At 70.2% G+C, this 113,289-nt stretch carries 103 protein-coding genes and 1 pseudogene (2 of these 104 running past the window's edge); 27 read left to right on the plus strand and 77 right to left on the minus strand.

Going from position 1 to position 113,289, the window contains the following annotated elements; translation table 11 throughout:
- The 3 genes from ITJ62_RS16780 to dapA form a co-directional block, all read right to left on the minus strand.
- Positions 1-326 carry the start of a hypothetical protein gene (locus ITJ62_RS16780; RefSeq protein WP_194604646.1) on the minus strand. 667 nt of this gene lie to the left of the window's left edge, so only the first 326 of its 993 coding nucleotides appear in the window; the start codon lies at positions 324-326; its stop codon lies beyond the left edge, outside the window.
- Between the two features lie 147 nt (positions 327-473).
- Positions 474-2,150: a ribonuclease J gene (locus ITJ62_RS16785; RefSeq protein WP_194604648.1), complete on the minus strand. Its 1,677-nt coding sequence runs from the start codon at positions 2,148-2,150 to the stop codon at positions 474-476.
- A 20-nt stretch (positions 2,151-2,170) separates the two neighbouring features.
- Positions 2,171-3,148 (minus strand): 4-hydroxy-tetrahydrodipicolinate synthase, encoded by a 978-nt coding sequence (dapA, locus tag ITJ62_RS16790; RefSeq protein ID WP_124769516.1) that lies wholly within the window; start codon positions 3,146-3,148, stop codon positions 2,171-2,173.
- A 108-nt stretch (positions 3,149-3,256) separates the two neighbouring features.
- Here dapA and ITJ62_RS16795 point away from each other — a divergent pair, with 108 nt between their 5' ends.
- The 4 genes from ITJ62_RS16795 (at position 3,257) to ITJ62_RS16810 (ending at position 5,672) form a co-directional block, all read left to right on the plus strand.
- Positions 3,257-3,691, plus strand: a complete 435-nt coding sequence (locus ITJ62_RS16795; protein ID WP_194604651.1) for a thioredoxin family protein — start codon at positions 3,257-3,259, stop codon at positions 3,689-3,691.
- A complete protein-coding gene (locus tag ITJ62_RS16800) occupies positions 3,688-4,188 on the plus strand; it encodes a DUF4395 domain-containing protein (protein ID WP_137243238.1) in 501 nt (166 codons plus the stop codon). Before ITJ62_RS16795 ends, ITJ62_RS16800 begins: the two co-directional genes overlap by 4 nt.
- Before the next feature lie 128 nt (positions 4,189-4,316).
- Positions 4,317-4,742 carry an OsmC family peroxiredoxin gene (locus tag ITJ62_RS16805; protein WP_064294452.1) on the plus strand — a complete coding sequence of 142 codons (426 nt, stop codon included), beginning with the start codon at positions 4,317-4,319 and terminating at the stop codon, positions 4,740-4,742.
- 39 nt (positions 4,743-4,781) lie between these two features.
- Entirely contained in the window at positions 4,782-5,672 is an 891-nt protein-coding gene (locus tag ITJ62_RS16810; RefSeq protein WP_194604654.1) for a TIGR01777 family oxidoreductase, read from the plus strand.
- Between the two features lie 23 nt (positions 5,673-5,695).
- Here ITJ62_RS16810 and ITJ62_RS16815 read toward each other — a convergent pair whose 3' ends face one another.
- The 10 genes from ITJ62_RS16815 to ITJ62_RS16860 all read right to left on the minus strand — a co-directional run bounded on the left by ITJ62_RS16815 (position 5,696) and on the right by ITJ62_RS16860 (position 16,521).
- On the minus strand, positions 5,696-6,118 hold the full coding sequence (locus tag ITJ62_RS16815) for a hypothetical protein (protein ID WP_194718991.1): 423 nt from the start codon (positions 6,116-6,118) through the stop codon (positions 5,696-5,698).
- 11 nt (positions 6,119-6,129) lie between these two features.
- Positions 6,130-6,948: a 4-hydroxy-tetrahydrodipicolinate reductase gene (gene dapB / locus ITJ62_RS16820; protein WP_194604657.1), complete on the minus strand. Its 819-nt coding sequence runs from the start codon at positions 6,946-6,948 to the stop codon at positions 6,130-6,132.
- Between the two features lie 47 nt (positions 6,949-6,995).
- Positions 6,996-7,598, minus strand: a complete 603-nt coding sequence (locus ITJ62_RS16825; RefSeq protein WP_071262315.1) for a histidine phosphatase family protein — start codon at positions 7,596-7,598, stop codon at positions 6,996-6,998.
- Positions 7,599-8,966, minus strand: coding sequence for a pitrilysin family protein (locus tag ITJ62_RS16830; protein WP_194604660.1), 1,368 nt, complete (start codon positions 8,964-8,966; stop codon positions 7,599-7,601).
- Between the two features lie 70 nt (positions 8,967-9,036).
- Complete coding sequence (locus tag ITJ62_RS16835) at positions 9,037-10,116, minus strand: aldo/keto reductase (RefSeq protein WP_194604664.1); 1,080 nt, start codon at positions 10,114-10,116, stop codon at positions 9,037-9,039.
- A 171-nt stretch (positions 10,117-10,287) separates the two neighbouring features.
- Entirely contained in the window at positions 10,288-11,133 is an 846-nt protein-coding gene (locus tag ITJ62_RS16840; RefSeq protein ID WP_194604667.1) for a CoA ester lyase, read from the minus strand.
- Entirely contained in the window at positions 11,130-11,627 is a 498-nt protein-coding gene (locus ITJ62_RS16845) for a MaoC family dehydratase (RefSeq protein ID WP_079707383.1), read from the minus strand. The genes ITJ62_RS16840 and ITJ62_RS16845 overlap by 4 nt, the downstream gene beginning before the upstream one ends.
- A 7-nt stretch (positions 11,628-11,634) precedes the next feature.
- The gene (locus tag ITJ62_RS16850; RefSeq protein WP_064294458.1) at positions 11,635-12,801 is read right to left on the minus strand and encodes an acyl-CoA dehydrogenase family protein; all 1,167 of its coding nucleotides are present in this window, start codon (positions 12,799-12,801) and stop codon (positions 11,635-11,637) included.
- A complete protein-coding gene (locus tag ITJ62_RS16855) occupies positions 12,798-14,909 on the minus strand; it encodes a biotin carboxylase N-terminal domain-containing protein (protein WP_194604670.1) in 2,112 nt (703 codons plus the stop codon). The genes ITJ62_RS16850 and ITJ62_RS16855 overlap by 4 nt, the downstream gene beginning before the upstream one ends.
- Positions 14,910-14,913: 4 nt before the next feature.
- Positions 14,914-16,521: a carboxyl transferase domain-containing protein gene (locus ITJ62_RS16860; RefSeq protein ID WP_370581976.1), complete on the minus strand. Its 1,608-nt coding sequence runs from the start codon at positions 16,519-16,521 to the stop codon at positions 14,914-14,916.
- A 105-nt stretch (positions 16,522-16,626) separates the two neighbouring features.
- Between ITJ62_RS16860 and ITJ62_RS16865 the strand changes: the two genes are divergently transcribed.
- Positions 16,627-17,259 (plus strand): TetR/AcrR family transcriptional regulator, encoded by a 633-nt coding sequence (locus ITJ62_RS16865; RefSeq protein ID WP_194604675.1) that lies wholly within the window; start codon positions 16,627-16,629, stop codon positions 17,257-17,259.
- A 15-nt stretch (positions 17,260-17,274) separates the two neighbouring features.
- Here ITJ62_RS16865 and ITJ62_RS16870 read toward each other — a convergent pair whose 3' ends face one another.
- From ITJ62_RS16870 to ITJ62_RS16895, 6 genes are all read right to left on the minus strand, one after another.
- Complete coding sequence (locus tag ITJ62_RS16870) at positions 17,275-17,652, minus strand: VOC family protein (protein WP_194604678.1); 378 nt, start codon at positions 17,650-17,652, stop codon at positions 17,275-17,277.
- Positions 17,653-17,770: 118 nt separating this feature from the next.
- Positions 17,771-19,114, minus strand: a complete 1,344-nt coding sequence (locus tag ITJ62_RS16875) for a dihydrolipoamide acetyltransferase family protein (RefSeq protein WP_194604680.1) — start codon at positions 19,112-19,114, stop codon at positions 17,771-17,773.
- Positions 19,111-20,157, minus strand: coding sequence for an alpha-ketoacid dehydrogenase subunit beta (locus ITJ62_RS16880; RefSeq protein ID WP_191941359.1), 1,047 nt, complete (start codon positions 20,155-20,157; stop codon positions 19,111-19,113). Before ITJ62_RS16880 ends, ITJ62_RS16875 begins: the two co-directional genes overlap by 4 nt.
- Positions 20,154-21,302, minus strand: coding sequence for a pyruvate dehydrogenase (acetyl-transferring) E1 component subunit alpha (gene pdhA / locus ITJ62_RS16885; protein WP_194604683.1), 1,149 nt, complete (start codon positions 21,300-21,302; stop codon positions 20,154-20,156). The genes ITJ62_RS16880 and pdhA overlap by 4 nt, the downstream gene beginning before the upstream one ends.
- A 194-nt stretch (positions 21,303-21,496) precedes the next feature.
- Positions 21,497-23,788, minus strand: coding sequence for a polyribonucleotide nucleotidyltransferase (locus ITJ62_RS16890; RefSeq protein WP_079707114.1), 2,292 nt, complete (start codon positions 23,786-23,788; stop codon positions 21,497-21,499).
- Positions 23,789-24,089: 301 nt separating this feature from the next.
- On the minus strand, positions 24,090-25,172 hold the full coding sequence (locus tag ITJ62_RS16895; RefSeq protein WP_194604685.1) for an FUSC family protein: 1,083 nt from the start codon (positions 25,170-25,172) through the stop codon (positions 24,090-24,092).
- A 117-nt stretch (positions 25,173-25,289) separates the two neighbouring features.
- Here ITJ62_RS16895 and ITJ62_RS16900 point away from each other — a divergent pair, with 117 nt between their 5' ends.
- The gene (locus tag ITJ62_RS16900; protein WP_228498747.1) at positions 25,290-26,402 is read left to right on the plus strand and encodes an acyltransferase family protein; all 1,113 of its coding nucleotides are present in this window, start codon (positions 25,290-25,292) and stop codon (positions 26,400-26,402) included.
- Here ITJ62_RS16900 and ITJ62_RS16905 read toward each other — a convergent pair.
- The gene (locus ITJ62_RS16905; RefSeq protein ID WP_194604691.1) at positions 26,392-27,312 is read right to left on the minus strand and encodes an NADP-dependent oxidoreductase; all 921 of its coding nucleotides are present in this window, start codon (positions 27,310-27,312) and stop codon (positions 26,392-26,394) included. The two genes, ITJ62_RS16900 and ITJ62_RS16905, sit on opposite strands and share 11 nt — an antisense overlap.
- Before the next feature lie 117 nt (positions 27,313-27,429).
- On the opposite strand from ITJ62_RS16905, the pseudogene ITJ62_RS16910 reads away from it, so the two are divergent.
- Positions 27,430-27,915 (plus strand): annotated as a pseudogene (locus ITJ62_RS16910) (DedA family protein); the annotation flags it as partial.
- A gap of 144 nt (positions 27,916-28,059) precedes the next feature.
- On the opposite strand, the gene ITJ62_RS16915 reads toward ITJ62_RS16910, so the two are convergent.
- The 5 genes from ITJ62_RS16915 to ITJ62_RS16935 form a co-directional block, all read right to left on the minus strand.
- Positions 28,060-29,547 (minus strand): amino acid permease, encoded by a 1,488-nt coding sequence (locus ITJ62_RS16915; RefSeq protein ID WP_071262327.1) that lies wholly within the window; start codon positions 29,545-29,547, stop codon positions 28,060-28,062.
- 202 nt (positions 29,548-29,749) lie between these two features.
- A complete protein-coding gene (gene rpsO, locus ITJ62_RS16920) occupies positions 29,750-30,019 on the minus strand; it encodes a 30S ribosomal protein S15 (RefSeq protein WP_056012204.1) in 270 nt (89 codons plus the stop codon).
- Between the two features lie 102 nt (positions 30,020-30,121).
- Positions 30,122-30,877, minus strand: coding sequence for a hypothetical protein (locus tag ITJ62_RS16925; RefSeq protein WP_194604694.1), 756 nt, complete (start codon positions 30,875-30,877; stop codon positions 30,122-30,124).
- A gap of 181 nt (positions 30,878-31,058) precedes the next feature.
- Entirely contained in the window at positions 31,059-31,688 is a 630-nt protein-coding gene (locus tag ITJ62_RS16930; protein WP_194604698.1) for an FMN reductase, read from the minus strand.
- Positions 31,685-32,848 carry an LLM class flavin-dependent oxidoreductase gene (locus tag ITJ62_RS16935; RefSeq protein WP_194605356.1) on the minus strand — a complete coding sequence of 388 codons (1,164 nt, stop codon included), beginning with the start codon at positions 32,846-32,848 and terminating at the stop codon, positions 31,685-31,687. Before ITJ62_RS16935 ends, ITJ62_RS16930 begins: the two co-directional genes overlap by 4 nt.
- Positions 32,849-32,999: 151 nt before the next feature.
- On the opposite strand from ITJ62_RS16935, the gene ITJ62_RS16940 reads away from it, so the two are divergent.
- Both ITJ62_RS16940 and ITJ62_RS16945 read left to right on the plus strand, forming a co-directional pair.
- On the plus strand, positions 33,000-34,109 hold the full coding sequence (locus ITJ62_RS16940) for a M4 family metallopeptidase (RefSeq protein ID WP_228498749.1): 1,110 nt from the start codon (positions 33,000-33,002) through the stop codon (positions 34,107-34,109).
- Positions 34,110-34,150: 41 nt separating this feature from the next.
- Positions 34,151-34,423 carry a protealysin inhibitor emfourin gene (locus ITJ62_RS16945; protein WP_138944623.1) on the plus strand — a complete coding sequence of 91 codons (273 nt, stop codon included), beginning with the start codon at positions 34,151-34,153 and terminating at the stop codon, positions 34,421-34,423.
- Positions 34,424-34,456: 33 nt separating this feature from the next.
- On the opposite strand, the gene ITJ62_RS16950 is transcribed toward ITJ62_RS16945, so the two are convergent.
- Entirely contained in the window at positions 34,457-35,497 is a 1,041-nt protein-coding gene (locus ITJ62_RS16950) for an LLM class flavin-dependent oxidoreductase (protein ID WP_194604701.1), read from the minus strand.
- A 168-nt stretch (positions 35,498-35,665) separates the two neighbouring features.
- Between ITJ62_RS16950 and ITJ62_RS16955 the strand changes: the two genes are divergently transcribed.
- Positions 35,666-36,292 carry a hypothetical protein gene (locus tag ITJ62_RS16955; RefSeq protein WP_194604704.1) on the plus strand — a complete coding sequence of 209 codons (627 nt, stop codon included), beginning with the start codon at positions 35,666-35,668 and terminating at the stop codon, positions 36,290-36,292.
- Between the two features lie 36 nt (positions 36,293-36,328).
- Here ITJ62_RS16955 and ITJ62_RS16960 read toward each other — a convergent pair whose 3' ends face one another.
- The gene (locus ITJ62_RS16960; RefSeq protein WP_194604707.1) at positions 36,329-36,610 is read right to left on the minus strand and encodes a YdeI/OmpD-associated family protein; all 282 of its coding nucleotides are present in this window, start codon (positions 36,608-36,610) and stop codon (positions 36,329-36,331) included.
- An 84-nt stretch (positions 36,611-36,694) separates the two neighbouring features.
- Positions 36,695-37,126 (minus strand): pyrimidine dimer DNA glycosylase/endonuclease V, encoded by a 432-nt coding sequence (locus ITJ62_RS16965; RefSeq protein ID WP_064294478.1) that lies wholly within the window; start codon positions 37,124-37,126, stop codon positions 36,695-36,697.
- 151 nt (positions 37,127-37,277) lie between these two features.
- Between ITJ62_RS16965 and ITJ62_RS16970 the strand changes: the two genes are divergently transcribed.
- The gene (locus tag ITJ62_RS16970) at positions 37,278-38,594 is read left to right on the plus strand and encodes an MFS transporter (protein ID WP_194604710.1); all 1,317 of its coding nucleotides are present in this window, start codon (positions 37,278-37,280) and stop codon (positions 38,592-38,594) included.
- A 3-nt stretch (positions 38,595-38,597) separates the two neighbouring features.
- Here the strand turns inward: ITJ62_RS16970 and ITJ62_RS16975 are convergent, their stop codons facing one another.
- The gene (locus ITJ62_RS16975; protein WP_124769542.1) at positions 38,598-39,128 is read right to left on the minus strand and encodes an adenine phosphoribosyltransferase; all 531 of its coding nucleotides are present in this window, start codon (positions 39,126-39,128) and stop codon (positions 38,598-38,600) included.
- Positions 39,129-39,216: 88 nt separating this feature from the next.
- Positions 39,217-39,591, minus strand: coding sequence for an FKBP-type peptidyl-prolyl cis-trans isomerase (locus ITJ62_RS16980; protein ID WP_064294480.1), 375 nt, complete (start codon positions 39,589-39,591; stop codon positions 39,217-39,219).
- Between the two features lie 328 nt (positions 39,592-39,919).
- On the opposite strand from ITJ62_RS16980, the gene ITJ62_RS16985 reads away from it, so the two are divergent.
- Positions 39,920-40,822: a fumarylacetoacetate hydrolase family protein gene (locus ITJ62_RS16985; RefSeq protein ID WP_370281973.1), complete on the plus strand. Its 903-nt coding sequence runs from the start codon at positions 39,920-39,922 to the stop codon at positions 40,820-40,822.
- Between the two features lie 74 nt (positions 40,823-40,896).
- On the opposite strand, the gene ITJ62_RS16990 is transcribed toward ITJ62_RS16985, so the two are convergent.
- The 3 genes from ITJ62_RS16990 to ITJ62_RS17000 all read right to left on the minus strand — a co-directional run bounded on the left by ITJ62_RS16990 (position 40,897) and on the right by ITJ62_RS17000 (position 44,980).
- On the minus strand, positions 40,897-42,375 hold the full coding sequence (locus ITJ62_RS16990; RefSeq protein WP_194605363.1) for an aspartate ammonia-lyase: 1,479 nt from the start codon (positions 42,373-42,375) through the stop codon (positions 40,897-40,899).
- A 177-nt stretch (positions 42,376-42,552) separates the two neighbouring features.
- Positions 42,553-43,455 carry a phosphodiesterase gene (locus ITJ62_RS16995; RefSeq protein WP_194604715.1) on the minus strand — a complete coding sequence of 301 codons (903 nt, stop codon included), beginning with the start codon at positions 43,453-43,455 and terminating at the stop codon, positions 42,553-42,555.
- A gap of 73 nt (positions 43,456-43,528) precedes the next feature.
- Positions 43,529-44,980: an NCS2 family permease gene (locus tag ITJ62_RS17000; protein WP_137243259.1), complete on the minus strand. Its 1,452-nt coding sequence runs from the start codon at positions 44,978-44,980 to the stop codon at positions 43,529-43,531.
- A 135-nt stretch (positions 44,981-45,115) separates the two neighbouring features.
- Between ITJ62_RS17000 and ITJ62_RS17005 the strand changes: the two genes are divergently transcribed.
- Positions 45,116-46,393 (plus strand): uracil-xanthine permease family protein, encoded by a 1,278-nt coding sequence (locus ITJ62_RS17005; RefSeq protein WP_079707128.1) that lies wholly within the window; start codon positions 45,116-45,118, stop codon positions 46,391-46,393.
- Between the two features lie 158 nt (positions 46,394-46,551).
- Here ITJ62_RS17005 and ITJ62_RS17010 read toward each other — a convergent pair whose 3' ends face one another.
- From ITJ62_RS17010 to ITJ62_RS17025, 4 genes are all read right to left on the minus strand, one after another.
- Positions 46,552-46,887 (minus strand): peptidase, encoded by a 336-nt coding sequence (locus ITJ62_RS17010; protein WP_079707129.1) that lies wholly within the window; start codon positions 46,885-46,887, stop codon positions 46,552-46,554.
- Positions 46,884-48,062 (minus strand): inorganic phosphate transporter, encoded by a 1,179-nt coding sequence (locus tag ITJ62_RS17015; RefSeq protein ID WP_079707130.1) that lies wholly within the window; start codon positions 48,060-48,062, stop codon positions 46,884-46,886. Before ITJ62_RS17015 ends, ITJ62_RS17010 begins: the two co-directional genes overlap by 4 nt.
- Positions 48,063-48,206: 144 nt before the next feature.
- Entirely contained in the window at positions 48,207-50,051 is a 1,845-nt protein-coding gene (locus ITJ62_RS17020; protein ID WP_194604718.1) for a DUF2207 domain-containing protein, read from the minus strand.
- Between the two features lie 53 nt (positions 50,052-50,104).
- Positions 50,105-50,944 carry an aldo/keto reductase gene (locus tag ITJ62_RS17025; protein ID WP_192018577.1) on the minus strand — a complete coding sequence of 280 codons (840 nt, stop codon included), beginning with the start codon at positions 50,942-50,944 and terminating at the stop codon, positions 50,105-50,107.
- Positions 50,945-51,020: 76 nt separating this feature from the next.
- Here ITJ62_RS17025 and ITJ62_RS17030 point away from each other — a divergent pair, with 76 nt between their 5' ends.
- Positions 51,021-53,123, plus strand: coding sequence for a S9 family peptidase (locus ITJ62_RS17030; RefSeq protein ID WP_194604723.1), 2,103 nt, complete (start codon positions 51,021-51,023; stop codon positions 53,121-53,123).
- Between the two features lie 60 nt (positions 53,124-53,183).
- On the opposite strand, the gene ITJ62_RS17035 is transcribed toward ITJ62_RS17030, so the two are convergent.
- Positions 53,184-54,212, minus strand: coding sequence for a 6-phosphofructokinase (locus tag ITJ62_RS17035; RefSeq protein WP_064294489.1), 1,029 nt, complete (start codon positions 54,210-54,212; stop codon positions 53,184-53,186).
- A gap of 146 nt (positions 54,213-54,358) precedes the next feature.
- Between ITJ62_RS17035 and ITJ62_RS17040 the strand changes: the two genes are divergently transcribed.
- Positions 54,359-54,625: a mycoredoxin gene (locus tag ITJ62_RS17040; protein WP_064294490.1), complete on the plus strand. Its 267-nt coding sequence runs from the start codon at positions 54,359-54,361 to the stop codon at positions 54,623-54,625.
- Between the two features lie 57 nt (positions 54,626-54,682).
- On the opposite strand, the gene ITJ62_RS17045 is transcribed toward ITJ62_RS17040, so the two are convergent.
- The 18 genes from ITJ62_RS17045 to ITJ62_RS17130 form a co-directional block, all read right to left on the minus strand.
- Positions 54,683-56,866: a DEAD/DEAH box helicase gene (locus ITJ62_RS17045; RefSeq protein WP_194604726.1), complete on the minus strand. Its 2,184-nt coding sequence runs from the start codon at positions 56,864-56,866 to the stop codon at positions 54,683-54,685.
- A gap of 165 nt (positions 56,867-57,031) precedes the next feature.
- Entirely contained in the window at positions 57,032-57,424 is a 393-nt protein-coding gene (locus ITJ62_RS17050; protein ID WP_079707135.1) for a DUF779 domain-containing protein, read from the minus strand.
- Between the two features lie 122 nt (positions 57,425-57,546).
- Complete coding sequence (locus ITJ62_RS17055; RefSeq protein ID WP_194604729.1) at positions 57,547-59,070, minus strand: aldehyde dehydrogenase family protein; 1,524 nt, start codon at positions 59,068-59,070, stop codon at positions 57,547-57,549.
- A gap of 114 nt (positions 59,071-59,184) precedes the next feature.
- A complete protein-coding gene (locus tag ITJ62_RS17060) occupies positions 59,185-60,465 on the minus strand; it encodes a GAF domain-containing protein (RefSeq protein WP_194604732.1) in 1,281 nt (426 codons plus the stop codon).
- A 75-nt stretch (positions 60,466-60,540) separates the two neighbouring features.
- On the minus strand, positions 60,541-62,835 hold the full coding sequence (locus ITJ62_RS17065) for a cation-translocating P-type ATPase (RefSeq protein ID WP_194604735.1): 2,295 nt from the start codon (positions 62,833-62,835) through the stop codon (positions 60,541-60,543).
- Entirely contained in the window at positions 62,835-63,059 is a 225-nt protein-coding gene (locus tag ITJ62_RS17070) for a heavy-metal-associated domain-containing protein (RefSeq protein ID WP_064294496.1), read from the minus strand. Before ITJ62_RS17070 ends, ITJ62_RS17065 begins: the two co-directional genes overlap by 1 nt.
- 82 nt (positions 63,060-63,141) lie before the next feature.
- Positions 63,142-64,140, minus strand: a complete 999-nt coding sequence (locus ITJ62_RS17075; RefSeq protein WP_194604738.1) for a malate dehydrogenase — start codon at positions 64,138-64,140, stop codon at positions 63,142-63,144.
- Positions 64,141-64,149: 9 nt separating this feature from the next.
- Positions 64,150-65,748, minus strand: coding sequence for an SDR family oxidoreductase (locus tag ITJ62_RS17080; protein ID WP_194604741.1), 1,599 nt, complete (start codon positions 65,746-65,748; stop codon positions 64,150-64,152).
- Positions 65,749-65,838: 90 nt separating this feature from the next.
- Positions 65,839-66,699, minus strand: a complete 861-nt coding sequence (locus ITJ62_RS17085) for an aldehyde dehydrogenase (RefSeq protein ID WP_194604744.1) — start codon at positions 66,697-66,699, stop codon at positions 65,839-65,841.
- Positions 66,696-68,192 carry an aldehyde dehydrogenase family protein gene (locus ITJ62_RS17090; RefSeq protein WP_194604747.1) on the minus strand — a complete coding sequence of 499 codons (1,497 nt, stop codon included), beginning with the start codon at positions 68,190-68,192 and terminating at the stop codon, positions 66,696-66,698. The genes ITJ62_RS17085 and ITJ62_RS17090 overlap by 4 nt, the downstream gene beginning before the upstream one ends.
- Before the next feature lie 6 nt (positions 68,193-68,198).
- Entirely contained in the window at positions 68,199-69,221 is a 1,023-nt protein-coding gene (gene deoC / locus ITJ62_RS17095; RefSeq protein WP_194604750.1) for a deoxyribose-phosphate aldolase, read from the minus strand.
- Positions 69,218-70,219, minus strand: coding sequence for a sugar-binding transcriptional regulator (locus tag ITJ62_RS17100; protein ID WP_194604753.1), 1,002 nt, complete (start codon positions 70,217-70,219; stop codon positions 69,218-69,220). Before ITJ62_RS17100 ends, deoC begins: the two co-directional genes overlap by 4 nt.
- 146 nt (positions 70,220-70,365) lie before the next feature.
- On the minus strand, positions 70,366-71,595 hold the full coding sequence (locus tag ITJ62_RS17105; RefSeq protein ID WP_194604755.1) for an MFS transporter: 1,230 nt from the start codon (positions 71,593-71,595) through the stop codon (positions 70,366-70,368).
- The gene (locus ITJ62_RS17110) at positions 71,595-72,527 is read right to left on the minus strand and encodes a bifunctional riboflavin kinase/FAD synthetase (RefSeq protein ID WP_064294502.1); all 933 of its coding nucleotides are present in this window, start codon (positions 72,525-72,527) and stop codon (positions 71,595-71,597) included. The genes ITJ62_RS17105 and ITJ62_RS17110 overlap by 1 nt, the downstream gene beginning before the upstream one ends.
- Positions 72,524-72,943, minus strand: a complete 420-nt coding sequence (locus ITJ62_RS17115) for a hypothetical protein (RefSeq protein ID WP_194604758.1) — start codon at positions 72,941-72,943, stop codon at positions 72,524-72,526. The genes ITJ62_RS17110 and ITJ62_RS17115 overlap by 4 nt, the downstream gene beginning before the upstream one ends.
- Positions 72,944-73,045: 102 nt before the next feature.
- On the minus strand, positions 73,046-73,414 hold the full coding sequence (locus ITJ62_RS17120; protein WP_194604761.1) for a hypothetical protein: 369 nt from the start codon (positions 73,412-73,414) through the stop codon (positions 73,046-73,048).
- The gene (truB, locus tag ITJ62_RS17125; protein ID WP_194604762.1) at positions 73,411-74,346 is read right to left on the minus strand and encodes a tRNA pseudouridine(55) synthase TruB; all 936 of its coding nucleotides are present in this window, start codon (positions 74,344-74,346) and stop codon (positions 73,411-73,413) included. The genes ITJ62_RS17120 and truB overlap by 4 nt, the downstream gene beginning before the upstream one ends.
- Positions 74,347-74,410: 64 nt before the next feature.
- Positions 74,411-75,085 (minus strand): uridine kinase, encoded by a 675-nt coding sequence (locus ITJ62_RS17130; protein WP_194604766.1) that lies wholly within the window; start codon positions 75,083-75,085, stop codon positions 74,411-74,413.
- 38 nt (positions 75,086-75,123) lie between these two features.
- On the opposite strand from ITJ62_RS17130, the gene ITJ62_RS17135 reads away from it, so the two are divergent.
- Positions 75,124-76,008 (plus strand): A/G-specific adenine glycosylase, encoded by an 885-nt coding sequence (locus ITJ62_RS17135; protein ID WP_370581978.1) that lies wholly within the window; start codon positions 75,124-75,126, stop codon positions 76,006-76,008.
- 153 nt (positions 76,009-76,161) lie between these two features.
- Here ITJ62_RS17135 and rbfA read toward each other — a convergent pair whose 3' ends face one another.
- The 4 genes from rbfA to nusA all read right to left on the minus strand — a co-directional run bounded on the left by rbfA (position 76,162) and on the right by nusA (position 81,056).
- Positions 76,162-76,599, minus strand: coding sequence for a 30S ribosome-binding factor RbfA (gene rbfA, locus ITJ62_RS17140; RefSeq protein ID WP_079707157.1), 438 nt, complete (start codon positions 76,597-76,599; stop codon positions 76,162-76,164).
- A 118-nt stretch (positions 76,600-76,717) separates the two neighbouring features.
- On the minus strand, positions 76,718-79,429 hold the full coding sequence (infB, locus tag ITJ62_RS17145; RefSeq protein ID WP_370581979.1) for a translation initiation factor IF-2: 2,712 nt from the start codon (positions 79,427-79,429) through the stop codon (positions 76,718-76,720).
- 350 nt (positions 79,430-79,779) lie between these two features.
- Positions 79,780-80,049: a YlxR family protein gene (locus tag ITJ62_RS17150; RefSeq protein ID WP_194604772.1), complete on the minus strand. Its 270-nt coding sequence runs from the start codon at positions 80,047-80,049 to the stop codon at positions 79,780-79,782.
- A gap of 5 nt (positions 80,050-80,054) precedes the next feature.
- Positions 80,055-81,056, minus strand: a complete 1,002-nt coding sequence (nusA, locus tag ITJ62_RS17155; protein WP_079707160.1) for a transcription termination factor NusA — start codon at positions 81,054-81,056, stop codon at positions 80,055-80,057.
- Positions 81,057-81,263: 207 nt separating this feature from the next.
- On the opposite strand from nusA, the gene ITJ62_RS17160 reads away from it, so the two are divergent.
- A complete protein-coding gene (locus tag ITJ62_RS17160; RefSeq protein WP_194604774.1) occupies positions 81,264-82,973 on the plus strand; it encodes a HAMP domain-containing sensor histidine kinase in 1,710 nt (569 codons plus the stop codon).
- Positions 82,970-83,650: a response regulator transcription factor gene (locus ITJ62_RS17165; protein WP_194604777.1), complete on the plus strand. Its 681-nt coding sequence runs from the start codon at positions 82,970-82,972 to the stop codon at positions 83,648-83,650. The genes ITJ62_RS17160 and ITJ62_RS17165 overlap by 4 nt, the downstream gene beginning before the upstream one ends.
- Positions 83,651-83,697: 47 nt before the next feature.
- On the opposite strand, the gene ITJ62_RS17170 is transcribed toward ITJ62_RS17165, so the two are convergent.
- The 7 genes from ITJ62_RS17170 to ITJ62_RS17200 are packed head-to-tail and all read right to left on the minus strand — an operon-like array spanning position 83,698 to position 90,964.
- Positions 83,698-85,455: a proline--tRNA ligase gene (locus ITJ62_RS17170; RefSeq protein ID WP_194604780.1), complete on the minus strand. Its 1,758-nt coding sequence runs from the start codon at positions 85,453-85,455 to the stop codon at positions 83,698-83,700.
- A 41-nt stretch (positions 85,456-85,496) separates the two neighbouring features.
- Complete coding sequence (locus ITJ62_RS17175) at positions 85,497-86,591, minus strand: hypothetical protein (protein WP_194604783.1); 1,095 nt, start codon at positions 86,589-86,591, stop codon at positions 85,497-85,499.
- Positions 86,588-87,628 carry a VWA domain-containing protein gene (locus ITJ62_RS17180; protein ID WP_159879161.1) on the minus strand — a complete coding sequence of 347 codons (1,041 nt, stop codon included), beginning with the start codon at positions 87,626-87,628 and terminating at the stop codon, positions 86,588-86,590. Before ITJ62_RS17180 ends, ITJ62_RS17175 begins: the two co-directional genes overlap by 4 nt.
- Positions 87,625-88,623 (minus strand): VWA domain-containing protein, encoded by a 999-nt coding sequence (locus tag ITJ62_RS17185; RefSeq protein ID WP_194604786.1) that lies wholly within the window; start codon positions 88,621-88,623, stop codon positions 87,625-87,627. Before ITJ62_RS17185 ends, ITJ62_RS17180 begins: the two co-directional genes overlap by 4 nt.
- Positions 88,614-89,081: a hypothetical protein gene (locus ITJ62_RS17190; RefSeq protein WP_079002737.1), complete on the minus strand. Its 468-nt coding sequence runs from the start codon at positions 89,079-89,081 to the stop codon at positions 88,614-88,616. The genes ITJ62_RS17185 and ITJ62_RS17190 overlap by 10 nt, the downstream gene beginning before the upstream one ends.
- Positions 89,068-89,958 (minus strand): DUF58 domain-containing protein, encoded by an 891-nt coding sequence (locus ITJ62_RS17195; RefSeq protein ID WP_229939091.1) that lies wholly within the window; start codon positions 89,956-89,958, stop codon positions 89,068-89,070. The genes ITJ62_RS17190 and ITJ62_RS17195 overlap by 14 nt, the downstream gene beginning before the upstream one ends.
- 4 nt (positions 89,959-89,962) lie before the next feature.
- Positions 89,963-90,964, minus strand: a complete 1,002-nt coding sequence (locus tag ITJ62_RS17200; RefSeq protein WP_191941387.1) for a MoxR family ATPase — start codon at positions 90,962-90,964, stop codon at positions 89,963-89,965.
- 198 nt (positions 90,965-91,162) lie between these two features.
- On the opposite strand from ITJ62_RS17200, the gene ITJ62_RS17205 reads away from it, so the two are divergent.
- The 3 genes from ITJ62_RS17205 to ITJ62_RS17215 are packed head-to-tail and all read left to right on the plus strand — an operon-like array spanning position 91,163 to position 94,696.
- Positions 91,163-92,431: an acylneuraminate cytidylyltransferase gene (locus ITJ62_RS17205; protein ID WP_194604789.1), complete on the plus strand. Its 1,269-nt coding sequence runs from the start codon at positions 91,163-91,165 to the stop codon at positions 92,429-92,431.
- Positions 92,428-93,357 (plus strand): N-acetylneuraminate synthase family protein, encoded by a 930-nt coding sequence (locus ITJ62_RS17210; protein ID WP_194604792.1) that lies wholly within the window; start codon positions 92,428-92,430, stop codon positions 93,355-93,357. The genes ITJ62_RS17205 and ITJ62_RS17210 overlap by 4 nt, the downstream gene beginning before the upstream one ends.
- 28 nt (positions 93,358-93,385) lie before the next feature.
- Positions 93,386-94,696: a DUF6716 putative glycosyltransferase gene (locus ITJ62_RS17215; protein WP_228498750.1), complete on the plus strand. Its 1,311-nt coding sequence runs from the start codon at positions 93,386-93,388 to the stop codon at positions 94,694-94,696.
- Positions 94,697-94,740: 44 nt separating this feature from the next.
- On the opposite strand, the gene ispG is transcribed toward ITJ62_RS17215, so the two are convergent.
- The 7 genes from ispG to ITJ62_RS19385 all read right to left on the minus strand — a co-directional run bounded on the left by ispG (position 94,741) and on the right by ITJ62_RS19385 (position 101,968).
- The gene (gene ispG, locus ITJ62_RS17220) at positions 94,741-95,901 is read right to left on the minus strand and encodes a flavodoxin-dependent (E)-4-hydroxy-3-methylbut-2-enyl-diphosphate synthase (RefSeq protein ID WP_064295337.1); all 1,161 of its coding nucleotides are present in this window, start codon (positions 95,899-95,901) and stop codon (positions 94,741-94,743) included.
- 76 nt (positions 95,902-95,977) lie between these two features.
- Positions 95,978-96,316 carry an SHOCT domain-containing protein gene (locus tag ITJ62_RS17225; RefSeq protein ID WP_138944658.1) on the minus strand — a complete coding sequence of 113 codons (339 nt, stop codon included), beginning with the start codon at positions 96,314-96,316 and terminating at the stop codon, positions 95,978-95,980.
- A 134-nt stretch (positions 96,317-96,450) separates the two neighbouring features.
- Positions 96,451-97,110, minus strand: coding sequence for a response regulator transcription factor (locus ITJ62_RS17230; protein WP_194604798.1), 660 nt, complete (start codon positions 97,108-97,110; stop codon positions 96,451-96,453).
- Entirely contained in the window at positions 97,107-98,315 is a 1,209-nt protein-coding gene (locus ITJ62_RS17235) for a sensor histidine kinase (protein WP_194604801.1), read from the minus strand. Before ITJ62_RS17235 ends, ITJ62_RS17230 begins: the two co-directional genes overlap by 4 nt.
- Positions 98,316-98,434: 119 nt before the next feature.
- Positions 98,435-99,769, minus strand: coding sequence for an RIP metalloprotease (locus ITJ62_RS17240; protein ID WP_085513192.1), 1,335 nt, complete (start codon positions 99,767-99,769; stop codon positions 98,435-98,437).
- 85 nt (positions 99,770-99,854) lie between these two features.
- Positions 99,855-100,934, minus strand: a complete 1,080-nt coding sequence (locus ITJ62_RS17245) for a 1-deoxy-D-xylulose-5-phosphate reductoisomerase (protein WP_194604804.1) — start codon at positions 100,932-100,934, stop codon at positions 99,855-99,857.
- Between the two features lie 35 nt (positions 100,935-100,969).
- A complete protein-coding gene (locus ITJ62_RS19385; protein ID WP_194604807.1) occupies positions 100,970-101,968 on the minus strand; it encodes an FKBP-type peptidyl-prolyl cis-trans isomerase in 999 nt (332 codons plus the stop codon).
- Between the two features lie 145 nt (positions 101,969-102,113).
- On the opposite strand from ITJ62_RS19385, the gene ITJ62_RS17255 reads away from it, so the two are divergent.
- A complete protein-coding gene (locus tag ITJ62_RS17255; protein ID WP_194604810.1) occupies positions 102,114-102,926 on the plus strand; it encodes a 1-acyl-sn-glycerol-3-phosphate acyltransferase in 813 nt (270 codons plus the stop codon).
- A gap of 21 nt (positions 102,927-102,947) precedes the next feature.
- Here ITJ62_RS17255 and ITJ62_RS17260 read toward each other — a convergent pair whose 3' ends face one another.
- Entirely contained in the window at positions 102,948-103,430 is a 483-nt protein-coding gene (locus ITJ62_RS17260; RefSeq protein ID WP_194604812.1) for an OsmC family protein, read from the minus strand.
- A gap of 82 nt (positions 103,431-103,512) precedes the next feature.
- Here ITJ62_RS17260 and gabT point away from each other — a divergent pair, with 82 nt between their 5' ends.
- Together gabT and ITJ62_RS17270 are read left to right on the plus strand one after the other, a co-directional pair.
- Positions 103,513-104,886, plus strand: coding sequence for a 4-aminobutyrate--2-oxoglutarate transaminase (gabT, locus tag ITJ62_RS17265; protein ID WP_194604813.1), 1,374 nt, complete (start codon positions 103,513-103,515; stop codon positions 104,884-104,886).
- Positions 104,883-105,887, plus strand: coding sequence for an asparaginase (locus ITJ62_RS17270; RefSeq protein ID WP_194604816.1), 1,005 nt, complete (start codon positions 104,883-104,885; stop codon positions 105,885-105,887). The genes gabT and ITJ62_RS17270 overlap by 4 nt, the downstream gene beginning before the upstream one ends.
- Positions 105,888-105,918: 31 nt before the next feature.
- On the opposite strand, the gene ITJ62_RS17275 is transcribed toward ITJ62_RS17270, so the two are convergent.
- Both ITJ62_RS17275 and ITJ62_RS17280 read right to left on the minus strand, forming a co-directional pair.
- Positions 105,919-108,972: an FtsK/SpoIIIE domain-containing protein gene (locus ITJ62_RS17275; protein WP_194604819.1), complete on the minus strand. Its 3,054-nt coding sequence runs from the start codon at positions 108,970-108,972 to the stop codon at positions 105,919-105,921.
- A 91-nt stretch (positions 108,973-109,063) separates the two neighbouring features.
- A complete protein-coding gene (locus ITJ62_RS17280; RefSeq protein WP_370581982.1) occupies positions 109,064-109,870 on the minus strand; it encodes a PP2C family serine/threonine-protein phosphatase in 807 nt (268 codons plus the stop codon).
- A 193-nt stretch (positions 109,871-110,063) separates the two neighbouring features.
- Between ITJ62_RS17280 and ITJ62_RS17285 the strand changes: the two genes are divergently transcribed.
- The 3 genes from ITJ62_RS17285 to ITJ62_RS17295 form a co-directional block, all read left to right on the plus strand.
- Positions 110,064-110,546 (plus strand): Lrp/AsnC family transcriptional regulator, encoded by a 483-nt coding sequence (locus tag ITJ62_RS17285; protein WP_064295326.1) that lies wholly within the window; start codon positions 110,064-110,066, stop codon positions 110,544-110,546.
- A 74-nt stretch (positions 110,547-110,620) separates the two neighbouring features.
- Complete coding sequence (locus ITJ62_RS17290) at positions 110,621-112,357, plus strand: cell wall metabolism sensor histidine kinase WalK (protein WP_194604822.1); 1,737 nt, start codon at positions 110,621-110,623, stop codon at positions 112,355-112,357.
- Positions 112,354-113,289: the 5' portion of a diguanylate cyclase domain-containing protein gene (locus ITJ62_RS17295; RefSeq protein ID WP_194604838.1), read on the plus strand. 240 nt of this gene lie beyond the right edge of the window; the window shows 936 of its 1,176 coding nt (coding positions 1-936); its start codon is at positions 112,354-112,356; its stop codon lies off the right edge, out of view. The genes ITJ62_RS17290 and ITJ62_RS17295 overlap by 4 nt, the downstream gene beginning before the upstream one ends.

The raw sequence follows: 113,289 nt of genomic DNA on the forward strand, positions 1-113,289 counted from the left end.
TCGTCGATCGTCTTGACGTCGAGGATGGGATCACCCTCCGCGAGGACGGCCCCCTTGGCGGCGAACACCTCGTCGACGGTGCCGGCGACGGTCGACTTCGCCGTGCTGGCCGGGTCGGCGACGACCTGGCCCTCCACCGAGACGGTGTTGACCACGGTGCCGAGCGCCGCCTGGACCTGTGGTTCCACGAGGCTCCCGGTCGGCTGCGTCGGCCCCTCCTCCTGCGGTGCGTCCGGGAAGAACGCGACCTTCACGAGCGCCACCGCGATCGCGGCGAAGACGAGCAGTTTCAGAATGGGGAACACCCAGGTGCGGACAATGCCCACGCCGACCTCCGGAATCCACCGCAGTCGGAGTGACGAGCGGCCATAGGGGATTCCAAGGTAGCAACGCGGAAGGCGGCCGGACATCACCCTCGCGAATGATGTTCGACCGCCTTCTGGCGGGTGGGACCGAGCGGACCCGACCGGTGATCAGGCCTCGATGACGAGCGGGACGATCATCGGGCGGCGACGGAAGGACGTGTTGACCCAGCGGCCGACGGTCCGACGGATCACCTGCGACAGCGCGTGCGTGTCTCGGACGCCGTTCTCCGCCGCCTCGGCGAGTGCCTTGGCGACCTTCGGCTTGACGTCGGCGAAGACCTTGTCGTCCTCGGCGAAGCCCTTCGCGTGCACCTCGGGGCCGGAGATGATGTGCCCGGTCTTCGAGTCGACGACGACGATGACCGAGATGAAGCCCTCCTCCGCCAGGATGCGACGGTCCTTGAGGTCGGCATCGGTGATCTCGCCGACGGTCGAGCCGTCGACGTAGACGAGCCCGACATCGAGCTGGCCGACGACCTTCGCGACGCCGTCCTTCAGGTCGATGACGATGCCGTCCTCGCCGATGAAGGTGTTCTGCGCTGGGACACCGCTGTCGATCGCGAGCTTCTGGTTCGCGACGAGGTGACGGTACTCGCCGTGCACCGGGAGCACGTTCTTCGGCTGGAGGATGTTGTAGCAGTAGAGCAGCTCACCGGCGGCCGCGTGACCGGAGACGTGGACCTTCGCGTTGCCCTTGTGGACGACGGTGGCGCCGAGCTTCGTCAGGCCGTCGATGACCCGGTAGACCGCGTTCTCGTTGCCCGGGATGAGGCTCGAGGCGAGGATGACGGTGTCGCCCGGGCCCGGCTCGATCGCGTGGTCGAGGTTCGCCATCCGACTGAGGACGGCCATCGGCTCGCCCTGTGACCCGGTCGACATGTAGACGATCTTGTCCTCGGGGAGGTCCTTCGCCTTCTTGTAGTCGATGAGCAGGCCCTCGGGGACGTTCAGGTACCCGAGGTCGGCTGCGATACCCATGTTGCGCACCATGGAACGACCGAGGAACGCGACCCGGCGGCCGTGGGCGTGAGCCGCGTCGAGGACCTGCTGGACGCGGTGCACGTGACTCGAGAAGCTCGCGACGATGACGCGGCGCTCGGACTTCGCGATGACCTGGTCGAGGACCGGCCCGATGGACCGCTCGAGCGGCGTGAATCCCGGCACGTCGGCGTTCGTCGAGTCGACGAGGAACAGGTCGACGCCTTCTTCACCGAGGCGGGCGAAGGCGCGGAGGTCCGTCAGGCGGCCGTCGAGCGGCAGCTGGTCCATCTTGAAGTCACCGGTCACGAGGACGGTGCCGGCGTCGGTGTCGATGAACACCGCGAGCGCGTCCGGGATCGAGTGGTTGACCGCGACGAACTCGAGGTCGAACGGCCCCAGTGCCTCGATCTGGCCCTCCTTCACCGGCAGGGTGTAGGGGACGATGCGGTGCTCCTTGAGCTTCGCCTCGATGAGCGCGAGCGTCAGGCCGGAACCGATCAGCGGGATGTCCTTGCGGAGCTTCAGAAGGTACGGAACGGCGCCGATGTGGTCCTCGTGACCGTGCGTGAGCACGACGCCGACGATGTCGTCGAGCCGGTCCTTGATGGAGGTGAAGTCGGGCAGGATCAGGTCGACGCCCGGCTGGTGCTCTTCGGGGAAGAGCACACCGCAGTCGACGATCAGGATCTTGCCGTCGATCTCGAAGCAGGTCATGTTCCTGCCGATCTCGCCGAGTCCTCCGATGGGGATGACGCGGAGCGTCCCCGGCTCGAGGACTGGCGGATCGATGATGGCATTGGGCATGTAGCCCCCCTCTGGTTTGTCTAGCGAGTCGTACCGGCGACCTTGGGCAGCGCGCCACCGGCGGCGGCGTTGCGGTCTGGCCGGAAGTTGCGGAAGTCGACGCCTGGGATGTCCTTCACCAGGTCGATCTCATCCTCGATCTGCGCGGCCTCCCACTCCTCCGGACCGACCAGCGGAAGACGTACCCGCGGGCTCTGGATCCGGCCGAGGCCGTGCAAGATGTATTTGGCGGCGACAGTGCCGGGGACGTGGGTCATGACCGCGCGCACGAGCGGCTCGAGCTGCCGGTGCGCGGCGGTCGCCGCGGCGAGGTCGCCGGAGTTCACCGCGTCGACCATGTGTCGGTAGGGCGTCGGCGCGATGTTGGCCGTGACGCCGATGAGGCCGGTGCCGCCGATGGCGAGCGTCGGCAGTGCGTTGGCGTCGTCGCCCGCGAAGTACATGAGGTCCGTCTGGTTCATGACCCGGCTCACCTCGCTGAGGTCGCCCTTGGCGTCCTTCACCGCGAGGATGTTCGGGTGCTTGGCCGCACGCAGGATCGTCTCGTAGGTGATGGGGATGCCGGTTCGCCCCGGGATGTCGTAGAGGATGACCGGCAGATCCGTGGAGTCGGCGATCATGCGGAAGTGGGTGAGCACGCCGGCCTGGGTGGGCTTGTTGTAGTACGGGGTGACGATCATGTTGCCGTCGGCGCCCGCCTGCTCGCTCTTCTTCGCGAGCTCGATCGCGTGGGCGGTCTCGTTGGAGCCACCACCGGTGATGATCTTCGCGCGCCCGCCCGCGACGGCCTTGCCGACCTCGACGAGCTTGACCTTCTCCGGGTCCGTCAGCGTCGAGGTCTCACCCGTGGTGCCGGTGACGACGATGCCGTCGGCCCCCGCGGTCACGACGTCGTCGATGTGTCGCTCGACGGCCTTCCAGTCGACCTCGCCGTCGGCGGTGAACGGCGTCACCAGGGCGACGAGGACTTGACCGAAGGGGTTCTCTGCACGCGACACCCTCTCAGGCTATCGGGTTTCCCTCTTGCGGGTCACCATCCGCGCGGCCGTCACCTCGCGTCACACTGGCTCAGGGACCGGCACCCGGAACCTATGCTGACGGACACCATGTCCCCGCTGCCCGCCCTCTCGCTGATCCTCGTCCTCGTCCTGTCCACGACGGCGGTGGGTCTGGTCGTGCGTGCACGGAGCGGGCGTGCGTCGCACCGCGCCGACGGGGACCGCCTCTCGTCGGCGGCACTCGGGACGACCACTCCGCTCGGCCGATCGGCCACCCTGGTGCAGTTCAGCACCGAGTTCTGTGCGCAGTGCCCCGGGACCAGACGACTGCTGCACGAGCTGGCCGACGGAGAGCCGGGCGTGGGCGTCCTCGACATCGACCTGACCCACCGTCCCGACCTCGCGGACCGCTTCTCCGTCCTGCAGACGCCCACCGTCCTCCTCCTCGACCGCGCCGGGATCGTGCGCGGTCGGTTCTCCGGGGCCGCACGCCGTGCGGTGCTCGCCGGCGAGCTCCGATCCGTCCTCGGGAGACCAGCATGACCTCGAACCCTCCAGCAGCACAGCCGACCGGCATCGACCCGCGCAGCCCGCGGTTCGGCGCGACCGTGACCGCCGTGCTCCTCCTCGTCGCCGTCTTCCTCGCGCTGACGGCGCCGCTCGCCGACACGCTGCCCGCGCGGGCCGGCCAACCGGCCTTCGTCCTCCTCGTCGTCATCGCAGCCCTGTTCGCGTGGGGCGCGTTCGCCGGGATCCGACGCCACCCGTACGGCGTCGTGTTCCGACGCCTCATCCGCCCGAGGCTCGGCCCGCCCGTCGAACTCGAGGCACCTGAACCACCGACCTTCGCGCAGGGCGTCGGGCTCGTGGTGGTCGCGATCGGACTCGTGCTGCACCTCGTCGGGTTGCCGGGATCCCTCGCCGTCTCCGCCGGTGCCGCGTTCGTCGCCGCCTTCCTCAACGCGGCGTTCGGGTTCTGCCTCGGCTGCCGCCTGTATGTGCTCCTCCTCCGCGCCCGCGTCATCGGACGACAAGCGTGACGGTGGTCTGAAGCACCTGTCGACACCGTTTGTCGACGGGGTGACCGTCCAGGTCGATCCGGTTAGGCTGACCCCACGAACACCAGCGCCGATGCGCTCCTGCACGGCCCGACGACGGAGGTTGCACCATGGCGGTAACAAGCGAAGCCACGACGGTCTGGAACGGCACGCTCTTCGAGGGATCCGGGCACACGAGCCTCGACACCTCCGAGGCGGCCGAGTTCGCCGTCGACTGGAAGGCACGCTCGGAGGGCTCCAACACGACGACGACCCCCGAGGAACTGCTCGGGGCTGCTCACGCCTCCTGCTATTCGATGGCGTTCGCCAACGAACTCACGAGCGCCGGATTCCCGCCGGAGCGCATCCAGGCGACCGCAGCGGTCTCCTTCACCCCCGGCACCGGCATCACCGGCAGCCACCTGCTCGTCAGCGCGGTCGTGCCCGGCATCTCCGAGGCCGACTTCGAGCGCATCGCCACGGCGGCGAAGGACGGCTGCCCGGTCTCGCAGGCGCTCGCCGGCATCCCGATCACCCTCGAAGCCAGCCTCGCGTAACCACCACCGTCCAGCAGCACGAGCAGGAAGGCGGCGCGCATGCGCATCGTGATCGGCGGAGCCTCCGGGCTCATCGGAACGGCGCTCGGGCGCTCCCTCGAGACCGGCGGCCACGACGTCGTCAGGCTCGTTCGGCGGCCGGCGCGCGGTGCCGGAGAAGCGGAGTGGGATCCACTGGCAGGCGTGCTGGATCCGGCGGTCGTGAGCGGCGCCGACGCGGTCGTCAACCTCTCCGGCGCCTCCCTCGGCAAGCTGCCGTGGACGGCGGCCTACCGCTCCACGATCCTCTGGTCACGACTCAGCGCGACCCGGACACTCGTCGACGCCATGAACCGGGCCGACCAGCCACCGGCGGCCTTCCTCAGCGGGTCGGCGGTCGGGTACTACGGCGACCGTCCCGGAGAGACCCTCACCGAGGACTCCTCCAGAGGGGCCGGATTCCTCGCCGACGTCGTCGTCGCCTGGGAGGACTCCGCGCTCGCGGCGCCCGACGCCGTCCGCACCGTGCTGCTCCGCAACGGCATCGTCGTCGACCTGGCAGGCGTGCTCAGGCCGCTGGCACCGCTCACCCGGTTCGGGGTCGCCGGGCCGCTCGGTTCGGGCCGCCAGTTCTGGCCGTGGATCGGGCTGCAGGACGAGGTCCGGGCGATCACCCACCTCCTGACCTCGACGCTCTCCGGACCGGTGAACCTGTGCGGTCCGCAGGCCGCCCGCGCCGACGACCTCATGTTCGAGCTCGCCAGACGGATGAACCGGCCCTATCTGCTCCGCGTCCCGAAGTTCGCCCTCAAGGCGCTCCTCGGCGACGCCGCCGACGGACTGCTGCTGAGCGATCAGCGCGTCGAACCTCGTCGGCTCCTGGACGACGGCTTCACGTTCAGCACGCCGACCGTCGAGCAGGCGTTGGCCGAAGCACTCGCCCGCGACTGAACGACGGGACGCCGCCGCTCCGGTCAGCTCCGCGAGAGCCGGATCGCCTGTCGGATGGCCTGCCGTGCGCGGCGGCGGTCTCCGGCACCGTCGTAGACGAGTCCGAGGCGGTACCAGGATCGCCAGTCGTCGGGAGCGGCCTCGGCCGCGTCGCGGTACTTCGGGAACAGCTCGTCTGCGGCATCACGCATCGGCCGGCCGCTCTCGCGGGTCTCGACCTGCTCGGGCGGAAGGCCGCCCTCGGCCTCGAGGCGGACTCCGAGTCGCTCGGCGCCCAGCCCGAAGGCGATCTCGCGCCAGAGCGCCCAGACGCCGAGGATCGGCAGGACGATGAGCGCCGCACCCATGGCGATGCCGACAGGCTCGCCCGTGCCGAGGAGGACGACGGCACGGTACCCGACGAGGACGATGTAGAGGACGAGCAGGGCCGCGATGATCGCGACCATGACGCGGGTCTTCACAGGGCGCTGGCCGCCGCGGCTTGGCCGGAGACGTGCTCGGGCGCCCCTTGGGCGGCCCGCCGACCCGCCGGCCCTGGGCGATCGAGTCCGAGGTCGAGCAGACTGTCGAGACCGACGGTGACCCCGCGGGCGTCGCGTGCGGCGACGAGGGCGAGCCGGATGCCCCGCTCGTAGGACGCGGGCGAGATCGTGTCGTGCGTGATCGTGACGAGTTCGTCGACGCCACCGAACACGACCTCCTGGCGGGCGACGACGCCCTGGAGCCGCAGGCTGTGGATCGGGATGCTCGAGACCTGCTGTCCCCTCGCCCGCTGGTCGGTGTGCGGGGCGGCGACCGGCCCACGGTCGCCACGCGCGGCCATCATCAGCTCGGCGGTGCGCACGGCGGTCCCGGAGGGCGAGTCCACCTTCGTGTCGCGGTGGGACTCGATGATCTCGATCGAGTCGAAGAAGCGGGCCGCGACGGTCGCGAGACTCGTCGACAGGACGGACCCCAGCGAGAAGTTGGGGATGATGACGACGCCCTGCTCGGGCAGCTCAGCGAGCCGACGGTCGAGTCGCTGGATACGCTCGGCCGACCAACCGCTCGTCCCGACGAGCACGTTGATGCCCTGAGCGACGGCGTGGTCGACGATCCGCTGGCTGACACCCGGGACCGTGACGTCGACGACGAGGTCCGCCCCGTCCATCTCGCTCAGCTCGCTCGACGAACCGAGCGACGCGACCAGCTCGAAGTCGTCGAGTGAACCGATGATGCTGGTGAACAGTCGGCCCATCTTGCCGCTCGCGCCGGCCAGCGCCACTCGTGTCGTCATGCCCTCAGCTTACGTGCTGCCCGTCCGGGAGGAGGCGGGCCGCCCGGCTAGACGATGTGCGGCTCGGGAAGACCCGTGCGGAGCTCCATGGGGAGGTGCGCGAGGTCGTTGTGGGTGATGAGGCTCCACGGACGCCCAGCGCGCTGGTGCAGCACCGTCAGTCCGCCGTTGGCCTGGTTGATGCTCACCCAGCGCCATGCGGGCGCCTGAAGCGCTTCGCGGACGAGCCACCCGATGACGAAGTTGTGCGTGATGAGCAGCTCGTGGTGGTCACCGCGCTTCGGCGAGAGGAACTCGGCGGCGGCGTCGGCCATCTGCGCTTCGCCCGCCTCGATCTCCGCCTCGGTGATCGAGCCGAAGAAGGGGTCGAACGCCGACGGCGTCTCCGGTGTGCGACCGCTCGGGACGCAGTCGAAGAGCAGCGACGACGGCTCCGGTGTGACGGCCGGCATCCGCTCGGCGATGATCTGGGCGGTCTCCGCGGCACGCTGCAACGGCGAGTGCCACGCCGCGGTCATCGGGACACCACCGAGGCGCTCCGCGAGCAGCTGTGCCTGACGCCGACCGCGGGCCGACAGTGGTCCGTCGGGCAAGCCGTGCTCAGCGTGTTGCTGCTCGCCGTGTCTGACGAGATACAGGTAATGGGACATTCAACGCACCCCCGCGATGATCGGAGCGAAGGTGTCCTCGTCGACGGCTCCGACCGCCGACACCGTGATGGGCTGCGCGGCGAGGTGCTGCGCGAGCTGCTGGACGTCGTCCTGACCGACGGACTGCAGGCGACGGATGCTCTCGTCGAGGTCGATGAACTCGCCGAGGGTCAGCTCCGCTCGACCGAGGCGGCTCATCCGCGAGTCCGAATCCTCCAGCGCGAGCGCCGAGGCGCCACTCAGCTGGCCGAGCGCGCGCGACAACTCCTCGTCCGTCACGCCGTGCTCGGCGAGCCGGTGGAGTTCGGCGAGCATGAGCTCGGCGACGGTCGCCGCCTTCGCCGTGGAGCAGGCGGCAGCGAGGCCGAAGACGCCGGCGTCCGAGTAGCTGCCGGCGAACGAGTACACCGAGTAGGCGAGCCCGCGCCGTTCGCGGATCTCCTGGAACAGGCGGCTGGACATGCCGCCACCGAGGATGGAGTTGAGCATGCTCATGGCGAATCGTCGCTCATCGCCCGCGATGAGGCCCGCTCCGCCGATCTGCAGGTGGACCTGCTCGGTGGGCCGGTGTACGACCGAGAGCGGCGAGCCGCCGACGATGGCAGCAGGAGCGAGCGTCCGACGCGCGACCGGTGCGGCCACCGCGTCCGCCGGCCAGCCCGCATGCACGAGCGCCTCGGACACCTGGGCGACGAGCGCGTCGTGGTCGACCGCGCCGGCCGCCGTCACGATGACGTCGTTCGCGCGGTAGTTGGCTCGGTAGTGCGCCACGACGGCGTCCCGGCCGACCTCGATGATCGACTGCGGGTGACCGCCGATGGGACGCCCGAGGGGGTGCTCGCCGAGCACGCGCTCGAAGAACCGTTCGTTGGCGACGTCCCCTGGATCGTCGTCCATCATCGCGAGCTCTTCGAGGATGACGCCGCGTTCGTTCTCGAACTCCTCCGGGTCGAGCAGCGAGGAGGTGAGCATGTCGGTGATGACGTCCACCGCCATCGGCAGGTCGCGATCGCGCACCTTGGCGTAGTAGCAGGTGTGCTCCTTGGCCGTGAGCGCGTTGTGCTCGCCGCCGACGGCGTCGAAGGCGACCGCGATGTCGAGGGCGGAACGCGACGGCGTGCCCTTGAACAGGAGGTGCTCCAGGAAGTGCGTCGAGCCGAAGGTCGCCGGTCGATCGGTGGTCGCCGGTTGTTCGTCGCGGGAGCCGACGGCCACCCAGTAGCCGATCGTCGCGCTCCGGCTGCCCCGCATGTGTTCGCTCAGGATGCGCAGCCCGTTGGGCAGGACCGTCCGGCGGACGAGCGCGTCCCCGGATGCGGTGAACGCGAGCTCGGGACGAGTGAGCGGAAAGTCGACGGCGGCGTTCATCACCCCAACCATACGTCAGGTTCCCGGGCGTCGCGCGCGAGCGACCGTGCGCAGGCGACCGCCGGTCGACTTAGCGCAAGCGACCGGAGACGCGGTCGAGCTCGAGGATCTGCCCGCGGCTCAGCCGCACGTCAGCAGCCGCGATGAGCGAGTCGACGTGAGCCGGCTGGGACGCGCTCGCGATGGGCGCGACGACGCCGGGACGTGACATGGCCCAGGCGAGCGCGGCCGAGGCCACCGTGCAGCGGTTCTCCTCCGCGATCTCGTCGAGGACGTGCAGGACCCGCAGTCCACGGCGGTGGAGATGGGTCGCGGCGCGACTGCCGCGGGTGCTCGGGTCGAGGTCGGAACGGGTGCGGTAGCGGCCCGTCAGGAAGCCGTTCGCGAGGGCGAAGTAGGGCAGGACACCGAGGTGCTGGGCCGTCGCGACGAGCGCGAGGGTGCTCTCGTACGGCTCGCGGTGCATGAGGCTGTAGTGCGTCTCGAGCGCGACGAACCGGGTGAAGCCGCTCGCCGACAGGATCCGTGCCTCCATCAGCCGTTCAGGGGTCGTGTTCGAGGTGCCGAGGTAGCGGACCTTGCCGGTCTCGATCAACCAGTCGACCGTCCCGAGGCTGTCGGCCAACGGGATGCTCGGGTCGTCGTCGTGGAAGGACAGCAGGTCGATGTGGTCGGTCTGCAACCGTTCGAGCGCCGCCTCGACCGCACGGATGATGCTCACCGAGCCGAGACCCGGGTAGTCGGGGTGCCGGCCGATCTTCGTCGCGACGACCATGTCGTCCCGGTTGCGGCGCTTCCGCATCCAGTTGCCGATGAGGATCTCGCTGCGTCCGCCCGCGTAGCTGTCGGCGGTGTCCACCATGTTGCCGCCGGAGTCGTGGAACCGGTCGAGGATGTCTGACGTCGTGTCGGGGTCGACGGTCCACCCGAACACGCTGCCGCCGAGCACGACCGGGAAGACCGACAACTCGGAGTCGCCGATCGTGCGCCTCGGTGCCTCGGAGGGCTCAGGGTCCTGGACGGGCGTCGGGAAGGACGGGTGCGGGACGAGCTGCTCGGGACGCCGACTCGCGTCGTCGTCGACGCCGTCCGCTGCTCCGCCGACCAGAGAACTGCCACGGGTGCTCGACGAGCGCCAGAGGTGTGGCATCCCCTGCCCCTCTCTCGGTCCGCCGACCGGTGACGCGCTGCACCGTCGGGATCCGTGCGTGGAGCGACGGGCCGGTGCTTGCTCACCAGGCTAGAGGAGACCGGCGACTTCGGCTGGACGACATCACGACCGGGTGGCAACTGATTCGTAACGATTGCGGGAGTCGATCGATCACCTCGGATCGACGGACCCCCCGGCACGGGCGAGCACGAGTCGCGCGTGTCGCAGGAGGGGCTCGTCGACCATGCGTCCCTCGTGCCGGAACACGCCGGCGGCTCCCGCTGCGGCGTCGAGCAGCGCACGAGCCGCTGACACCGATCGGGGGTCCGGGCGGTAGGCGGCGCGAACGGTCGGGACCTGTCCCGGGTGGATGCACGCGGAGGCGATGCAGCCGACGGCGGCCGCGTCCGTCGCCTCGTCCGCGAGCCCGTCGAGATCGTCGATGTCGAGGTGGACCGCGTCGATCGCGGCCACCCCGGCGGCTCCCGCGGCGAGCAGCACCGAGGAGCGCGCCTGTCGGACGACGTCCCGGTATCGCCCGTCGGCCCGTCGACTGCTCGTGCCGCCCAGGGAGGCGATGAGGTCTTCAGAGCCCCACATGAGCGCGACGACCGCAGGATGGGCGGCCAACGCGGGCGCCTGCACGACACCGGCAGCGGTCTCGCACAGCGCGATGATCCGGACGTCCGGGATCGCGTCCACGAGCCGGTCGAGCGCCGCGGTCGTCTCCGTCTTCGCCAGCATGACCGTGCGATAGGCGGTGTCCGCGAGCGCCGCGACATCGTCGTCGAAATCGACGGTCCCAGCCGGGTCGACCCGGACGACAGTGCGCGAGGGATCGAGCGGATGGTCGACGATCGCCCGGCGGGCGGCCGGCTTGTCGGCCGGGGCCACGGCGTCCTCGAGATCGAGGATGACGGCATCCGCGCGCTCGGCCGCTTTCGCGAAGCGGTCCGGACGGTCCGCCGGGACGAAGAGGATCGCCGGCCCCAGGTCGAACGCCGCGGCGCCGGTCACGATGCACCCGAGCACTGGACGAGCGTGCTCCTGGTCGCGGTCGCGACGACGACGCCGTCCTGGTTCCGACCCGTGTGGAGCAGGGTGACGACACCCTCGCCCGGCCTCGACGACGACAGCCGTTTGGCCGTCACGAGCGTCTCGGCGTACAGCGTGTCGCCGTGATGCATCGGGTTCGGGAAGGCGATGTCGGTGAAGCCCAGGTTCGCGACGATGGTCTGCTCGGTGAGCTGCGCGACCGACAGCCCCACGAGCGTCGAGAGGGTCAGCATCGAGTTCACGAGCCGTTCCCCGAAGGGCCCGGTCGCAGACCACGCGGCATCCACGTGCAGTGATTGCCCGTTCATCGTGAGGGTCGAGAACAGGACGTTGTCGGCTTCCGTGAGGGTGCGCCCGGGGCGATGGCGGTAGGTCGCACCCACCACGAACTCCTCGAAGTACAGACCTCGCTGCTCGATCACGGGGCCGGACGACGTCTCGGACGAGTCGGTCATCATGACCTCACGACGCGAAGCCGAGTTCGCGGGCGATGATCATGAGCTGCACCTCGGTGGTGCCCTCACCGATCTCGAGGATCTTCGAGTCCCGGTAGTGCCGCGCCACCGGGTTCTCGTTGAGGAACCCGTAGCCGCCGAAGATCTGGGTCGCGTCACGGGCGTTGTCCATCGCGGCCTCCCCGGCGACCATCTTCGCGATGGAGGCCTCCATCTTGTAGGGCGCTCCCCGGAGCATGCGCGACGCGGCGTCGTAGTAGGCCTGCCTGGCGGTGTGGACCCGCGCCTGCATCTTCGCGATCCGGAAGGCGATCCACTGGTTGTCACCGATCGCCCGACCGAACACGACCCGCTCCTTGGCGTAGCGGATCGCCTCCTCGAGGCAGCCCTGGGCAGCTCCGACGGCGAGCGCGGCCACGGCGATCCGTCCACCGTCGAGCGCCGTGAGGAAGTTGGCGTACCCGCGCCCGCGTTCGCCGAGCAGGTTGCCCTCGGGCACCCGGACGTCCTCGAACCGCAGCGGGTGGGTGTCGGAGGTGTGCCACCCGACCTTGTCGTAGGGCGGTAGCGCGGTGAAGCCCGGCGTCGGGACCGGCACGAGGATCGACGACAGCTCCTTCGTCACCCGGCCGTCGGATCGGACCCGCTCCCCCGTGACGGCCGTGACCGTCACGAGACGGGTGATCTCGCTCCCGGAGTTGGTGATGAACTGCTTCGTGCCGTTGATCACCCACTCACCGTCGACGAGCTCGGCGGTGGTCTCCGTCGCGCCTGCATCACTGCCGGCACGCGCCTCGGTGAGGCCGAACGCGGCGAGCGCCTGCCCGCTCGCGAGCTGCGGGATCCATTCCTCGCGCTGGGCGTCGGTGCCGTACAGGTAGATCGGCATGGCTCCGAGGCCGACGCCGGCCTCGAGGGTGACGCCGATGCTCTGGTCGACGCGTCCGAGCTGCTCGACGGCGAGGCAGAGCGCGAAGTAGTCCATTCCCCCGCCGCCGAGTTCCTTCGGGAACGGCAGCCCGAAGAGTCCCAGCTCCCCCATCTGCGCGATGATGTCGTACGGCAGACGCCGTTCCGTGTCGTACTGATAGGCGGCGGGCGCGACGACCTCGTCGGCGAACGCCTTGACCGTGTCGACGATCCGCTGGTGCTCGGGGCTGAGCTCGGTGTTCATGCTGATGCTCCGTTCGTGGGTGCTGCATCGGTTGGGGCTGCGTTCAGGTGTGCTGCGACGGGGTCTGCGGCGATCGTCGCGACCGACTGACGGGTGGCGACCGTGCCACCCGTGGCGACGTGGAGGGTGACCGTGCCGTCGGTCGTGGCGGTGAGGAGGTGCTCCATCTTCATCGCTTCGACGGTGACCAGCGGCTGACCGGCGGTGACGGCGTCGCCGCTCGTGACGTGCACGGCCGTGACGGTGCCGGGCATCGGCGTCCGCACCTCCGGATCGACCGCACCGGCCGCAGTCGGATCCCCGCCGGCTGGGAGCGCCTCACGCGGGACCACCTCGACCACACTGATGGCACCGTCGAGCGCGATCCATCGTTCGTCCCCCACGCGGACGGTCTCCAACGGGGTGCTGACACCGTCGCGCTCGAACCGCAGGGTGCCGGCCGACCGGCTGCGGACCGCGGCCCGGGTCGGTGCCGCGTCATCGACGGAGACGCTCGCATCGTCGCTCGACCCACGCATCTCGATGCGGACGATGCGTCCGTCCTCAAGACGCAGGTGCTGTCGCGTCGGTGCTGCCGCGCCGAGGCGCCACCCACCGGGATCCGACCACGGCGTCCCGAGTCCGGCGGTCCGCGCTGCGGCCTCGAATCGTCGGTCGTCCGTTTCGGCGAGTGCCACTGCGGTCAGGACCCGCTCGGACGTCGCGGCGGACGGGCTGTCGTCGAGCAGGTCGGCGATGAGACCGGTGTGCAGTCGTCCCGCGACGACGTCCTCGTCGGCGAGGAGCCGCCGGAGGAAGCCGAGGTTCGTGCGGACACCGAAGACCACCGTCGCCGCGAGCGCGGCGTCGAGTCGCCGGAGCGCGGTCCCGCGATCCTCGGCCCAGCACACGATCTTCGCGAGCATGGGGTCGTACCACGGGCCGACGAACTGCCCGGCGACGATGCCGCCGTCGACGCGGACGCCCGTGCCCTCCGGCAGACGCACCCGCTCGAGCACCCCGGTCTGGGGCAGGAAGCCGCTCGACGGGTCCTCCGCGTACAGCCGCGCCTCCACCGCGTGACCACGCAGGACGACGTCGTCCTGCGTCATCGTCAGCGGTTCACCGGCGGCGACGCGCACCTGCCACTCCACGAGGTCGAGCCCCGTGACGAGCTCGGTGACCGGATGCTCCACCTGCAACCGCGTGTTCATCTCGAGGAAGGCGAACTCGTCGGGTCGGTCGTCGGCGACGAGGAACTCGACGGTCCCCACACCCCGGTAGCCGACGCTCCGGGCGACCGTGCAGGCCGCCTCGCCGAGTCGCGCCCGCTGCCGGTCGTCGATGAGCGGCGACGGGGACTCCTCAACCACCTTCTGGTGCCGACGCTGGAGCGAGCACTCGCGCTCCCCGAGGTGCACGACCGCACCGTGGGCGTCCGCGAGCACCTGCACCTCGATGTGCCGGGGTCTCGTGATGAACCGCTCGAGGAGGAGCGTGGCGTCGCCGAAGGCCGCCTCGGCCACCCGGTGGGCGGAGGCGATGGCCGATGGGAGCTCCTCGGCGCGCTCCACCACCTGCATCCCCTTGCCTCCGCCACCGCCCGCCGGCTTGACGATGAGCGGGAAGCCGATGGCGACGCCGGCACGGACGAGCGCGTCGTCGTCGAGCGAGGCGTCGGCGACGCCCTCGATGATCGGGACGCCTCGAGCCGCGACGTGGTCCTTCGCCCGGATCTTGTCGCCCATGAGGACCAGGGCGCGCTCGTCCGGTCCGATGAAGACGATCCCGGCAGCGGCGAGCGCCCTCGCGAGCGCGGGTTGTTCGGACAGGAAGCCGTAGCCCGGGTGCACCGCGTCGGCCCCGGTCATGACGGCGGCTCGGACGACGGCGGCGACGTCGAGATAGCTGTCCGAGGCCGGCGCGGGTCCCAGGCGGACGGCGCGGTCCGCGAGCCGGACATGAGGGGCGTCGCGGTCAGCGTCGCTGAAGACCGCGATGCTCTCGATGTCCATCGCTGTGAGCGTGCGGATCACGCGACAGGCGATCTCGCCGCGGTTCGCGACGAGGACGGAGCGGAAGGGGCGCGCGGGTGCGTGGCCCGGCCGGTTCGGTGTCTGGATCGTCATGCCGTCACATCCTGAAGAGGCCGAAGCCGGGTTCTGGCAGGGGCGCACGGGAGCACACCTCGAGCGCGAGTCCGAGGACCGTTCGGGTCTGGGCTGGATCGATGATGCCGTCGTCCCAGAGCCGTGCGGTCGAGTAGTACGGGTTGCCCTGCTCCTCGAAGTCGGCGAGGATCGGCGCCCGGAAGTCCTCCTCCGCCTGGGCGGTCCACGCCTCACCGCGAGCCTCGAGTTGGTCGCGCTTGACGGTCGCGAGGACACTCGCCGCCTGCTGTCCCCCCATGACGGAGATGCGCGCGCCCGGCCACATCCAGAGGAACCGGGGATCGTAGGCCCGGCCGCACATGGAGTAGTTGCCGGCGCCGAACGAACCGCCGATCACGACCGTCAGCTTCGGCACCCGGGTGGTCGCGACCGCGGTGACCATCTTCGCGCCGTGCTTGGCGATGCCTCCGGCCTCGGCGTCACTGCCGACCATGAAGCCCGAGATGTTCTGGAGGAACAGCAACGGGATGCCGCGCTGGTCGGCGAGCTCGATGAAATGGGCGCCCTTCAGGGCCGACTCGCTGAAGAGGACGCCGTTGTTCGCGATGATGCCGACGGGGTGCCCGTGCAGCCTCGCGAACCCGGTCACGAGGGTGTCGCCGTACTCACGCTTGAACTCCGAGAAGTCGCTGCCGTCGACGAGCCGCGCGATCACCTCACGGACGTCGTAGGCCGTCTGCAGCTCCGCCGGGACGACGCCGTACAGTTCCGCCTCCGGGACGACCGGCGGCATGCTCGGACGCACCTCCCACGCGCGCGGGTGGGGCGCCGGCAGCGTCGCGACCGTATCCCGGAGGATGTCGAGCGCGTGCGCGTCGTCGTCGGCGAGGTGGTCCGTGACCCCCGACACCCGGGCGTGGAGGTCGCCGCCGCCGAGCTGCTCCGGCGTCACGACCTCGCCGATCGCGGCCTTCACGAGGGGTGGACCGCCCAGGAAGATCGTGCCCTGGCCACGCACGATCACGTTCTCGTCGCTCATGGCGGGGACGTACGCGCCTCCGGCGGTGCAGGACCCGAGTACGGCGGCGAGTTGCGGGATGCCGGCCGCCGACATCCTGGCCTGGTTGAAGAAGATCCGGCCGAAGTGGTCACGATCGGGGAAGACCTCGTCCTGCGTCGGGAGGTTCGCTCCCCCGGAGTCGACGAGGTACAGGCAGGGCAGCCGGTTCGCGGCCGCGATCTCCTGGGCCCGGAGGTGCTTCTTCACCGTCATCGGGAAGTACGAGCCCCCCTTCGCGGTCGCGTCGTTCGACACGACGAGCACGTGTCGTCCGTGGACGAGGCCGATCCCGGCGATGACCCCGGCGCCGGGAGTCGCGTCGTCGTACATACCGTGCGCGGCCAAGGGCGCGATCTCGAGGAAGGGGCTCCCCTCGTCGAGCAGGCGGTCGACCCGATCGCGCGGCAGCAGCTTCCCCCGGGCGACATGCCGGGCCCGCGACGCCTCCGGTCCGCCCAGGGCCGCGGTCGCCATCGTCTGTTCGAGCACCGTCACGAGCTCCCGATGCGCCGCCTCCTGCTCGCGGAATCGGGCTGAGGTGGGATCGGCACCGCTCGTGAGGGTGGGCACTCGGGCTCCTGTCGTCGTCGACCGTGAGTGCATTCAGTTACTCATCACTCACTGAAAGAGAGGTTACAGTTCATTAACTGAAAAAGTCCACCCCGAGGAGATCCGATGACCGGTCGTGACACGCCGTCCCCGAACCCGCCGCACCTCGGGCGCTCGGAGGCGAAAGCGGCACGTCGCTCCGCCCTCCTGCGGTCAGCGGCCGGACTGTTCGCCGAGCGCGGCTTCGCCGGGGTGTCGATGGAGGACCTCGGGACGGCCGTCGGCATGAGCGGACCCGCCGTCTACCGCCACTTCCCGAGCAAGCAGGCCGTCCTCGCAGCACTCCTCGTCGGCGTCAGTCAGGATCTGTTGGAGGGTGGGACCCGCGAGGTCGAGCAGGCTCCGGACAGCGATCGGGCGCTGCGTTCGCTGGTGACGTTCCACGTGGCCTTCGCCCTCGACGACCCCGACGTGATCCGCATCCAGGACCACGATCTCGACAGCCTGGCACCGGACGACCGTCGCGCGGTCCGCACCCTCCAGCGGCGGTACGTCGAGCGGTGGGTGGACGTCCTCACGACGCTGCATCCCACGATCCCCGCGGCGGAACTGCGGGTCCGCGCGCTCGCGGGTTTCGGACTGATCAACTCCACGTCCCACAGCACCTCCCTCGGCAGGAACGAGGCCGGGACACCCGACCGCGAGGCGGTGCGCTCGACGCTCGAGCGGATGGCACTGGCCGCCCTGCTCGCCGAGTGAGGACGCGGGACAGGTTCAGTCGACGAGCACGGACAGGACGTTCCCCGCTGGATCGGTGAACCAGGCGATGTCCGGGCCGTTCCCGCGCATGATCCCCTTCGCGTCCGTCGGCAGGACGTCGTCCGGGTAGAGCTTCGTCACCACGCCCTGCGCCTGCAGCTCGTCGACCGCCGTGTCGATGTCCTCGACCACGAGGTTCAGCACCGTGAACGAGGCTGGTGTGTGGTCCGGCTTGCCGTAGACGAGCACCGACCCGCCGGCGGGGAGCGCCACGTCCAGGAATCCCATGGCGTTGTCGGTGACCGTGAGACCGAGGACGTCCCGGTAGAACGTCCTCGCCGCGTCGATGTCGTCGACCGAGAACCCGCTGAAGACATCCGTGTACGAGACCATGAGCCGCTCCTTCGCTGATTCCCGATGCGTACACGATGCACGATGCCACGTCGCGGTCGTCGCGTCCAGGCCCAAACGGCCGCCTGGGAGGGCGGGCGCGAGGGCCTGGACTCGACGATCACACCATCGTCAGGACCATCGCCGGATCGGACAGCATCGTCCCGAGGTCGACGAGGAACCGGGACCCCTGCTCCCCGTCGATGAGCCGATGGTCGAACGACAGCGACAGCGTCACGACGTGTCGCAGCGCGACCTGCCCCTCGAACTCCCACGGCCGGCGACGGACGGCACCGAGCGCGATGATCGCCGCCTCACCGGGGTTGAGGATGGGCGTCCCCGCATCGACGCCGAAGACGCCGACGTTGGAGACCGTGATCGTCCCCCCTCGCAGTTCCGCCGGAGCGGTGCGTCCCTCGCGGGCCGTGCGGACGAGGTCCGACACGGCGTCCGCGAGTTCGAACAGGCTGAGCTCCTCGGCCCGTGCGATGTTCGGGACGAGGAGTCCCCGCGGCGTCGCTGCGGCGATCCCGAGTCCGACGTGTCCGTACTCGACGATCTCCCCGGCAGCCTCGTCCCAGCTCGCGTTGACCGCCGGGGTGCGTCTCACGGCGATGCACACCGCCTTGGCGAGGACGGTCAGGATGTTGACCCGGTGGTCCCCGGTCCGAGGCGAGCTGGCGAGCGCGTCCAGCAGCGACATCGTCGGCGTCACGTCGACCGTCAGGAACTCCGTCACGTGGGGAGCCGTGAACGCGCTGCTCACCATCGCCTCGGCGGTCCGGCGCCTGACCCCCGTGATCGGCCGACGCACCGAGCCGTCGGCCGCTGTGGCCGGCACCTCTGGGGTCCCGGACGGCGCCGCTGCTGCTCCGCGAGCACGCTCCGGCAGCTGCCCGCTCAGGTCGGTCGCAGCGCGCTCGACCTCCTCACGCGCGATCCGACCACCGACGCCGGTGCCGACGAGCGTTCCGAGGTCGACGCCCAGATCACGGGCGAGTCGCCGGACCGGCGGTGTCGCGCGGGGCCGGGAACGCTCCGGCACCGGGGCGGTGTGCGCCGGTGCAGGTGTGTCATCGCCGGCGGCCCGGGCACGGCGCCGTGGCCGTTCACCGCTCGCCGTGCGAGGGCCGTAGCCGACGAGGACCGGCTCGCGGTCCGCCGCCCCACTCGGGCGGTCGACCTCCGCTCTGTCGGCCTCGGGGACCGACGGGGGCGGAGCGGTCTCACCATCAGGCGCGAAGTCGACGAGCGCCTCACCGACGAGGACCGTCGTCCCCGGTTCGACGTGGAGCCTCGTGACCACGCCGGCGGTCGGCGCGGGCAGTTCGACGAGCGCCTTCGCGGTCTCGACCTCGGCGATCACCTGGTTGAGCTCGACGTGGTCGCCGACGGCGATGCGCCAGGACACGAGTTCGCTCTCGGTCAGACCTTCACCGAGATCGGGTAGGGAGAACCGCTTCATCGCCGTCCCTCCCCACCGGTCACAGACCGGGCCTCGGCCCTGCCGACGTCCGAGGCGGAGGACCGACGCCCCAGTGCGCGATCCACCCCGTCCAGGATCCGGTCGAGGTCCGGGAGGAAGTGGTCCTCGAGCGCCGAAGCGGGATAGGGCGTGTCGAACCCCGTCACCCGCACCGGGGCCTCTTCGAGGAGGTCGAAGCAGCGTTCGGTGATCGAGGCCGCCAGCTCGGCTCCGACCCCTCCGGAGCGTTGCGCCTCGTGCGTGATGACGAGTCGCCCCGTCTTCTCGACCGAGGCGGCGACGGCGTCGACGTCGAGGGGCGCGAGGGATCGGAGGTCGATCACCTCCAGGTCGACACCCTCGTCGGCCGCAGCCTCCGCGGCCTCGAGCGCCGTCTGGACGAGCGGACCGTAGGCGACCAACGTCGCGTCCGTGCCGGCGCGAACCGTCCGCGCACGGGTGAACGCGAGCGGATCGGCGGGGAGGTCGTCGAGCACCTCGCCTTTCGTCCAGTACCGCCGCTTCGGCTCGAAGAACAGCACCGGGTCGTCGCACGCGATCGCCTGACGGATCATGGTGTGCGCGTCCTGGGGGTCCGAACACGTCACCACGCGCAGTCCCGCCGTGTGCGCGAAGTACGCCTCCGGGGACTCGGAGTGGTGCTCGACGGCGCCGATGCCTCCGCCGTACGGCACCCGGATGGTGACCGGCATGCGCACGGCCCCCTTCGTCCGGTAGTGCAGCTTCGCCAACTGCGCGACGATCTGGTCGAAGCCCGGATAGATGAACCCGTCGAACTGGATCTCACACACCGGGCGGAAGCCCCGGAACGCCAGACCGATCGCCGCTCCGATGATCGCGGACTCCGCCAGCGGCATGTCGACGACGCGGTCGGCACCGAACTCCGCCTGGAGGCCGTCGGTCACCCGGAACACCCCACCGAGTCGGCCGATGTCCTCGCCGAGCAACAGGACCCGGTCGTCATCGGCGAGGGCGTGGTGCAGTCCGGTGTTGATCGCCTTGCTGAGGGTGAGCGTGGTCATCGGGCACCACCGTCGAACATCGCGAGGTACGAGCGGTACTCCTCGCGTTGCCGTTCGAGCCCGGGGTGGGCGGTGGCGTAGACCTCGTCGAAGAGCGAGAGCGGGTCAGGGGCAGGCAGCGCGAGGCACCCCGCACGGACCCGGGCGGCCGCGGCGTCGGCGACGGACGCGACGTGGGCTCGGGCCGTCTCGTCGAGGGCCCCCTCGGACTCCAGCAGACGCTCGAGCCGCGCGATCGGATCCTTCGCACGCCACGACGCGACCTCGCTCTCGTCCCGGTACCGCGTCGGATCGTCCGAGGTGGTGTGCGGCCCCATGCGGTAGGTGACGGCCTCGATGAAGGTCGGCCCACCACCGGACCGTGCGCGGTCGACGGCGATCCGCATCGCCGCCGTCACGGCGAGCACGTCGTTGCCGTCGACCCGCATGCTCGGCACCCCGAAGCCCGGTGCCCGGTCCGCGATGGGGCGTTGGGCCTGCAGCCCGACGGGCTCGGAGATCGCGTACTGGTTGTTCTGGCAGAAGAAGACCACGGGTGCCTGGAAGCTCGCGGCCAGCACCAGCGCCTCGTTCACGTCGCCCTGACTCGTCGCCCCGTCGCCGAAATAGGCCACGGCCACCGCGTCGGACCCGTCGCGCTGACAGCCCATCGCGTAGCCCGTCGCATGGAGCGTCTGGGCCCCGATGATGACCGCCGGCGTCGCCATGCCGACCGCGAACGGGTCCCAGCCCGACAGCGCGGTCCCCCGCCACATCGCCATCAGTTGGTCGAGTTCGACGCCACGGCAGTAGGCGACGGCCTGTTCGCGGTAGCTCGTGAAGACGAAGTCCCCGCGCCGCAGGACCCGCGCCGACCCCACCTGGGCGGCCTCCTGCCCGAGCGACGGTGGCCACAGACCGATCTCGCCCTGCCGCTGCAGAGCCGTCGCCTCCGTGTCGATGCGGCGCGTGACGACCATGTCCTCGTAGAGCGCGAGCAGCTCGGCGTGACCGAGGTCGGCGACGAAGAGGTCGTAGAGGGCGTCCTCATGACGGACGCCGTCCGGATCGAGGAGCTGGACGCAACCGTGGTCGACCGGGACCGGTTCGCGTGCATCACCGCCCCGCTCGTCGGAATCCTGCGGGAATTGGGTGTGAGTCTCCATCGACACGATGCACGCCGCCTTGAGTTCGGTGACCTCACGGCGGTGCCTCGTGAGCGATGCCGTGCCCTCGCGTCATCGCGAGGTGGTCCGAGGCTACGCCGGATCACCCTGGCGCTCAACCGTCGACACTCCGCGCAACGGCGAACGCCCGCCCCGCGGAAGCGGGACGGGCGTTCGGGTGCAGCTGGTGGGACCTAGCCTTCGGCCGGGGCCTCAGGACCCTCGCTGGCAGCGTCGCTGCCGTGCGTGTCGGCCTCATCGGCGACGACCGGAGCGAGCGAGAGCTTGCCGCGGTCGTCGATCTTCGTGATCTCGACGAGGATCTTCTGGCCGACGCCGAGCACGTCTTCGACGTTCTCCACACGCTTGCCACCGGCGAGCTTGCGGACCTCGGAGATGTGCAGCAGGCCGTCCTTGCCCGGGAGCAGCGAGACGAACGCGCCGAACGCGGCGATCTTGACGACGGTTCCGAGGAACTGCTCGCCGACCTCCGGGTTGGTGGGGTTCGCGATCGCGTTGACCTGGGCACGAGCGGCCTCGGCCGACGGACCGTCGACGGCGCCGATGTAGACGGTGCCGTCCTCCTCGATGGAGATGTCGGCGCCGGTCTCGTCCTGGATCGAGTTGATCGTCTTGCCCTTCGGGCCGATCAGCTCGCCGATCTTGTCGACGGGGATCTGGACGCTGATGACGCGAGGCGCGGTCGGCGCCATCTCGTCGGGAGCGTCGATCGCCGCGTTCAGCACGGAGAGGATCGTCGTGCGGGCGTCCTTGGCCTGCTGGAGCGCACCGGTCAGGACCGAGGTCGGGATGCCGTCGAGCTTCGTGTCGAGCTGGATGGCCGTGACGAACTCGGAGGTACCGGCGACCTTGAAGTCCATGTCGCCCAGGGCGTCTTCGGCGCCGAGGATGTCGGTGAGCGCCGCGTAGCGGGTCTCACCGTCGACGACGTCGGAGATGAGGCCCATCGCGATACCGGCGACGGGTGCGCGGAGCGGCACACCGGCGTTCAGCAGCGACAGGGTCGAGGCGCAGACGGAACCCATCGAGGTCGAACCGTTGGACCCGAGGGCCTCGGAGACCTGACGGATCGCGTAGGGGAACTCCTCGCGGCTCGGCAGCACCGGCACGAGGGCGCGCTCGGCGAGGAAGCCGTGCCCGATCTCGCGACGCTTCGGCGAACCGACCCGGCCGGTCTCACCGGTCGAGTAGGGCGGGAAGTTGTAGTGGTGCAGGTAGCGCTTCTTCGTGACGGGCGACAGCGAGTCGATCTGCTGCTCCATCTTGAGCATGTTCAGCGTGGTGACACCCAGGATCTGGGTCTCGCCGCGCTGGAAGATCGCGGAGCCGTGGACGCGCGGGATGACCTGCACCTCGGCGTCGAGCGGACGGATGTCGGTCAGGCCACGGCCGTCGATGCGGATGCCCTCGCGGAGGACACGGCCGCGCATGACGACCTTCGAGACGGACTTGTACGCGGCCGAGAACTGCGTGAGCACCTCGGCGTCGAGCGAACCGGCCTCGACGCGCTCGGTGATCTCCGCCTTGACGCGGTCCTTGAGGGCGTCGTCGGCGTTCTGGCGCTCGATCTTGTCGGCGATCTGGTAGACGTTCACCAGTTCGTCGTGTGCGAGACCGGCGACGGCGTCGTAGCTCTCCTGCGTGTACGGGAGGAACACGGGGTAGGCCGCGATCTCCTTGGCCGCCTGAGCGGCGAGTTCGCTCTGCGCCTTGACGAGCTGCTTGAGGAACGGCTTGGAGGCCTCGAGACCGGCCGCGACGACCGCCTCGTCGGGCTTCGTGGCGCCGCCCTTGATGAGGTTCCAGCTGTTCTCGGTGGCCTCGGCCTCGACCATCATGATCGCGACGTCTTCGTTGCCGTTGGCGTCGGTCACGATGCGACCGGCGACGATGATGTCGAAGACGGCCTCCTCGAGCTGGTCGACCTTCGGGAAGGCGACCCACTGGTCGGCCTCGCCGGCCTGGCCGGGGATCAGCGCGAGACGGACGGCGCCGATCGGACCGGAGAACGGCAGACCCGAGATCTGGGTGGACATCGACGCCGCGTTGATGGCGAGGGCGTCGTAGAACTCACCCGGAGCGATCGAGAGGACGGTGATGACGATCTGGACCTCGTTGCGGAGGCCGGTGACGAACGACGGGCGCAGCGGCCGGTCGATGAGGCGGCAGACGAGGATCGCCTCGGTCGAGGGGCGGCCCTCACGACGGAAGAACGAACCGGGGATCTTGCCGGCGGCGTAGGAGCGCTCCTCGACGTCCACCGTGAGGGGGAAGAAGTCGAAGTTGTCCTTGGGGTGCTTTCCGGCCGAGGTGGCCGAGAGGAGCATGGTCTCCTCGTCGAGGTACGCGGCGATCGCGCCCTGTGCCTGCTGCGCGAGGCGGCCGGCTTCGAACCGGACCGTGCGCTTGCCGAACTTGCCGTTGTCGAGAACGGCCTCGGCGAACTTGATTTCTGGACCTTCCACAGGTCTCTCCTTCGTACGTGTGCGCTCCCGTCGAGTGACGGGCCGCGCGTCCCGAATGGACGCGCCGTCGAGCGCGGTCGTGCATGATGCAGCGCGCAACACAGCCGCAGTACTTGCTCAAGCCGCCCGGTCTTCCGGGACTTGGCTGGCCACCAGTAGAACACCACCCGCTGATCGCGAGGGATACACCACCGAGGACCAGCTTCCTGTCGGCTGGCTGTGCGCGGAGCGGACCATCACGGTCCGCCGTCGGCCAGCCTAGCAGAGGGGGGTTCGGCGATCCCCGGAACGACACGGATCCTCAGGTGATGGGCGGGGTGCCAGGGGCGTCCGGAGACGCCGCGCGCCGGCGGTCACGTCCCCACGACACGAGCAGGAGGAGCATCGCGACGGCCGCTCCGAGGAGGGTGTCGAGCACGCGCTCCCCCACGATCGCGAGCACCGGCTGCGTCGACGAGGACGTGCTGATGATGAGAACGAGCGGCGTGATGAAGACGAGCGCCAACGCGTAGTGCCGGATGACGACGAGCTCGATCGTGAACTGCAGGGCGGCCAGCACGAGCGCGAGGACGTAGCCGTGCGGCTGGAGCGAGGCCACGGCGAGGAAGATCCCGGCGCCGACGACCGTCCCGAGCACGCGGTGCACGCCGCGTGTCGCGCTCAGGGTGCGCGAGTGCCCGACGCTGAGGATCGCGACGGCGGATCCGGCGATCCAGTACCCGTGACCGAGGCCGAGGACCGCTCCGAGGACCGCACTGATCGCGAGCGCGACCGTGAGTCGTGTCGCGATCCGGCGGTCGGTTGCACTCAGTCGGTACTCGGGGAACAGCACCCGCATCGGCGTCGGCTTCCCCGCGCCGCGGCGGACGGCGGGCACGAGCAACGGCGCGACGACCACCAGCGATGCGAAGGCGGAACCGGCCGCCACGAGCAGGATGACCAGCCCGCCGTCGAGCCCGGCGCCGCCGATCGGGACGGGCGCGGTCAGGTGGCCGGCGATGCCGAACACGAGGATGAAGAACAGCGCGCCCGGAGGGCCGAGGACGACGCCCTGCACCAGCCAGATCACCACCGACCCGACGACGATGAGACCGATCGCGGTCAGCGGCCGTGAACCCGACATCGCGACACCCAGCGCCGCGGCCGTGATGAGTCCTGCTCCGATGAGCGGCAGCACCCGCAGACGGTCCCGGCGGCTGAGCGGCGCGCAGTAGAGCGCGGTGAACGCCCCGAGGCCGGTGAGCAGGCCGAGCGGCGTGAGTCCGAAGAACGTCGCGACCGCGACCGGCACGGCCATCGCGATGGCCGCGGTCAGCGCGGCGGGCCAACGCTTCGGCGACGGCGCGAAGCTGATCAGCGAGGTCTTCAGACCGCGTTCAGCCATCCGGTCCTCCGCTCTCGTGCAACCATCCAACGCTACGCCATCCTGAGCCCGATGCCCGGGCCCCATCGTCGCGCGGGCCGCCCCGGGCTACGCTGGTGCGGACCCCAGGAGGTGACGTTGACGCATCCCGCGCCGGCAGCCGCTCGCCCGAAGCAGCGCGTCCCGTTCTGGGACAACGCCCGTTTCGCGTGCATCACGCTCGTGGTCATGGGCCACGCGATCCAGCGCCTGACCTCCGAGTCCGACCCCGCGCTCGTCGTGTACCTGTTCCTCTACGCCTTCCACATGCCGGCGTTCGCCATCATCAGCGGGTACTTCTCGAAGTCGGCCCCTCCCGGACGACGACAGATGCGTCGGGTGATCACGGACATCCTCCTGCCCTACCTGATCATGGAGGGCATCTGGTCCCTCGTGCAGTTCCTCGTCGAAGGTAAACGCGCGTTCAACCCGACCCAACCGTCGTGGACCCTCTGGTTCCTCCTCGCGCTCGGCATCTTCCGCCTCGTCCTGCCCTATCTCGCACTCCTGCGCTGGCCCTTGCTCTGGAGCGTGGTGATCTCGATCGGCGTCGGCTACCTGGACAACGTCGACAGCACGTTCTCGCTCTCGCGCGCACTCGGGATCCTCCCGTTCTTCGTGCTCGGGTGGCAGATCAACCGGTGGCGGCTCGTGGACCGCTGGCGCCTCGTCCGCACGAGGGCCTGGTGGATCCGGATCGCCGCCGCCGCCGTCCTCATCGCGTGGGCGGTCGTCCTCGTCGTCGGGATCGACCTGTGGCGGCGCATCGACCTGCGCTACTGGTTCTTCTACGACCGGGGGTACACCGCGCTCGGCAACGAGGACGGGACGGGCGGCCTGGTGCGACTCGCGGCGATCCTGCTGGCCGTCGTCCTCACCGCGGCGTTCTTCGTGCTCGTCCCCCGCAGCCAGTCGTGGATCACCCGGTACGGCCAGTCGACGATGTACGTCTACCTTCTGCACTCCTTCGTGCTCTACCCGCTGCGCGAATCGGGCATCCTCACTGACACGGGCAACCCGGACCTCGTGCTCGTCGGCCTGCTGGTGCTGTCGGTCCTGATCGTCATCGTGCTGTCCAGCGGCCCCGTGCGCCGCATCACGAGACCGCTCATCGAACCCCGCGCGGCGTTCATCTTCAGTCGCAAGCGGGCCTTCGACCCGGAGCCCCCTCGGAGCGACCCGACCGGGTCGCGCCGCGACGTCACGAGGTGACGAGGACGACCTTCCCGCGGACGTGACCGTCGATGAGGTGACGGTAGGCGTCGACGACCCGCTCGATGGGCCACACGCTGTCGATGGGGAGGACGATCTCACCCCGCGCGATCGACTCGCCGAGCGCTGCCAGCTCGTCGAGCGTCGCGTCCTGTCCGCCGACGCCGCGGAACCCGTGCTGGGCGGCGAACGGTCGGTCCGCGATCGTGTTGACCCGCTCCGGCGCGACGCCGAGGTCGCGCGCCAGCTCGAGGGTCGGCCGGCCGTGCGTGTCGATGACGGCGGTGATCCCGCCAGGGGCCGCCTCGAGGACACGCTCGCGCAGCCCGTCGCCGTACTGGACGGGGATGATGCCGAGACCGCGGAGGAACTCCTGGTTTGCCGCACCGGCGGTGCCGAGCACGACCGCGCCGGTCCGTCTGGCGAGCTGCGCCGCGAGCACGCCGACCCCGCCGGCCGCAGCACTCACGAGCACCGTGTCCGGCTGCTGGACGCCGACGGCGGCCACCGATGCGATCGCCGCGCGTCCCGCGATGTCCAGCGCGCCGGCCTGCTCGATGGTGAGCCCGTCCGGCACGTGATGGAGGATGCCGGCTGGAGCGATGAGGAAGTCCGCCTGCGCGTGGAACCGGTGTCCGCCGTAGACGTGGTCGCCCGTTGCGAATCCCTGGACGCCGCTCCCCACACCGTCCACCACCCCGGCGAAGTCGTTGCCGTTCCCGCTCGGGACGTCCCGGCCGAAGGAGGCGAGCGCTTCGGGTGATGCCGCGAGCTTGTGGTCGACGGGGTTGAGGCCTGCGACGAGGACACGGACGCGGACCTCGTCGTGGCCGGGCACCGGGATGTCGCCCTCGACGAGGTGGAACTCCTCGGGACCACCGAACCGGTCGAACCGCACGAACCTCGCCATGATGCCTCCTCCGCCGGCTTCCGCCGACCTCCATGCTCACACGCTTCCCGGGCGAGGACCACCCTGGCCGCAGGGGACGTCACGCGCCGTTCACCCGGCCGAGCGAGAATCGCGGACATGGCATGGGTCGATGAGCTGCAGACGGCGATCACGGCGTGGTTGCTCGAGATCGCCGCGTCGGGCTGGGTGTTCCCGGCGCTGTACCTGCTGACGGTCGCCGACGCGTTCCTGGTCGTCCTGCCGAGTGAGACCGCAGTGACGGCGCTCGGCGCGATCTCGGCGTCGAGCGGCTCGCCGGACCTCGCCCTCCTCATCGGCGTGGCCTGGGCGGGCGCGGTGACCGGTGACGTGTCCTGCTACCTCCTCGGACGACGGATCGGGACCACACGGTTCGCCTGGATGCGGCGCCCGCGGGTCGCCGGCGCGATCGGACGCGCGGGCGTCGCGCTCGAGCGCCGCGCCGCTGCAGCCATCCTCACCGCGCGCTACATCCCGTTCGCGCGCATCGCTGTCAACCTCGTCGCCGGGGCGAGTGGCCTCCGCCCCCGTCGGTACCTTCCGATCACCGTCCTCGCAGGGCTCGCCTGGGCACTGTGGAACGTGGGCGTCGGAGCCGTCGTCGGCCGGTTCCTCCCGGATCAACCGGTACTCGCGACCGCCGTGTCGATCGTCGTCGCCGTCGGCCTGGGCGTGACCGTCGACCGGATCAGCGCAGCCCTGGCCGCACGACGGCGACGGACACGGGCCTCACTCGACGAGCTCGCCCCGCGCCTTCTTGCCGACGATGGAGTGCCGCCGGCTGTAGGCGAAGTAGATGATGAAGCCGAGCGCCAGCCAGACGAGGAACCGCACCCAGGTGAGCGTCGTCAGGTTGAGCATGAGCCAGACGCAGAGCACCGCTGAGAGGATCGGGAGGAACGGCGACCACGGGACGCGGAACGCGCGTGGCAGCTTCGGGTACTTCTTCCGCAGGACGATCACGGCGATGCTGACGAGCACGAACGCGGAGAGCGTGCCGATGTTGATCATCTCCTCGAGGATGCCCACGTCGGTCAGGCCGGCGATCAGCGCGACGAGCGCGCCGACGATGAGCTGCACCCGCACGGGTGTCTTGCGCTTCTCGGAGGTGACACTGAGCGAGCGCGGGAGCAGGCCGTCGCGGCTCATGGCGAAGACCACGCGGGCGAGGCCGAGCAGGAGCACCATGATGACGGTCGTCAGGCCGGCGAGGATGCCGATCGAGATCACCTGCGCCGCCCAGTCCGCGCCCACCGCGATGAACGCCGTCGCGAGCGAGGGGTCCTCAGCCTCGGCGAGGGTCGTGTACGGCACCATGCCGGTGAGGACGAGGCTCACGCCGACGTAGAGGACGGTCACGATGGCGAGGCCACCGAAGATGCCGCGCGGCAGGTTGCGCTGCGGGTTCTTGACCTCCTCCGCGCTCGTGGCGACGACGTCGAACCCGATGAAGGCGAAGAAGACGAGTGAGGCACCGGCGAGCAGACCGAAGACGCCGTACTGCGCGGGCGCGGCCCCCGTCATGAAGGAGAACAGCGACTGCGACCAGGCGTCGGACGCCCCGCCCTTCGTCGGGACCTCGTCGGGGATGAACGGCGTGTAGTTCGCGGCCTTGACGAAGAAGGCGCCGACGACGATGACGAAGATGACGATCGCGACCTTGATGATCGTGAAGACGCTCGCGACACGCGAGGACAGCTTCGTCCCGAGGACGAGCAGGGTGGTGAAGATCGCGACGATGACGAACGCGCCCCAGCTGACCTTGAGCCCGAAGACGTCGAGCTCGCTCGGCACGTCCCAGCCCCAGAGCAGGAAGACGTTGCTGAGGTAGATGCCCCAGTACTTGGCGATGACGGCGGCCGCCGTGAGCATCTCCAGGATGAGGTCCCATCCGATGATCCAGGCGAGGAGCTCACCGAGGGTGGCGTAGGTGAAGGTGTAGGCGGAGCCGGCGACGGGCACCGTGGAGGCGAACTCCGCGTAGCACATGATGGCGAGGGCACAGGTGACGGCCGCGAGGATGAACGCGAGCGACACGGACGGGCCCGCGTAGTTGCCCGCGGCCTTGGCTCCGACGGAGAAGATACCGGCGCCGACCGCGACCGCGACACCCATGATCATGAGGTCCCAGGTGCCGAGGGTGCGCTTCAGGCTGCGCCCTTCGACGCTGGAATCCGCGAGGGAGTCCTCGATGCTCTTCGTCCGCCAGATGCTCATGGTGCTCCTTGCCGTGGTGCGGTACCTCGTGGCCTCGCTCGAAGCCGACTCTCGACCTTGCCAGATGAGCAGGCTGAGGTCGAGTCGCAGACGGGATGTTTTCTCCGGCTGCAGGGTTCCTGATCGAACACGAACGGGCCGCCATCCCGGAGGATGACGGCCCGTCACGAAGAAGCTCGCGGTGTCAGCGAGGAGCTGCTGCCTAGCGGCGGAGTCCGAGGCGCTCGATCAGCGAGCGGTAACGCTCGATGTCGACGGCCTGGAGGTAGCCGAGGAGGCGGCGACGCTGTCCGACCAGGAGCAGCAGGCCACGACGCGAGTGGTGGTCGTGCTTGTGCTCCTTGAGGTGCTCGGTGAGGTCCTTGATGCGGCGGGTCATGACCGCCACCTGGACCTCGGGGGATCCGGTGTCACCTGGGTGGGTTGCGTACTCTTCGATGATCGCCTTCTTACGGTCTCCTTCAAGCGCCATAGTGGTGATCCCCTCTCTGTTCGTTGCGCGGTGCCCGTCGCCTGATGCGTGGGCTCTCTTGATCCGCGGCCGTTCGACGGCAACCTTGTGATTCTAGCAGGTTCAGAGCGTGGGAGGTTCGCGGTGCGTCGAGCGCCGCTTCGCGTTCGCCCGCTCCTCCGCCTCGGTGGCTGCGACCCGGCGCCGGCGACGCAGCACGAGGATCAGGACGAGCGCGATGAGGTCCAGGACCAGGAAGGCGAGGAGCAGCCAGACCCAGAGCGGCGGTCCGGCACCGGCGGTCGGCGCGGGCTCCGCTGCCGCCTCCGCAGCCTCGGCGGTCGTCGTGGAGTCGTAGACGAGCCGGACCGGGTCGCCGAGCGTGGCCCCGCCGTCGGCGTTCGTCGACACGAGGGCGAGGGTGATGTCGTACTCCCCCGCGTCCGCACCGCGCAGCCACTGGGTCATGTTGATCCTGGTGGACCATCCGCCGTCACTCCCGATCTCGATCGGCTGACCGTCGAAGCGGAACTCGGTCGCCCCCGTCCCGCCGGTGGACTGCAGGTCGCAGGACGCGTCGTCGGCCTTGGAGCTGCTGAAGCAGGCCTTCGCCGAGTCGTAGAGGTCGATCGAGCGCCAGTAGGACAGCACGACGTCGGCACCCGCGTCGGCGGTGCCGGTGACGTCGAATCCGCTCACCTGCTCGCCGTCCAGGGTGTAGTCGACGCGGTAGACGGTGTCGCCGTCGGTCGGGCTCTCGATCGTGCCGGTGCCGGCGGCTGAAGCGGGAGCTGACGCGGCGAGCGGCAGGACGACGGATCCGGCGCCGAGCGACACCGCCACCACGGCGAGCGCCACGGCACGAGAGGCACGCTGCAATAGCGAACCGAGTCGACGCGCTCCGGGGATCACCTGGCCACCACTCCCTCCGGCGACGCCGGACGGCGACGCACGCCACCAGTATCCCAAAGACCGGGGGGCCGAGCCTGGGAACGACGGAGGCGGGGACCGCACCGGGCGATCCCCGCCCGCATCGGGGCGGTCGGACGGAGTCGTCCGATCAGGCCCCGAGACCGCCGAGCAGCTCGGAGAACGGGCGATCGAGGGCGAACGGGTCGTCCAGGCGCCCGGAACGGTCCGAGGCCACCACGAGTGCGCTCAACTCACCGGCCGCACGGTCGATCCGCGCCGGCAGGGCGCCGACCTGCGCGTCGCCCGACCCCCAGTCCTCGGAGGCCGCGAACACGGCGGTCGGCACGGTCACCGCCCGCAGGTAGGCGAACAAGGGACGCACGGCGTATTCGAGGGCGAGCGAGTGTCTGGCCGACCCACCCGTCGCACCGAGGACGATGGGCACCCCGGTCAAGGCGGTCGGCTCCACCACGTCGAAGAACGACTTGAACAAGCCGGAGTAGCTGGAGGAGAAGATCGGCGTCACCGCGATCACGCCGTCGGCGGCGGTCATGGCTTCGATCGCCTCGGACAACCGTGGACTGGGGAACCCGGTCAGCAGGTTGTTCGTGATGTCCTGCGCGAGGTCGCGCAGCTCGATCGACGTCGTCCGGGCCTCGTACCCGTCCTGCTCGAGGCGTGCCACAGTGGCGTCGCGGAGGCGGTCGGCGAGGAGGCGTGTGGACGACGGCTGGCTGAGACCGGCCGACACGACGGCGAGCGTGCGCTTCGCGGTCATCGGGTCGCCCCGACCGCCGCCGCGCCGAAGGCCGAACCGGATGCGACCCGGCTCGTCTCGACCGCACCGGAGCGCGAAGCGAGTTCGGCCTCAGCGGCCGCGACCATCGACGCGTGCGTCGGCGCCTCCGGCACGTCGGCCGGACGGTCCTTCGCGAACTCCTTGCGCAGCACCGGCACGACCTCGCCGCCGAGGATCTCGAGCTGGTCGAGCACCGTCGCGAGCGGGAGCCCGGCGTGATCCATGAGGAACAGCTGACGCTGGTAGTCGCCGAAATACTCGCGCATCCCGGCGTACCGGTCGATGACCTGCTGCGGGCTGCCGACGGTGAGCGGCGTCTGCTCGGTGAAGTCCTCGAGCGTCGGCCCGTGACCGTACACGGGGGCGTTGTCGAAGTACGGCCGGAACTGGGCGACGGCGTCCTGCGAGTTCTTCGCCATGAACGCCTGACCGCCGAGTCCGACGATCGCCTGCGCGGCCGTGCCGTGTCCGTAGTGCTCGAACCGCTGACGGTACAGCTGGATGAGGCGCATGTAGTGCTCCTTCGGCCAGAAGATGTTGTTCGCGAAGAAGCCGTCGCCGTAGTAGGCCGCCTGCTCGGCGATCTCGGGGCTCCGGATGGAGCCGTGCCACACGAAGGGCGGCACACCGTCGAGCGGTCGCGGTGTGGACTGGAAGCCCTGCAGCGGGGTGCGGAACTGGCCCTGCCAGTCGACGTAGTCCTCTCGCCAGAGGCGGTGGAGCAACGCGTAGTTCTCGATGGCGAGGTTGATGCCCTCGCGGATGTCCTTGCCGAACCAGGGGTAGACGGGCCCCGTGTTGCCACGGCCCATGATGAGGTCGACCCGACCGCCGGCCAGGTGCTGCAGCATGGCGTAGTCCTCGGCGATCTTCACCGGGTCGTTCGTGGTGATGAGCGTCGTGCTCGTCGAGAGGATGAGGTCCGTGGTCTTCGCCGCGATGTAGCCGAGCATGGTCGTGGGGCTCGACGGGACGAAGGGCGGGTTGTGGTGCTCGCCGGTCGCGAAGACGTCGAGACCGACCTCCTCCGCCTTCACGGCGATCGCGACCATCGCCTCGATGCGCTCGTGCTCGGTGGGCGTGATCCCGGTGGTCGGGTCGGTGGTGACATCCCCCACCGTGAAGATTCCGAATTGCATCATGCGCTCCCACTCGTTCTTTCATGCGTTTGCATGGATATTCAGGACAACGGCGTTCACGCCCGCGCTATTCCCGGCCCGCTCGGCATCCTGTCCACAGCGCGCCGCGCGAGCCGTACGCCGTGTCGGCGGGCTATGGCAGGATCACCGCATGAACGGCTCACCGAACCCTTCGTCCAGCATGCCGACACCGGCCCCTCGGTACGTGTGCGGCATCGTCCCGCCCTGGTTGCTCGAGCGCATCGCCGAACTCGACGCTCCGCAGCTGGCACGCGCCGCCAGTGCCGCACGGTACTCGCTGCTCGCCACGCGACCATACCGCTTCCCCGAGCCAGGGGCGGAGCGCGCCACTGATCCCGTGCGCAGCGCCACGGCCGGCAAGCGTCCGGTCGTCACCCCGGAGCGCAGCATCCACGATGCCGAGCGGACCGAGACCCTCCCGGGCACGCTCGTCCGCTCGGAGGGCGAGCCCGCCACCACCGACCCCGCGGTCTCCGCCGCCTACGACGGCCTCGGCGACACCCACGCCCTCTTCGCCGAGGCGTTCGCACGCGACTCCATCGACGGCCGCGGGCTGCCCTTGCTCGCCACGGTGCACTACGGCGACGACTACGACAACGCGTTCTGGAACGGCGAGCAGATGGTCTTCGGCGACGGCGACGGCGAGGTCTTCCGCAGCTTCACGAGCTCCCTCAGCGTCATCGGCCACGAGCTGGCCCACGGCGTGACGCAGTACACGGCGAACCTCGTCTACGAGGGGCAGCCCGGAGCGCTCAACGAACACGTGTCCGACGTCTTCGGCGCCCTCGTCGAACAGCACGCGCGTGGCGAGGACGCGGCGTCGGCGTCCTGGCTCATCGGCGAAGGGCTCTTCACGGACGAGGTCGAGGGCAGCGCACTGCGTTCCATGCTCGCCCCGGGCACGGCCTACGACGACGACGTCCTCGGCAAGGACCCGCAGCCGGCGCACTTCGACGACTACATCGAGACGACCGACGACAACGGAGGCGTCCACCTCAACTCCGGCATCCCCAACCGGGCGTTCGCGACGCTCGCCGTCGCCCTCGGCGGCAACGCCTGGGAGCGTGCGGGGCTCATCTGGTACGACACCCTCGTCGGCAGCCTGTCGGAGCGCGCCGACTTCGCGACCTTCGCCGCGGCGACGATCGCTGCGGCCGCCGCCAGGTTCGGTGTGGACTCGGAGGAGCACACCGCGGTCGGGCAGGCGTGGGCGCTCGTCGGTATCGAGCCGTCCGTCTGAGCGCCATGGCAGTGCCCACGCTCGCGGAGTAGCATCGCGGCATGAAGGTCACGGTGACGAGGAGCGGCGGTGTCGCCGGTCTCACCCGACGCTGGGAGGTCGTCGTCGACGAGCAGCCCGACGTCGACCGATGGATCGTCCTGCTCGAACGCCTCCCGTGGGACGACACCCCACAGGGACCACCGGTCCCGGATCGGTACGTCTACCGCATCCGATGCGCCCCCAAGGAGGCCACCCTCGGCGAGCAGCAGCTCACCGGTCCCTGGCAGGAACTCGTCGAACGGGTGCGCGCCGTCCAGCCGCCACGCGACTGACGATTCCTCGCTCGTCGCGTGACCCCGACGGCGTCAGTGCTGCGGGAAGCGCTCCGCCAGCAGTTCGATCGTCCGCTCACGTGCGGGCGCCGAGTTCGACGGTGTGCCCTCGCGTGCCGACCCGACGGGCGACACCATGACCTCGTCGACCCCGAAGCGGTCGGCGAGACCCTGCAGCTCCGCCGCAGCCTGGTCGGCGTCGCCGATGATCCAGGCAGCGCGCATCTGCTCGACGAAGCCGAGCTCGAGATCGCTCTGCTCGGTCGCGGCGGCCTCTTCGACGGTCGCGATGGGTCCGAGCGGCTTGCCGGAACGCAGTCTCGCCATCTGCTGCAGGTTGGGCAGCGCCAACGCCTCCGCTTCGGCGGCCGTGTCGGCGACCACGGCGTTCGCGGTCAGGAAGGTGCGAGGCGCGTCGAGGTGAGCTGACGGCTGGAAACTCGACCGGTAGAGCTCGAGAGCCCGAGCCGTCCCCTGACCGGAGAAGTGGTGCGCGAAGACGTAGGGCAGCCCGAGTGCTGCGGCGAGCGCCGCCGAGTAGTCGCTCGATCCGAGCAACCACACGTCCGGCATGCTGCGGGCCTTCGGCGTTCCCCGCAGGGCGTACTCCTCGCCGGAGGTCATCCGCACGCTCGCGCCGTCGACGCCGAGGAGGGCGACGATGTCCTGCACGTTGTTCGGGAACCGGTCGACGTCGCTCGTGTTGCCCGACTGGCGGAGCACGGCGGAGATGACCGGGTCGCTGCCCGGTGCCCGGCCGAGGCCGAGATCGATGCGCCCGGGCGCGGAGGCCTCGAGGAGCGCGAACTGCTCGGCGACGACGAGTGGTGCGTGGTTCGGGAGCATCACGCCGCCGGAGCCGACGCGGATCCGCTGCGTGGCGGCGGCCAGGATGCCGATGACGACCGCGGGGTTCGTCGATGCGACGGACGGCATGTTGTGGTGCTCGGCCACCCAATACCGGTGATACCCCAGCTCGTCGGCGCGCTTCGCCAGGGCGATCGTCGCTGCGAGGGCAGCCGCGGTGTCCTGATCGGTGCGGACGGGGATGAGATCCAGTATCGAGAGTCGCATGGTCACCTTTCGTCGCGCTGCCGAACGGCGACAGACGCATCAGGGTGCAGCGCTCGGACGGCCTGACATATTCCGCCTCGGTCACGGCGGTGGATTCCCAGGACGATCTAAGCCGGATGCCACACCTGACGCGTACGCTGGACGCCTGCGACCGTGAAGGAGCACAGCATGGGATTCCTCGATCGACTGCTCGGACGCCCCGAGTCCGACGGACCTGTCCAGGCGACGGGCGGCGGGAGCCCGGCCGCGGCCTCCGCGCGGACGGAGGACGAGATCGCCGTCGAGCGCTACCGGTACCTCCTGCGGACCGCGCCGCCGGAGACCATCGAACAGGTCCACGAAGAGGCCTTCTCGAAGCTCACCCCCGAGCAGCGGGGCATCCTGTACCGACAGTTGTCGGAGGACTCCCCGACCGGTGAGGCACCGGCAGACGACTCCCCCAAGGCCCTCGCTCGTTCGGCCACCCGGGCCGAAGTGCGGCAGCCCGGGACCCTCGAGCGGAACCTCGGTCCGCAGGGCGGCGGGATGGGCTTCGGGGGGATGCTGGCCAGCTCGATGCTCGGCACCATCGCCGGTGTCGTGGTCGGTTCGGCCATCGCGCAGGCGTTCATTCCGGACACCGTCGGAACCGATGCCGCAGCCGATGCCGGCGCCGATCAGGGTGGTGCCGAGGCAGGGGCCGGAGACGGCGCGGCGACCGACACCTCCGCCGACGGCGGTGGCTGGGGTGACGGTGGATTCGGCGACTTCGGAGGCGGCGGCGACTTCGGTGGCGGCGGCGACTTCGGGTTCTGAGCCCTGCCGACGCCCGGGCGCGGCGCCACGCGTCCGTCAGCGCCGCTGACCACCCGCGGTTCGCGCCGGAGCGGCCGTCCGGAGCTCCACGGCCCGCTGGGCGAGCAACTCGATGACCGCTTCGATCCGTGCATCCCGGTGCGCGTCGTCGGATCGCTCCACCCACGTCGCGAGTTCCCGCTGTGCGGTGTTCGGCAGGCCGCGGAAGAACGACAATCGACCGGCGTCGTCGATCGCCTCCTCGAGGTCCGGCCGCAGCCGCACCACCGTGCCGGTCGCCGAGAGCGGCGCAGCTCCCACATCAGCGTGTCTGCCCATGCGGCAACGGTAGTGGGTCGGGCGGCAACCGTCGAGCAGCTCGGTCCTGACCGACCTCGGCCGGGTCTTCGGGCCGTCAGGAACTTAGGCGAGTTCCCACGAGGCGACGCCACCGCCGACGACGACGAACACCGGATGCGGCTGCGGTCGCCAGACCTTCGCCCATCGCGACGCGACGTCCGGGCTGCGTCCGAGCAGGTGCCGCCGCAGGTTGCCCCATTCGTAGTCGAGCTGGCCGTCGGTCACGACGAGAGGGTCCCGGAGGACGCCCGAGGCGACGACCCGCGCACGGTCGAAGACGATGTCGCGCTCCTGCGCCTCGTCGGCGACACCGTTGAGATAGGCCGCGATCGCCTCCAACGGTTCGTCGGCCTCGAGGAAGCGCTGGAGCTGCGGGTGTGCACGGAGGCTCGATCCTGGCTCCTGCAGGACCCGCTGGGCGATCAGCCCTTCACGCCAGGACGACGTCAGCGCCTGGGCGTCGAAGTACCGGGGATGGATCGACCAGAGACGCATGTCTCCATCCTGCCCGAGGGCGCTGACAACCGACTCCGGGCAGCCCCTGCCCCTCGCCGCAGCGCATGACCCTCGCCGCGGAGCCCTGCCGCGACGCGCGTAGGCTGAGGTGCATGTCTGAGCGCACCCCATCCCGTCACCCGATGCCCCGGTGAGCGCTGCACCCGGATCCGGGCGGCGCGGGCTCCTCGTCGATCTGAGTCCGCTCCGGGAGAGTCCCGCCTTCGCCCGCCTGTGGATCGGCGGGGCGATCACCGGGATCGGCGGCCAGATGACCATCGTCGCCGTCGGCCTCCAGGTCTACGACCTCACCGCGTCGACGTTCGCGGTCTCGCTCGTGGGGGTCATCGCCCTCATCCCGATGATCTGCTTCGGGCTCTACGGGGGCATGCTCGCGGACGCGTTCGACCGACGCACGGTCGCCCTGACGGCCGCCGTGGTCACGTGGGTGTCCACGGCGATCATCGCGGTGCTCGCCTGGAGCGGCTCGGAGGTGGTCTGGCCGCTGTACCTCCTCACGACGATCAACGCCGTGTCGACGACCATCGTCGGGACGACGCGACAGGCGATCCTCCCCCGGCTGCTGCCGGCCCGCCTCCTACCGTCCGCCGCGGCGTTGTCCGGCATCGCCGCGGGGGTCATGGTGACGGTCGGACCAGCACTCGCCGGCGTCCTCGTGGCCGGCGTCGGATTCCGCTGGACCTACACGATCGACGTCGTGCTGTTCGTCGCCGCCTTCCTCGGGATCGCGTCGCTGCCGAAGATCCTGCCCGAAGGCGGCGTCAGTCGACTTCCGGGCCTCGCGAGCCTGGTCGACGGCTGGACCTTCCTCCGGACGGCCCCCAACGTCCGGATGACGTTCATCGTCGACATCGTCGCGATGACGTTCGGCAACCCACGGGTGCTCTACCCCGCCGTCGGCACCCTGTTGCTCGGCGGCGGCGCGATCACCGTCGGGGTCCTGACCGCGGCCGGCGCGGTCGGCACCCTCCTGTCGAGCCTCGTCTCCGGACGACTCGGCCGGATCGACCGTCAGGGCCGCGCCATCGAGCGGGCCATCATCGTCTACGGGCTCGCCATCGCCTGCTTCGGCGCGGTCCTCGCGTGGGTCACGTTCTCCGGAACGGCGACGCACGATGCCGCCCACGCGAACCTGCCCGCCATCGTGATCGCGGCGATCGCACTCGCCGTCGCCGGAGCGGCCGACAACATCAGCTCGATCTTCCGGATGACGATCCTCCAGGCGGCCGTGCCCGATGCCGTCCGGGGCCGGTTGCAGGGCGTCTTCACCGTCGTCGTGACCGGCGGACCCCGCGTCGGCGACCTCTACATCGGCCTCGCGGCCTCGGCCTTCGCTCTCTGGGTACCGGCGCTCGCCGGCGGACTCCTGGTCGTCGTGCTCGTCTGGACGCTCGTCCGCGCCCAAGGGGCCTTCCGACGCTACGACGCCCGGACGCCGACGCCGTAGCGTCTAGGCGGGAGCCGTGGCGATCGAGAAGACGTCGCGACCGCTGAGCGAGGCTCGGCCGGGCAGTCCCTCGAGTTCGAGCACCAGCCCGAGCCCTGCCACCTCGTACCCGGCGCGCTCGATGAGGTTGACCGCCGCACCGCAGCTGCCGCCCGTCGCGAGCACGTCGTCGAGGATGAGCACGCGCGTCCCGGCCGGTAGCTGCTCGGTGCGCAGTTCCAGGGCGGCGGCGCCGTACTCGAGTCCGTAGTCCTCGCGGAGCACCTCACCCGGCAACTTGCCCGCCTTGCGGATGGGGACCAGTCGCGTGTGGGTCGCGTACGCGACCGCCGCGGCGAGCAGGAACCCGCGGGCTTCGACACCGGCGACTGCGTCGAAGCGGCCCTCGAAGCGCGCTGCCAGCTCGTCGATGATCGCGCGGAAGGCGTCGGCGTCGGCGAAGACCGGGGTGAGGTCGCGGAACAGGATGCCGGGCGTCGGGAAGTCCGGAATGGTCGCCGTCAGGCGGTCGACGTACTGGGTTGCGGTGGTCATGTGATCCTCGTTCGGTCTGGGAGACATGCGACACCCCTCGCCTCCGCGACGCGTCGGTCGAGAGAGACGAGGGGTGACCTGCGGATGGTTACTTGACGCCCAAGAGGTCGATCACGAAGACGAGCGTCTGGCCGGAGAGCTGGTGGCCACTGCCGGCCGGGCCGTAGGCGAGCTCCGGCGGGACCGTGAGCTTGCGACGACCGCCGACCTTCATACCGGGGATGCCGTGCTGCCAGCCCTGGATGAGGTTGCGCAACGGGAAGTTGATGGACTGCCCGCGGCTCCAGGAGGAGTCGAACTCCTCGCCGGAGTCGTAGCCGACGCCGAGGTAGTGGACGTCGACGGTCGAGGAGGCCTGGGCCTCGTCGCCCTCGCCGAGGAAGATGTCCTCGATGACGAGTTCGGTGGGGGCCGGGCCCGTGGGGGCGTCGACCTCGGGCTTGGTGCGTGCTGAATCGGTCATGACTCCATCCAAGCAGTTCCGCCTGATCGGTTCACGCGGATTTCGCTGAGCGCGTGACGCCCGGTCCGACGCCGGGTGGGGTGGTCGCGGCGCTGCGCCCGGTACTTGGGGGTTGCGGGCCGTGGCACCCGGGTGCATGCTGGAGGGACAGATCAACTCATCGCCCGGGCGACTCGCAGGCATTGCCGCAGCACCGGGCGATGAGTCTGTCCGGGGCCGTCGCCCGGGGATCCGTCTCGCCTCGCGTTCCGTCGTGTCCGGGCACCCGCAGCTCGGACCGGTATGTCCACAACGCCCGCGCCCGAAGCGCCTGCGATACCGTAGACGGGTGAAGTTCGCCCATTTCGTCGCCACAGACCACCAGCCGAGTACCCCCGCAGAGCCGCGGGTCCGACTCGCCGTCATCAGCGACACCGGGGCGGTGTTCCTCGACGAGATCCTCGAGGACGCCCCGCGCGACCTCCAGGAGCTCATCGAACGCGGCCCGGCCGAGCTGGACCGCGTGCGGAGCTTCGTCGAGACGTCGCTCGCCCACGGTGTCAGCGGAGAACCCCTCGACGGGCTCGTGCACGCGTCCGCGGTCCTCCGTCCGCCGACGATCCTCGCGGTCGGGCTCAACTACTCGGCGCACTCGCAGGAGCTCAACCTCAAGACCGACAACGCCCCCACCATCTTCGGCCTGTGGGCGAACTCGCTCACCGGGCACGAGGGCACCACGAGCTGGCCCGCGGCGATCAGCGAGCAGGTGGACTACGAGGCGGAGCTCGGTGTCGTCATCGGCCGGGCCGCTCGCGACGTCGATGCGGCCGATGCGCTCGGGTACGTGTTCGGGTACACCGTCGTCAACGACATCACCGCCCGCAACATCCAGTACTCCGAGGCGCAGTGGTCGCGCTGCAAGTCCTTCGACGGGTTCACCCCGACCGGCCCGGTCGTCGTGACCGCGGACGAGATCCCCGACCCGCAGGACCTCCACATCTCGACCGTCCTCGACGGCGTGACGCTCCAGGACTCCTCGACCAGTCACATGGTCCGCAGCGTCGCGACGCTCATCGAACATTTGTCGGGCTCCGCGACCCTCCTGCCCGGAACGCTCATCTCGACGGGCAGCCCGGGCGGCGCGGGATACTCGCGCGACCCGCAGGTCTTCCTGACCGACGGCGCGACGGTCACCGTGTCCGTCGAAGGCGTCGGATCGCTCACGACGCACTGCACGGTCACCGCCGGGTAGCCAATCTCTCACGGCAGACGACGAAGCCGTCCGGACCCTGGTCCGGACGGCTTCGTCGTGTACAGCCGCGTCGGTCAGCGACTCGGGTCGGAGTCCGCGCCCGGGATCGGCAGGTCGATGATCGGGATGGCCGAGGTGATGGCCTCGATCCCTGAGAGCCGCGCGGGCGAGAGCTGCTTCGTCACCTCGTCGCGCGTCATGAGGTTCGCCTCGACCACGAGGTCCGCGACGTTGCGGCCCGTGAGCAGCGCGGTCTTCGCGAGCGCCGCAGCCGACTGGTACCCGATGAACGGGGTCAGCGCGGTGATGACGCCGACGGACGCGCCGACCATCACCTCGAGCCGTTCCTCGTTCGCCGTGATGCCGTCGATGCAGTTCACCCGCAGCGTCTTGCACGCCTGTGCCATCCAGACGATGCTCTGCAGCAGCGAGTGGGCGATGACCGGTTCGAAGGCGTTGAGCTGCAACTGCCCGGCCTCGGCCGCCATCGTGACCGTCATGTCGGTGCCGACGACACTGAACGCCACCTGGTTCACGACCTCCGGGATGACCGGGTTGACCTTGCCCGGCATGATGCTCGATCCGGCCTGTCGGGGCGGCAGGTTGATCTCGCCGAGGCCCGCCTGCGGACCGCTCGACAGCAGACGCAGGTCGTTGCAGATCTTGGAGAGCTTGATGGCGCTCCGCTTCAGGGTGCCGCTGAAGGACATGAACCCGCCGGCGTCGCTCGTCGACTCGATGAGGTCGGGTGCCGTGGTGAGCGCGAGGCCCGTGATCTGGTTGAGGTGACGGACGACGGCTTCCGCGTAGCGCGGGTCGGCGGTGATCCCTGTCCCGATCGCGGTTGCACCGAGGTTGACCTCGGCGAGCAGCCAGAGGGTCTCGTGGAGGCGGTCGTAGTCCTCGTTCAGCGTCGTGGCGAAGCCGTGGAACTCCTGCCCGAGGGTCATCGGGACGGCGTCCTGGAGCTGCGTGCGCCCGACCTTGAGGACGTGGGAGAACTCGACGGACTTCGCGCTGCACGAGTCGCGCAGCAGGCCGAGCTCCGTCAGGAGGAACTGCAGCGAGAACGCGAGCGCGATCTTGATCGACGTCGGGTAGACGTCGTTGGTGGACTGCGACCGGTTGGTGTCGTCGAGCGGGTGCAGGAACTGGTACTCGCCCTTGGCATGACCGGCGAGCTCGAGCGCGATGTTCGTGATCACCTCGTTCGCGTTCATGTTCGTCGACGTGCCCGCGCCGCCCTGGATCACGCCCACGATGAACTCCTCGTGGAAGTCACCGTCGATGATGATCTGGCACGCGCGGTCGATGAGGTTCGCCTTCGCCGGGTCGAGCACCCCGATCTCGGCGTTCGCGCGGGCGGCGGCCTGCTTGACGCTCGCGATGGCGACGACGAGGTCGGGGTAGACGGAGATCGGACGCTTCGTGATGGGGAAGTTCTCGAGTGCGCGTGCCGTGTGGATGCCCCAGTACGCGTCGGCCGGGATCTCCATCGAACCGAGTGAATCCGACTCCGTCCGGGTCTCGTCGCTGTTCGTCCTGTCCGCCATGTCGTCGTCTGCTCCAAGGGTGGTGGGGGTGCTGCTGGTGGTGGTGCTGATCGTCACTCGTGGCTCCGTTGCCTGGTGGGTGGATGTCCCTTCCAGCGTAGCCGGGTGCGATCCCCGATGCCTCTGCGGTGTCTTGGACCCGAGACGGTTCCGTGCCTGAGGTTCAGCGCCGGTGGGTCACCGCTTGCGCGAGAACGCCTCCAGCCGCTCGGCCGGGCTCAGGGCGGCCATGCGGTCGATGAACGCCGCGCTGAAGGTGTCGGCGGTGGTGTAGTCACCGAGCGGGACCGTGGAGTGGGTGATGCGGTCGTCGTAGACGTGCACCAGGTTGAAGGACTGACCACCGAACATCCCGTTCACCTCCACGGACGGGAGCGAGAGGTTCATCGAGTAACAGCTCGCGCTGGCGACCTGGACGGGGATGCCGGCGAAGGTGCTCGAAGTGGAATAGTGCAGATGGCCGCCCAGGATGGCCCGGACGTCGCTCCCGCGCAGCACGGCCTCGAGCCGGTGCTGGTCGCGGAGCTCGAGGATGTCGAAGAACGGGATGCTCGACGGCACCGGCGGGTGGTGCATGGCGAGGATGCTGCCGAGCGGCGCCGGCGTTGACAGCACCGTCTGCAGCCACTCCAGCTGGCTGTCCTCGAGCTCACCGTGGTGCCACCCCGGGACGGTCGAGTCGAGGCCGATGACCCGCAAGCCGCCGAAGTCCCAGACGGCGTCGAGCGGCTGCTCCCCCGCCGGGAGGTCGAGCAGCTCCGTCCGCATGACCGACCGTTCGTCGTGGTTGCCCATGAGCCAGACGATGGTGGTGCCGAGTCGCTCGGCGACGGGCTCGACCCGCTCCCGGAGCCGACGGTACGCGTCGGCCTCTCCGAGGTCCGCGAGGTCGCCCGTGAACACCATCGCGTCGGGCCGGAGCTGCATGCGCTCGATCTGACGGAGGGCCTGTTCCAGGTTGGCCTGCACGTCGACCGCGTCGTAGAGGCGTCGGCCGTCGGCCAGGAGGTGCGGGTCGCTCAGATGGACGATGACCCTGTCGGGAGCCGGGTACTGACCGAAACGGACGTCGGAAGTCATGGTCCGAGTCTAGGAGCCACCGCCGACGTGCTCCGCCGCGGTCGACCACCCGAGGGCGGTCGACCGCGGACGGTCAGGACGCGACGCCGAGGAGCTGCTCGATGGGTCCGCGGGCGAAGAAGACGAGGAACCCGGCTGCGACGACCCACAGCAGCGGGCTGATCTCGCGCGCCTTCCCGGACAGGGAGCGGAGCACGACCCAGGCGATGAAGCCGGCGCCGATGCCGTTGGCGATCGAGTAGGTCAGCGGCATGACGACGACCGTCAGGAACACCGGGAGCGCGACCGAGAACTCGGTCCAGACGATGTCCTTGATCTGCGACATCATGAGCGTCCCGACGATGACGAGCGCGGCGGCGGCGACCTCGGAGGGCACGATCTGCGTGAGCGGCGTGAAGAACATGGCGAGCAGGAACAGCGCACCGGTCACGAGGTTCGCGAGGCCGGTCCGTGCCCCTTCGCCGATGCCCGCACCGGATTCGATGAAGACGGTCGACGACGAGGACGAGGTCGCGCCACCGGCGACCGCACCGACACCCTCGACGATGAGCGCCGAGCGGAGTCGCGGGAAGTCGCCCTTGGCGTCCGCCACACCGGCCTCCTTCGAGAGCCCGGTCATCGTGCCCATGGCGTCGAAGAAGTTCGTGAACACGAGGGTGAAGACGAGCATGAGCGCTGCGAGGACGCCGATGCGCTCGAAGCCGCCGAAGCTCACCTGGCCGAGCAGGCTGAGGTCGGGCACCCCGACGACCTGGGTGGGCAGGGTCGGGACGCTGAGGTTCCAGCCACCGGGGTTCTCGCCACCGTTGGAGGCGCCGACCTTGAAGACGGCCTCGGCGATGATGGCGATGATCGTGGAGGCGACGATGCCGATGAGCAGGGCACCCTTGATCTTGCGCGCGACGAGCACGCCCGTGAGCAGCAGGGAGATGACGAACACGGCGGTCGGCACGGTGGCGACCGAGCCCTCGATCCCGAGGCCGACGGGCGGCGAACCGGCGCCCGTCGAGCGGACGAAGCCGGCGTCGACGAAGCCGATGAACGCGATGAAGAGGCCGATGCCGACCGTGATCGCGATCTTCAACTGGATGGGCACCGCGTTGAAGATCATGGCGCGGAGTCCGGTCGCCGCGAGCAGGACGATGATCAGCCCGTTGATGACGACGAGGCCCATCGCCTCGGCCCAGGTGACCTGACCGACGACGCTGACCGCGAGGAACGAGTTGATGCCGAGGCCGGCCGCGAAGGCGAACGGCAGCCGCGCCACGAGACCGAAGAGGATCGTCATGACGCCGGCGGTCAGGGCGGTCACGGCGGCGACCTGGGCGAAGCCGAGCTCGCCACCCGTGACGTCGGCCGAGCCGCTCAGGATGATCGGGTTGAGGATGACGATGTAGGCCATCGCGACGAAGGTCACGAGGCCGCCGCGCACCTCGCCTCCGACGGTCGAACCGCGCTTGCTGATCTCGAAGAAACCGTCGAGACGCTCTCGGAACGAGCGCGGAGCGGTGGGCGTCGTGGTCACTGGACCTCCTGGGTCTGCATCGAAGCAACCAGCGTACCGGCACGGCGGACCGCCCCGCGACGACCGGGATGCGAGGGTGCCGCTACGATCGGCTGGACCCCTTACCCAGCACCCTCCTCACGGAATCGAGCTCACATGGCGCTGCCCTGGACTCTGCACGGCGACGGCAAGCACGTCCCGACCCACGCGATCGTCGGCCCCGGAGAACGGCTCACCTGGCCGCGCACCATCGGCCTCGGCATGCAGCACGTCGTCGCGATGTTCGGCGCCACGTTCCTCGTCCCCGTGCTGACCGGGTTCCCGCCCACCACGACGCTGTTCTTCTCGGGTGTGGGCACCATCCTGTTCCTCGTCATCACCAAGAACCGCGTGCCGAGCTACCTCGGCTCGTCGTTCGCCTTCATCGCCCCCATCTCCGCCGCGGTCGCGAGCCAGGGCATGGGCAGCGCCCTCTTCGGCATCCTCGCGGTGGGCCTCCTCCTGGCGCTCGTCGGCGTCATCGTGCAGGTCACGGGCACCGGGTGGATCGATGCGCTCATGCCGCCGGTCGTCGCCGGTGCCATCGTCGCGCTCATCGGGTTCAACCTCGCCCCCGCCGCGAAGAACAACTTCGTGGCGGCTCCGATCACCGCCCTCGTCACGCTCGCGGCCGTCATCCTGTCGACCGTCGTCTTCCGCGGGATCCTCGGCCGACTGTCGATCGTCATCGGTGTCGTGGTCGGGTACATCGTCGCGGCGATCCGTCAGGAGATCGACTTCTCGAAGATCGCGGACGCCGCGTGGGTCGGCCTCCCCGAGTTCCACCTCGCGGACAACCCGATCTCGAACCCGGCGGTCTGGGCGGTCCTCCCGGCGTTCCTGCCCGTCGTGCTCGTCCTCATCGCCGAGAACGTCGGCCACATCCGGGGCGTCGCGCAGATGACCGACGCCTCCGTGAACAAGCAGACCGGTCGCGCGCTCCTGTCCGACGGTCTGGCGACGATGCTGGCCGGCTTCGGCGGCGGTTCGGGCACGACGACCTACGGCGAGAACATCGGCGTCATGGCGGCGACTCGGGTCTACTCCACCGCGGCCTACTGGGTCGCCGGCCTGTTCGCGGTCCTCCTCGGCCTCTCACCCAAGGTCGGTGCGGTCATCAACACCATCCCGGCGGGCGTCCTCGGCGGCGTCACGACGGCCCTGTACGGACTCATCGGGATCATCGGCGTGAAGATCTGGCTCGACAACAAGGTCGACTTCTCGAAGCCCGTCAACCAGTTCACCGCCGCGACGGCGCTCATCATCGGCATCGCGGACTTCACCTGGGTGGCGGGTGGCGACGTCAGCTTCAACGGGATCGCGCTCGGCACGATCGCCGCGATCGTCATCTACCACGTCATGACGACCATCGGCCGCTGGCGGAAGACCGCCTGACCCCTCCGGTGCGGGTGCGTCAGCGCGGTGCGCTGGCGTCAGCGCGGGTCACACACGTGAGCGCGGGTCTCTGGAGCCCCGCGCTCACGTGTGTGACCCGCGGCCATGCCGGGTAGGTGCGGTTCGCGTCAGCGCGGTGCGCTGGCGAACCCCAGGGGTCAGCCCTGGTGGAAGAACGGCACGATCAGGTAGATGCCGAACAGGACCGCCGCCGCACACAGGGCGAAGCAGGCGTAGGCGCCGGCGCGGGCCAGGTTCTGCTGCGCGGGGGTCAACGGGTTCTTCCGGGCGGCCTTCGCGGCCCGCTTGGCCGCCTTCGCGGCCTCCTCCGGCGTGATGACCGTGATCGCGTCGGTGAACTCGGCCGGCGCCACCACGGGCACGCGCCCGGCGGTGGTCAGGAGCCGGAGCCCGAGGGAGTAGAGACTGACGATCGCGGTCGCACCGATGAGCGACGTCGCGAAGACGATCAGGAATGCTGCCCAGTCGATCACTTCTTCACCTTCTTGGGCTTGGGGTTGCGCTTGATCTTCACCGCACGACCGGAGTCGGCGACCTCACTGACGACGTTGCTGTGGTCGACCTGGTTCCGGCGCGAGATGAGGAAGATGGTGAGGATGACCCCGACCCCCACCACGGCGTCGATGATGATGCCGACAAGACCGAGGTGGGCGACGGCGGCGGCGAGTGCCCCGACGATGCCGGCCGCAGGCAGGGTCATCAACCAGCCGAGGGCGATCCGCCCGGCGGTCCCCCAGCGGACCTTCGATCCGCGCCGCCCGAGACCCGAGCCGATGACGGATCCGGAGGCGACCTGCGTGGTGGAGAGGGCGAAGCCGAGGTGGCTCGACGCGAGGATCGTGGCGGCGGTGCTCGTCTCGGCCGCGAAACCCTGTGCCGGCTTGACGTCGGTGAGCCCCGTGCCGATGGTCTTGATGATCCGCCAGCCGCCCATGTAGGTGCCGAGGGCGATGGCGAGGGCGCAGACGACGATGACCCAGAGCTCGGGGCCGGTACCGACCGCCTGCACACCGACCGCGATGAAGGTGAGCGTGATGACACCCATGGTCTTCTGTGCGTCGTTCGTGCCGTGCGCGAGGGCGACGAGGGACGAGGAGAAGATCTGCGCGTACCGGAACCCGTCGCGACCGTCGGGCTTGCCGTCGTAGCGGCGCGTGATCCGGTAGGCGAGCTTCGTCGCCGAGTAGGCGACCAGACCCGCCGTGACGGGGGCGATCAACGCCGGGAGGATGACCTTGGAGAGGACGACACCGAAGTCGATCGAGCCGAAGCCGGCGCCGACGATCGCCGCGCCGATGAGCCCGCCGAACAGCGCGTGGCTGGACGACGACGGCAGACCGAGGAGCCAGGTCAGCATGTTCCAGACGATCGCGCCGATGAGCCCGGCGAAGATCAGCTCCGGTCCGATCCGGATGCCGCCCTCGCCCTCTCGGATGAGCCCGCCCGAGATGGTCTTCGCGACCTCCGTGGACAGGAACGCACCGACGAGGTTGAGGATCGCGGCGAGCAGCACGGCGGTCTTCGGTTTGAGGGCGCCCGTGGCGATCGGGGTCGCCATGGCGTTCGCCGTGTCGTGGAACCCGTTCGTGAAGTCGAAGAACAGTGCCAGTGCGATGACCAGCACGACAGTCAGGGTAACGAGTTCCACTGGTGTCTTTCTCGAGGCGGAGCGAATACGGACACAGTGCTCCCCGACGAGATGTTTGGGGGGAATTCACGTGCTGGATACGGGCGGTTCACCCGCCGTACACGATCCTTACACCCTGCCCGGTCGAGGTCAACTCGACGCCGATCAGCGCCCGCCGCCGCCTCCGCCGCCTCCGCCGCCGCCCGCGAAGCCGCCGCCCGTCGAGCCGCCGGACGAGCTCGCTCCCCCACTGGTCGACCAGGACGCCGACGTACTCGACGCCGATCCGGAGAAGCCGGAGAACGCGTTCGCGAACATCGCCGCCTGGAACGGGGTGTTCGAGGCGTACCACGACGGCGCGCTCCCGGCCTGCTCGTAACGGATGCCGAGTTCCTTCGCCCACTCGCGCTCCACGCCCCAGAGCACGGCGAAGGGCAGGAGCCGTTCGGTGACCCGGACGAGCTGGCCGGGGTCGCCGAGGTCCACCCGTTCGGCACCGTCGGGGCTCTGCAACATGCGGAAGCGGTCCTGCTCCGCCAGCGCGAGGTAGTCGCGGAGGCCGAGCAACTCGTCCCGCGCATCGGCACCGGTGGCGGTGAGCGGTTTCGGCGCGATGGCCAACACGATCCCGGCGAGCAGCGCGATCCCGGTCACGAAGAGCGCGGCGACCGACCAGCCGTTTTCCGCTCGCTGGGAGTAGGCGACCCCGAAGAAGACGATCCCGGCGACGCCCAGGACGGCGAGCGCCCCCACGATGATCCACGCCCGCCCGGAGGAGACCGAGCGTCGCAGGCCGAGGTCGATGGCGGTCCGCTTGGCGGCCGCGAGTTCCGCGGTGACCGCCTTGCCGAGCGTCGGGTCGACCTGCTTCATCTCCCGCGGTCGGTTCCGGTCGGGGAAGAGCGCGGCGAGCACGCGCCGCTCCTGCTCATCCGTCGCGCTGTCGTCGAGGTACTGCAGGGAGTAGTCCTTCTTGCCCGGTCCGTCCACGATCCGGAGCTTGCCGCGGACGGCGAGGCTGACGATTTCGGCGGCCATCGACGAGGCGGCGCGACCGGCGAGATCGCCCGCCAGCAGGAGGTTCATCTGCTTCGGGGCGGAGTACTGCGGCACGATGACGCCACGACCGGGGTGGTCCCGCCAGAAGCGCAGTCGGATCCACAGGAGTGCTCCGAGCCCCGCGGCCGACAGCGCGCCGAGGACGATCGGGACGATGGAGAAGACCGGTGCCTCGCCGGGGCGGGCCGGTTGGACGAACGTGCCCGGTTCGAACCCGATCGCGACCGTCAGCGTCTGGCGGGCCTGCAGCGGGACGGAGGAGGTCGTGAAGACGTCTCCGTCGGCGTCCTCCGCTTGGGCGAGGTCGCACGGCGAGCTGTCGTCGGGATCCCCGCGGTAGCAGGCGCCGTCACCGGTGAGCGCGTCGGCGATGTCGGGCGCGACCCGCACCGTCATGCTGGCGTCGGCGAACGGCTGGTCCCAGCCGGTCCCGGGCGCGTCCCAGTAGAACTCGTCGGACCGTGTGTCGCGATAGGCGCCGACGACGCCGCGCTGCGTGTAGGTGATGACGTAGCTCTGCGTGCCGCGCACGTAGTCGTCGCTGCCGAGCGACAACTCGAGGAAGTCACCGTCGCGGTCGGTCTCCCACTCCACGGGCGCACCGTCGGCGTCGGTCACCGACACGATCTCGGTGTGCAGCGGTGCCCGGTCGAACTCGTCCGGGATCGCTCGGATGATGCCCTTGTTCTGGTCGGAGTCGGGGAACTCCGCGACGAAGGTCTCGACCGCGCGCAGCTCGGCCTGACCGTCGCCGCCACGGCTCAGGGTGTAGTCGCCGTCGAAGGACGCGAAGGTGAAGTCGGACACGTCGGTCCGAGCGGCGGCGGTGGCGGGCTGGGTGCTCGCCAGGGTCGCGACGAGCGGTGCGCCGACCGCCAGTGCCAGGGCGACGAGGAGCACCCGGGACGAGCGGGAACGGACCGAGGACAGGCGACGACGTCTGGGCTTCACCCGGCCAAGTCTAGGAGGGGTGCCGGCGGGCGCGCTGACGCGCCCGCCGGGACTCACATCTCCTCGTGGGTGTTGGGGTCTCCGTCGAAGAGCCTGCCGTCCGTCCGCCCGAGTGCGGTGATCGCCTGCACCTCGGTGTCGCTGAGTTCGAAGCCGAAGACGTCGATGTTCGTGCGCTGGCGTTCCGGGGACGCGGACTTCGGGATCGGGAGCACGCCACGCTGGTGGTGCCAGCGCAGGACGACCTGCGCCGGTGAGACGTCGTGCGCCGCGGCGGCCGCTGCGACGGGTTCCTCGGCGAACGGCGCCTGTGCCTTGCCGAGCGGGCTCCACGCCTCGGTGACGACACCGTGCTCGCGGTGGAAGGCGAGGAGCTCCTCCTGCGGGAAGTACGGGTGCAGCTCGACCTGGTTGACGGCCGGCAGCACACCCGTCTCGTCGGCGAGGCGGGTCAGGAACTCCTCGGTGAAGTTCGAGACGCCGATGCTGCGAACGAGGCCCTCGCGCTGCAGCTGGATCATGGCCTTCCACGACTCGACGAAGCGGCCGACGGAGGGGTTCGGCCAGTGGATGAGGTACAGGTCGATGTGGTCGAGGCCGAGCGAGGCCAGGGATCCGCGGCACGAGGTGATGGTCTCCTCGAAGCCGTGGTCGCGGCCGGGCAGCTTCGTCGCGACGACGAGTTCGTCGCGGGGGACGTCGGTCTCGCGGACCGCGGCGCCGACGGCGTCCTCGTTGCGGTAGTTCACGGCGGTGTCGATCAGTCGGTAGCCCGCGTCGATGGCGGACAGCGTGGCGTCGGTGCCCTCGCGGCCTCGCAGAGGGTACGTGCCGAAACCGATCGCGGGGACGCTCGAACCGTCGTTGAGCGCGAATGTTGGGATGGTCGTCATCACCCCACGCTAGACCCGGCGGCCCTCGGATGGCTCCGAGCGGGCTGGGAGGGCGCGCCTCGACTAGCGTTGGACCATGGCGAAGCTCTCTGCCCCCCGTGCCCAGACCCGACCGACCGAACGCACCCACCACGGCGACACCGTGGTGGACCCGTACGAGTGGCTCCGCGAGAAGGAGTCACCGGAGGTGATCGCGCACCTGGAGGCGGAGAACGCCTACACCGAGCAGGAGACGGCCCATCTGGCCGGACTGCGCGAGCGCATCTTCCAGGAGATCAAGGGACGCACGCTCGAGACCGACCTCTCGGTCCCGACCCGTTCCGGTGCGTGGTGGTACTACGGCCGCAGTGTCGAAGGCCGCCAGTACGGCATCCAGTGCCGCATCCCGGTCGCCGACCCGGAGGACTGGACGCCGCCGACCCTGCCCGAGGGCGGCGCGGCCCCCGGCGAGCAGATCATCCTCGACGCCAACGTCGAGGCGGAGGGCCACGAGTTCTTCTCCCTCGGCAGCTTCGACGTGTCGGACGACGGCACGCGTCTGCTCTACGGGGTCGACGTCGAAGGCGACGAGCGGTACACCGTCCGTGTCCGGGACCTCGCGAGTGGCGTCGACCTCGACGACGAGCTCCTCGGGACCGCGGGCGGGGCGGAGTTCTCCCCCGACGGCACCGCCATCGTCTACACGACGGTCGACGAGAGCTGGCGCCCCGACACCGTGCACCTGCACCGGGTGGGGACGTCCCAGGACGACAACACGGTCCTCTTCCACGAGCCCGACGAGCGGTTCTGGGTCGGCGCCGGATTCACCCGCAGCCGCGCGCTGCTCCTGATCGAGGCCGGCTCGTCGGTCACGAGCGAGACCCGTCTCGTCCCCGCCGACGCACTGTCCGAGGAGGCGCGGGTCGTCTGGCCGCGGACCGACGGCGTCGAGTACAGCGTCGAACACCGGGTGGCCGACGGCGCAGACCGGTTGCTCATCCTGCACAACCGGGACGCGCCGGACTTCGAGCTCGTCGAGGTGCCGCTCTCGGATCCGCTCGGCACGGCGCGGGTCGTCGTCGCGCACAGCAGCGAGCGTCGGCTCGAGGACGTCGAGGCGTTCGAGGCCGTGACCACCGTCTCCTACCGGCGCGACGGACTCACCCGTATCGGCCTGCTCGACCCGACGAGTGGCGACATCGACGAGATCGCCTTCGACGAACCGCTGTCCACCGTCGGCTGGCACGGCAACGGTGAATGGGCCCAACCGATGCTCCGGTTCGGATACGGGTCCCTCGTGACGCCGTCGACGGTGCTCGAACTCGACGTCCGGTCCGGCGAACGCTTCGTGCGCAAGCAGCAGCCGGTCCTCGGCGACTACGACCCGGCGGACTACGAGCAGTTCCGGGAGTGGGCGACGGCCGTGGACGGGACCCGCGTGCCGATCTCCATCGTGCGCCGGGTCGGTGTCCAGGGGCCCGGGCCGCTCCACCTCTACGGGTACGGCTCGTACGAGGCGAGCATGGACCCGTCCTTCTCGATCGCGAGGCTGTCGATGCTCGACCGCGGCGTGACCTTCGCGATCGCCCATGTACGCGGCGGCGGCGAACTCGGGCGCCACTGGTACGAGGACGGCAAGAAGCTCCACAAGCAGAACAGCTTCAGCGACTTCGTCGACGTGGCCGACCACCTCATCCGCGAGGGCTGGACGACGCCTGCCCGGCTCGTCGCCGAGGGCGGCAGCGCCGGTGGCCTCCTCATGGGCGCCGTGGCGAACCGTGCTCCCGACCGCTTCGCGGGCATCCTCGCCGGCGTCCCCTTCGTCGACGCGCTGACGAGCATCCTCGACCCGTCGCTCCCCCTGACGGTCATCGAATGGGACGAGTGGGGCGATCCGCTCCACGACCCCGAGGTCTACGCGTACATGAAGGCGTACAGCCCCTACGAGAACGTCGACCCGGCGAAGCGCTACCCGCGCATCCTCGCGACGACGAGCCTCAACGACACCCGCGTCCTGTACGTGGAACCCGCGAAGTGGGTGGCCCGCCTGCGGGACGCCGGTGCACCGGCGCTGATGAAGATCGAGATGAGCGCCGGGCACGGCGGGGTGAGCGGCCGCTACAACGCGTGGCGTGAGCGCGCCGAGGAGCTCGCTTGGCTGCTCGACGTGCTCGAACTCACGGACACCGATCCGGCCTGATCGGAGGCGACGACGCCCCTGCTCCGGACGGAGCAGGGGCGTCGTCGGTGCGGCGGGTGTCTAGCCGAAGAGGATCGCCGCTTCGTCGTAGCGCTCCTGCGGCACGGTCTTCAGCTTGCCGAGCGCCTCTTCGAAGCGGCAGTTGACGAGTTCGGTGCCGCGGAGTGCGATCATCGTGCCCCAGTCGCCGGCCATGACGGAGTCGATGGCGGCCATACCGAGGCGGGTGGCGAGCACGCGGTCGTAGGCGCTCGGGACGCCACCGCGCTGCAGGTGGCCGAGCACGGTCGCGCGCGACTCGATGCCCGTGCGGCGCTCGATCTCGGGTGCGAGCACGTCGGCGATGCCGCCGAGACGGGGACGGTTGAACGCGTCGAGCCCCTTCTCGGAGTGCGCGGTCTCCATGGTGTCGAGCGTGAAGCCCTCGGACACGACGATGATCGGGGCCCGACCGCGCTGGTAGACGCTGTCCGCCCACTCGCAGATCTGCTCGATCGACTGCGGCTGTTCCGGGATGAGGATGGCGTGGGCACCCGCCGCCATACCGGCGTGCAGGGCGATCCAGCCGACGTGCCGGCCCATGACCTCGATGACCATGCACCGCTTGTGGGACTCGCCCGTCGTCCGGAGGCGGTCGATGGCCTCGGTCGCGATCTCGACGGCGGTGTCGAAGCCGAAGGAGTAGTCGGTGGCGTCGAGGTCGTTGTCGATCGTCTTCGGGACGCCGACGATCTTGAGGCCGGCGTCGGTGAGCCGCTTCGCCGCGGCGAGCGTGCCCTCGCCACCGATGGCGATGAGCGCGTCGATGCCGAGCCGGTCCATGGTGTGCTGGACGTTCTCCGGGCCGCCGTGCGGTCCTTCGAACGGGTTGGTGCGGCTCGTGCCGAGGATCGTGCCACCCTGCTTGGCGAGACCACGCACGCTGTGGCGGTCGAGCGGCATCGTCAGGCCCTCGACGACTCCTCGCCAGCCGTCGCGGATGCCGATGAACTCCTGGTTGTGGATCTTCGTCCCCTTGAGGACCGCTCCTCGGATGACCGCGTTCAGGCCGGGGCAGTCGCCGCCGCTCGTGAGCACACCAATTCTCATATCAACAGTCCTCATGGGGATCGGGGCACCTCAGGTGCCGGGAGTCATCCCCGACAATACCGTCTCGCCGACGGTGCTTCATCCGGCGCGGACGGTCCTCCGGCCCAGAGGGTCGGTGCCTCGTCCACCGGGGTTAGGCTGCTGGGATGAGTGCCGACGACTACCTGCCCGCCGATGGCGGCATCACGATGTTCTCCACGACCTGGTGCGGGTACTGCGCCCGACTGAAGCACCAGCTGTCCGCAGCCGGCATCCCGTTCACCGAGGTCGACATCGAGCAGGTCCCGGGGACCGCCGACCTCGTCGCCTCGCTGAACGGCGGCAACCAGACGGTCCCGACGGTGATCTTCCCCGACCGCTCGACCGCGACGAACCCGTCGCTCGCTCAGGTGAAGGCGGCACTCGGCGTCTGACCAGCCGACGACGTCCGGCCGGGCGACCCGTGGTCACCCGGCCGGACGAACCGGACGTCAGGCGCCCAGCGCCTCGCGGAGCAGGTGGACGAGGGCGTTCAGCTGCACCGAGTCGACCGACGCGACGTCCTGGTCGCTCCCGTCGAGTGCGCGAGCGGCCAGGCCCTGCTTGCTGTCGATGAGTTCCGCGACCTTCGCGTCGATCGTGTGCGCGGCGATGATGCGCCAGGCGGTGACCGGCTCCTCCTGACCGATGCGGTGCACGCGGTCGATCGCCTGGGTCTGCTCGGCGGCCGTCCAGGACAACTCGGCGAGCACGACGTTGGACGCGGCCTGCAGGTTGACGCCGACGCCGGCGGCGGTGAGCGAACAGACGGCGACCGCGACCTCCGGATCGGTGTTGAACGCGTCGATCGCGGCCTGACGCGCCTGCGCGGTCTGGTCGCCGCGGAGCGACACCGTCTTCAAGCCGCGACCCGCGAACAGCTGCTCGGCCGCGTTCATGACGTCGATGTGCTTCGCGAAGAACACGACCTTGCCCACGGACCTCGCGAGCTGCGCCGTGTAGTCGGCGGCGAGGACGGCCTTGGCCTGACCGATCTTGCGGATCATGGTGAACACGTTCTCCGTGCCACCGGCGGCCTTGGACTCGTCGAGCTCGGCCTGGGCGACCATGCGCATGAGGTCGGTGTTCGGCTCGTGCAGCGCGTCGACGCGCTCACCACGCGACTCCAGGACCCGCACGTAGCGGGACTTGAGCCGTTGCCCGAGCTCGGCCTCCGCGTCGCGGATGGACCGGATCGCCTCGTCGTCGAGCTCGACCGGGAGGTCGGCGACGCGCTTGGCGGGCAGGTCCTTGGCGACGTCGAGCTTCTTGCGGCGCACGATGCCCATGTCGATGACGGCGGACCGCGCGGCGGCGTAGAAGGCGTGCTCGGCCGGGGTCAGGCCGGTGTCCTCGAGCCGCTCCATGAGTTCGGCGGTCGGCTTGCCGTCCTTGATCCAGCCGAGGAACTGCCAGATGGCGTTGAAGTCCTCGACGTCGTTGATCAGCGGCGTACCCGTCAGCGCGAGCAGCAGCGGGTCCTGGCCGGGCGTCGCCTTCCGGATCCGGTTCGCGAGTGACAGCACGTGCTGCGAGCGCTGGGAGTGGAGGTTCTTGATGAAGTGCGCCTCGTCGACCACCATGCCGCGGAAGCCGAGCGTCCCGAGCCAGGCGAGGTGGCGGTCGAGGACCTCGTAGTTCACGATGATGACGTCGGCGAAGGCGTCGAGCGCCTGGCCGTCGCCGTGGATGACCGTGGCGCGTCGGTGCGGCGTCCAGCGCTCGACCTCGCGCGCCCAGTTCATCTTGACGACGTTCGGGACGATGACGAGGAGCGGGTACGCCTCGGCGACCGAGGCGGCGAGGACCGACTGCGCGGTCTTGCCGAGGCCCGGCTCGTCGGCGAGCAGGAACGAACGGTGTCCTTCACGGACGCTCTCGACGAAGCGCGCCTGGTGCTTCATGACCTCGAGCCCGCGCGGCGAGAGCCGGTCGAGCTTCGGGGCCTCGGGCAGGTCCATCGAGGCCGCTCCCCCGCCGGAACCGAGCTCGAACGCCTTGTACAGGGGGCCCATGAGCTCCCAGCTGTCGAGTCGTCGACGCACGGTCTGCTGCGGTGCCGCCTGGCTGAAGTCCGGGGCGAGGAACGGATTGGCCAACTGACGTGCCTTGACCGACTGCGGGATGACCTGCTTCTCGGCGAGCTCGGCCGGGACGACGGACTCCACGACGGGCTTCTCGACGGTGATGATGAGTTCGTCGGCGCTGAGTTCGGCACCCGACTCGAGGAGCCAGTCGCGCCGGAGCCGCTGCGCGACGGGGCTCGTCGCGGCGTCGGCCTCGAGGAGCTGGATGAGCGAGGTGTCGCGCGCCGCCGTCTTGGCGAGGATGGTCGCCACACCGTCGAGGCGCTTCAGGAGCTCGGCCCGCGTGGCGTCGCTGTACGTCGTGTCGGCCTTGACCCTGGCGCGTTCCTCGCGGACGAGGAAGGCGATGACCTGGTACTTGGTCCGGTTGGTTGGCCCGACCTTGCCCTTCTGCGCCTTCGCCTCGACCTCGCGCACCTTGCGGGCGAGGATGGGGATGATCGGCGCGTCGTCGTCGTGACGCGACGAGGACCCTCTGGGGTTCGAGCGGCCAGATGAACGGGTGCTGGAACGCCCCTGGGAACGGCGTTGCTGGCCGGTGTGCGGCATGCTCCTCCTGAGCAGTCGAAGAGCCTCATCGGCCGAGGGGCCGGAAGAGACGGGCGCCGGGCCCGACTGGTCGTCGTGGAGCAACAGAGCGTTGCACGAGACCGACACGGGCGCCCGACGGGCGTGTGCCCAGTCTACGCCATCGGCCGCATCGGTCGCGAGCGCTCAGTCCGGCGCGCTGTCGACGAGTCCGAACCGCTCCAGTTCGGCGTCGTCGAGCATGCGGGAACGGATGAGGAAGCGCTGCCCCGTCGGGGCCTCGACGCTGAACCCGCTGCCGCGCCCCTGCACCACGTCGATCGTCAGGTGCGTGTACTTCCAGTACTCGAACTGGGAACGCGACATGTAGACCTCGACGGGCGCGTCGAGCCCGGGCACGTCGAGCGTGTCGAGGAGGACGTCGACCGCGCCCGTACGGAACATCCCGACGGGATAGCACATGGGCGAACTCCCGTCACAGCATCCGCCGGACTGATGGAACATGAGCGGTCCGTGCAGCGCGGTCATCTCCCGCACCAGTGCGGCCGCAGCGTCGGTGACGTCGACCCGTCCGGTCATGGTGTCCTCCTTCGTCATGTCGTGTATCCGGCCCCGCCCCTCCGCCGGTCCCTGAGCTTGTCGAAGGGCGCCCTTCGACAAGCTCAGGGACCGGATGGGGGCTCAGGGACCGGGGATGTCGATCAGAAGAAGCCCATCGGCCCCTCCGCGTAGCTCACGAGCAGGTTCTTCGTCTGCTGGTAGTGGTCGAGCATCATCTTGTGGTTCTCCCGGCCGATGCCCGACTGCTTGTACCCGCCGAACGCCGCGTGCGCCGGGTACTGGTGGTAGGTGTTCGACCAGACGCGTCCCGCCTCGATCGCCCGCCCGGCGCGGTACAGCGTCGTCGCCTCGCGGCTCCACACCCCGGCCCCGAGGCCGTAGAGGGTGTCGTTCGCGATGGAGATCGCCTCGTCGTAGTCGGCGAAGCTCGTGAGGGCGAGCACGGGCCCGAAGATCTCCTCCTGGAAGATCCGCATGTCGTTCGTCCCCTCGAAGACGGTCGGCTGGACGTAGAACCCGCCGCTCAACTCACCGCCGAGGTCGGCTCGCTCGCCGCCGATGAGCAGCTTCGCGCCGCCCTGCTTGCCGATGTCCATGTAGGAGAGGATCTTCTCGAGCTGGTCGTTCGACGCCTGGGCACCGATCATCGTGTCCGTGTCGAGCGGGTTACCCTGCTTGATCTTGCCGATGCGGGTCAGCGCGTCGCCCACGAAGCCGTCGTAGATGGAACGCTGGACGAGCGCCCGACTCGGGCAGGTGCAGACCTCGCCCTGGTTCAGGGCGAACATCGTGAAGCCCTCCTGCGCCTTCTCGTAGTACTGGTCGTGCTCGCGCGCCACGTCCTCGAAGAACACGTTCGGGCTCTTGCCGCCGAGCTCCAGCGTCACCGGGATGAGGTTCTCGCTCGCGTACTGCATGATCAGGCGACCGGTCGTGGTCTCACCGGTGAACGCGATCTTCCGGATCCGCGGGTGGGAGGCCAGCGGGGCGCCGGCCTCGATGCCGAAGCCGTTGACGACGTTGAGCACGCCGGCCGGCAGCAGGTCCTTCACGAGGTCGACGATGAGGTGGATCGACGCCGGGGTCTGCTCGGCCGGCTTCAGCACGACGCAGTTGCCTGCGGCGAGCGCCGGTGCGAGCTTCCACACGGCCATGAGGATCGGGAAGTTCCAGGGGATGATCTGTCCGACGACGCCGAGCGGTTCGTGGAAGTGATAGGCGACCGTGTCGTGGTCGAGCTCCGAGATGCCGCCCTCCTGGGCGCGGATCGCCCCGGCGAAGTACCGGAAGTGGTCGATCGCCAAGGGGATGTCGGCGGCCAGGGTCTCGCGGACCGGCTTGCCGTTCTCCCAACTCTCGGCGACGGCGATCTCCTCGAGGTGCTCCTCCATGCGGTCGGCGATGCGATTGAGGATCACCGCGCGCTCGGCGACGCTCGTCTTCGACCAGGCGGGGAACGCCTTCCATCCCGCCTCGACCGCGCGGTCCACGTCGGCCGCGGTGCCCCGGGCGATCTCGGTGAACACGGCTCCGGTGACCGGGGTCTGGTTCTCGAAGTACTGCCCGTTCGCGGGCGGGACGTACTCGCCCCCGATGAAGTGGTCGTAGCGGGGGGCGTAGCTGAACACGGCACCTTCGGTACCCGGGTTGGCGTAGACGGTCATGTCACTCCTTGTCGACGACGTTGTCGGTGTCGCACCGCTCAGGTGCGTGCCGTCGACGCTAGTCGGCCGGAGGTTGCAGGAGGTTGCGACGAGGACCGCGGACCGGATCGGCCGTCAGGACGCCGAGAGGTCGGCGTCGATCGCCTCGATGCGGGCGACGAGGCCAGCGCGCTTCGGTGACCGCGGCGGCAGCAGTCGGAGGCAGGCGTGCAGGACCTCGACGTCGTCGGGCGCGGCCGCGGTCCGGATGTAGTCGTGCAGCAGGTCCGCCGAGGCGTCGGTCAGCATCGCCTCGCGGAGGCGCGTCGCGACCCGGTCGCGGAGGTCGACGACACCGGGGGCGGTGGAGTCCGGCAGGAGCGGACCCGGGTACGCGGCGAGCGCTGCGCGGTGGGCGCCGCGGTCGAGGAGGGACAGCACCTGGTGGGCGTCGAGCTGGAGCGGGGTGGTGAGCCGGTACGGCCGCGAGGCCGGCACGAGTGTCGGCGCGGTCCCGCCGAGCACCTTCCGCAGCCGGACGAGCTCCGCCCGGAGGGTGACCGACGCCTCGTCCGCGTCGTAGAGCAGCCCGGCGAGCGCGTCGGCGCTGAGGCCCTGGTGGTGCCAGGCCAGCAGGGTGAGGATCTCGGCGTGCCGTCGGCTGAGCTCGGTCGGGCGGCTCGCCCCATGTCCGACCAGCAGGCCGGTGTCACGGCCGAGCACCTGCAGGCCGGGCCGCACCGTGGTCGTCCGGCGGGGTGTGTCCGTGCGTGGGCGACCGGCGAACCGACGGTCGGCGACCGCGCGCAGCCGCTGCACCATGATCTCGGACTCGACGGCGGCCGCGGTCGCCTCCATGAGCGGCAGCGCATGTGAGGCGACCGCCTGCGGGCCACCGGTGATGTCGATCACGCCGATGATCTGCCGGGTCTCGGGATCGTGTACCGGGACCGCCGTGCAGCTCCACGGGTGCACGAGGCGGTTGAAGTGCTCGGCCGCATGGATCTGGATGCCGTGGTCGAGTTCGAGCGCGGTGCCCGGGGCGCTCGTCCCCACCTCCCGTTCCGACCACCCGGCACCCTCGACGAAGAGCATGCCCTCCGCCCGTCGCCGCAGATGGCGGTCGCCGTCCACCCAGAGCAGTCTGCCCATGGCGTCGCCCACCGCGACGAGCATGCCGGAGTCGTCGTCCGCGTCGTTGACCAGCAGCTTGGTGATCACCGGGAGGACGCCGGCGAGCGGGTGTCCGAGCCGGTGGTCGCGCAACTCGTCCTCGTCGAAGGCGAGCTCCGGCATGAGGTTGTCCGGGTCGAGGTGACGGCCCATCGACCGTTCCCACGACTCGCGCACGAGCCGTCGGACGAGTCCGCGCTGCGCTTCGGCACGCGCCGGGGCCGCCAGCCACGGACTGGACACCTCACCACCACCCATCCACGTCGACCGGTTCTGCGGACAGTGTATCCGCCGCAGCCCGACGGTCGACGGGTGACCTCAGGCGGCCGGACGGAACCGGCGGAGACGCAGGCTGTTGAGCACGACGAACACGCTGGAGAACGCCATCGCCGCTCCCGCGATCATCGGGTTGAGGAGGCCGAGCGCGGCGAGCGGGATCGCCGCCACGTTGTACGCGAACGCCCAGAAGAGATTGCCGCGGATGATCCCGAGCGTCCGTCGGGAGAGCCGCACGGCGTCGATCGCCGTGGCGAGGGAACCGGAGACGATGCTGAGGTCGGCTGCACCCTTGGCCGCATCCGTGCCCGTCCCCATGGCGATCCCGAGATCGGCCGTGGCGATCGCCGCTGCGTCGTTCACCCCGTCGCCGATCATCGCGACGCGGTGACCGGCCGTCTGGAGCCGTTCGACGGCGGCGACCTTGTCGGCGGGGCTCGCGTCGGCGATCACCTCGGTGATCCCGACCTCGGCCGCGACCCGCGCTGCGACGGCCGCGTTGTCGCCGGTGAGGAGCACCGGTGTCATCCCCAGGGAGACGGCACGTCCGATGGCGGCGCGGGCCTCCGGCTTCACGGTGTCGGCGACCTCGACGACGCCGCGGACCTCGCCGTCCCAGGCGACGACCACCACGGTGCTCGCACGCTCCGCGGCGGAGGCCAGGGCGCTCGCCGCGTCCGGTCCGATGCGGAAGCCCTGGTCTTCCGCGAAGGCGGGACGACCGGCCAGCACGGTTCCTCCGTTGATCGTGCCGGTGACGCCGAGACCCTCGAGGCTCGCGAAGTCCGAGACCACCGGACGAGCTGCGTCGCGACGTGCCGCTTCCGCGACGATCGCTTCGGCGATGGGGTGCTCGGAGGCCGCTTCGAGCGCCGCGCCGAGGGCGAGCACCTCGTCCGTCGCACCGGCCGCCCAGACCTCTGTGACGCTCATCCGCCCGGACGTGACGGTCCCCGTCTTGTCGAGCAGGATGCGGTCGATGTTGCTCGCCCGCTCGAGCGCCTCCGGTCCGGCGATGAGGATGCCGAGCTGCGCGCCACGCCCCGTCCCGACGAGGAGGGCCACCGGGGTCGCGAGCCCCAGCGCACACGGGCAGGCGATGATGAGGACGGCGACCGCAGCGGTGAACGCCGCCTCCATGCTCGAGCCGGTGAGCGCCCACACGGTTGCGGTGCCGAGGGCGATCACCAGGACGACCGGGACGAACACGCTCGAGACGCGGTCGGCGAGCCGTTGGACCCGGCTCTTCCCGAGCTGCGCCGCCTCGACCGCTTGAGCCATGCGCGCCAGTTGCGTCTCGGCGCCGACGGCCGTCGCCCGCACGACGAGACTGCCGCCGCGCGCGATCGTGCCACCGATGACCCGCGAGCCGGCTACGAGCTCGACCGGGACGGACTCCCCCGTGACGAGACTCTCGTCGACACTCGCCGCCCCCTCGACGACGACCCCGTCGGTGGCGACGGACTCGCCGGGACGCACGAGGAAGTGGTCTCCGACGAGCAGCTGCTCGATCGGGATCCGTTCCTCGGTGCGGGTGGGCGCCATGAGGTCGGCGGGGTCCGGCGCACGGTGCCGGAGCACGGAGACCTCGGAGGCGCCCAGCGTCATGAGGTCGCGGAGCGCCTCTCCGGCCGCACGCTTCGACCGCTGCTCGATGAGGCGGCCGGCGAGCAGGAAGACGGTCACGCCGGCGGCCACCTCGAGGTACAGCGCGCTCGACGGGTCGGCGTCGGGTGCGAAGAAGGTGAACTCGTGCCGCATGCCCGTCATCCCGGCCATGCCGAAGAAGAGCGCCCAGACGGACCACAGGTACGCGGCCCCCGTCCCGAGCGTGATGAGGGTGTCCATCGTCACCGAGCCGTGCCGCAGCGTCGCGAACGTCGCGCGGTGGAACGGGTACCCACCCCAGAAGACGACCGGCGTCGCGAGGGTCAGCGAGAGCCACTGCCAGTGGTCGAACTGCCAGGCGGGGATCATCGCGAGCAGCACGACCGGCAGCGCCAGCACCGCACTGACGACGAGGCGGGTGCGGAGCGTCGTCACTGTCGCCGAGGGGTCCGACGTCGGTCCCGACGTCGGAGTCTGCTCCCGGTCCGCCGCGGCGCGTTCGTCAGCGGGCGGACGCACCGTCGCCGTGTAGCCGGCCTTCGCGACGGCTGCGACCAGCTCGTCCGCGGTGACGGTGGAGGGCGCGGTCACCGTCGCCCGTTCGGTCGCGAGGTTGACCTGTGCCTCGACACCGTCGAGCGCGGTCAGCCGCTTCTCGACGCGTGCCACGCAACTCGCGCAGGTCATGCCCTCGATGTCGAGGTCGAGCTGGATGAGTGGCGCGCTCATCAGCGACGACCCACGAGGGTGTAGCCGGCTTCCTGGACGCCGGCACCGATGGCCGCCTCGTCCGTCGACGACGCACCCGAGACCGTGACCGTCCCCGCGTCGAGGTCCACGGCGACCCCATCCACGCCGGAGAGCGCGGAGAGCTCGGTCGTGACGGCGGACACGCAGTGCGCGCAGGTCATGCCGTCGACCCGGTAGGTGGTGGTTGCGGTGGTTTCGGACATGCGTCCTCCTCAGTGGATCGGAGCCCTAACTATACCCCCAGGGGGTACCTCCTGCAACCGTCCGCGGCACGCGATCGCCGGTTCAGCCGAGCAGACCGAGCGCTCGCACCGCCGCCCGCTCCTCCTCGAGTTCCGCCACCGAGGCGTCAATGCGCCGCTGCCAGACGGGCGCGATGTTGAGCCCCTCGACCACCTCCCAGCGTCCGTCGACCGAGCGGGCCGGGAACGAACTCACGAGCCCCTCCGGCACGCCGTACCAACCCTCCGAGGGAAGCGCCACGGAGCTCCAGCGCTCCGGCCGGTCTGGAGTGGCCGTGCCGTTCACCCAGTCATGCACGTGGTCGATGGCGGCGGCAGCGGCCGACGCGGCGGACGACGAGCCCCGGACCGCGATGATCTCCGCACCGCGCTTCGCCACCCGTGGGATGAACTCGTCGGCGATCCACTCCTCGTCGACGAGTTCGAGGGCCGGACGACCACCGACCGTCGCGTAGGAGAGGTCCGGCACCTGGGTCGCCGAGTGGTTGCCCCAGATCACGACGCCGTCGATCTCGGACACGGGTGCGCCGGTCTTGGCGGCCAACTGCGCGACGGCACGGTTGTGGTCGAGTCGGGTCAGGGCGGTGAACCGTTCGGCCGGCACCCCGGACGCGGCCGACTGCGCGATGAGTGCGTTCGTGTTGGCCGGGTTGCCGACCACCAGGACGCGCACGTCGTCGGCCGCACCGGCTCCGATCGCCGCGCCCTGCGGAGCGAAGATCCCGCCGTTGGCCGCGAGGAGGTCTGCTCGCTCCATGCCCGGACCACGTGGACGTGCACCGACGAGCAGGGCGACGTCCACCCCGTCGAAGGCGCGCGACATCTCGGTCGTCGCCTCGACCCCGGCCAGGAGCGGGAACGCGCAGTCCTGCAGTTCCAATGCCGTCCCCTCCGCCGCTCCGAGACCCTGCGGGATCTCGAGCAGGCGCAGGACGACGGGCCGGTCGGACCCCAGCAGCTGACCTGACGCGATGCGGAAGAGCAGGGAATAGCCGATCTGGCCTCCGGCTCCGGTGACGGTGACGACGGTGGGTTCGCTCATGCGCCCACGCTACTCCGCGACCTCCGGCGTGGGTCGTGAAGCCTGCATGTCGGCCTCGGCTGCGTCCGCGGCCTCGTGCTCCTCCGGCGACACCGGACCGACGCGGCTCTTCCGTTGGGCCGGGGTCTCGGACGGCAGCGCGACGGCCGCCTCCGTGATGCGGTTCGCCATCCCGTTGAAGATGATCCCGTGGAAGGGCAGGATCGCGAACCAGTAGAGGCGTCCGCCGAGCCCCTTCGGGAAGAAGACGGCGCGCTGCCGGTAGACCGAGCCGTCGCCGACCGGGGTCGCGCTCATCTCGAGCCATGCCAGACCGGGCACGCGCATCTCGGCGCGCAGCCGCAACATCCGGCCGCGCTCGAGATACTCCACGCGCCAGAAGTCGAGAGCGTCCCCCACGCTGAGGTGCTGCGGGTCGTCGCGCCCACGGCGGAGTCCGACGCCCCCGACGAGCTTGTCCATCCAACCGCGGACCGCCCACGCCAACGGGAACGAGTACCAGCCGTTCTCACCGCCGATGGACTCGATGACCGAGAAGAGGCGGTCGGCGCTCGCCGAGGTCTTCCGCTCCTTGAGATCGATGTAGACGGTGTGTCCGGCCCAGTCGGGGTCGCTCGGCAGCGGGTCGCTCGGCGCGCCGTCCACGGTCGCGTTCCGCCAGGAGGTCTCGACCTCACCGTCCCGCATGCGCTGCAGTGCGAGGCGCACCGCGCGTCGGTACCCCGTCAGACCGCCCTCCGGCGGCGGGATGACCGCGTCGATGTCGTGGTCGCCCATGACGCAGTCGACGAGCAGCGACTCGATGATCGGCGACGCGAGCCGACGCGGGATCGGGGTCACGAGGTTCACCCACTGCGAGGCCAACCACGGGGTGAGGACCGGGAGCGGCGCGATCGGGCGCTGCGGGAGGCCGGCCTCGACCGCGTAACCGTTCATCATCTGTCCGTACCGGAGGACGTCGGGGCCGCCGATGTCGAAGGCCCGGTTCACGTCGCGGTCGACCTCGGCGCTCGCCAGCAGGTAGTGCAGGACGTCACGGACCGCGATCGGCTGGATGAAGTTCCGGACCCAGCGCGGCGCCGGCATGTACGGCAGGATGTCCGTCAGATGGCGGATCATCTCGAACGAGGTCGATCCGGAACCGATGACCACGCCGGCCTGCAGGACGATCGTCGGAACGCCCGAGGCGAGCAGGATCCGCCCGACCTCGGTGCGGGACCGCAGGTGCTTCGACAGCTCGACGCCCTCGGGGTGCAGGCCACCGAGGTAGACGATGCGCGACACCCCTGCCGCGGCAGCGCCGGCGGCGACGTGCTCCGCGGCGTCGAGCTCCGTCTGCTCGAAGTCACCCTTGCCACCCATGGAGTGCACGAGGTAGTAGACGACGTCGACGTCCACGCAGGCCGACGCGACCCGGGCGGCGTCGCCGAGATCACCCTCGACGACCTCCACCTGATCGCGCCAGGGCACGTCGGTGAGCTTCTGCGGCGAGCGCACGAGCACCCGGACCGTGTACCCGGCCTCCAGCAGCCGCGGCACGAGCCGCCCGCCGATGTAGCCGGTGGCACCCGTGACGAGCACGCGCTTCGGAGTCGATGATTCGGTCATGGATGCAACGTTACGACCCGTCGACGACAGCGGCGCCCGGCTGTACAGCCGGGCGCCGCTGTGCAAGCACCCCGTGGGCGTTGCGATCCGCTAGAGGAGCGCCTTCGTGTGCCAGACGGTCTTCACCTCGGTGAACGCGGTGATGCGGTCGAGGCTCGCCGGGACCGAGCCCCGGGAACCGTTCGGGCGGACCATCCGCTTGAGCGTCTCGGCCGCGAGGACCTCGAGCTCGATCCAGTCGAGTGCTCCGGCGCCGGCGAGGTCGATCGCGTTGACGTCGGCGTGCGAGGCGAGCCACGGAGCCATCTCGGCCGGCGATCCGGTCAGCACGTTCACGACGCCGCCGGGGACGTCACTGGTGGCGAGCACCTCGGCGAGGCTGATCGACGAGAGCGGCAGGCGCTCGCTCGCGATCACGACGACCGTGTTCCCCGCGACCAGCGCCGGAGCGACGACGCTCACGAATCCGAGGAGCGACGAGTCCTGCGGCGCGATGAGCGCGACGACGCCCGTCGGCTCCGGAACCGAGAGGTTGAAGTACGGACCGGAGACGGGGTTCGCTCCCCCGACCACCTGGACGTACTTGTCCGCCCAGCCCGCGTACCAGACCCAGAGGTCGATGGCCTCGTCGACCTGTGCCGCGGCCTTCGCCTGCGAGACGCCTTCGGCCTGGACGATCTCCTCGATGAACTGCGCCCGCCGACCCTCGAGCAGCTCGGCGATGCGGTAGAGCACCTGGCCGCGGTTGTAGGCGGTGGCACCCGACCAACCGGCGAGTGCCGATCGTGCGGCGACGACCGCGTCGCGGGCGTCCTTCCGCGAGGCGAGCGATGCGTTCGCGAGGAACTCCCCCTTGGCGTTCGTCACCTCGTACGTCCTTCCGGATTCGCTGCGTGGGAACTTGCCGCCGATGGCGAGCTTGTAGGTCTTCGGGATGGTGAGCCGGCTCATCGCTGCTCCTCCTTCGTGGTGCTCGTGGACGGCGCGACGGTGGCGGCGGCCGATGATCCGGCCGGCGCGAGGTAGGCACCAAGCCCGTGGCGACCACCCTCGCGGCCGTACCCCGACTCCTGGTACCCGCCGAACGGGCTGGCGGGATCGAACCGGTTGAAGGTGTTCGCCCAGATGACGCCGGCGCGGAGCTTGTCCGCGACCGCGAGGATCCGGCTGCCCTTGTCGCTCCAGATACCCGCCGACAGCCCGTACGGGGTGTTGTTCGCCTTCGCGATGGCCTCCGCGGGCGTCCGGAAGGACATGACCGAGAGGACCGGACCGAAGATCTCCTCGCGGGCGATCCGGTGACTGGTGGACACGTTCGTGAAGATCGTCGGCGCGAACCAGAACCCGTTCTCGGGCAGCTCGCAGTCCGGGCTCCACCGTTCGGCGCCTTCGAGCTCGCCGATGTCCGAGAGCTCGCGGATCCGGGCCAACTGCTCGGCCGAGTTGATCGCGCCGACGTCCGTGTTCTTGTCGAGCGGGTCGCCGACGCGCAGCGTCTGCAGACGGCTCTTCAAGCGGTCGACGACCTCGTCGTGGATGCTCTCCTGGACGAGGAGCCGGGATCCGGCGCAGCAGACGTGACCCTGGTTGAAGAAGATGCCGTTGACGATGCCTTCGATGGCCTGGTCGATGGGGGCGTCGTCGAACACGATGTTCGCGGCCTTGCCGCCGAGCTCGAGCGTCAGGCGCTTGTCGCTGCCGGCGATGGTCTTCGCGATCTCGCGCCCGACGGCGGTCGACCCGGTGAAGGCGACCTTGTTGACGTCGGGGTGGCGCACGATCGCCGCCCCGGTCGCTCCGGCACCCGTGACGATGTTCACGACACCGGCCGGCAGCTCGGCCTGCTGGAGGATCTCGGCGAAGATGAGTGCCGTGAGCGGCGTGGTCTCGGCCGGCTTGATGACGACCGTGTTGCCGGCGGCGAGCGCCGGCGCGACCTTCCAGGCGAGCATGAGGAGCGGGAAGTTCCACGGGATGACCTGCCCGGCCACGCCGAGGGCACGGGGGTTCGCGCCGAGGCCCGCGTAGTCGAGCTTGTCGGCCCAACCGGCGTAGTAGAAGAACCAGGCGGCGACGAGCGGGACGTCGACGTCGCGGGACTCCTTGATCGGCTTGCCGTTGTCGAGGCTCTCCGCCACGGCGAGCTCGCGGGCGCGCTCCTGGACGAGGCGCGCGATCCGGAAGAGGTACTTGCCGCGGTCGGCGCCCGACAGCTTCGACCACACGCGGTCGTAGGCACGCCGCGCGGCGGTGACGGCGCGATCGACGTCGGCGTCACTCGCCGCGGAGATCGTCGCGATCGACTGCTCGGTGCTCGGTGAGATCGTCTGGAAGGTCCCACCCGTGCCCTCGGTGAACTCGCCGTCGATGAAGAGGCCGTACTCGGAACGGAGGTGGAGGACGGAGGTGGACTCCGGGGCTGGTGCGTATTCGAGGAAGCTCATGATGTCCTAGTCGATGGTGACGTAGTCGGGGCCGGAGTAGTGGCCGGTGGCGAGTTTCTGACGCTGCAGGAGCACGTCGTTGAGGAGGCTCGAGGCACCGAAGCGGAACAGGTGCGGCTGGAGCCACTCCTCGCCGACCGTCTCCGCGACGGTCACGAGGTACTTGATCGCGTCCTTCGAGGAACGGATGCCGCCGGCGGGCTTCACACCGATCTGCTCACCGGTGAGGCGGTGCCAGTCCCGGACGACCTCGAGCATGAGGAGGGTGACCGGGAGGGTCGCCGCGGGCGCGACCTTGCCGGTGGACGTCTTGATGAAGTCGCCGCCCGCGAGGATGGCGAGCCAGGAGGCGCGCTTCACGTTGTCGTAGGTGTTCAGCTCGCCGGTCTCGAGGATGACCTTGAGGTGCGCCGAGGTGCCGTCGCTCCGACGGCAGGCCTCCTTGACCGCGACGATCTCGTCGAAGACCTGGCCGTACCGACCGGAGAGGAACGCACCCCGGTCGATGACCATGTCGATCTCGTCCGCCCCGGCGTCGACGGCGTCGACCGTGTCCGCCAGCTTGACCGCGAGGGAGGCGCGTCCGCTCGGGAAGGCCGTCGCGACCGCCGCGACGTTGATCCCGCCGGCGTCGTGTCCCGCACCCGGCCGCGTGTGCGCCGCGCCGAGCGCCTCGACGGCGTACGGCACCATGTCGCCGTAGACGCAGACCGCGGCGACGCGCGGGGTGGACGGATCCCCGGCGTCCGGGGTGATGGCCTTGGCCACGAGGGAGCGCACCTTGCCGGGGGTGTCGGCGCCCTCGAGGGTGGTGAGGTCGATGAGTTCGATGATGCGGTCGAGGGCCCAGGCCTTCGACGTCGTCTTGATCGAGCGCGTGCCGAGGTCCGCTGCGCGCTGTTCGAGCCCGACGGCGTCGACACCCGCGAGGCCGTCGAGGTAGCGTCTGAGGCTGGCGTCGGTGACGGGGCCGTCGACGAGTTCGAGCGCCGTCGGCTTCGCCACGAGGTCGCCTGGTGGAGTGGTCATGGTGCGTTCCTTCCGAGCAGTTCCTGCTCCGGGGTGTGCTGCTTGGCGGATGATGGTTCGTGGTCGGCGAGCAGTGCCGTCGCGGTCGCCTCGTCGGTGACGAGGACGGTGCACAGGCCGCTGCTGACGACGGCTCTCGCGACGGCGTGCTTCTGCGCTCCGGCGATGACCGCGATGCTGCGACCGGCACGCCGGAGCGCTTCGAGTCCGAGCCCGACCGTGCGCTCGTCGAGTGTGGGGTCGACGATCATGCCCTCGGCGTCGATGTAGCGCCCGACGACGTCCCCGACGGCACCGCGTGCGACCAGGACGTCGACGTCCGCGGCCGTGAGGTACCCGCTGTGGACGAGGGCGGAGTCGGGCCCGGCCACGCCGGCACCGTACAGGTAGGTGTCGGCCGCTGCGGCCGTGCGGAGCACCTCCGCAACCGTGCGGTCCGACTCGATGCTCAGCTTCGTCTCCAGGCGCTCGAAGATCGCCGGGCTCGGGAGCAGTGTGACGTCGCCACGGCCCTTCTCGGCGATCCGTGCAGCCGTGGCGGCCGCGGTGCCGACGCGCTGGTTGAGGCTCACGCCGCCGTTGATCTGCACGACGGAGAGCCCCGTCGCCCAGCCGTCGGACAGGTGGTCGGCGATGTCGCGGAGCGTCCTCCCCCAGCTCACGCCGAGCGTCCGCGGCACCGGTCGCATGGCACCGAGGTAGTCGGCCGCCGCGCGCGCGACGCGTTCGTGGAGGTCGGCACTGTCGCTCGGACTCGGCACGACGACCGCGTCCGTGAGTCCGAAGCGCTCGCGGAGCGCCCGTTCGAGTGGGAGGCGGCGTGCGCGCGGGTGCACGATCTCGATGCGGATGTAGCCGAGTTCGCGGGCCTGGGCGAGGAGCCGACCGACCTTCCACCGCGTGATGCCGAGCAGCGCGCCGATCTCGTCCTGGGTCTTCGTCTCGTCGTAGTAGAGCTCCGCGGCGCGCACCGCGAGCAGCTCGTCGCTTTCGATCACCTCGGGCCTCCTCCGGATCGTCTCCAGCCTAGGACGCCACCACCACCCGGACAACGTCTGTTGCCGCCCGTGCTCAGATGAGCAGAGCCCGGTGCGCGGATGCGCATCGCCGCCGGGGATCCGTCAGTCGGTCTGGAACAGACCGGTCACCGACCGCGTGCTGCGAGGTCCGCTTCGATCGTCGTCGGCCGGCCGGTGATTCGGCCGGCGATGGCGCACAGCGCGCCCGTGGCCAGCAGGAGCAACAGCGGGACGGTCCACGATCCGGTCACGGCGTGCAGCAGACTCACGACCAGGGGGCCGAGTGCGCCGAGGGTGTAGCCGACGCTCTGCACGAAGCCGCTCAGGGCGACCGCGCCCTCGTGGGTCGCCGTCCGCAGGTTGATGAGCACGAGGGCGAGCGGGAACAGCAGTGGGCCGAGCCCGGCGAGCAGCACCCACAGCCACGTGAGCGTCGCCGGCCACAGGAGCAGCCCGAGGTAGCCGAGCACGAAGCACGCGCTCGCGACGTAGACGAGGACGGCGACGTTCCGCAGCCTCGCGACGAGCATCGGGACGATCAGGCTCGCCGGGACCCCCATCGCGGAGAAGAGCGAGAGCAGCAGGCCACCCTGGGCCGGGGTGACGCCAGCGACGTCACCGACGATGGTGGGGAGCCAGGTGAACATCGCGTAAGCGTTCAGCGAGGAGGTGGCGAACACCGCCGCGATGGCCCACGCGATCGGCGAGCGGTGGACGAGGACGCGCCCGGCGCGGGGCACCTCCTCGATCTCGGGGTCCGTCGCGGCGGCGGCCCGGGCATCCCGACGCTCCCGGACGATGAGCGTGATCCAGGGCAGCACGGCGAGCATGGCGACGATGGACCACACACCGAGCGACACCTGCCACCCCGCCGCATCGGCGACCGGTACGGCGATCAGCGGCGGGATGAACGTGCTGACCGACAGGACCGTCGCGTAGAGGGAGGTGACGAGGCCGACGCGGTCGGGGAAGTACTTCTTGACCAGCGGTGGGAGCACGACGTTGCCGATGCCGATCCCAGCGAAGCAGAGCGCACTCCCGATCGCGAGGACGGCGAAGTCGGGGGCGAGCGAGCGCATCAGGTGCCCGGCCACGATCGACCCGAGTGCGATGAGCAGCACCGGCTCGAGGTGCAGCCGACGCACGAGTCGCGGGGTGAAGACACCGAACAGGGCGAAGCACAGTGGCGGCAGCATCCCGAGGAGCCCCAGCCCGACCGACCCCACGCCGATGTCGCCGTCGATCTCGGCGAAGATCGGCGACAGCGAGGTGACGGCCGTGCGGAGGTTCGCCGCGACCAACACGATACCGACGAGCGCGAGGACCCTCCCCCGCCACAGGGGACGCGGACCCACTAGGACAGCATCCGGCGCGCGCGCTCGACGTCGTCGGTCATCTGCACGATGAGCGGCTCGATCCCGGTGAAGGCGACCATCCCGCGGATGCGCTCGACGAACTGCACCTCGACCTCGTCGTCGTAGAGGTCGAGATCGGTCTCGTCGAGGACGTAGGCCTCGACCTGCTTCTGCGGGACGCCGTCGAAGGTCGGGTTGTTCCCGACCGAGATCGCCGCCGGATACCGACGTCCTCGCCAGAACAGCCACCCTGCATACACGCCGTCCGCGGGGATGAGACCCTGCGAATCGGGAGACAGGTTGGCGGTCGGGAAGCCGAGTTCCCGGCCACGCTTGGCGCCGTGGACGACGACACCCCGCACGCCGGGCGGACGGCCGAGGAGCCGCGACGCCTCGCGGACGTCACCCTCCTCGAGGAGTTCGCGGATCCAGGTGGACGACACCCGACGCCCGCCGCCGGGACGGACGTCGTCCACGACGCGCACGGAGAAGCCGTAGACCTCACCGAACGACTCCAGCGTGGCGACCGTGCCGAGGCCGCGATGGCCGAAGCGGAAGTCCTCGCCGACGAGGACCGTCTTGGCATGCAACGCTCCGACGAGGATCGAGGTGACGAACTCCTCGGGCGTGAGCTGGGCCAGTGTCTGGTCGAAGCGCAGCAGCAGGGCCGCGTCGACCCCGGCGTCCGCCAGGAGACCGAGCTTCTGCTCATTGCTCACGAGCGACGCCGGGCAGCGGTCGGGGTTGATGAGGCTCAGCGGGTTGCGGTCGAAGGTGACGGCGACGGAGCTGAGACCGGCTGCCGCGGCCTCCTCGAGGAGCGCGGCGACGACCGCGCGGTGACCCGTGTGGACGCCGTCGAACTTGCCGATGGTGACGGCCGACGGTCCGAAGGCGTCCGGGACCTGGTCGAGCTCGGTGAACGTGATCATTCGCCGGTACGCCGATGTCCGGCCAACCACCACAGTCCGAGGACCGGGAGGACGAGCGGGATGTAGACATAGCCGCGGCCGAAGCCGGACCAGACCGTGTCGTGGGGGAACAGCTCGGGATCGAGCAGGCTCAGCAAGCCGACGATCAGGACCCCGGCGAGTTCGAAGGAGATCGTGGCCCATGCGATCCGCCGCCAGACGGCGCCCGGAGCGACGAGCGAGACGGTCGCCAGGATGTACACCACCGCGGCGACGGCCGAGAGCAGATAGGCCAGTGGCGCCTCGTCGAACTTGGTCGTGATCTGCACCACGGACCGGCCGGTGGCGGCGAGCGCCAGGATGCCGTAGACGGCGACGAGCACGACCCCGACACCACGGACGCGTGGGCGGGCTGGAGCGGTGGTGGGGAGAGGCATGACCCGACGATTCTATGCGACGCAGGCCCTCGTCCAGGCACTTCGCGACGGTCACGCGAGCTGCGGTGCCGTCGTCCTCCACCGCCGTCGGTGCGCCGACGGTCAGCCGAGCTGGACGGTCCAGATCTGCTCCATGCGGTAGAGCATCACCGCGATCGCGAGACAGACGACGCCGAGGACGACCGTCGACCATCGGGTGCGTTCGACGAGCGCCCAGAATCCGCCGGCGATCGGCAGGATCATCGCGGAGACGAGGTAGGTGTAGAACTCGGGCACACTCCCCGTGGCGGTGTTCCCGAACGCGGGCGCGGCGATCGCCACCACCAGTTGCGCGACGAGGAGGACCTCGACGACTGCCGTCGCCCCCATCGTCAGGTCGTTCGGCGCGCGCCCGGCGAACCCGAGCACGATGCAGAGGAGCCCGGCCACGACCGCGACCGCGATCTGGGCGAGGGTGAACCACTCGATCATGCCGGTTCCTCCGCCGGGAAGTTCACGACCGACTTGAGCGAGCCGCCACGGCGCTCGACGAGCCCCACCAGTCGGCCGTCCGGCGCGAGGGCGGCGATCGGACCGGTGTGGCCGGCCGGCAGGTCGCGTTCGAGCCGCTTGCCGTGGCCGAGGTCGACCGCCTCCTGCTCCGTGAGCTCGAGGGCACCGAACAGGCGCTTCGCGACGTCGGCCGGGTGCAGCAGCGCCGTCTCAACGTCGAGGTCGTCGATCGTCGATGCGTCCGTGACGTCGAAGGGTCCGATCCGGGTCCGGCGAAGCGCGGTGAGATGGCCGCCGACGCCGAGGGACGCCCCCAGGTCGCGGGCGAGGGCGCGGATGTAGGTGCCGGAGGAGCAGACGACCCGGACGTCGACGTCGACGGCCGCTCCATCCCGACGGACGGCCAGCACGTCGAACGCGCTGACGGTGACCGCACGGGCCTTCAGCTCCACCTCGATCCCCTCGCGGGCGAGGGCGTAGGCGCGCTTCCCGCCCACCTTGATGGCGCTCACCGTGCTCGGCACCTGCTCGATGTCGCCCGTCAGCGGACGGATCGCGGCGATGATCGCGTCGTCGTCCACGGCAGCCACCGCGGCCTGGTCGGCGCGCTCGGTGACCTCACCTTCAGCGTCGTCGGTGGAGGTCGCCTCGCCGAGGCGGATGGTCGCCGTGTACTCCTTGTCGAGACCGACGATGAACGTCAGCAGTCGGGTCGACGAACGCGTGCCCAACACGAGCAGCCCGGTGGCCATGGGGTCGAGCGTTCCCGCATGCCCCACCTTGCGCGTGCCGGCGAGCCGTCGCACCCGGGCGACCGCGTCGTGGGAGGTGTGCCCCTGCGGTTTGTCGATGAGGAGGATACCGGGACGGGCGGACGCCGACCCGGGTGCTGCTGTGCTGTTCTCGACCACCTTGCAACGGTACCAGCGGCGGTCGGCATCGCCGGGCGGCCGGAGCACCCCTGGGCGGCGGCGCTCAGCAGAAGTCGGCGAAGATCCGCCGTGGGTGCCGCTCGTCGGTGTTGTCCACGAGGGCGGTCGCCCGCACGGTCGGGTCGTCGTCCTTGCGGTAGAGCGCCTGCCCGCCCACGTAGCGCGCGTTGGACGGCGCCGTCGGGTCCGCGTCGACGCCGAGGCGCTCGTGCAGCCGCTCGTAGGCCGTCGCCATCGGGACGTCGAGCCAGACCGACGCATGCCAGAGGCCGCGGAGCTCGGGACGGTTCAGGAAGACGCCGTCGACGATGAGGACGGCGTCCTGCGGGCCGGTCGTCCAACGCAACGGAGCGCCGACGTCGCGCTGCTCGTCGAACCCGACGAGTTGGAAACCGGCGCTGCCCGCCAGGCGGAAGGGCTCGACGAGCACCCGGCGGAACAGCGAATAGTCGAACGAGTCGAGCCAGTAGCCCTCGGCCGAGTCCCGCCCCCGCGCGTACCGTTCCTCGCGAGGACGGTGGAAGTCGTCGATCGAGGCGCGGAACACCGCGCGTCCGGCCTCGTCGAACACCTCGGCCAGTCCGTCGGCGAACGCCGCCGTACCGGAGCCGCTGACGCCGTCCACCGCGATGAGGGTGCGGCCTCGTGGGTAGTCCCGCTGGAACTGGTCTCGCAGCTGCCGGAGCAACTCGATCCGTGGTGTCGTGACGAGCTTCATGGCGCCGAGCCTACCCGCGCGGATCGTAGGCTGGTGCGGTGCCGCCCGAACCCTCCGACCTCGCCCCGCTCGTGACGGGATGGTTCCGCACCGACGCGCGCGACCTCCCGTGGCGACGCCCGGGGTTCCCCGCCTGGGGCACGCTCGTGTCGGAGTTCATGCTCCAGCAGACGCAGGTCAGCCGGGTGATCCCGCGGCTCGAGGAGTGGCTCGGGCGCTGGCCGACGCCCGCAGACCTGGCGGCCGAACCACCGGCAGAAGCCGTCCGGGCCTGGGGCCGACTCGGCTATCCGCGCCGAGCGCTCTGGCTCCATGCGGCGGCCACCCAGATCGCCGAACGGCACGACGGCATCGTCCCGTCGGACGTGGATCAGCTCCTGGCGCTCACCGGCATCGGCGACTACACCGCCCGCGCCGTCGCCGTCTTCGCCTACGGGGACCGGCACCCGGTGGTGGACACGAACACCCGACGGGTCATCGCCCGAGCCGTCCGCGGCCAAGGCGAGCCCGGCCCACCGAACGCCAAGGTGGACCTCCCCGCCATGGAGGCGCTCCTGCCGGAGTCCCGCTCGGAGGCAGCCGTCTTCAACGCAGGGCTGATGGAGATCGGCGCGGTGGTCTGCAGGGCTCGAGCACCGCGGTGCGAGGAGTGTCCCCTCCGCGAGGTGTGCGCTTGGCGCGCGGCGGGATACCCGGCCTACGACGGACCGGTCAAGACGAAGCAGAAGCAGTTCGCGGGCAGCGACCGACAGGTCCGGGGCATCATCATGGCCGAGCTCCGCTCGACCCACCGCTCACTGACGGACGAGGAGCTCCGGGCGCTCTGGCCCGACGGCGAGCAGTTCGACCGCGCACTCGCCGGACTGGTCGCCGACCGCCTCGCGGTGCGCGTCGACGGCGGGTACGCCCTCCCCCACGACTGACCGGTCCCTGAGCCCTGCCCGGCCCCTCGGCCCTTCCGGTCCCTCAGCCCCACACGGCCCCTGAGCCTGTCGAAGGGCGCACGTCGACAGGCTCAGTGACCGGATGACGGAATCCCGGTCCCTGAGCCTGTTCGAAGGGCTGGTGCGAGGTGTCTAGTCCTCAGCGTCCACGTCGCGCGGCTTGACGTAGGGGTCCTCGTCGCCGGCGTAGGCGGCACCGGCGGCAAGCCCGGCCACCTCGGTGTCGCGGTTCTTCGCCTCGCGCAGCAGGTCTTCGATGTGCTGCGCGTTCTCCGGGATCGCGTCCAGGAAGAAGTCGAGGCTCGGGGTCAGCCGGGTGTTGATGTTGCGGCCGATCTCGGCACGCAGCAGGCCCTTCGCGGACTCGAGCGCAGCCGAGGTGTCGGCGCGTTCCTCGTCGGAGCCGTACACCGTGTAGAACACGTTCGCGTGCTGGAGGTCGCCGGTCACCTGTACGTCGGTGATCGTCACGAAGCCGAGCCGCGGGTCGCGGATGCCCTTGTCGAGCCGTTTGGCGATGACTTCCTTGATGCGGTCCGCTAACTTGCGGGCCCTGGGGTTCTCTGCCATCTCGTCCTCCTCTGATGACCGTCGGGCGGAGGGCCGCCCGACGGATGCTGCACACACAATACAAGCAGGAATCCCCGCCGCCCTCCCGGAGGAGGACGACGGGGACCGGCCGAGCGGACTAGCCGCGCGGCTTCTCCTTCATTTCGATCGTCTCGATCTCGTCACCGATCTGGATGTCGTTGAACTTGCCGAGACCGATACCGGCCTCGAAGTCCGTACGCACCTCGGTGACGTCGTCCTTGAACCGACGCAGCGATTCGATCGCCAGGCTGTCGCCGACCACGACGCCGTCGCGGATGACCCGCGCCTTGGCGTTCCTCGTGATCGTGCCCGAGCGGACGATGACACCCGCGATGTTGCCGAACTTGGAGGAACGGAACACCTCGCGGATCTCGGCGACACCGGACTGGACCTCTTCGTACTCGGGCTTGAGCATGCCGGTGAGGCTCTGCTCGACGTCCTCGAGTGCGTTGTAGATGACCGAGTAGAACCGGACGTCCACACCCTCACGGGCCGCACGCTCGCGGGCCTTCGGGTCGGGGCGCACGTTGAACCCGATGATGATCGCGTTGTCGATCGTGGCGAGGTTGACGTCGGACTCGGTGACCGCACCGACACCGCGGTGGATGATCCGCAGCTGGACGCTGTCGTCGACGTCGATCTTGAGCAGCGACTCCTCGAGTGCCTCGACAGCACCGGAGACGTCACCCTTGATGATGAGGTTGAGCGACTCGACCTTGCCCTCTTCGAGTGCACGGGTGAAGTCCTCGAGCGAGATGCGCTTGCGAGCCTTGGCCAGAGCAGCGTTGCGCTCCGCGGCTTCACGCTTCTCGGCGATCTGACGCGCGGTGCGGTCCTCCTCGGTGACGAGGAAGGTGTCGCCGGCCCGAGGAACACTCGAGAGGCCCTGCACCTGGACGGGACGCGAGGGACCCGCCTCGGCGACGGTGTCGCCGTTCTCGTCGACCATCGCACGGACGCGGCCGTAGGCCGTACCGGCGACGATCGCGTCACCGACGCGGAGCGTACCCGACTGGATGAGGACGGTCGCGACGGAACCGCGGCCCTTGTCGAGCTTGGCCTCGATGGCCACACCGCGTGCATCCTTGTTCGGGTTGGCGCGCAGGTCGAGACCGGCGTCCGCGGTGAGCAGCACGGCGTCGAGGAGGTCCTTGATGCCGGTGCCGGCACGAGCCGAGACGTCGACGAACATGACGTCTCCGCCGTACTCCTCGGCGACGAGGCCGTACTCGGTCAGCTGCTGGCGCACCTTGGCCGGGTTGGCGTCGGGCTTGTCCACCTTGTTGACCGCGACGACGATCGGCACGTTGGCCGCCTGCGCGTGGTTCAGGGCCTCCACCGTCTGCGGCATGATGCCGTCGTCGGCCGCGACCACGAGGATCGCGATGTCGGTGACCTGCGCACCACGAGCACGCATGGCGGTGAACGCCTCGTGACCCGGGGTGTCGATGAAGGTGATCGGACGCTCGATGCCCTCGTGCTCCGCGACGACCTGGTACGCACCGATGTGCTGCGTGATGCCACCGGCCTCACCGGCGACGACGTTCGCGTTGCGGATGGCGTCGAGGAGGCGGGTCTTACCGTGGTCGACGTGACCCATGACGGTGACGACGGGAGGACGGATGGCGAGGTCCTCGTCGGACTCGTCCTCCAGCTCCTGGTCGAGGTCGATGTCGAAGCCCTCGAGGAGCTCCCGGTCCTCGTCCTCGGGCGAGACCATCTGGATCTTGTAGCCGAGCTCGGAACCGAGCACGTCGAAGGTCGCCTCGTCGAGCGACTCCGTCGCCGTCGCCATCTCACCGAGGTGGAACAGCACGGTGACGAGGTTGCCGGGGCTGGCGTCGATCTTGTCGGCGAAGTCCGAGATGGACGCGCCACGACGCAGACGGATGATGGTGTTGCCGTCGCCGCGGGGGACGCTCACGCCGCCGAGCGACGGGGCTTCCCGCAGCTCGAACTCGGCCCTCTTCGTCCGCTTCGACTTACGTGCCTTGCTCTTGCCGCCACCGCGACCGAAGGCACCTGCGGTACCACCGCCGGGTCCGCGACCACGACCGCCGCCGCCACCAGGGCGACCCGCGAATCCACCGGCGGGTGCACCACCGGGGGCACCACCGGGACGGAAGCCGCCACCGGCGCCACCGGGACGGAAGCCGCCGCCACCGGCGGGACGGCCTGCGCCACCCGGACGACCGGGGCCACCGGGACGCTGACCCTGGCCGACGCCCGGACGGGGCGAGCCGGGGCGCGGAGCCTGCGGACGCGGGATGTTGCTGGGGTTCGGACGCTGACCCATGCCCTGAGCCGCGGCGAACGGGTTGTTCCCCGGACGCGGCGTGCCGGTCGGGCGCTGGCCCATGCCCTGCGAGGACGCGAACGGGTTGTTCCCCGGACGCGGAGCACCGGGACGGGGGCCGCCCGGCTTCGCGGCGTCGCCGGAGGGCGAGTCGCCGGCGGCCGGAGCCGCGGGTGCGGACGGTGCCGCCGGAGCAGCGGCCGCGGGTGCCTCCGCCGCAGGGGCGGGGGCGGGGGCGGCGGGAGCCTTCGGGCCTGGGGACGCCTGCTTCGGCGCAGGCGCAGCGGGCGCCTCAGCCTTGGGGGCGGGTGCCGCGGGGGCCGGAGCCTTGGGTGCGGCGGGACCAGGGGTGGGAGCGCCGGGCGTGGCCGGTCGCTTCGCCGGGGCGGCGGGGGCGGCTGACGCCTTCGCACCCTCGGCCTCGAGGGCGGCGCGCAGCTTGCGGGCCACCGGTGGTTCGATACTGGAAGACGGTCCCTTGACGAACTCGCCCAATTCCTTGAGCTTCGCCATGGCGATCTTGCTGTCTACTCCGAGTTCGGATGCGATCTCGTGTACACGTGGTTTTGCAGCCACAATTCTCCTGTCTGAGCTTGCACCCAGGCAGGGGCAAGCGTTAGTGGTGGACGGTGCTCATTTCGAGCCGCTCATGAGTTGTCCATTAGCCGTTCAGCCTGTTCTCTCGGAATGCCGCACCCGGGTGGGGCGGCAGCAGGATGGAGGCCCGGGATCCGGGCCTGATACCTGCGGTGGGAAGCACGGTGTGCGCCGGAGCGCTCTCGCGTGCACTCACCATCGTACACCCCGACCCTGGGTGCGGGCTCACCACCGGATCGTGAGCGGGTCGTTCGAGCCCGACGACGTCATTCAGCCGTCGGCGCGGCCGGTTCCGTCGACACGAAGGCCTGGACCGCCGACGCGTCGGGTCCCGCATTCAATCTGAGCGCCCTCGTGAACGCCCGACGCTGCACCGCCTGGTCGACGCACGCCGACGTCGGGTGCACCCAGGATCCGCGGCCTGGCAGGCGCGTCGCGGCGTCGGGGACGAGCGCCCCCTCGACCGCGACGACGCGCAGCAGTGCCGAGCGCGGCTCGCGACGGCGACAGCCGACACAGGTCCGCTCCGGTTCCATCCGGCTCAGTCCGATTCGAGGATCGAGTCCGGCTGGATGTCGATCTTGGCGCCGGTGAGCTTGGCGGCGAGACGGGCGTTCTGCCCCTCTTTGCCGATCGCGAGCGACAGCTGGTAGTCCGGCACGAGCGCCCGGACGGCCTTGAGCGACTGGTCGATGACGTACGAGCTCGTCACCTTGGCCGGCGAGAGCGCGTTCGCGACGAACGTCGGCAGGTCGGGCGAGTAGTCGACGATGTCGATCTTCTCGGCCCCCAGCTCGTCGGTGACCGCGCGGACACGACGCCCGAGCTCACCGATGCAGGCTCCCTTGGCGTTGATGCTCGGGTCGTTCGCCTTCACCGCGATCTTGGTCCGGTGTCCGGCCTCGCGAGCGAGTGAGACGATCTCGACGATGCCGGATGCGATCTCCGGGACCTCCAACGCGAACAGCTTCCGTACGAGTCCGGGGTGGGTGCGCGAGACGGTGATCTGCGGACCCTTGAGGCCCTTCGTCACGCTCGTCACGTACACGCGGATGCGCGCACCGTGCGGGTACTCCTCACCGGCCACCTGCTCCTCGGGCGGAAGGATCGCCTCGATGGTGCCGAGGTCGACGTGGATCATGCGCGGGTTCGGGCCCTGCTGGATGACGCCCGCGATGATGTCGCCCTCGCGCCCCTTGAACTCACCGAGGACGGCGTCGTCCTGGATGTCTCGGAGCCGCTGGAAGATGACCTGCTTCGCGGCGAAGGCGGCGATGCGACCGAAGTCGTCCGGCGTGCTCTCGGCCTCCCCGATCAGGACACCCTCGTCGTCGAACTCGGGCACGAACACCCCGACGTGGCCGGTCTTGCGGTCGAGCTGGACCCGGGCAGCCGGGACGTCGCCGCGCGCGGTGGTGTCGGTACCCTCGGTGCTCTTCAGGTACGCGCTCAGAATGGCCTGCTCGATGATCACGACGAGCTCCTCGAACGGGATCTCCTTCTCGCGTTCGATCGACTTCAACAAACCGAGATCGATGTCCATCGATGGCCTCCTCTATTCAACTGGTGGTGCCGCGGCAAGACGTGCAGCGGCACGACGGGCATGCTGCTGCCGTGCTGCCGAACCCGTCTGTCTACGGTACCGGATGCCGAGGGGTACGTCATCCACCCAGCTGGGAAGCCGCCGCGCGTCCTCGAGGGTCCCGCTCCCGGCTCGACCGCGTCTCCGGGCGGGTGACATGATTGGCCAATGGTCTTGGGCGAGCTGCGGAACGTCATGCGGAGCACGAGGGTGCGGATCCTCGTCGCGATCCTGCTCGCGACGACGCTCGCGATGACGCTCGTGGGCGTCTCCACCTACACGCTCGGCCGGCAGCAGACCCTCGCGACCATCGACGCCCGCCTGGAGCACAGCGCCGAGCTCATCGCCTTCATGGTGGTCGGTTCAGGCGACTCCGCCGACGCCCCGGCGACGAGCGACGCGGCAGTCGACGCGGTGATGCGACGCTGGATCTTCGCCGAGGACGAGACCGCCATCGGTGTGCGCGCCGACGGCTCGACGGTCGCGCCCAGCGCCCCGTCCGCCTTCCGCCTGGACGACGACCCGCAGCTCCTCGACACCATCACGGCCCGATCGTCCCGCGGCGTCGTGACCGGTGAGGCAACCGGTGACCGCACCGTGCGGTACGCCATCATCCCGGTGCAGGTCGTCGGCGACCCGAGCGTTGCCCACGTCGTCATCGCCACCGACGTGCACGCGGCACTCGCGGAGTCCCGAGGCATCCTCGCCGTCGAGATCGTCGTCGCCGTGGTGTGCCTGCTCCTGCTCGGCCTCGTCGGCTGGCAGCTCGCGGGCGGACTGCTCCACCCCATCCGGCTGCTGCGGGACGCCGCCGCCCGCATCACCGAGTCGGACCTCGACGAACGGATCCCGGTCGTCGGTCGCGACGACGTCTCCGAGCTCACCACGACCGTGAACGGCATGCTGGACCGGCTCGACGAGGCCTTCACCAGTCAACGCCAGCTGCTCGACGACGTCGGCCACGAGCTGAAGACGCCGCTGACCATCGTGCGCGGACACCTCGAGCTCCTGGATCCGTCCGACCCCGCGGAGGTGGCCGCCACCCGCGACCTCGCCCTCGACGAACTCGACCGGATGAGCTCCCTCGTCGCCGACATCACCGAGCTCTCGACGGCCGGACTCGCGTCGACCCTCGACCGGGAGCCGGTCGACATCGAGGCGTTCACCGCCTCGGTCCACGAGAAGGCCACGGCGATCTCGCCCGAACACGAGTGGACCCTGGGCGAGCAGGCCGCACTCACCGCGGACGTCGACGCCGGGCGACTGGCCCAGGCCTGGCTGCAGCTCGCGGACAACGCCGCGAAGTACTCCCCGGCCGGGTCGACGATCGTGATCTCGAGCCGGTTCGACGAGTCGGACGACCCGGCGCTCGTGCTCTCCGTCGCCGACGACGGGCCCGGGGTGCCGGAGGCGCTCCGCGAACGCATCTTCGACCGGTTCACCCGGGTGAGCGGTGGACGGGGTGTCGCAGGCTCCGGCCTCGGCCTGTCGATCGTGCAGGCGATCGCCGCGGCACACGGCGGGTGGGCCGAGGTCGAGGACACCCAGCAGGCCGGCTCCCTCTTCAGCATCCGACTGCCGCTCGCGGTGGCGGACGACGACGAGGGGTCCGACGCGGACCTCGACCTCGACCCGGACGAGACCGCGGCGATCCCACGCAGCGCGATGGCCCAGGCGATCGCGCTGCGAGAGGCGCAGGCGGCTCAGGAAGCCGCTGCGGCGCAGACGACCGCGGCGACACAGGCCGGACCGACACCCGGCGATGCACGCCCCACGATCGACGCACCACCACGCTCGCGAGCACCGTCCCCTGAGGACGACTTCCCGGACCTCGTCGACACCTCGGCTCGGCGGAGTGCGCCGGAGGACCACGCATGAGCCGGATCCTGGTCGCCGAGGACGAGACGCGGATCTCCGCGTTCGTGAGCAAGGGCCTGCGTGCCGCCGGACACACGGCGGACGTGACGGTCGACGGATCACAGGTCGTCGAGCTGGCGGAGAGCGGCGACTTCGACCTGCTCGTCCTCGACATCGGACTCCCCGGCGTCGACGGCTTCGAGGTGCTCAGACGGCTGCGCGACGACGGCAGCGAACTCCCCGTCATCATCCTGACCGCCCGCGATTCCGCGCGAGACCTCGTGGCGGGCCTCGACGGCGGGGCGAACGACTACATGTCGAAGCCCTTCCGGTTCGAGGAGCTCCTGGCCAGGATCCGCCGACGCCTGGCCGAGCGGGCACCGGCGTCGACCACCGCCGTCCAGGAACGCCTCTCGGTCGGTCATCTGGAGCTCGAGCTGCGCGAACGACGCGTCCTCGTCGACGGTGTGCCGGTCGAGCTGTCCACCCGCGAGTTCGCCCTCGCCGAGGAGTTCTTCCGCCACCCGGACCAGATCCTCAGCCGTGAGGAGCTCCTCAGCCGGGTCTGGAGCTACGACTTCGATCCCGGTTCGAACGTCGTCGACGTCTACGTGCGGTATCTCCGGAACAAGATCGGCAAGGACGCCATCGCGACGGTCCGCGGAGCCGGCTACCGCCTCAGCACGAGAGCGCAGTAGCGGTCGTCATCCGGACGGGATGACGACCGTTCCTGCGCTCTCGTGGCTCAGAGGGCGAGGTCGGCGATCGCGACCCGGTCCTTCGTGCCGGCGGCCCGGTCCCAGAGCTCGACGAAGCCCTCGGTGGCCTCGCGACCGACGACCACCACGACGGGCACGCCGATCAGCTCGGCGTCGCCGAACTTGACGCCCGGGGACACCTTGCCGGTGCGGTCGTCGTAGAGGACGTCCTTGCCGCTGGCCTCGAGCGAGGCCACGAGTTCCTCGGCCACCTCGAAGATCGCCGCGTCGCGTCCTGCTGCGACGACGTGCACGTCGAACGGGGCGACGGCCTTCGGCCAGATGAGACCGCGCTCGTCGTTGTTGCCCTCGGCGATGATCGCGAGGATGCGGGTGATCCCGATGCCGTAGGAGCCCATGGTCACCGTGACGAGCTTGCCGTTCTCGTCGAGCACCTTCAGTCCGAGCGCTTCGGCGTACTTGCGCCCGAGCTGGAAGACGTGCCCGATCTCCATGCCTCGTGCGAGCTCGACGGGTCCGGAGCCGTCGGGCGCTGGGTCGCCGGCGCGGACCTCCGCCGCCTCGACGAAGCCGTCGGCGGTGAAGTCGCGCCCGGCGACGAGGCCGAAGACGTGCTGCTGATCGACGTTCGCACCGGTGATCCACTCGGTGCCGTCGACCACGCGCGGGTCGAGGAGGTACCGGATCTCCGTCGCGGACTCCTCACCGAGGACGGGCCCCTGCGGGGACCACGGCCCGATGTAGCCCTTGACGAGCCCGGCGTTCGCGGCGAAGTCCGCCTCGGTCGCGGCCTCCACCTCTGCGGGGCTGAAGGCCACCTCGACGCGCTTGAGGTCGACGTCGCGGTCGCCCGGCAGGCCGATGACGACCAGCTCGCGCGTGCCGTCGAGGTGCTGGAGCGCCAACACGACGTTCTTGAGCGTGTCGGCGGCCGTCCACGCCCGTCCGTCGTCGCGCGGGTGTCGCTCGTTGGCGAGGTCGACGAGCGTCGAGATCGTCGGGGTGTTCGGCGAGTCGAAGACCGTCGCGGGAGCCAGACCCTCGATGGGGCGGGCCTCCGGGACCTCGGTGGTGTAGGCCTCGACGTTGGCGGCGTACCCGCCGGCCGAACGCACGAAGGTGTCCTCACCGACCGCGGTGGGGTGCAGGAACTCCTCGCTCCGCGAACCGCCCATCGCGCCGGCGTCGGCCTGCACGATCTCGTACTCGAGGCCGAGTCGCGTGAAGATGCGCTCGTAGGCGTCGCGCTGCGCCTGGTAGCTCGCGTCGAGCCCGGCGTCGGACACGTCGAAGGAGTAGGCGTCCTTCATCGTGAACTCACGACCGCGCAGGAGGCCTGCCCGGGGACGGGCCTCGTCGCGGTACTTGTCCTGGATCTGGTAGATCGACAGGGGCAGGTCCTTGTAGGAGGAGTACAGGTCCTTCACGAGCAGGGTGAAGACCTCCTCGTGCGTCGGCGCCAGCAGGTAGTCCGCACCCTTGCGGTCGTGCAGGCGGAAGAGGGCGTCGCCGTACTCCTCCCACCGGCCGGTGACCTCGTAGGGCTCCCGCGGCAGGAGCGCGGGGAAGTGCACCTCGAACGCGCCAGCGTTCGCCATCTCCTCGCGGACGATGGCCTCGATCTTGTTCTTCACCCGCAACCCGAGCGGCAACCAGGCGAACACGCCCGGCGCCTGGCGTCGGATGTATCCCGCCCGCACCAGCAGGCGGTGACTCGTCACCTCCGCGTCGGAGGGGTCTTCACGGAGCGTACGGAGGAAGTAATTCGAAAGGCGCGTAACCACCTGTCCATGCTAGTCCGTCACGCGTGGGCAGCCCGGAACCGCTACCAGGGGCGATCGGCGAAGTTCCCGTTGTCGTTGTTCCGACCCCGGTTCTTGGCGTCCTCGGTCGACTTGTCCTGCTGGGCGTCCTGGCCGGCGTCCTTCAACTTGTCGACCTTGCCGTCGACCTCGCTGTCACCGGTACCGCTCGAGCCGCTCGAGTCGCCGTCGCCCTGTCCCCCGTTCGAAGGATCCTGCTGGCCCTGCCCGCCGGACCGGTCGCGCTGGTCGGTCGCATCCTGACGTTTGCGGTCGATGCGATCGCCGGTGTCCTGCAGGTTCTCACCGGGCGTGCCCTTGGGATCGATCACGTCGGGCTGCTGCCCGGTTCCGCCCTGATCGCCCTGGCCGCCTTGGTCACCCTGGTCCCCTTGGTCACCCTGGTCCCCCTGGTCGCCCTGGCCGCCCTGGTCGCCCTGGTCGCCCTGGTCCCCTTGCTCACCCTGGTCGCCCTGGTCGTCTTGACCGCCCTGACCACCTTGATCGCCCTCATCCCCCTGGCCACCCTGGTCCTGCTGGTCCTCGTTCTGCTCCTGGGACTCCCCCTCGAAGCAGCCTTCTCCCTCGTCGACGATGCGCTTCGCTGTGTCGTAGAGGTTGATGGCGCCCTGGAAGAACTGGCCCTTCATGTACTCGTCGGCCTGGGTCTCGTACGCGCGCGCCAGGTTGACCCGGACGATGCAGGCGGTCTCCTCCGTCGGCGCGAGCTCGAGCGCCTTCCCGAGGTCGTCGGTCCCCTGCACCCAGTCCTGCCCGGCCGCGGCTGCGGTGCCCCGGTCGAACCAGGCGATCCACGGCTCGACGACGTTCGCCGTGAAGAGGTGCCCCGCGCTCAACTGCGCCCCGGAGTAGTCCTCGGCGCGGTACTCGGCGATCGCCGACTGCGCGACGACCGGCAGACTCGCGAACTTGACCCCGACGACGAGGGCGAGGAGGACCAGCGGAAGGGACCACCAGAACAGCCGACGGCGCAACCGGGCGACCTCGGCCGGGGCCAGCGGCGGACGCCGGGGTTCCTCGAGTCGTGGCCGTGGCTCCGGGCTGCGCGGCGCGTCGTCGGGCCGGTCGGTCCGGGTCCGATCGTCGAAGAGGGTCATGCCTGCCCACCCTTCGTCCGTCGGAGCTCGCCCAGCGCGCCGACCAGGCCGGGGAGCTCGGTGAGGAGCAGCACACCGAACCCGAGCGCGAACACCCAGTACAGCTCATCGGTGCGTCGGATGTCCACCTCGTCCTCGACGGTGACGCCGCCGACGGCGAGGCCGTCGAGTGCGTCGTCGAGCGACGCACCCGGTGTCCTGATCTCCGACTCGACGCCGAGCTGCGACGCGATCGTCTCGAGTGCGCCCGGATCCAGCCGGGACACGGCGGGCTCACCGGTCGAGTAGTCCTGGATGTAGCGGACGCTGCCGTCCTGGTACCCCGAGAACTCGCGCATGGTCCCACCGGCCTCGGTCCCGTAGCCGAGCACGCCACCGCCGCCGATGAGCGGTGCGATGCTCTCGAACGACCCGGGCGCCGCGCCACTCGTCTGCTCGCCGTCACCGAGGTAGAACATGATCCGGTTCCGACCCGGCTCCTGCTCCTCGGCCTGGGTCAGCAGCGTGGTCATGAACTCCACCGGCGCGTCGATGCTGCTGCCGCGGGAGTAGGTGGTGATCTCCTGCGTCATCGCCTCCGCGGCCGACCGGAGCGCCGTCGCGTCCGTCGTGAGGGGCATGCGCTGGACGGCCACGGCGTCGAACGTCACGAGCGCGTAGCGGGCACCGGCCAGCCGGTCGGCGATACCGGTGATGTCGGCCTTCGCACCGTCGAGTCGGGTCGGCGGCTTCGGGGCGCCGTTCTCGTCCGTCCCCGACGCGGTCTCGTCCGGCCAGTCCTCGGCGGCCATCGAGCTCGTCGTGTCCACGACGAAGTAGACGTCGAGGTCGCCCATCGCGGACGGCGGGCGATGGTTGCCGGGGATGGTCGGTCGGAGGGCGATGATCACGAGCACGACGACCATGGCCAGTCGGGCGATCCAGTGCCAGGCTCCTGGCCGCCGCACCCCGGCGAGGAACTGCCAGACGGCGAAGGCCGCGAGGACGGTGCCGAGCACGGCGACGGCCCAGATCGGCAGAACGGGGTTGATGGTCATCGGCGCAACCTCCAGGCGAGCAGCATGAGCGCCGCGAGGCCGCCGAACGCCGCCAGCACGAACACGAACGGCTCGTCGACCTGCACGAGCTGTTTGGCGCCCTTCAGCGTCTTCGTCTGCTCCGCCGTGATCTGCTGGACGATGCCGCCGACCGCGCCGGGGTCGGCGAGCGCGTAGTAGTCCCCGCCGGTGGACGTCACGACCTCGTCCATCTCCGCGGCGAGGTCGTCGAGGTAGTCCTTGCTGGAGACGTCGCCGGGGTTGATCCCGTACACCGTCACGTCCTGCGCCTTCGCGTACGCGCCGGCCTCCTTGAGCGTGAGGATCGGCTCGCCGGCGACGTAGTTGTCGGTCGCGAGCACGATCGAGCGCGACCGTTCCTCGCCGACCTGGTCGAACCGCATGACGCAGGATCCGAGACCGTCGCCGATGAGGGACGACCCGTTCCCGAGATCGGTGCCGTTCCAGTACTCGTAGTCGCTCTCCGGCGAGGTGAGGTCCTCGACGAGGTGGTCGAGCTGCGCGGCCACGTAGTCGTAGTCGCTCGTCAGCGGGAAGTACGTGGTCGCGGACGCGTTGAACAGCACCAGCGCGATCCGCTCACCGTCGAACCGCTGCACGAGCTTCTCGAACACCCCGACGAGCGCGGCGTCGTACTCCGTCATCGACCCGGACACGTCGAGGCAGAGCACGATGTCGCGGTTGCGCAGTTCGGGCTGGAACACCGTCGTGCTCACCACGCGGGACCCGAGGGCCATGCCGGCGAGCAGCAGCACCCCGAGCGCGGCGATCGTCGCGATGATGAGGCGCCGGTACCGCGACAGCGCGCGACGGTATCCGGGGAGCGCGGTGAGCCGTTCGGAGTGCGCGACCCACAGCGGCTCGGCGTTCGCCTTCCGGCGCCGCCCGGTGCGGGCCACGAGGACGACGACGGCGACCACCGCGGCCACGGCGAGGAGCCAGACGAGCGGCATCCACCAGTAGATCAGCTCCACGTCGTCACCACCTGGCGGGCGAGCGTGGCGGCCTCGGCGACGCTGCCCGTCTCGGCCTCGCGGAACTCGACCGGGTAGTAGGCCGACACGGCACGACTGAGTGGCGCGAGTCCGGCGCGATCGAGGTCTGCGAGGGTCATGACCTGGGCGCGGACGCCGCTGGACTCGTGCGCGTACATCCGGAGGATCGCGCCGAGCCGTTGGTGGGCGCGCCGCGTACTCAGGGCGCCGTCCCCGTGCTCGCGCTCGATCTCGCCGATGAGTGCGAGGTAGCGGTCGCGCAGGACGGTCGGCGACGGCTGCGGCGCCGGGCGCGGAGCGCTCCCGCGCGCGCGACGGCGCACGTGGGCGAGCATCCAGACGTACCACCCGATCACGAGGGCGATGAGCACGAGTCCGAGCACCGGCCAGAGCAGCGTGTACTGGACCGGTGCGTAGTAGCCGTTATCGCCGGGCATGTCGGTGGGCCTCGAGGAGGTGGAAGAGGACCGGGACGACGTCGTCGGCTCCGGTCACGCGCTGACCGCTGATGCCGAGTTCCTCGAGCTGGTCGAGGTGCCGGGCGGTGGCGCTGGTGACGGCCTCGGTGAACTCGCGACGGAGCGCGTCGTCCGACCGGATGAAGGCCGGCAGGGACCGCTCGTCGGCGACGTCGACCATCGCCCGACCGGTGTACTCCGCCCGCATGAGGTCGGCGTCCCCGACCGAGATCCAGAGCACCTCGTGCTGGACGTGCAGGCGACGGAGGATCTCCGACCGCTTCGGCGTGATCTCCTCGTCGTCCGAGACGATCACGAGCAGACAGCGCTGCTTGACCGACCGTGCCGCATAGCCGAGCAGCTCGTCGAGATCGCTCTGGGGTGCCGCGAGCGATGCACGCCGGTCGATGTGCTGCAGCAGGCGTTCGAGTGCCGATTCGGTGCCGGCGGGTCGGACGAGTTCCGGTGCGGCGGCGTCGCCGGCGACGAGACCGACGAGGTCGCCGTGCCGGATCGCGAGGTATCCCAGGATGCCGACCGCGAGGATGGCGACCTCGCGTTTGGTGCTCCCACCCTCGGCGAGCGCCGCGAGATCACGACCCGTGTCGACGACGAACAGCACCTGATGCTTCCGCGTGGCGATGAAGCGCTTCACGAGTGGAGCGCCGTGTCTGGCCGTCGCCTTCCAGTCGATGTCCTTGATCTCGTCGCCCGGGGTGTACTCGCGGAGGTCGTCGAAGTCGAGGCTCCTGCCCTGGAACACCGAACGGTACTCGCCGTCGAGCATCCCCCGCACGCGGCGGTGGGCGTGGATGAAGAGTTTGGACTTCACCCGGTGGAGCAGCGGGGCTGACACGGGCCTACGGTGCCTGGACCGCTCCGAAGACGGCGTCGATGATCGTCTCGGGCGAGACGTCGTCGGCCGCGGCTTCGAAGTTCAGGATGATCCGGTGCCGCAGCACCTGGTGGCGGTAGCCCTTGACGTCCTCGGGGATGACGTGGTCCCGCCCTGCGAGGATCGCGAGCGCCCGCGCGACCGTGCTGAACGCGATGCTGGCACGCGGACTCGCCCCGTACTCGATGTAGCTCGCGAGCTTCGGCGGCAGGTAGTCGCCCGCATGGCGGGTCACGTAGACCGTCTGGACGATGTAGTTGAGGATCGATGCGTCGAGGTAGACCCGCTTGGCGAGGGACTGCAGGAACAGGACGTCCTCGAGGCTCACCCCCGGGCGGTCCTGGTCGGTCTCGTAGAGCCCGGAGTTCACCCGACGGACGATCTCGGCCTCCTCGCCGATCGTCGGGTAGTCGAGCACCTCCTTGAGGAGGAAGCGGTCGAGCTGCGCCTCGGGCAGGTGGTACGTGCCCTCCTGCTCGATGGGGTTCTGCGTGGCGAGCACGAAGAACGGCTTCGGCAACGGATAGTGCGTGCCGCCGATGGAGGTCTGGCGTTCCTGCATCGCCTCGAGCATCGCGCTCTGGGTCTTCGCGCTCGACCGGTTGACCTCGTCGAGGAGCACGAAGTTCGCGTGCACGGGACCGAGCTGGGTCTGGAACGCGCCGGTGCGGGCGTCGTAGATCTGGGTGCCGATGATGTCGCTCGGCAACAGGTCGGGGGTGCACTGGATGCGTTTGAACGAGGCGTTCACCGCTTGGGCGATCGATTCCGCCGCGGTCGTCTTCGCGAGACCTGGGACGCTCTCGAGCAGGACGTGCCCGCCCGAGACGAGTGCCGCGAGCAGGGTGGTGCGCAGGCCCTGCTGGCCGACCACCTTCGCATCGTAGGCACCGACGATCTCGGAGAGGATGCTGCGGGCCCGCTGCAGCTCGGCTGGCGCGATGGGGGTGCTCGGCGTCACGGTCACTGGTCTCCCTGGCGAGGCTGGCGGTCCGGACGGATGACCGTCGAACGCGGATCCGCCTGGTGGGACCCGGCGGTCCGAACAGTCTACGTGTGAAGATCCGGAGCTCGGACGCCTCGGCCACCGGATGGCCACCAGGGCGTCGGCCGCCGTTCGCCCACCGTCCCCCTCGCGTCCACCGCCGCTTCCTACCGTGGATCGATGACATCTGCAGCGCACGGGAGGCACCCGGAGACCGACGGCGCGACGGCGATCGTCCCGGTCAGGGGCGGTTCGAAGGGGATCCACCGCAAGAACCTCAGGACGGTCCGCGGGAGCACCCTCATCGCGCGATCGGTCGAAGGACTGCTGCGGTCGGGTGAAGTCTCGCGCGTGGTCGTCACGACCGATCACCCCGACCTCGCCGCCGCCGCCGTCGCCGCCGGCGCCGAGGTCATCGACCGGCCAGCCGAACTCGCCGAGGACAGCACCTCCTCCGAGGCCGCGCTCCTCCACGCGCTCGGTGTCCTCGCGGAGCGCGGCGAGCTGACCCCCGTGACGGTGTTCGCGCAGGCGACGTCGCCCTTCCTCGACGTGGAAGCGCTCGACGACGCCGTCGCCCTGGTCTCCTCCGGGCGGGCGGACTCCGTCTTCGCCGCGGTACTCGACCACGGATTCCTCTGGACGGAGAAGACGAAGGGTGCCCGAGGGATCGGTCACGACCACCGCGAGCGTCCCCGACGGCAGGACCGCGCCCCGCAGTACCGCGAGACCGGCTCGTTCTACGTCTTCGACACGGACGGCTTCCTCGAGGCCGGGCACCGCTTCTTCGGCCGGATCGCGCCGGCCGTCACCAGGTCCTTCGCCGCGCTCGACATCGACGAACCGGAGGATCTGCTCGTCGCCGAGGCGATCGCCGGACTCGCCGAACGTCAGCTGGGCATCCCGTCGGGCTCGGAGCGTTCGGAGCACCACCTCGACGTCGACGCCGTCGTCACCGACTTCGACGGGGTCCACACCGACGACCGCGCCAGCATCGACGCCGACGGGGTCGAACGGGTGAGCGTCCATCGCGGTGACGGCCTCGGCGTCCGTCTGCTGCGCGAGGCCGGGCTGCCGTTCCTGATCCTGTCGACCGAGCGGGTCCCGATCGTCGCCGCACGCGCGGCCAAACTCGGCGTCGACGTCGTGTACGGCTCCGCCGACAAAGCGACCGCGCTCCGCGACTGGGCCGTGGCGAAGGGCGTCCCACTCGACCGCATCGCCTACCTCGGCAACGACGTCAACGACATCCCGGCACTCGAGATCGTCGGCTGGCCGGTCGTCGTCGCCGATGCGCACCCGGAGGCGCGTGCCGTCTCTCGGCTCGTCCTGGAACGCCGAGGCGGCGACGGCGCCGTCCGCGAACTCGCCGACCTCGTCCTCGCCGCACGCGCGGCCCTCGACCCCCTGAAGCTGTCCACGCTGCAATCGAACGGAGCACGACCATGAGCATCCACCAGGACGCGAACGACACCACCGACCTCGACGGCCGGACGCAGCCGTCCCCCGTGCGCATCGACGGCATCCCCGTCGGCGGCGGCGCCCCCGCGTACGTCATCGGGGAGATCGGTCTCAACCACAACGGGGACGTGGAGCTCGCGAAGCGACTCATCGACGTGGCAGCCGACGCCGGCGCACAGGCCGTCAAGTTCCAGAAGCGCACGCCGGAGATCTCGACGCCGGCGCACATGCGCGACGTCCCGCGGCAGACGCCATGGGGTGAGATGAGCTACCTCGACTACCGCTACCGGGTCGAGTTCGACCGTGAGCAGTACATCGAGATCGGCGACCACGCCACCCTGCGCGGGCTCAGCTGGTTCGCCTCCCCGTGGGACGAACCGTCCGTCGACTTCCTCGAGGACCTGGGCGTCAGCGCTCACAAGGTCGCGTCCGCCTCGGTGACCGACTCGGGCCTCCTGACCCGTCTCGCCGCGACCGGGAAGCCGATCATCCTCTCGACCGGCATGTCGACGCTCGAGCAGATCGACCGCGCCGTCGACATCCTCCGGGACTCGCCGCTGGTCATCCTGCACGCGACCTCCACCTACCCCTTGCCCGCCGAAGAGGCGAACCTCCGGATGATCGACAGCCTCGCCGCCCGCTACCCCGGTGTGCCGATCGGGTACTCCGGCCACGAGACCGGTCTGCAGATCTCCCTCGCCGCGGTCGCCCTCGGAGCCACGATGGTGGAACGCCACATCACGCTCGACCGTGCCATGTGGGGCTCGGACCACGCCGCGTCGCTCGAACCGCACGGCTTCTCGAACCTCGTCCGCGACATCCGGGTCATCGAGACCGCCATGGGTGACGGCGTCAAGCGCGTCTTCCCCGGCGAACTCGCCCCACTCGCGAAGCTGCGCAGGGTCGATGCCTGATCATGGGCCCCGACGTCGGGTGATCGGGGTGGTGGACTCCGACTCCTTCGTGAAGTGGGGCGCCGCCACCCTCTCCCGCGCGACCGGCTGGGACGTCGACCTCGTCCTCATCGAGAGCGACGTGTCCGCCACGGACCGGCAGGTGGACATCGCCCTGCTCCACACGGCGTTCGAGGGTCGGACCGTCCGTCGCCTGTCGCTCCGACGACTCGTCGACCTCATCCGGACCGAGCAGCCGGACGGCGTGTTCGTCTCCACGCGTGGGCCGGTCGCCGAGGTCGTCATCTCGGAACTCCTCACGCTGGGGCGCGCCTCCCGCCCGGTGCTGCTCACCGGTCTCCCCGGCATCTCCATTCCGGCGAAGTGGAAGGGGATCTTCCTCCGCGCGCAGGCGGACGTCTTCGTCCTGCACAGCCACCGCGAAGTCGCCGCCTACCGTGAACTCGCGCTGACGCACGGGGTCGAGCCGGCGTTCGCGCTCGCGACCCTGCCGTTCCTGACGGACCCGGCGACCGAGCCACCGGCCGAGCCCGCCCCGCGTACCCGGGTCGTCTTCGCGGCCCAGGCCACCGTCCCGGCCGACCGCGGCGACCGGCTCCGGATCCTCTCCTGGCTGCGGACCCTCGCGATCCGGCACCGCGACCTCGACGTCGTGATCAAGGTGCGCGGCCTCGCCGGCGACCCGCAGACCCATCACGAGCACTACCCCTTCGACACCCTCCTCACCGGGCCGACACCCGACAACCTCCGGGTCGCCACCGGTTCGATGGCGGTCCACCTCGGCCACGCGGCCGGGCTCGTCACCGTGAGTTCCACCGCCGCGATCGAGGCCATCGCCGCCGGGGTACCGGTCATCCTGCTCGACGACTTCGGTGTGGACCCGGCGCTCATCAACACCGTCTTCGAGGGCAGCGGGCTGTTGGCCTCCAAGGACGACCTCATGGCCGCCCGCTTCCGGTACCCGAACCCGGACTGGCTGCAGCAGAACTACTTCCACCCCGCCCCGGAGGACGACTGGATCCAGCGGTCGGAGGAGGCGTTCGCCGCGCGCGACCTCGGGACCCTGCCGATCCGTCCTCGGGCACGACAGAGTCGCGGCGGCATGCTCCGCACCGGTTGGGAGCGTCGTCGGGCGTTCGGGCGGGCCGACACGAGCGCGCTGGGCACGGTCGCCTTCGTCATCGGGCGGCCACTGCAGATCGCTCGCCGTCTGGTCCGTCGCGCTCGGGGCGTCCAGCCGGCCGAGCGGCAACCGATCGCCTCCCGTCGGCTCGCACCGATCGAGACGGAGACGCAGGTGCGCGCTCCGCACGGGGCTCGTCACCGCACGGCCCGCTGACGGGATCACCGCTCGACCGGAGACCGGGCGGACGGTGATCCGACTCAGTTGGAGCCGACCGTCACCACCGGTGCGCCCGTGGAGGTGTCGTCCGCGGGCATCTCGGCGGCCAGACGGTTGGCCTCCTGGATGAGCGTCGCGACGATCTCCGACTCCGGCACCGTCTTGATGACCTCGCCCTTGACGAAGATCTGGCCCTTACCGTTGCCGCTCGCGACGCCGAGGTCGGCCTCGCGAGCCTCCCCGGGGCCGTTCACGACGCAGCCCATGACGGCGACGCGCAGGGGGACGCTCATCCCCTCGAGGCCGTCGGTCACGTCGTTCGCGAGCTTGTAGACGTCGACCTGGGCGCGCCCGCAGCTCGGGCAGGAGACGATCTCGAGCTTGCGCTCGCGGAGGTTCAGCGACTGCAGGATCTGCAGCCCGACCTTGATCTCCTCCGCCGGCGGCGCGGAGAGCGAGACACGGATGGTGTCGCCGATGCCCTCGGAGAGCAGGATGCCGAAGGCGGTCGCGCTCTTGATGGTTCCTTGGAAGGAAGGACCTGCCTCCGTCACGCCGAGGTGCAGGGGCCAGTCACCGCGCTCGGCGAGCAGCCGGTAGGCCTTCACCATGACGACCGGGTCGTTGTGCTTGACGGAGATCTTGAAGTCGTGGAAGTCGTGCTCCTCGAAGAGGCTCGCCTCCCAGACGGCGCTCTCGACGAGCGCTTCGGGGGTCGCCTTGCCGTACTTCTGCAGCAACCGCGGGTCGAGGGACCCGGCGTTGACGCCGATGCGGAGGGAGACGCCGGCGGCCTTCGCGCGCCGGGCGATCTCGCCGACCTGGTCGTCGAACTTCCGGATGTTGCCGGGATTGACCCGGACGGCCGCGCACCCCGCGTCGATCGCGGCGTAGACGTAGGCGGGCTGGAAGTGGATGTCGGCGATCACCGGGATCTGACTCTTCTTCGCGATGATCGGCAGCACCTCGGCGTCGTCGCGGGTCGGGACGGCCACGCGGACGATGTCGCAGCCGGAGGCCGTGAGCTCGGCGATCTGCTGGAGGGTCGCGTTGATGTTGGTCGTCTGGGTCGTCGTCATCGACTGGACGCTCACCGGGGCGTCGCCGCCGACGAGCACCTTGCCGACCTTGATCTGTCGCGACTTGCGCCGCGGGCTGAGCGTCTCGGGAACCGACGGAAGACCCAGATTGATAGCTACCACGAGCCTCAGCTTACGCGCGCGACGCCCCGCAGGCTCCCCGTGAGCTGAATGCCTGCTGGGACGTCGCGATCCGCGGTCAACGCGCGGGCGGCGCCTCGCGATTCGCACGCAGGACGCCGAGCCGTTCCCGGTACTCGACCTCGTCGATGTCGCCCTGGGCGAAGCGCTCGGCGAGCGTCTGCTCGGCGCTCCGGGACCCGTCCTGACGCCAGGCCCACGGAGGGCCCTGGTGGCCGTCCGGGGACGCCCCGGACCAGGCTCGGCGACGCCACCGCCGACCGACGAGCGCGACGATGAGGACGATCACGGCGATCCAGAACGCGGGGATGAGCAGCAGCCAGAGGAGGTGGAAGCCCGGCCCGGGACCACCGGGATGCATGGCGGTCGCGGCGAGCACGATCAGGGAGGTGGACATGGAGGACTCCGTTCGTCGGGCGGACGACGACCGTCGTCCGCATCACGACCCCGAGCCTCCTCAGGATGGTGACCGAGGGCATCCGACGACGGGACGGATCACCGCACTCCCCCGGGAGTACGACCACCCGGCGCTCAGACGCCGGGACTGACGAGCCCGGTCTCGTAGGCGATGACGACGAGTCGGACCCGGTCGCGCGCCGCGAGCTTCGACATGATGCGCGACACGTGGGTCTTCGCGGTGAGCGGGCTGAGGAACAGCGCCGCTCCGATCTCCTCGTTGGTGAGTCCGCGTCCGACGAGACCCAGCACCTCGCGTTCGCGCTCGGTGAGCCCGGCGATCACGGCGTCGTCGAGCGGCGCGGCGATCGCTCCGGCGACCTGGGTGAGCAGCCGCCTCGTGACCCCGGGCGACAGCAGGGCGTCACCCGACGCGACCACGCGGACGGCTCGGATGAGCTCGGCCGGCTCGGTGTCCTTGACGAGGAAGCCGCTCGCGCCCGCCCGGATCGCCTGCGCGACGTACTCGTCGAGTTCGAAGGTGGTGACGACGATGATGCGGGTGGCCTCGAGCGTCGGATCCGCGACGATGGCTTCGGTGGCGGCCAGGCCGTCGCCTCCGGGCATCCTGATGTCCATGAGGACCACGTCCGGCCGCTCCCGACGGACGACCACGAGCACCTCGTCCCCACCGGCCGCCTCACCCACGACCGCGATGTCGGGCTCCGCGTCGAGGAGGGCGCGGAACCCGCCGCGGATGAGTGCCTGGTCGTCGGCGACGACCACGCGGATCATGCGACGCCTCGGACCGGCACCCGGGCCGTGACACGGAAGCCGCCGAGCGGACTCCGCCCGGTCTCGAGGGTGCCGCCGAGGAGCTCGGCACGCTCGGTCATGCCGAGGAGGCCGTTGCCGTGCTCCGCGGGTCCGGGTGGGGCACCGACTCCGTCGTCCTCCACGAGTAGGCGGTAGGTGCCGTCGACCTCGACGAGCTCGACGGAGACCCGTCCGGCCTGCGCGTGCCGGAGGACGTTCGTGACGCTCTCCTGCGCGATCCGGTACAGCGCCTGCTGCACGGCCGCACCGGGCGTGGAGACGAGGCGCTGCTCGAGGACCGCGTCGACACCCTGGTCCCGGAGGGACTGGACGAGGAGCGGCAGTGCCTCGAGATCCGGCCCCGGTCGCCTCGGCGCGCCGGTCGTGGGATCCTGGGCCGCATCGGCACCACGGAGGACGTCGAGGAGGCCGCGGACCTCGTCGAGCGACGCCTTGCTCGACCCCTTGATGTTCGTCAGCGCCTCCCTGGCACGTTCGGGCTGGGTGTCCATGAGGTGCAGCCCCATACCGGCCTGGACGGTGATCTGTGCGAGCGAGTGGGCGACCACGTCGTGCAGCTCACGGGCGATACGCACGCGCTCCTCCTGGGCGGCGGACGCCCGACGTTCGCCTTGACGCCGGCGATCCGCGTCGAGCTGTTCGCGCCGGGTGCGGAGTCCCTCGGCGAGGAGGACGGCGACGATGACGAGGGCGGTCGTGGCCCCGACGCGGAAGCCCGACACCTTCCAACCGACGGCGAGCGCGACGGTCAGGGCGAGCGCCCACCCGAGTCCCAGCGACGGATAGGTCCAGCCGCGCGCCCCACGGACGATGCCGGAACCCGCGGCGAACGCCAGCGCCACGGCGGGAGGACCCCAGGTGGGACCCGTCAGCATCGAGGCGCTCGACAGCACGGCGACCGCCGCGACCGTCGGCCCGGGCGACCGCCTGGCAGCGAGCAGGCAGAGCACGCCGGCGAGTGCCAGGAGGACGGCCGAGGAACGGGACCACCCAGAGGCACCGGCACCCGGGCCGAAGGAACCGTGGAGGGCGAGCACCGCTGTCGCGGGCACCTGGACGAGGAAGGACACCACCACCGGTGCCCAGAGGCGCCAGACGGGGCGTCCGGGTCGGCGATCGCCCGGCGTCGTCCAGGGTGCCGAACCCGTCTCGACCGATGCCATCCCTGCATGCTACTCGCGGGTCGGAGCCGCCGCGTCGCCCGCACGGAGCCTGCGCCGTACTCCCCGGGGAGTACGGCCGTACCGAGATGGGAAGGTCCCGCGGGCTCCGGTCGCGACGGCTACCCGAAGAGGTTGACGGGCTTCACGATGTCGGCGTAGACGAGGAGCGCGCTCATGCCGCCGAGGACGATCACCACGCCGAAGGTGAGCGGGATGAGCTTCGCCGCGTCCACCGGCCCGGGATCGCGACGTCGGAAGATCTTCGCGAAGCGGCGACGGATCGCCTCCCAGAGCGCTGCTGCGACGTGCCCGCCGTCGAGGGGCAGCAAGGGGATGAGGTTGAAGACGAAGAGCGCGACGTTGAGCGACCCGAGGATGCCGAACACGGTCGCCGCCTTCGACGCGACCGGGATCTCGTCGAGGCTGACCACCTCGCCCACGACCCGTCCGACGCCCACGACGCTCATCGGCCCGTTGGGATCGCGCTCGCCGGATCCGAACGCGGCCTGCCCGACGTCGATGAGGCGCTGGGGCAGGTTCAGGATGATGTTGGCGGTCCGGGCGATCGTGTCGCCGACGGTCGGCAGGATCGTGGTGACGGGCTGCGCCACCATCTGCTGCTGCGGGGTGATGCCGACGAAGCCGACCTCGTGGGTCTTCGCCGAGCCGTCGGCGTTCGTGACGATCTTGCCGGTCTCGGCGTCGACGACGTCCCGCTCGAGCAGCAGCGGCGTCAGGGTGAGGTCGAGTCGCTGCTCTCCGCGGGCGACCTCGAGGGCCAACGGCTTGCCCGGCGAATCCTGCACGGCCGCGGAGATCTCGGCGAAGGTGGAGATCGGGGTGCCGTCGATCGAGAGGATCGTGTCGCCCGGCTTCAAGCCTGCGGCGGCCGCCGGACCCTGCGGATCCCCCGCTGCACAGCTCTGGCGGTCGCTCGTGGACGGCAACACGCACTCGTACACCGAGGTCAGCGTGCTGCTCTGCTGGGGGACGCCGAACCCCGACACGGCGATACCGATGAAGAGGACGGCGAGGACGAGGTTCATGAACGGGCCGCCGAGCATGACGACGATCCGCTTCCAGACGGGCAGCCGGTAGAAGGTGCGCTCCTCGTCGCCGGCGCCGATCGTGTCTGCACTCGCCTCTCGCGCGTCCTGGACCAGCGTGTCGAAGAAGCCGGTGCTGGCGTTCCGGGCGGCACCGCCGGGCTGCTTGGGCGGGAACATGCCGATCATCGAGATGTAGCCGCCGAGCGGGATCATCTTGACGCCGTACTCGGTCTCCCCCTTGCGACGCGACCAGATGGTGCGACCGAAGCCGATCATGTACTGGGTGACCCGCACGCCGAACAGCTTCGCGGGCACGAGGTGACCGACCTCGTGCAGCCCGATGGACACGATGAGGCCCACGAGCACGATCACGATGCCGAGGAGGTAGAGGAGGACGGATTCCACGGCGCAACCCTACTCGCGCGGTCGGGTCACCGGCTGCACGCCGGCTGTACGGCCGCTCTGAAGCCTCCGACGATGAACGTGCAGGTCAGCCGATGCGCTGCTGCGCGCGAGCCCTCGCCCAGCGCTCGGCCTCCGCGAGCGCCTCACGGGTGAGCTCGCCGTCGGGCGCCTCGTGGTCGTCGACGACCGCGCGGACGGTGTCGAGGATGCCGAGGTAGCCCAGTCGACCCGCATGGAAGGCCGCAACGGCCTCCTCGTTCGCGGCGTTGAACACGGCCGGATAGGTGCGGCCCTGTCCGCCCACGAGTTTGGCCAGTCGCACCGCCGGGAAGGCCTCGTGATCGAGGGGCTCGAACGTCCACTGCTGGGGCGAGGTCCAATCGAGCGGGACGCCGACACCTCCGACCCGGTTGGGCCAGTCGAGCCCGAGGGAGATGGGGAGCCGCATGTCGGGCGGCGAGGCCTGGGCGATGGTGGAACCGTCGATGAACTCGACCATCGAGTGGACGATCGACTGCGGGTGGACCGTCACCTCGATGCGGTCGTACGGGACGTCGAACAGCAGGTGCGCCTCGATCACCTCGAGCCCCTTGTTGACGAGGGTCGCCGAGTTCGTCGTGACGACGAGACCCATGTCCCAGGTGGGGTGGGCGAGCGCCTCGGCCGGCGTGACGCCCACGAGCGATGCGCGGTCCCGTCCGCGGAACGGTCCTCCCGAGGCGGTCAGGACGAGCCGCCGCACCTCGGTGGCGGTGCCGGATCGGAGGGCCTGGGCGATCGCGGAATGCTCGGAGTCCACGGGCACGATCTGGCCGGGTGCCGCGATCCGCCGCACGAGGTCGCCACCGACGATGAGCGACTCCTTGTTCGCGAGCGCGAGCGTCCGGCCCGTCTCGAGGGCCGCGAGGGTCGGGCCGAGCCCGATGGAGCCCGTGATCCCGTTCAGCACCACGTCGGCGTCGACGCTGCGGATGAGCTGCTCGGCGTCGGCGGCGCCCAGGGCCGTGTCGTCGACGTGGAAGGCGGCGGCCTGCTCGGCGAGGAGCTCGGCGTTCGAGCCGGCCGTCAGGCCGACGACCTCGAAGCGGTCGCGGTCGCCCCGGATGACGTCGAGTGCCTGCGTGCCGATCGAGCCGGTTGATCCGAGGATGATGACGCGTCTCACGGCGGCCAGTCTACGTCGGCGACCGAGTCGGCCGCTCAGCCCGCGGCGGGAGCCGTGGTGCTGCTCGCGTCGAGGATGTCGATGACGAACACGATGGTGTCGTCGGCCTCGATACCCGCCTGGCTGTTGCCGCCACTCGGTCCGTACCCGAGGTCGGGCGGGATGACGGCGATGACCTGCGATCCGATGTGCTGGCCGGCGATGGCGCTCGAGAAGCCCTTCACCACGGCGGACAGCTGGAAGTTCGTCGGTCCGTTGCCCCAGCTCTCGTCGAAGACCTCGCCGGTCCGCCAGTTCACACCCTGATAGTTGATGATGACCTCGGCGTCGGGCTGCACCACCGCTCCGTCGCCCTGCTTGAGGACCGCGACCTGGAGATCGGTCGGAGCTGGCTCCTCGGGGATGGTGACCGTTGGTCGTCCGGCGGTGTCGAGCTCGACCGCGGGCATCCCGGCGACGGGCTCCTGCGGGACGCCGTCCGCCTTGGCATCGCTGTGCACCGTGCTGAGGACGTCGGCCACGACGACGAGCGGCTGGTCGGCCTGGACCGTGCCGTCGCTCGACCCAGCGGAACCGAAACCGTCGCCCGCCGTGACGAACGCCGCGACACGGGATCCGACGTTCGTGCACTCGACGGCGCGGACGAGGCCCTTCAGGTACTTCTGGTCGTTGACCACGATCGCCGTCGCCGGGCTCGCACCGTAGGCGGTCTGCGCGACGATCGAACCGGTCACGGCGTTGTAGATGGACATCTCGACGAACGTCGTGTCGCCGGGATCGACCCGCTCTCCGTCGCCCTTGGCCACGATCGTGCGCTCGGTGGTGTCTGCGGCGAGCGTGCCCTTGGCGAAGGTGACCTCGGGGATCGAGCCGAAGTCACCGCTCACGCTGATCGCCTTGGACGCCTTGCCTGCGCTCGTGTCGGCGCACTCCCCCGGACTGGGAAGCGCTTGCGACTGCGACGTCGCCGAACTGCACGCGGTCAGCGACACGAGGGACGCGATGACGGCCAGAAGGCAGAGGCTCTTGCGCACAGGGGAACTTTCGGTCGTTGCTGAGGGGTCGGTCCAGTCTCACCCACCAGGCTCCATGCTGGCTGACAGCGCGCCGAACATCCTCGGTGCACCAGCCCCGTCAGTATGCCGAGTCGCGCATGCGTCGGCGGGTACAGTCGTGCGCATGGCCGATGAGGAACAGACGCAGCGACGCGCCCAGGAACCTTCCGACCAGGCCACCGTCGAGCCGTCGACGGCCGACGCGGTGGTCACGCCGTCGAAACCCGGTGTCGTCTACTACTTCGGACGAGCCGTCCTGAACACGACGGCGAAGCTGCTCTACCGCCCCAAGATCATCGGCCGGAAGAACGTCCCGAAGCGTGGGCCGGTCATCCTGGCGAGCAACCACCTCTCGTTCATCGACAGCATCGCGATCCCCATCAGCGCCCCACGCCGGGTGCAGTTCCTGGCGAAGTCCGACTACTTCACGGGACGCGGCCTGAAGGGCTGGGTCTCGCGCACGTTCTTCACCTCGATCGGCGCTGTCGGGGTCGAACGTGGTGTCGGGCAGGCGGCGCAGGAAGCCCTCGACCAGGGACGCCGGATCCTCGAGAGCGGCGAGGCCTTCGCCATCTACCCCGAGGGCACCCGGTCGCTCGACGGACGGTTGTACCGCGGCAGGACCGGTGTCGCCTGGCTGGCACTCACCACGGGCGCGACGGTCGTCCCGGTCGGCCTCATCGGCACCGACGACCTCATGCCGGTGGGCACGACGATCCCGAAGTTCAAACCGGTCACGGTGATCTTCGGTGAACCCATCGACGTGAGCCACCATGGACCGGCGACCTCAGGACGCGCCAGACGCAAGGCGACGGACGAGATCATGGCCGCGATCCACGCCCTCACCGGTCAGGAGCTCGCGAACGCCTACAACGAGTCGCCGCCCGCCGACACCGTCGAGCGCATCAAGCGCGCCTTCCGCCCCGAGCGACTCTGAGCCGCGGCATCGGTCCACTCCTCAGGTGGTCGTCGCGACCACGATCGTCGGCTCATGACGGACCGGGAAGTTCACCGAGTTGGCGATGAAGCACAGCTCGTTCGCGCGGGCGTGCCCTGCTCGCGCCGCCTCGACCATCGATGCATCGGCGACCGTGACCTGCGGACGCAGGACCACCTCCGTGAACGCACCGCTCCCCGCACCGTCCTCGACCATGGTCCCGACGGCTTCGTCCGTGTAGGCCGTCACCACGACACCGAGGGTCACCGCGACGTGCAGGTAGGACAGGAGATGGCACTGCGCGAGGGCCGCAAGGAGCAGCTCCTCAGGGTTCCATCGACCCGGGTCGCCGCGGAACGGTTTGTCGGCCGAGCCCTCGAGGTCGTGCTTCCCGGCGGCCGTCACCGTGAGCTCCCGGGAGTAGTCCCGGTACCCGCTCGTGCCCGTCCCGAGGTCTCCGTCCCAGCGGACGCCGATGGTGTAGTCGTGGTGGCCCGTGATCATGCCACCAGTATCCCACTGGCCTCCCCACGGCGGCCCGCGTTCGCGGCCCCGCTGTCGGGAGGTCGCGCTACGCTGGAGGACTATGACTGACACGCTCGACACCACGGACCAGACGACCGCCTCCGCCCCCAGCGTGACGCAGGAGCGTCGCATCGTGACGGCCGTCCCGGGCCCGCGCTCGCAGGCGCTGCACGCCCGCCGGAACGCCGTCGTGTCCGATGGCGTGTCGAGTGTCCTCCCGGTGTACATCGAGCGCGCGCACGGCGCCATCGTCGTCGACGTCGACGGCAACCAGTTCATCGACCTCGGTGCCGGTATCGGCGTCACCACCATCGGCCACACGGAGTCCTCCGTGGTCGGCGCCGTCCAGGACCAGGCGGCCGACGTCCTGCACACCCTGTTCACGATCACCCCCTACGAGGAGTACGTGCGCGTCGCGGAGCTGCTCGCCGAGCACACCCCGGGCGACTTCGCGAAGAAGTCGGTCCTCGTGAACTCGGGCGCCGAGGCGGTCGAGAACGGCGTGAAGATCGCTCGCAAGTACACCGGTCGGCGGGCTGTCGCGGTGCTCGACCACGGCTACCACGGTCGCACCAACCTCACGATGGCGATGAACTACAAGGCCGCCCCGTACGCGACCGGCTACGGTCCGTTCGCCGGCGACGTCTACCACGCCCCCAACTCCTACCCCTACCACGACGGCCTGTCCGGAGCTGCGGCTGCGGCCCGCACCATCGCCTACCTCGAGAAGCGCATCGGTGCCACCGACCTCGCGTGCCTCGTCGTCGAGCCGATCCAGGGCGAGGGCGGCTTCGTCGTCCCCGCGGAGGGCTACCTCCCCGCGCTCCAGGAGTGGTGCACGGCCAACGGCGTCGTGTTCATCGCCGACGAGATCCAGAGCGGCATGGCGCGCACGGGCGAGTACTTCGCGAGCTCGCACTTCGGCCTCGTCCCCGACCTCGTGCTGAGCGCGAAGGGCATCGCCGGCGGTCTGCCGCTCGCTGCGGTCACGGGACGCGCCGAGATCATGGACGCGAGCCAGCCCGGCGGCCTCGGCGGCACCTTCGGCGGCAACCCCGTCGCGTGTGCCGCGTCGGTCGCGGTCTTCGAGTCGATCGAGTCCCGTGGTCTCCTGGCCGAAGCGGATCGCATCGGTGCCACCCTGACCGCAGCGCTGCTCGAGCTCCAGGGCAAATACGACATCATCGGCGACGTCCGCGGCATCGGCGCGATGATCGCGATGGAACTCGTCCAGCCGGGTACCGCCTCGACGACGAAGGAGCCCAACCCGGCCGCCGTCAGCGGCGTCGCCGCAGCCGCCGCGCAGCAGGGCGTGCTCGTCCTCACCGCCGGCACCTACGGCAACGTCCTCCGCTTCCTCCCGAGCCTCGCCGTCTCCGACGAGCTCATCGCGGACGCGATGACGGTCATCGATCAGGCGCTCGCAGCACTGTGAACACGGCGGTCCCCCAGACCTTCGGCGTCGCGGACGCGGTGGAATTGGCCGTCGTCGAGCGCAGCGGCTTCATCGAGTCACGTCACGCCGGATCGGCGATCGTCCTCGGGCCGGAGGGCGAAGTCCTCGCGAGCCTCGGAGCACCGGACGCACCGGTCTTCCCCCGCTCATGCCTCAAGCCCTTCCAGGCGATCACGATCATGAACGCCGGGGTGTCCCTCGAGGGCGCTCAGGCCGTGCTCGCGACCGCGAGCCATGCGGGGACCCGGAAGCACGTCCAGGTCGTGCGCAGCATGCTCGGCCGGGCTCGGATCGAGGACTCGGCGTTGCAGTGCCCGGCCGATTGGCCCGGTGATCGCGCATCCCGCGACGAGCTGGTCCGGGACGGCCTCGGCACGAGCCCGCTGTACATGAACTGTTCCGGCAAGCACGCGGCCATGCTGCTCGCCTGCGCGCAGAACGGGTGGGACCAGGCGACGTATCTCGAGCCCGACCATCCGTTGCAGCTCGCCGTCCGCGACACCGTCGAGCGCTTCACCGGCGAGAAGCCCGCCGCCAGCGGGGTCGACGGCTGCGGGGCGCCGGTGTACGCCGTCTCCTTGACCGGACTCGCACGTGGCATCGGACGCGTCGTCAACTCCTCCCCCACCTCGCCGTTCGCCCTGTACCGGAATGCCGGGCTGCTCACGGCTGCGGTGCTCGCCAACGGCTGGGCCCTCGACGGACCAGGCCGGGCGAACACGCTCGTCATCGAACGCCTCGGCCTGTTCGCGAAGCTCGGGGCGGAAGGCGTGATGGTCATGTCGGCACCCGGCGGCGCGACCGTCGCGCTCAAGGTCCTCGACGGCTCGCTCCGGGCCTCGACGATCGTCGCCCTCCGACTGCTCGTCTCGGTCGGAGCACTCGATGCGGCCGCCGTCGACGCCCTCGAACCGGAACTCGACCTGGCCATCCACGGCGGAGCCGCCGTCGTCGGCCGGATCGCCGTCACCGCGGTCTGATCGCCCGGCCGACAGCCTCAGCGCCTTCGGGTCAGGAGCCGAGCAGGTCAACACGCATCGCCTCCTGTCCGGCCCGCCACCACCAGGCACGGCCGCTCGCATAGCCGAGGAGCGGCGGGAGTTCGCGGCTCCTGGTCACCTGCCGGAAGTCGGCGGCGGAGCAGCCGTGGACCACCAGGTCGGCACCGGCGGTGCTCGGCGGAAGGTCTCGCCCGACGACCAACCGGCCCGACAGCCACGTCTCGGGGTCGACGAGGACGACGATCGCGGCGTCGTCCTCCAGGACGTCGCTCTCGGTGCCCGCGACGCCCGCGAGCGGTGCGGACGGGAACAGGTGCGCCGCCGGTTCGATGAGCCGCACGCGTCGCTCCGTCCCGGTCGAGCGCTGCAGCATCGCCCGGACCGCTCCGGTCGCACGTGTGACGATGACGGTCGCGCGTGCCGGGCTCGGACGCCAGCGGTGGACCCCTGGCGCAGAGGACGCTGGTGACGGCGACGGCGGAGCGAGCGCGATCTGCACTTCCGCCTCCTGCCAGTGCGCGCGGCCCGCGGGTCGGCGTGCATCGAAGCAGGACGCGGGTGCGCCGGCGACGAGATGATCCTGCCGATCAGCGAGGCGGAGGACCAGCGTGCTGCCCAGCTGAGCCGAGAACCGGTGGACCACACCGCCCAGCCGGGAGGCGACGAGGACGACGCTGACGCCGCGGCGTCCGCCGTCTCGCAGCAGGCCGAGCAGTGCGTCGCGGAGGGCGGCGCCGTGCTCGTCCCCAGCGGTGGCGAGGAGCGACTCCACGTCGTCGACGAGGAGGAGGGTGGCCTCGGTCGGACGGAGCGGATCCGACAGCGCCATCACGGTGTCCCAGGCCTGCTCGGCATCCTCGCCGACGCGCTCCACGCGGTAGCGACCACGCGCCGCGACCTCGAGCGTGTCCAGCAGGGTCGTTCGACCGGAACGTCCGGCGCCGAGCACCAACAGTGAGCCATCGTGCTCCGGACACCACGCCGCGGGGCGTTGCGCCTGCTCCTCGGGGAGGTCCGTGAGGCCGAACACGATGCCCTCCCCGGGAGGACAGCCGACACCGGTGCTCACCGAGCCTCCGGCACGTCCCGCCTCGATCTCCGAGACGGCGCTCAAGGCCAGGCGTGCCGGTAGGGGGTCGAGCCATGGTCGCCGAGGTGCAGGCGCGTCGCGCCACCGCTCACGCACCGCGAGGATGTCGTCGGACGTCGTGACCGCGGATTGGAACACGAGTCGTCGGTCGCCGTTCCAGACGATGCAGCGGCCCGGAATACCGGCCGGGATCGCAGCTGCATCGGGCACACCGAGGATCGCGGCGCTGTCGGGGCGCGAGGTGACCCGGAGCGAGAGACGGAGCGTGCAGTTCGCGAGGATGGCATCGGCGGCGACCGCCGCCGGACGCTGACTGCAGAGGATCAGGTGCAGGCCGAGCGATCTCCCGCGGGCCGCGAGGTCCGCGAACACCTGATGGAGGTGCGGGCTGGCGTCGAGCAGCGCCTGGAACTCGTCGACGACGACGACGAGCCGTGCCGGGCGATGCTCCGGCGCGAGCACGGGGTCGAGCAGGTGCCGCGCCCCGTGTCCGGCGAGCACGCGCTCGCGGTGGCGGAGCTCGGCCCGCAGACTCGACACGACGCGGTCCGCCGCTCCCGGTTCGAGGTCGGTCACCATCCCGACCACGTGCGGCAGGGCTTCCACCGTTTGGAAGGAGGCGCCGCCCTTGCAGTCGACGAGGAGCAGGGAGAGCTCCTGCGGCGAGCACTGCGCGGCGAGAGCCGTGATCCAGGTGATGAGCAGCTCGCTCTTGCCGCTCCCGGTCGTGCCGCCGACCAGCGCATGGGGCCCGTCCGCCCCGAGGTCCAGCAGTTGCACGCCCTCGACGCCGGTGCCGACGGCGACCCGGAGCGCATCTGGCCGCCAGTCGGATCCCGCCGGCGGGCGACGGCCCCGCACCGGATGCACCTGCGCGAAGGCGACGTCGGTCGGCAGACTCGAGAGGGCCGGGGACTCCCCCGTCGTGAGTGCGGCGGCGGTGAGCGCCCCGACGACGTGCTCCGCCTCGGCTTCCGCGAGCAGGGTCGGCGACACCGACACGGACGAGGAGGCGCCGGTCCCGTCGGCGAGGACGGTCTGCCCGTCGGCGCCGAGCACGAGCAGGTGTCGGCAGCGGGTGGGGATGAGCTCGACGGTGTCGGACAGGGCGACGAGCACACCGCCGGTCGGTGGGCGTCCTCCCGAGCGCCCGGCGGCAGCCCCGACCGCTTCCCAACGCTCGACGACCGAGACGAGGGTCGTCGGGTCCGCCGCACCCCCGTCGCGCACCGGCTCGACCGGGTCCGAGACCGCGCGGTGCGGGAGGTCCTCGAGGAACGCCCAGGTGCGGTCGTCAGGAGCCGCGGGGTCCCCGGAGAACTGCGCTGCCTGCGGCGGGAGCTGTCGGGCGAGCTGCAGGAGGATGCTGCGGGCCACCGCGCGCGCGAAGACCTTCCCACCGACGATGCCGATCCCCTCGACCGCGTCGACCACGACCGGCGCCTCGGACAGCCGTGCCGCCCACTCCCACCGGTCGTCGTCGGCCCCCGCGTCCACCCGGACGGCACTCCTCGTCTCCCCTCGCCCGACGCAGACGAGCGTGCGGCGGGCCTCCGGTACCCGCCACCTGGCACGATCGGGGCCGTCGAGGACGTCGAGGAGCCGACCGGCAGGGTGGAGTGCTCGCAGCTCCTCGCGTTCCTCGGCATGCGCTCGCGCGACGTCCTGTTCCAGCTCCTGCGTCGCAGTGTCGTACGCCGCACGCGCCCGCCGTCCGCGCCGCCGTCTGGTCCAGCGTGCGTCGATGTAGCCGGCGACGGCGATGAGGGGCCCGAGCGCGGCGAAGACGAGGGTCACGGGTGAGCCGGTGATCGCGAACAGGGCGACCGACCCGACGACCGGGGCGAGGCTTGCGAGGATCGGAAGCGACCCGGTGGGCGGCTGCGCCGGCGGGCTGGGTGCACGGAGGCGGGTCGGCGTCGTCGCGGGCCGGTGCGAGGTGGTCGCGGAGGGCGACACGTCCGAAGGGCTCATGGCTCCAGTGGAGCACCGAGTGGCCCTGACCGGCTGACCGGACGATCCGACCGGGCTCGAAGCCCGCCCGAGCAGCGGCTGTGGAGCGGGCTCAGGAGGCGGGCTGCTTGACGCCCTCGTCCGAGGTCTCGTCGACCGGCGCGATGTCGAGCACGATGACCGAGACGTTGTCGCGTCCGCCGTTGTCGAGGGCGGCGCGCAGGAGGAGTTCGGCCGCGTCGACCGGTGTGGCCCCCTCCGTCAGGAAGTACCAGATCCCGTGGTCGGTGAGTTCCTTCGTCAGCCCGTCCGAGCAGACGAGCCATCGGGCACCGGTCTCGATCGGGAAGAGTTCGACGTCCGGTACGGGGTCGTCCGACGGTCCGACGGCCCGGGTGATCATGTTGCTGTTCGGGTGGAACTCCGCCTCCTCCGGGCTGATCGCTCCGGCGCGGATCAACTCCTGGACGATCGAGTGGTCTTCGGTGACCTGGACCAGCTCGCCCTCCTGCAGCCGGTAGACCCTGGAGTCGCCGATGTTGAAGACCGCGACGCGACCCTCGCCTTCGTCGGCCGTCAGCACGACACCGGTGACCGTGGTGCCCATGCCGAGTTCGCCCTCCTCCGCGGTGTCGATCATGTCCGCCACGGCCATGCGCAGTGCGTCGACGAGGCCGTCGACGGTGAGGATCTCGGCTCCCTCGGTGGCCTTCGTCAGGCGATGCGCGACCGCTGCGCTCGCGACCTCGCCGGCGGAGTGCCCACCCATGCCGTCGGCGACGGCGAACACGGGAGGGAGCGCCACGAAGGCGTCCTCGTTCAACTCGCGCCGCTTACCGACATCGGTCATGCCGGCCCACGCGAGTGACACTCGACGCCCGCCGGGCAGCGTGACGATCCGTTGCCCGTGCTCGGTCACGTCTGCTCCTCTAATACGGCTGGCGGTGGCTGATGCACCCTCGACGATAGTACGGTACCGGCCGACCGCCGGACCGCCCCACCCGGCTCGGCGGATTCCGCCCACGGTTCGACGACGACGGATCCGGACGCCGGGGTCGGCCGGTCCTGCGGATCCGCTTGCCGCGACCCGTCCGCACTGTCATGATCGACGCATGACACGAGCCAGCTCCGATGCACCGGCGAAGGCGGCGCCGCCCGACGACACCTCGAAGGCGATCATCGAGCAGCTCCAGACCGACGGACGCCGCTCCTACGCCGAGATCGGGAAGGCCGTCGGGCTCAGCGAGGCCGCCGTGCGGCAACGGGTGCAGAAGCTCACGGAGTCCGGCGTCATCCAGATCGTGGCGGTGACCGACCCGATGCAGCTCGGTTTCACCCGCCAGGCGATGATCGGCGTCCGAGTGACCGGTGACACCCGCGTGGTCGCGGACCGCCTGTCCGCGTTGTCGGCCGTCGACTACGTCGTCCTGACCGCCGGCTCATTCGACCTGCTGGTGGAAGTGGTCTGCGAGGACGACGAGGAACTGATCGCGCTGCTGAACGACGAGATCCGCACCGTCGACGGCGTCTCGGGAACCGAGACCTTCGTCTACCTGCGGCTGCACAAGCAGCTCTACGACTGGGGCACCCGCTAGAGGGGATCCCCGGACCGGCGCAAGCCGTCCCTCGTATCACGCTCTGCCACCCCCGACCGAGGTACGCTCAACCCATGCCCGCGAAGCCGACCGGAGAACGGACTCCCCCGTCCGACCCGTCGACGTCGGGTGACACCGCCTCAACGCCAGGCCTCGCGGACACCGGCCCCACGAGGACGGGCCCGCACGCGGTCGAGGTCCCACGACGCGTCGGTCGGATGACCGGCTACAGCGCCTTCCCACAGCTGCTCTTCGGCCTGGCGGTCGTCGCGATCCTCTTCGCCACGCTCCTGTTCCAGGGCGTCGACGACAACTCCGTCCTGTTCTACGTCGGGGTGATCCTGGCGTTCATCGCGACGGCGCTCGCGCCGATCGTGCCCTGGCACCAGGCACCGCGGCTGCTCATCGCGCTCCCGATCCTCGACATCATCGCCATCGCGCTCATCCGGCAGGGCGAGCCGTTGATCGGTGCGGGACTCCTCTGGGTCTTCCCGACCATCTGGATGGCGACGGCCTTCGGCCTCGCCGGTGCCATCACCGCCATCGTGCTCGTATGCACCTCGAGCTGGTCCACGCTCGCGATGACGCCGGGGCAGATCACCATCGCCAACCTGCCGGCGCTCGTCATCCTGCCGACGGTCCTCGCGTTCGTCGCCGTCTCCACCGCGATGACGGCGAAGCGCACGGAGGCGCAGCGCGTGCTGCTGAACAAGCAGGCCGGCCAGCTCGAGACCGCCCTCTGGCGCGCACAGGACCAGGAGAGCCGCCTCGCGGAGATCCTCAACGCCGTGAACTTCGGCGTCGTCCGCTTCGACCGCATCGGGGCCCGGGCGATGGTGAACCGGTTCCAGACGCGGCTGCAGGACGAGGTCGGCGAGCTGTCCGACGTCAATCCCGCACTCCCGGTGTGGGCCGAGGACGGACTGACCCTCCTCCAGCCGCAGGACAAGCCGTACATCCGCGCACGCCGTGGTGAGGAATTCGAGAACCTCACCGTGTGGCTCGGCGCCCCGGGCACCGAACGGATCGCCCTCGCCCTCACCTCTCGGCGCCTCTACGACCACGAGGGCGGATACGACGGCACGGTCCTCGTCTCGCGCAACGTCACGAGCGAGATCAACGCGATCCGCGCCAGGGACGACCTCGTCGCCTCCGTCTCGCACGAGCTCAGGACGCCGCTGACGTCGATCCTCGGATACCTCGACCTCGCGCTCGACGACCCGGGGCTCCCACCGCGGGTCGCGAAGCAGCTCACGATCGCCCAGACGAACGGCGATCGACTCCTCGAACTCATCGCGGACATCCTCGCCGCCTCCCGCGACGTGAACCGGACCATGGCACTCGAACGCACCGAGTGCGAGCTCCGCGAGATCGTCGACCGCTCGGTCGAGTCGTTGGCGCACGTGGCCGCCGAACGGAGCATCACCATCGTGCGACACGACGATGAGGCGGTGCCGCTCTTCGCCGACCCGTTCCGCCTCCGGCAGGTCGTCGACAACCTGCTCTCCAACGGCATCAAGTACAACCGGGACGGCGGCGAGCTGAGCGTCGGCGTCACAGCCGAGGGCGACACCGCCTGGGTCATCGTGCGCGACACCGGCATCGGCATCTCCGAAGAGGATCAACCGAAGCTCTTCGAGCGGTTCTTCCGCTCCGACCTCGTCCGCAACTCCACGGTGCACGGCAGTGGCCTCGGCCTCGCGATCAGTCGGGACATCGTCCGCTTGCACGGCGGCGACCTCACCCTGCACAGTGTGCTCGGTGAGGGCACCACAGCGGTCGTCCGTATTCCGAGAGGCGGGACCGAATGACCTTCGACAGCCAGACCGTCGCCGTGATCAACGCGCTCGTGATCTTCGTCTGCGGCGCGACGTTCATCGTCAACACCTTCACGAGGAAGGACGACGCGAGCGGTCGGGTGTGGTCCGTCTCCTACATGGCCGGGATGTTCACCAGCTTCTCCTACGTCGTCAGCGCGCTCAGCCAGGAGGCCTGGTGGGCGATCGCAGCGGGGAACGGCGGCTACGTGCTGAGCATCGCCGCTCTGTGGTCCGGTGCACGGCTCTTCAACGGCAAATCGAGCCTGCTCTGGGTCTCGCTCGTCGGGACCGCGGCCACGGTCGTCGCCGCCCTCGCCGCAGGCCCCGCAGGCGGGCCGTGGGCAGGCTCGCCCGTGACGTTCTTCTGCATCGCCCTCTTCGCGGGCCTCGGTACGGCTGAGACCCTCGTCGGCGCGATGCGCGACAGCCCGACGACCAGGGGCTTCACCGTCGTGCTCGGCATCGCCTCGGCGTTCTTCGCGGCTCGACTCGTGTCGATCCTCGTCGAAGGGTCGGAGGGCGCGCTCTTCACCACGCTCTTCGGGACCGTGGCCGCCTCGTTGCTGCTCATCGCGCTCCTCATCGTCGCGACCGTGGTGCTCTCGGTCCTGCGGGCCGAGCGAGCCGCACCGGCGAGCCGGCGCCACGGGAGCGTCGTCGCGTACACGGGCGACGACGTCCTCCTCCACGAGTCCTTCAACCGCATCGTCGAGGACTGGTTGGAACGGGCCAACTTCCACGACGAGCAGCTCGCGATCCTCCACATCCGGCTCGACGACCTCGACGAGATGACGACGGCGTTCGGATCCGGTTTCAGCAGCGAGGTCGCCGAGGGGTTCATCTCCTCGGTCCGTCGATACGGTCCGACGCTGTCCGACATCGGCGAGGACGGCGCCGGCTGTCTCCTGATCGCGACACCGGCG

It is taken from the genome of Plantibacter sp. VKM Ac-2876 (assembly GCF_015350715.1).
In the GTDB taxonomy this organism is placed as follows: Bacteria; Actinomycetota; Actinomycetes; order Actinomycetales; family Microbacteriaceae; genus Plantibacter; species Plantibacter auratus.

Bases quoted from the DNA above. Each gene is read 5' to 3' on its own strand.
- ITJ62_RS16895 (WP_194604685.1), bottom strand. From the start codon at position 25,172: ATGGCTGAACGCGGTCTGAAGACCTCGCTGATCAGCTTCGCGCCGTCG.
- ITJ62_RS17045 (WP_194604726.1), bottom strand. From the start codon at position 56,866: ATGCCGCACACCGGCCAGCAACGCCGTTCCCAGGGGCGTTCCAGCACC.
- ITJ62_RS16835 (WP_194604664.1), bottom strand. From the start codon at position 10,116: ATGCCACACCTCTGGCGCTCGTCGAGCACCCGTGGCAGTTCTCTGGTC.
- ITJ62_RS16865 (WP_194604675.1), top strand. From the start codon at position 16,627: ATGACCGGTCGTGACACGCCGTCCCCGAACCCGCCGCACCTCGGGCGC.
- ITJ62_RS16950 (WP_194604701.1), bottom strand. From the start codon at position 35,497: ATGCGACTCTCGATACTGGATCTCATCCCCGTCCGCACCGATCAGGAC.
- ITJ62_RS17205 (WP_194604789.1), top strand. From the start codon at position 91,163: ATGACATCTGCAGCGCACGGGAGGCACCCGGAGACCGACGGCGCGACG.
- ITJ62_RS16845 (WP_079707383.1), bottom strand. From the start codon at position 11,627: ATGACCGACTCGTCCGAGACGTCGTCCGGCCCCGTGATCGAGCAGCGA.
- infB (WP_370581979.1), bottom strand. From the start codon at position 79,429: ATGGCGAAGCTCAAGGAATTGGGCGAGTTCGTCAAGGGACCGTCTTCC.
- ITJ62_RS17030 (WP_194604723.1), top strand. From the start codon at position 51,021: ATGGCGAAGCTCTCTGCCCCCCGTGCCCAGACCCGACCGACCGAACGC.
- ITJ62_RS16855 (WP_194604670.1), bottom strand. From the start codon at position 14,909: ATGACGATCCAGACACCGAACCGGCCGGGCCACGCACCCGCGCGCCCC.
- ITJ62_RS16795 (WP_194604651.1), top strand. From the start codon at position 3,257: ATGTCCCCGCTGCCCGCCCTCTCGCTGATCCTCGTCCTCGTCCTGTCC.
- ITJ62_RS16810 (WP_194604654.1), top strand. From the start codon at position 4,782: ATGCGCATCGTGATCGGCGGAGCCTCCGGGCTCATCGGAACGGCGCTC.
- ITJ62_RS16965 (WP_064294478.1), bottom strand. From the start codon at position 37,126: ATGCGTCTCTGGTCGATCCATCCCCGGTACTTCGACGCCCAGGCGCTG.
- ITJ62_RS16960 (WP_194604707.1), bottom strand. From the start codon at position 36,610: ATGGGCAGACACGCTGATGTGGGAGCTGCGCCGCTCTCGGCGACCGGC.
- ITJ62_RS17080 (WP_194604741.1), bottom strand. From the start codon at position 65,748: ATGACCGAATCATCGACTCCGAAGCGCGTGCTCGTCACGGGTGCCACC.
- ITJ62_RS17285 (WP_064295326.1), top strand. From the start codon at position 110,064: ATGACACGAGCCAGCTCCGATGCACCGGCGAAGGCGGCGCCGCCCGAC.
- ITJ62_RS16825 (WP_071262315.1), bottom strand. From the start codon at position 7,598: ATGTCCCATTACCTGTATCTCGTCAGACACGGCGAGCAGCAACACGCT.
- ITJ62_RS17165 (WP_194604777.1), top strand. From the start codon at position 82,970: ATGAGCCGGATCCTGGTCGCCGAGGACGAGACGCGGATCTCCGCGTTC.
- ITJ62_RS17130 (WP_194604766.1), bottom strand. From the start codon at position 75,085: ATGAAGCTCGTCACGACACCACGGATCGAGTTGCTCCGGCAGCTGCGA.
- ITJ62_RS16785 (WP_194604648.1), bottom strand. From the start codon at position 2,150: ATGCCCAATGCCATCATCGATCCGCCAGTCCTCGAGCCGGGGACGCTC.
- ITJ62_RS16995 (WP_194604715.1), bottom strand. From the start codon at position 43,455: ATGACTTCCGACGTCCGTTTCGGTCAGTACCCGGCTCCCGACAGGGTC.
- pdhA (WP_194604683.1), bottom strand. From the start codon at position 21,302: ATGGAGACTCACACCCAATTCCCGCAGGATTCCGACGAGCGGGGCGGT.
- ITJ62_RS16850 (WP_064294458.1), bottom strand. From the start codon at position 12,801: ATGAACACCGAGCTCAGCCCCGAGCACCAGCGGATCGTCGACACGGTC.
- ITJ62_RS17055 (WP_194604729.1), bottom strand. From the start codon at position 59,070: ATGACCGTCTACGCCAACCCGGGTACCGAAGGTGCCGTGTTCAGCTAC.
- ITJ62_RS16930 (WP_194604698.1), bottom strand. From the start codon at position 31,688: ATGACCGCGAAGCGCACGCTCGCCGTCGTGTCGGCCGGTCTCAGCCAG.
- ITJ62_RS16805 (WP_064294452.1), top strand. From the start codon at position 4,317: ATGGCGGTAACAAGCGAAGCCACGACGGTCTGGAACGGCACGCTCTTC.
- ITJ62_RS16880 (WP_191941359.1), bottom strand. From the start codon at position 20,157: ATGACCACGCTCACCCTCAGCAAGGCGATCAACACCGGACTGCACCAC.
- ITJ62_RS16955 (WP_194604704.1), top strand. From the start codon at position 35,666: ATGGGATTCCTCGATCGACTGCTCGGACGCCCCGAGTCCGACGGACCT.
- ITJ62_RS17040 (WP_064294490.1), top strand. From the start codon at position 54,359: ATGAGTGCCGACGACTACCTGCCCGCCGATGGCGGCATCACGATGTTC.
- ITJ62_RS16980 (WP_064294480.1), bottom strand. From the start codon at position 39,591: ATGACCGATTCAGCACGCACCAAGCCCGAGGTCGACGCCCCCACGGGC.
- ITJ62_RS17255 (WP_194604810.1), top strand. From the start codon at position 102,114: ATGGCCGATGAGGAACAGACGCAGCGACGCGCCCAGGAACCTTCCGAC.
- ITJ62_RS16915 (WP_071262327.1), bottom strand. From the start codon at position 29,547: ATGAGCATCTGGCGGACGAAGAGCATCGAGGACTCCCTCGCGGATTCC.
- rbfA (WP_079707157.1), bottom strand. From the start codon at position 76,599: ATGGCAGAGAACCCCAGGGCCCGCAAGTTAGCGGACCGCATCAAGGAA.
- ITJ62_RS17275 (WP_194604819.1), bottom strand. From the start codon at position 108,972: ATGAGCCCTTCGGACGTGTCGCCCTCCGCGACCACCTCGCACCGGCCC.
- ITJ62_RS17110 (WP_064294502.1), bottom strand. From the start codon at position 72,527: ATGATCACGTTCACCGAGCTCGACCAGGTCCCGGACGCCTTCGGACCG.
- ITJ62_RS17150 (WP_194604772.1), bottom strand. From the start codon at position 80,049: ATGGAACCGGAGCGGACCTGTGTCGGCTGTCGCCGTCGCGAGCCGCGC.
- ITJ62_RS16945 (WP_138944623.1), top strand. From the start codon at position 34,151: ATGAAGGTCACGGTGACGAGGAGCGGCGGTGTCGCCGGTCTCACCCGA.
- ITJ62_RS17210 (WP_194604792.1), top strand. From the start codon at position 92,428: ATGAGCATCCACCAGGACGCGAACGACACCACCGACCTCGACGGCCGG.
- ITJ62_RS17290 (WP_194604822.1), top strand. From the start codon at position 110,621: ATGCCCGCGAAGCCGACCGGAGAACGGACTCCCCCGTCCGACCCGTCG.
- ITJ62_RS17115 (WP_194604758.1), bottom strand. From the start codon at position 72,943: ATGCCTCTCCCCACCACCGCTCCAGCCCGCCCACGCGTCCGTGGTGTC.
- ITJ62_RS17230 (WP_194604798.1), bottom strand. From the start codon at position 97,110: ATGATCCGCGTGGTCGTCGCCGACGACCAGGCACTCATCCGCGGCGGG.
- ITJ62_RS17075 (WP_194604738.1), bottom strand. From the start codon at position 64,140: ATGAGCGAACCCACCGTCGTCACCGTCACCGGAGCCGGAGGCCAGATC.
- ITJ62_RS17175 (WP_194604783.1), bottom strand. From the start codon at position 86,591: ATGACCCTCTTCGACGATCGGACCCGGACCGACCGGCCCGACGACGCG.
- ITJ62_RS16875 (WP_194604680.1), bottom strand. From the start codon at position 19,114: ATGAAGCGGTTCTCCCTACCCGATCTCGGTGAAGGTCTGACCGAGAGC.
- ITJ62_RS17180 (WP_159879161.1), bottom strand. From the start codon at position 87,628: ATGACCATCAACCCCGTTCTGCCGATCTGGGCCGTCGCCGTGCTCGGC.
- ITJ62_RS16990 (WP_194605363.1), bottom strand. From the start codon at position 42,375: ATGGCGGACAGGACGAACAGCGACGAGACCCGGACGGAGTCGGATTCA.
- rpsO (WP_056012204.1), bottom strand. From the start codon at position 30,019: ATGGCGCTTGAAGGAGACCGTAAGAAGGCGATCATCGAAGAGTACGCA.
- ITJ62_RS16870 (WP_194604678.1), bottom strand. From the start codon at position 17,652: ATGGTCTCGTACACGGATGTCTTCAGCGGGTTCTCGGTCGACGACATC.
- ITJ62_RS17085 (WP_194604744.1), bottom strand. From the start codon at position 66,699: ATGAGCCGGCTCACCATCCCGAAGACCTACAAGCTCGCCATCGGCGGC.
- ITJ62_RS16940 (WP_228498749.1), top strand. From the start codon at position 33,000: ATGAACGGCTCACCGAACCCTTCGTCCAGCATGCCGACACCGGCCCCT.
- ITJ62_RS17005 (WP_079707128.1), top strand. From the start codon at position 45,116: ATGGCGCTGCCCTGGACTCTGCACGGCGACGGCAAGCACGTCCCGACC.
- nusA (WP_079707160.1), bottom strand. From the start codon at position 81,056: ATGGACATCGATCTCGGTTTGTTGAAGTCGATCGAACGCGAGAAGGAG.
- ITJ62_RS16800 (WP_137243238.1), top strand. From the start codon at position 3,688: ATGACCTCGAACCCTCCAGCAGCACAGCCGACCGGCATCGACCCGCGC.
- ITJ62_RS16905 (WP_194604691.1), bottom strand. From the start codon at position 27,312: ATGGCGAGGTTCGTGCGGTTCGACCGGTTCGGTGGTCCCGAGGAGTTC.
- ITJ62_RS16830 (WP_194604660.1), bottom strand. From the start codon at position 8,966: ATGAACGCCGCCGTCGACTTTCCGCTCACTCGTCCCGAGCTCGCGTTC.
- ITJ62_RS17035 (WP_064294489.1), bottom strand. From the start codon at position 54,212: ATGAGAATTGGTGTGCTCACGAGCGGCGGCGACTGCCCCGGCCTGAAC.
- ITJ62_RS17025 (WP_192018577.1), bottom strand. From the start codon at position 50,944: ATGACGACCATCCCAACATTCGCGCTCAACGACGGTTCGAGCGTCCCC.
- ITJ62_RS16815 (WP_194718991.1), bottom strand. From the start codon at position 6,118: ATGGTCGCGATCATCGCGGCCCTGCTCGTCCTCTACATCGTCCTCGTC.
- ITJ62_RS17065 (WP_194604735.1), bottom strand. From the start codon at position 62,835: ATGAGCGCGCCACTCATCCAGCTCGACCTCGACATCGAGGGCATGACC.
- ITJ62_RS16975 (WP_124769542.1), bottom strand. From the start codon at position 39,128: ATGACCACCGCAACCCAGTACGTCGACCGCCTGACGGCGACCATTCCG.
- ITJ62_RS17160 (WP_194604774.1), top strand. From the start codon at position 81,264: ATGGTCTTGGGCGAGCTGCGGAACGTCATGCGGAGCACGAGGGTGCGG.
- ITJ62_RS17090 (WP_194604747.1), bottom strand. From the start codon at position 68,192: ATGAGCTTCCTCGAATACGCACCAGCCCCGGAGTCCACCTCCGTCCTC.
- ITJ62_RS17260 (WP_194604812.1), bottom strand. From the start codon at position 103,430: ATGATCACGGGCCACCACGACTACACCATCGGCGTCCGCTGGGACGGA.
- ITJ62_RS17225 (WP_138944658.1), bottom strand. From the start codon at position 96,316: ATGTCCACCTCCCTGATCGTGCTCGCCGCGACCGCCATGCATCCCGGT.
- ITJ62_RS17050 (WP_079707135.1), bottom strand. From the start codon at position 57,424: ATGACCGGACGGGTCGACGTCACCGACGCTGCGGCCGCACTGGTGCGG.
- ITJ62_RS17070 (WP_064294496.1), bottom strand. From the start codon at position 63,059: ATGTCCGAAACCACCGCAACCACCACCTACCGGGTCGACGGCATGACC.
- gabT (WP_194604813.1), top strand. From the start codon at position 103,513: ATGACTGACACGCTCGACACCACGGACCAGACGACCGCCTCCGCCCCC.
- ITJ62_RS17190 (WP_079002737.1), bottom strand. From the start codon at position 89,081: ATGCCCGGCGATAACGGCTACTACGCACCGGTCCAGTACACGCTGCTC.
- ITJ62_RS17120 (WP_194604761.1), bottom strand. From the start codon at position 73,414: ATGATCGAGTGGTTCACCCTCGCCCAGATCGCGGTCGCGGTCGTGGCC.
- ITJ62_RS17235 (WP_194604801.1), bottom strand. From the start codon at position 98,315: ATGGCATCGGTCGAGACGGGTTCGGCACCCTGGACGACGCCGGGCGAT.
- ITJ62_RS16935 (WP_194605356.1), bottom strand. From the start codon at position 32,848: ATGCAATTCGGAATCTTCACGGTGGGGGATGTCACCACCGACCCGACC.
- dapB (WP_194604657.1), bottom strand. From the start codon at position 6,948: ATGACGACACGAGTGGCGCTGGCCGGCGCGAGCGGCAAGATGGGCCGA.
- deoC (WP_194604750.1), bottom strand. From the start codon at position 69,221: ATGACCACTCCACCAGGCGACCTCGTGGCGAAGCCGACGGCGCTCGAA.